Annotated in this window: 100 protein-coding genes, 2 tRNA genes and 3 pseudogenes (2 of these 105 cut by a window edge); 75 read left to right on the top strand and 30 right to left on the bottom strand. The window is 38.8% G+C overall.

Features of this window, described 5'->3' with window-relative positions:
• Window positions 1–116, bottom strand: partial view of a superoxide dismutase gene (locus NSQ41_RS08315; protein ID WP_339211427.1) — the start only. The gene continues 736 nt to the left of window position 1, outside the view; only the first 116 of its 852 coding nucleotides appear in the window; it begins with the start codon at window positions 114–116; its stop codon lies off the left edge, out of view.
• 53 nt (window positions 117–169) lie between these two features.
• Here NSQ41_RS08315 and NSQ41_RS08320 point away from each other — a divergent pair, with 53 nt between their 5' ends.
• Window positions 170–400 (top strand): hypothetical protein, encoded by a 231-nt coding sequence (locus NSQ41_RS08320; RefSeq protein WP_327855931.1) that lies wholly within the window; start codon window positions 170–172, stop codon window positions 398–400.
• 570 nt (window positions 401–970) lie between these two features.
• On the opposite strand, the gene NSQ41_RS08325 is transcribed toward NSQ41_RS08320, so the two are convergent.
• Together NSQ41_RS08325 and NSQ41_RS08330 are read right to left on the bottom strand one after the other, a co-directional pair.
• Window positions 971–1,111 (bottom strand): hypothetical protein, encoded by a 141-nt coding sequence (locus tag NSQ41_RS08325; RefSeq protein ID WP_339211429.1) that lies wholly within the window; start codon window positions 1,109–1,111, stop codon window positions 971–973.
• Between the two features lie 471 nt (window positions 1,112–1,582).
• Window positions 1,583–3,067 carry an aldehyde dehydrogenase family protein gene (locus NSQ41_RS08330; protein ID WP_063389712.1) on the bottom strand — a complete coding sequence of 495 codons (1,485 nt, stop codon included), beginning with the start codon at window positions 3,065–3,067 and terminating at the stop codon, window positions 1,583–1,585.
• Window positions 3,068–3,306: 239 nt separating this feature from the next.
• Between NSQ41_RS08330 and NSQ41_RS08335 the strand changes: the two genes are divergently transcribed.
• The 4 genes and pseudogenes from NSQ41_RS08335 to NSQ41_RS08350 all read left to right on the top strand — a co-directional run.
• A complete protein-coding gene (locus tag NSQ41_RS08335) occupies window positions 3,307–3,546 on the top strand; it encodes a spore coat associated protein CotJA (protein ID WP_063389713.1) in 240 nt (79 codons plus the stop codon).
• A gap of 5 nt (window positions 3,547–3,551) precedes the next feature.
• Window positions 3,552–3,812, top strand: a complete 261-nt coding sequence (locus NSQ41_RS08340; RefSeq protein ID WP_327847910.1) for a spore coat protein CotJB — start codon at window positions 3,552–3,554, stop codon at window positions 3,810–3,812.
• A 45-nt stretch (window positions 3,813–3,857) separates the two neighbouring features.
• Window positions 3,858–4,427 carry a spore coat protein CotJC gene (gene cotJC, locus NSQ41_RS08345; RefSeq protein WP_063389715.1) on the top strand — a complete coding sequence of 190 codons (570 nt, stop codon included), beginning with the start codon at window positions 3,858–3,860 and terminating at the stop codon, window positions 4,425–4,427.
• Between the two features lie 831 nt (window positions 4,428–5,258).
• Window positions 5,259–5,612 (top strand): annotated as a pseudogene (locus NSQ41_RS08350) (transposase); the annotation flags it as partial.
• Between the two features lie 348 nt (window positions 5,613–5,960).
• On the opposite strand, the gene NSQ41_RS08355 reads toward NSQ41_RS08350, so the two are convergent.
• The 3 genes from NSQ41_RS08355 to NSQ41_RS08365 form a co-directional block, all read right to left on the bottom strand.
• Complete coding sequence (locus tag NSQ41_RS08355) at window positions 5,961–6,632, bottom strand: ABC transporter ATP-binding protein (protein WP_339211431.1); 672 nt, start codon at window positions 6,630–6,632, stop codon at window positions 5,961–5,963.
• Between the two features lie 3 nt (window positions 6,633–6,635).
• A complete protein-coding gene (locus NSQ41_RS08360; RefSeq protein WP_339211433.1) occupies window positions 6,636–7,925 on the bottom strand; it encodes a sugar transporter in 1,290 nt (429 codons plus the stop codon).
• A gap of 138 nt (window positions 7,926–8,063) precedes the next feature.
• A complete protein-coding gene (locus NSQ41_RS08365; RefSeq protein WP_339211435.1) occupies window positions 8,064–8,621 on the bottom strand; it encodes a hypothetical protein in 558 nt (185 codons plus the stop codon).
• Between the two features lie 914 nt (window positions 8,622–9,535).
• Here NSQ41_RS08365 and NSQ41_RS08370 point away from each other — a divergent pair.
• Window positions 9,536–9,904, top strand: coding sequence for a helix-turn-helix transcriptional regulator (locus tag NSQ41_RS08370; RefSeq protein WP_063389720.1), 369 nt, complete (start codon window positions 9,536–9,538; stop codon window positions 9,902–9,904).
• Window positions 9,905–9,919: 15 nt separating this feature from the next.
• Window positions 9,920–11,617, top strand: a complete 1,698-nt coding sequence (locus tag NSQ41_RS08375) for an ABC-ATPase domain-containing protein (protein WP_339211437.1) — start codon at window positions 9,920–9,922, stop codon at window positions 11,615–11,617.
• Between the two features lie 184 nt (window positions 11,618–11,801).
• Here the strand turns inward: NSQ41_RS08375 and NSQ41_RS08380 are convergent, their stop codons facing one another.
• A complete protein-coding gene (locus tag NSQ41_RS08380) occupies window positions 11,802–13,037 on the bottom strand; it encodes an MFS transporter (protein ID WP_066246600.1) in 1,236 nt (411 codons plus the stop codon).
• A 259-nt stretch (window positions 13,038–13,296) separates the two neighbouring features.
• Window positions 13,297–13,488 (bottom strand): hypothetical protein, encoded by a 192-nt coding sequence (locus tag NSQ41_RS08385; protein WP_130158005.1) that lies wholly within the window; start codon window positions 13,486–13,488, stop codon window positions 13,297–13,299.
• A 191-nt stretch (window positions 13,489–13,679) separates the two neighbouring features.
• On the opposite strand from NSQ41_RS08385, the gene yunB reads away from it, so the two are divergent.
• The 11 genes from yunB to ilvD all read left to right on the top strand — a co-directional run bounded on the left by yunB (window position 13,680) and on the right by ilvD (window position 23,036).
• The gene (gene yunB / locus NSQ41_RS08390) at window positions 13,680–14,426 is read left to right on the top strand and encodes a sporulation protein YunB (RefSeq protein WP_063389724.1); all 747 of its coding nucleotides are present in this window, start codon (window positions 13,680–13,682) and stop codon (window positions 14,424–14,426) included.
• A gap of 100 nt (window positions 14,427–14,526) precedes the next feature.
• Window positions 14,527–14,733, top strand: coding sequence for a DUF1657 domain-containing protein (locus NSQ41_RS08395; protein ID WP_066246606.1), 207 nt, complete (start codon window positions 14,527–14,529; stop codon window positions 14,731–14,733).
• A 159-nt stretch (window positions 14,734–14,892) separates the two neighbouring features.
• Window positions 14,893–15,339, top strand: a complete 447-nt coding sequence (locus NSQ41_RS08400; RefSeq protein WP_063389726.1) for a YhcN/YlaJ family sporulation lipoprotein — start codon at window positions 14,893–14,895, stop codon at window positions 15,337–15,339.
• A gap of 13 nt (window positions 15,340–15,352) precedes the next feature.
• Window positions 15,353–15,832, top strand: coding sequence for a stage V sporulation protein AC (gene spoVAC / locus NSQ41_RS08405; RefSeq protein ID WP_063389727.1), 480 nt, complete (start codon window positions 15,353–15,355; stop codon window positions 15,830–15,832).
• A gap of 1 nt (window position 15,833) precedes the next feature.
• Window positions 15,834–16,841: a stage V sporulation protein AD gene (gene spoVAD / locus NSQ41_RS08410; RefSeq protein WP_063389728.1), complete on the top strand. Its 1,008-nt coding sequence runs from the start codon at window positions 15,834–15,836 to the stop codon at window positions 16,839–16,841.
• Window positions 16,842–16,846: 5 nt separating this feature from the next.
• Complete coding sequence (gene spoVAE / locus NSQ41_RS08415; protein ID WP_063389729.1) at window positions 16,847–17,203, top strand: stage V sporulation protein AE; 357 nt, start codon at window positions 16,847–16,849, stop codon at window positions 17,201–17,203.
• Window positions 17,204–17,208: 5 nt separating this feature from the next.
• Entirely contained in the window at window positions 17,209–17,415 is a 207-nt protein-coding gene (locus NSQ41_RS08420) for a DUF1657 domain-containing protein (RefSeq protein ID WP_063389730.1), read from the top strand.
• Between the two features lie 14 nt (window positions 17,416–17,429).
• The gene (locus NSQ41_RS08425) at window positions 17,430–18,290 is read left to right on the top strand and encodes a DUF421 domain-containing protein (protein WP_063389731.1); all 861 of its coding nucleotides are present in this window, start codon (window positions 17,430–17,432) and stop codon (window positions 18,288–18,290) included.
• Between the two features lie 76 nt (window positions 18,291–18,366).
• Window positions 18,367–19,218, top strand: coding sequence for an NAD(P)/FAD-dependent oxidoreductase (locus NSQ41_RS08430; RefSeq protein WP_242009279.1), 852 nt, complete (start codon window positions 18,367–18,369; stop codon window positions 19,216–19,218).
• A gap of 1,199 nt (window positions 19,219–20,417) precedes the next feature.
• Entirely contained in the window at window positions 20,418–21,197 is a 780-nt protein-coding gene (locus NSQ41_RS08435) for a TIGR00266 family protein (RefSeq protein ID WP_063389744.1), read from the top strand.
• A gap of 162 nt (window positions 21,198–21,359) precedes the next feature.
• Window positions 21,360–23,036, top strand: coding sequence for a dihydroxy-acid dehydratase (ilvD, locus tag NSQ41_RS08440; RefSeq protein WP_063389594.1), 1,677 nt, complete (start codon window positions 21,360–21,362; stop codon window positions 23,034–23,036).
• 480 nt (window positions 23,037–23,516) lie between these two features.
• Here the strand turns inward: ilvD and NSQ41_RS08445 are convergent, their stop codons facing one another.
• The 4 genes from NSQ41_RS08445 to NSQ41_RS08460 all read right to left on the bottom strand — a co-directional run bounded on the left by NSQ41_RS08445 (window position 23,517) and on the right by NSQ41_RS08460 (window position 26,582).
• A complete protein-coding gene (locus NSQ41_RS08445; protein WP_094245693.1) occupies window positions 23,517–25,055 on the bottom strand; it encodes a cation acetate symporter in 1,539 nt (512 codons plus the stop codon).
• A gap of 15 nt (window positions 25,056–25,070) precedes the next feature.
• Window positions 25,071–25,403 carry a DUF485 domain-containing protein gene (locus NSQ41_RS08450; RefSeq protein WP_063389591.1) on the bottom strand — a complete coding sequence of 111 codons (333 nt, stop codon included), beginning with the start codon at window positions 25,401–25,403 and terminating at the stop codon, window positions 25,071–25,073.
• A 276-nt stretch (window positions 25,404–25,679) separates the two neighbouring features.
• Window positions 25,680–26,156 (bottom strand): peptide-methionine (S)-S-oxide reductase MsrA, encoded by a 477-nt coding sequence (msrA, locus tag NSQ41_RS08455; RefSeq protein ID WP_339211606.1) that lies wholly within the window; start codon window positions 26,154–26,156, stop codon window positions 25,680–25,682.
• 105 nt (window positions 26,157–26,261) lie between these two features.
• Complete coding sequence (locus tag NSQ41_RS08460) at window positions 26,262–26,582, bottom strand: hypothetical protein (RefSeq protein ID WP_327873942.1); 321 nt, start codon at window positions 26,580–26,582, stop codon at window positions 26,262–26,264.
• Between the two features lie 552 nt (window positions 26,583–27,134).
• Here NSQ41_RS08460 and NSQ41_RS08465 point away from each other — a divergent pair.
• Window positions 27,135–27,869: a glucose 1-dehydrogenase gene (locus NSQ41_RS08465; RefSeq protein ID WP_066246619.1), complete on the top strand. Its 735-nt coding sequence runs from the start codon at window positions 27,135–27,137 to the stop codon at window positions 27,867–27,869.
• Window positions 27,870–28,016: 147 nt separating this feature from the next.
• A complete protein-coding gene (locus tag NSQ41_RS08470) occupies window positions 28,017–29,357 on the top strand; it encodes an MATE family efflux transporter (RefSeq protein WP_063389603.1) in 1,341 nt (446 codons plus the stop codon).
• Between the two features lie 21 nt (window positions 29,358–29,378).
• On the opposite strand, the gene NSQ41_RS08475 is transcribed toward NSQ41_RS08470, so the two are convergent.
• Window positions 29,379–30,011 carry a CoA pyrophosphatase gene (locus NSQ41_RS08475; protein ID WP_063389588.1) on the bottom strand — a complete coding sequence of 211 codons (633 nt, stop codon included), beginning with the start codon at window positions 30,009–30,011 and terminating at the stop codon, window positions 29,379–29,381.
• A gap of 151 nt (window positions 30,012–30,162) precedes the next feature.
• Between NSQ41_RS08475 and NSQ41_RS08480 the strand changes: the two genes are divergently transcribed.
• Window positions 30,163–30,306 (top strand): hypothetical protein, encoded by a 144-nt coding sequence (locus NSQ41_RS08480; protein WP_158640157.1) that lies wholly within the window; start codon window positions 30,163–30,165, stop codon window positions 30,304–30,306.
• Between the two features lie 317 nt (window positions 30,307–30,623).
• The gene (locus tag NSQ41_RS08485) at window positions 30,624–31,814 is read left to right on the top strand and encodes an MFS transporter (RefSeq protein WP_063389587.1); all 1,191 of its coding nucleotides are present in this window, start codon (window positions 30,624–30,626) and stop codon (window positions 31,812–31,814) included.
• 36 nt (window positions 31,815–31,850) lie between these two features.
• On the opposite strand, the gene NSQ41_RS08490 is transcribed toward NSQ41_RS08485, so the two are convergent.
• A complete protein-coding gene (locus NSQ41_RS08490) occupies window positions 31,851–32,708 on the bottom strand; it encodes a TetR/AcrR family transcriptional regulator (protein ID WP_063389586.1) in 858 nt (285 codons plus the stop codon).
• Between the two features lie 149 nt (window positions 32,709–32,857).
• Here NSQ41_RS08490 and NSQ41_RS08495 point away from each other — a divergent pair, with 149 nt between their 5' ends.
• Window positions 32,858–36,004, top strand: coding sequence for an efflux RND transporter permease subunit (locus tag NSQ41_RS08495; RefSeq protein WP_339211440.1), 3,147 nt, complete (start codon window positions 32,858–32,860; stop codon window positions 36,002–36,004).
• Window positions 36,005–36,172: 168 nt separating this feature from the next.
• Here the strand turns inward: NSQ41_RS08495 and NSQ41_RS08500 are convergent.
• Window positions 36,173–36,260 (bottom strand) — tRNA-Ser (locus tag NSQ41_RS08500).
• A 1-nt stretch (window position 36,261) separates the two neighbouring features.
• A tRNA-Pro gene (locus NSQ41_RS08505) sits at window positions 36,262–36,338 on the bottom strand.
• Window positions 36,339–36,485: 147 nt separating this feature from the next.
• Here NSQ41_RS08505 and NSQ41_RS08510 point away from each other — a divergent pair.
• From NSQ41_RS08510 to NSQ41_RS08520, 3 genes and pseudogenes are all read left to right on the top strand, one after another.
• Window positions 36,486–37,448 carry an MBL fold metallo-hydrolase gene (locus NSQ41_RS08510; RefSeq protein ID WP_339211441.1) on the top strand — a complete coding sequence of 321 codons (963 nt, stop codon included), beginning with the start codon at window positions 36,486–36,488 and terminating at the stop codon, window positions 37,446–37,448.
• A 10-nt stretch (window positions 37,449–37,458) separates the two neighbouring features.
• Window positions 37,459–38,284: pseudogene (locus NSQ41_RS08515) on the top strand (pirin family protein).
• 254 nt (window positions 38,285–38,538) lie between these two features.
• Complete coding sequence (locus NSQ41_RS08520; protein ID WP_327848633.1) at window positions 38,539–39,918, top strand: methyl-accepting chemotaxis protein; 1,380 nt, start codon at window positions 38,539–38,541, stop codon at window positions 39,916–39,918.
• Window positions 39,919–40,040: 122 nt separating this feature from the next.
• On the opposite strand, the gene NSQ41_RS08525 is transcribed toward NSQ41_RS08520, so the two are convergent.
• Window positions 40,041–40,460 carry a hypothetical protein gene (locus NSQ41_RS08525; RefSeq protein ID WP_339211442.1) on the bottom strand — a complete coding sequence of 140 codons (420 nt, stop codon included), beginning with the start codon at window positions 40,458–40,460 and terminating at the stop codon, window positions 40,041–40,043.
• Between the two features lie 58 nt (window positions 40,461–40,518).
• Window positions 40,519–40,794, bottom strand: coding sequence for a hypothetical protein (locus NSQ41_RS08530; RefSeq protein ID WP_063389581.1), 276 nt, complete (start codon window positions 40,792–40,794; stop codon window positions 40,519–40,521).
• 137 nt (window positions 40,795–40,931) lie between these two features.
• On the opposite strand from NSQ41_RS08530, the gene NSQ41_RS08535 reads away from it, so the two are divergent.
• The 24 genes from NSQ41_RS08535 (at window position 40,932) to NSQ41_RS08650 (ending at window position 70,417) form a co-directional block, all read left to right on the top strand.
• Window positions 40,932–41,249, top strand: a complete 318-nt coding sequence (locus NSQ41_RS08535; protein WP_063389580.1) for a helix-turn-helix transcriptional regulator — start codon at window positions 40,932–40,934, stop codon at window positions 41,247–41,249.
• A 651-nt stretch (window positions 41,250–41,900) separates the two neighbouring features.
• A complete protein-coding gene (locus NSQ41_RS08540; RefSeq protein WP_130157244.1) occupies window positions 41,901–43,361 on the top strand; it encodes an aldehyde dehydrogenase family protein in 1,461 nt (486 codons plus the stop codon).
• Between the two features lie 400 nt (window positions 43,362–43,761).
• The gene (locus tag NSQ41_RS08545) at window positions 43,762–44,037 is read left to right on the top strand and encodes a metal-sensing transcriptional repressor (RefSeq protein ID WP_063389602.1); all 276 of its coding nucleotides are present in this window, start codon (window positions 43,762–43,764) and stop codon (window positions 44,035–44,037) included.
• A 12-nt stretch (window positions 44,038–44,049) separates the two neighbouring features.
• Window positions 44,050–46,446 (top strand): heavy metal translocating P-type ATPase, encoded by a 2,397-nt coding sequence (locus tag NSQ41_RS08550; RefSeq protein WP_066246632.1) that lies wholly within the window; start codon window positions 44,050–44,052, stop codon window positions 46,444–46,446.
• 57 nt (window positions 46,447–46,503) lie between these two features.
• The gene (gene copZ / locus NSQ41_RS08555; RefSeq protein WP_094245704.1) at window positions 46,504–46,707 is read left to right on the top strand and encodes a copper chaperone CopZ; all 204 of its coding nucleotides are present in this window, start codon (window positions 46,504–46,506) and stop codon (window positions 46,705–46,707) included.
• A 695-nt stretch (window positions 46,708–47,402) separates the two neighbouring features.
• Complete coding sequence (locus NSQ41_RS08560) at window positions 47,403–47,852, top strand: DinB family protein (RefSeq protein ID WP_063389576.1); 450 nt, start codon at window positions 47,403–47,405, stop codon at window positions 47,850–47,852.
• A 69-nt stretch (window positions 47,853–47,921) separates the two neighbouring features.
• Window positions 47,922–48,251, top strand: coding sequence for a PH domain-containing protein (locus NSQ41_RS08565; RefSeq protein WP_339211443.1), 330 nt, complete (start codon window positions 47,922–47,924; stop codon window positions 48,249–48,251).
• 244 nt (window positions 48,252–48,495) lie between these two features.
• Window positions 48,496–49,623, top strand: coding sequence for an IS110 family transposase (locus tag NSQ41_RS08570; protein ID WP_094244858.1), 1,128 nt, complete (start codon window positions 48,496–48,498; stop codon window positions 49,621–49,623).
• Between the two features lie 650 nt (window positions 49,624–50,273).
• Window positions 50,274–52,859 (top strand): PAS domain S-box protein, encoded by a 2,586-nt coding sequence (locus NSQ41_RS08575; RefSeq protein WP_339211444.1) that lies wholly within the window; start codon window positions 50,274–50,276, stop codon window positions 52,857–52,859.
• A 748-nt stretch (window positions 52,860–53,607) separates the two neighbouring features.
• Entirely contained in the window at window positions 53,608–54,336 is a 729-nt protein-coding gene (locus NSQ41_RS08580; RefSeq protein ID WP_066246638.1) for an EAL domain-containing protein, read from the top strand.
• A 60-nt stretch (window positions 54,337–54,396) separates the two neighbouring features.
• Complete coding sequence (locus tag NSQ41_RS08585; protein ID WP_339211446.1) at window positions 54,397–56,436, top strand: FapA family protein; 2,040 nt, start codon at window positions 54,397–54,399, stop codon at window positions 56,434–56,436.
• Window positions 56,437–56,533: 97 nt separating this feature from the next.
• Window positions 56,534–56,851 carry an STAS domain-containing protein gene (locus tag NSQ41_RS08590; protein WP_063389572.1) on the top strand — a complete coding sequence of 106 codons (318 nt, stop codon included), beginning with the start codon at window positions 56,534–56,536 and terminating at the stop codon, window positions 56,849–56,851.
• Window positions 56,852–57,452: 601 nt separating this feature from the next.
• Window positions 57,453–58,184: a LytTR family DNA-binding domain-containing protein gene (locus NSQ41_RS08595; protein WP_063389570.1), complete on the top strand. Its 732-nt coding sequence runs from the start codon at window positions 57,453–57,455 to the stop codon at window positions 58,182–58,184.
• Between the two features lie 135 nt (window positions 58,185–58,319).
• The gene (locus NSQ41_RS08600; RefSeq protein ID WP_130157258.1) at window positions 58,320–60,419 is read left to right on the top strand and encodes an HD domain-containing phosphohydrolase; all 2,100 of its coding nucleotides are present in this window, start codon (window positions 58,320–58,322) and stop codon (window positions 60,417–60,419) included.
• A 53-nt stretch (window positions 60,420–60,472) separates the two neighbouring features.
• Entirely contained in the window at window positions 60,473–62,092 is a 1,620-nt protein-coding gene (locus tag NSQ41_RS08605) for a methyl-accepting chemotaxis protein (RefSeq protein WP_063389568.1), read from the top strand.
• Between the two features lie 52 nt (window positions 62,093–62,144).
• Window positions 62,145–62,462, top strand: coding sequence for an STAS domain-containing protein (locus NSQ41_RS08610; RefSeq protein ID WP_063389567.1), 318 nt, complete (start codon window positions 62,145–62,147; stop codon window positions 62,460–62,462).
• A 68-nt stretch (window positions 62,463–62,530) separates the two neighbouring features.
• Window positions 62,531–63,301 carry a PP2C family protein-serine/threonine phosphatase gene (locus NSQ41_RS08615; protein ID WP_327873842.1) on the top strand — a complete coding sequence of 257 codons (771 nt, stop codon included), beginning with the start codon at window positions 62,531–62,533 and terminating at the stop codon, window positions 63,299–63,301.
• Between the two features lie 427 nt (window positions 63,302–63,728).
• A complete protein-coding gene (locus tag NSQ41_RS08620) occupies window positions 63,729–64,373 on the top strand; it encodes an HlyD family efflux transporter periplasmic adaptor subunit (protein WP_063389565.1) in 645 nt (214 codons plus the stop codon).
• A 35-nt stretch (window positions 64,374–64,408) separates the two neighbouring features.
• The gene (locus NSQ41_RS08625; RefSeq protein WP_066246652.1) at window positions 64,409–66,091 is read left to right on the top strand and encodes a DHA2 family efflux MFS transporter permease subunit; all 1,683 of its coding nucleotides are present in this window, start codon (window positions 64,409–64,411) and stop codon (window positions 66,089–66,091) included.
• 79 nt (window positions 66,092–66,170) lie between these two features.
• Window positions 66,171–66,587 (top strand): MarR family transcriptional regulator, encoded by a 417-nt coding sequence (locus NSQ41_RS08630; protein ID WP_082829330.1) that lies wholly within the window; start codon window positions 66,171–66,173, stop codon window positions 66,585–66,587.
• A 202-nt stretch (window positions 66,588–66,789) separates the two neighbouring features.
• Window positions 66,790–67,710, top strand: coding sequence for a hypothetical protein (locus NSQ41_RS08635; RefSeq protein ID WP_094245712.1), 921 nt, complete (start codon window positions 66,790–66,792; stop codon window positions 67,708–67,710).
• A 262-nt stretch (window positions 67,711–67,972) separates the two neighbouring features.
• Window positions 67,973–68,626 (top strand): MOSC domain-containing protein, encoded by a 654-nt coding sequence (locus tag NSQ41_RS08640; RefSeq protein WP_339211448.1) that lies wholly within the window; start codon window positions 67,973–67,975, stop codon window positions 68,624–68,626.
• Window positions 68,627–68,997: 371 nt separating this feature from the next.
• Complete coding sequence (locus NSQ41_RS08645; protein WP_063389561.1) at window positions 68,998–69,573, top strand: RNA polymerase sigma factor; 576 nt, start codon at window positions 68,998–69,000, stop codon at window positions 69,571–69,573.
• Window positions 69,545–70,417, top strand: coding sequence for a hypothetical protein (locus tag NSQ41_RS08650; RefSeq protein WP_130157266.1), 873 nt, complete (start codon window positions 69,545–69,547; stop codon window positions 70,415–70,417). Before NSQ41_RS08645 ends, NSQ41_RS08650 begins: the two co-directional genes overlap by 29 nt.
• Window positions 70,418–70,501: 84 nt before the next feature.
• On the opposite strand, the gene prpB is transcribed toward NSQ41_RS08650, so the two are convergent.
• The 3 genes from prpB to mmgD form a co-directional block, all read right to left on the bottom strand.
• A complete protein-coding gene (gene prpB, locus NSQ41_RS08655; RefSeq protein WP_339211451.1) occupies window positions 70,502–71,407 on the bottom strand; it encodes a methylisocitrate lyase in 906 nt (301 codons plus the stop codon).
• A 403-nt stretch (window positions 71,408–71,810) separates the two neighbouring features.
• Entirely contained in the window at window positions 71,811–73,259 is a 1,449-nt protein-coding gene (locus NSQ41_RS08660; RefSeq protein ID WP_066246660.1) for a bifunctional 2-methylcitrate dehydratase/aconitate hydratase, read from the bottom strand.
• 24 nt (window positions 73,260–73,283) lie between these two features.
• Window positions 73,284–74,393, bottom strand: coding sequence for a citrate synthase (mmgD, locus tag NSQ41_RS08665; protein WP_339211453.1), 1,110 nt, complete (start codon window positions 74,391–74,393; stop codon window positions 73,284–73,286).
• A gap of 515 nt (window positions 74,394–74,908) precedes the next feature.
• Here mmgD and ppx point away from each other — a divergent pair.
• The 3 genes from ppx to NSQ41_RS08680 all read left to right on the top strand — a co-directional run bounded on the left by ppx (window position 74,909) and on the right by NSQ41_RS08680 (window position 79,714).
• A complete protein-coding gene (ppx, locus tag NSQ41_RS08670) occupies window positions 74,909–76,441 on the top strand; it encodes an exopolyphosphatase (protein WP_339211454.1) in 1,533 nt (510 codons plus the stop codon).
• A 33-nt stretch (window positions 76,442–76,474) separates the two neighbouring features.
• Window positions 76,475–78,586: an RNA degradosome polyphosphate kinase gene (locus NSQ41_RS08675; protein WP_339211455.1), complete on the top strand. Its 2,112-nt coding sequence runs from the start codon at window positions 76,475–76,477 to the stop codon at window positions 78,584–78,586.
• Between the two features lie 180 nt (window positions 78,587–78,766).
• Entirely contained in the window at window positions 78,767–79,714 is a 948-nt protein-coding gene (locus NSQ41_RS08680; protein ID WP_063389554.1) for an aldo/keto reductase family protein, read from the top strand.
• Between the two features lie 141 nt (window positions 79,715–79,855).
• Here NSQ41_RS08680 and NSQ41_RS08685 read toward each other — a convergent pair whose 3' ends face one another.
• Together NSQ41_RS08685 and NSQ41_RS08690 are read right to left on the bottom strand one after the other, a co-directional pair.
• A complete protein-coding gene (locus NSQ41_RS08685) occupies window positions 79,856–81,388 on the bottom strand; it encodes an FAD-dependent oxidoreductase (RefSeq protein ID WP_339195523.1) in 1,533 nt (510 codons plus the stop codon).
• Between the two features lie 881 nt (window positions 81,389–82,269).
• The gene (locus NSQ41_RS08690; protein WP_277986809.1) at window positions 82,270–82,398 is read right to left on the bottom strand and encodes a hypothetical protein; all 129 of its coding nucleotides are present in this window, start codon (window positions 82,396–82,398) and stop codon (window positions 82,270–82,272) included.
• 181 nt (window positions 82,399–82,579) lie between these two features.
• Between NSQ41_RS08690 and NSQ41_RS08695 the strand changes: the two genes are divergently transcribed.
• The 4 genes from NSQ41_RS08695 to NSQ41_RS08710 all read left to right on the top strand — a co-directional run bounded on the left by NSQ41_RS08695 (window position 82,580) and on the right by NSQ41_RS08710 (window position 87,795).
• Window positions 82,580–84,331 carry a sensor histidine kinase gene (locus NSQ41_RS08695; RefSeq protein WP_327848627.1) on the top strand — a complete coding sequence of 584 codons (1,752 nt, stop codon included), beginning with the start codon at window positions 82,580–82,582 and terminating at the stop codon, window positions 84,329–84,331.
• The gene (locus NSQ41_RS08700; protein ID WP_063389552.1) at window positions 84,328–85,059 is read left to right on the top strand and encodes a LytTR family DNA-binding domain-containing protein; all 732 of its coding nucleotides are present in this window, start codon (window positions 84,328–84,330) and stop codon (window positions 85,057–85,059) included. The genes NSQ41_RS08695 and NSQ41_RS08700 overlap by 4 nt, the downstream gene beginning before the upstream one ends.
• A 170-nt stretch (window positions 85,060–85,229) precedes the next feature.
• Complete coding sequence (cstA, locus tag NSQ41_RS08705; RefSeq protein WP_063389551.1) at window positions 85,230–87,023, top strand: carbon starvation protein CstA; 1,794 nt, start codon at window positions 85,230–85,232, stop codon at window positions 87,021–87,023.
• Between the two features lie 196 nt (window positions 87,024–87,219).
• Window positions 87,220–87,795 carry a TetR/AcrR family transcriptional regulator gene (locus NSQ41_RS08710; protein ID WP_066246672.1) on the top strand — a complete coding sequence of 192 codons (576 nt, stop codon included), beginning with the start codon at window positions 87,220–87,222 and terminating at the stop codon, window positions 87,793–87,795.
• A 130-nt stretch (window positions 87,796–87,925) separates the two neighbouring features.
• On the opposite strand, the gene NSQ41_RS08715 is transcribed toward NSQ41_RS08710, so the two are convergent.
• A complete protein-coding gene (locus tag NSQ41_RS08715; protein WP_066246674.1) occupies window positions 87,926–89,140 on the bottom strand; it encodes a Gfo/Idh/MocA family oxidoreductase in 1,215 nt (404 codons plus the stop codon).
• Window positions 89,141–89,713: 573 nt separating this feature from the next.
• Between NSQ41_RS08715 and NSQ41_RS08720 the strand changes: the two genes are divergently transcribed.
• Genes NSQ41_RS08720 through NSQ41_RS08730 form a run of 3 tightly spaced genes read left to right on the top strand, consistent with a single transcriptional unit; the run spans window position 89,714 to window position 92,112 of the window.
• Window positions 89,714–90,469 (top strand): prolipoprotein diacylglyceryl transferase family protein, encoded by a 756-nt coding sequence (locus tag NSQ41_RS08720; protein WP_063389548.1) that lies wholly within the window; start codon window positions 89,714–89,716, stop codon window positions 90,467–90,469.
• Complete coding sequence (locus NSQ41_RS08725; protein ID WP_339195537.1) at window positions 90,459–91,871, top strand: radical SAM protein; 1,413 nt, start codon at window positions 90,459–90,461, stop codon at window positions 91,869–91,871. Before NSQ41_RS08720 ends, NSQ41_RS08725 begins: the two co-directional genes overlap by 11 nt.
• Window positions 91,864–92,112, top strand: coding sequence for a hypothetical protein (locus tag NSQ41_RS08730; protein ID WP_339211457.1), 249 nt, complete (start codon window positions 91,864–91,866; stop codon window positions 92,110–92,112). The genes NSQ41_RS08725 and NSQ41_RS08730 overlap by 8 nt, the downstream gene beginning before the upstream one ends.
• Window positions 92,113–92,230: 118 nt before the next feature.
• On the opposite strand, the gene NSQ41_RS08735 is transcribed toward NSQ41_RS08730, so the two are convergent.
• A complete protein-coding gene (locus NSQ41_RS08735; RefSeq protein WP_130156567.1) occupies window positions 92,231–92,782 on the bottom strand; it encodes a hypothetical protein in 552 nt (183 codons plus the stop codon).
• A gap of 84 nt (window positions 92,783–92,866) precedes the next feature.
• Here NSQ41_RS08735 and NSQ41_RS08740 point away from each other — a divergent pair, with 84 nt between their 5' ends.
• Window positions 92,867–93,469 carry a TetR/AcrR family transcriptional regulator gene (locus NSQ41_RS08740; RefSeq protein ID WP_339211458.1) on the top strand — a complete coding sequence of 201 codons (603 nt, stop codon included), beginning with the start codon at window positions 92,867–92,869 and terminating at the stop codon, window positions 93,467–93,469.
• Window positions 93,470–93,574: 105 nt separating this feature from the next.
• Entirely contained in the window at window positions 93,575–94,897 is a 1,323-nt protein-coding gene (locus NSQ41_RS08745) for a hypothetical protein (RefSeq protein WP_339211460.1), read from the top strand.
• 563 nt (window positions 94,898–95,460) lie between these two features.
• Here NSQ41_RS08745 and NSQ41_RS08750 read toward each other — a convergent pair.
• Window positions 95,461–96,168 carry a DsbA family oxidoreductase gene (locus NSQ41_RS08750; protein WP_144597991.1) on the bottom strand — a complete coding sequence of 236 codons (708 nt, stop codon included), beginning with the start codon at window positions 96,166–96,168 and terminating at the stop codon, window positions 95,461–95,463.
• Between the two features lie 387 nt (window positions 96,169–96,555).
• On the opposite strand from NSQ41_RS08750, the gene NSQ41_RS08755 reads away from it, so the two are divergent.
• The 5 genes from NSQ41_RS08755 to NSQ41_RS08775 all read left to right on the top strand — a co-directional run bounded on the left by NSQ41_RS08755 (window position 96,556) and on the right by NSQ41_RS08775 (window position 101,619).
• Window positions 96,556–96,933, top strand: a complete 378-nt coding sequence (locus NSQ41_RS08755) for a hypothetical protein (RefSeq protein ID WP_339211463.1) — start codon at window positions 96,556–96,558, stop codon at window positions 96,931–96,933.
• A 7-nt stretch (window positions 96,934–96,940) separates the two neighbouring features.
• Window positions 96,941–97,453, top strand: a complete 513-nt coding sequence (locus tag NSQ41_RS08760) for an RNA polymerase sigma factor (protein ID WP_339211466.1) — start codon at window positions 96,941–96,943, stop codon at window positions 97,451–97,453.
• Entirely contained in the window at window positions 97,437–97,658 is a 222-nt protein-coding gene (locus tag NSQ41_RS08765) for a hypothetical protein (RefSeq protein ID WP_094245728.1), read from the top strand. Before NSQ41_RS08760 ends, NSQ41_RS08765 begins: the two co-directional genes overlap by 17 nt.
• 386 nt (window positions 97,659–98,044) lie before the next feature.
• A complete protein-coding gene (locus NSQ41_RS08770) occupies window positions 98,045–98,497 on the top strand; it encodes a MarR family transcriptional regulator (RefSeq protein WP_327863395.1) in 453 nt (150 codons plus the stop codon).
• On the top strand, window positions 98,494–101,619 hold the full coding sequence (locus NSQ41_RS08775) for an MMPL family transporter (protein ID WP_339211468.1): 3,126 nt from the start codon (window positions 98,494–98,496) through the stop codon (window positions 101,617–101,619). The genes NSQ41_RS08770 and NSQ41_RS08775 overlap by 4 nt, the downstream gene beginning before the upstream one ends.
• Window positions 101,620–102,969: 1,350 nt before the next feature.
• Here NSQ41_RS08775 and NSQ41_RS08780 read toward each other — a convergent pair.
• Window positions 102,970–104,391 carry a LysM peptidoglycan-binding domain-containing protein gene (locus NSQ41_RS08780; RefSeq protein WP_339211470.1) on the bottom strand — a complete coding sequence of 474 codons (1,422 nt, stop codon included), beginning with the start codon at window positions 104,389–104,391 and terminating at the stop codon, window positions 102,970–102,972.
• Between the two features lie 496 nt (window positions 104,392–104,887).
• Between NSQ41_RS08780 and NSQ41_RS08785 the strand changes: the two genes are divergently transcribed.
• Window positions 104,888–105,328 carry a DMT family transporter gene (locus NSQ41_RS08785; protein WP_063389536.1) on the top strand — a complete coding sequence of 147 codons (441 nt, stop codon included), beginning with the start codon at window positions 104,888–104,890 and terminating at the stop codon, window positions 105,326–105,328.
• 267 nt (window positions 105,329–105,595) lie between these two features.
• Window positions 105,596–105,796: a cold-shock protein CspD gene (gene cspD / locus NSQ41_RS08790; protein WP_063389535.1), complete on the top strand. Its 201-nt coding sequence runs from the start codon at window positions 105,596–105,598 to the stop codon at window positions 105,794–105,796.
• A 472-nt stretch (window positions 105,797–106,268) separates the two neighbouring features.
• On the opposite strand, the gene NSQ41_RS08795 is transcribed toward cspD, so the two are convergent.
• Window positions 106,269–108,362, bottom strand: coding sequence for a DNA topoisomerase III (locus tag NSQ41_RS08795; protein WP_339195558.1), 2,094 nt, complete (start codon window positions 108,360–108,362; stop codon window positions 106,269–106,271).
• Window positions 108,363–108,712: 350 nt separating this feature from the next.
• Between NSQ41_RS08795 and NSQ41_RS08800 the strand changes: the two genes are divergently transcribed.
• The 4 genes and pseudogenes from NSQ41_RS08800 (at window position 108,713) to NSQ41_RS08815 (ending at window position 111,108) form a co-directional block, all read left to right on the top strand.
• A complete protein-coding gene (locus NSQ41_RS08800; protein ID WP_339195561.1) occupies window positions 108,713–108,955 on the top strand; it encodes a hypothetical protein in 243 nt (80 codons plus the stop codon).
• Window positions 108,921–109,070: pseudogene (locus tag NSQ41_RS08805) on the top strand (alcohol dehydrogenase); the annotation flags it as partial. The gene NSQ41_RS08800 and the pseudogene NSQ41_RS08805, both read left to right, overlap by 35 nt.
• 609 nt (window positions 109,071–109,679) lie before the next feature.
• Window positions 109,680–110,588, top strand: coding sequence for a 2-dehydropantoate 2-reductase (locus tag NSQ41_RS08810; protein ID WP_063389532.1), 909 nt, complete (start codon window positions 109,680–109,682; stop codon window positions 110,586–110,588).
• A 109-nt stretch (window positions 110,589–110,697) separates the two neighbouring features.
• Complete coding sequence (locus NSQ41_RS08815; RefSeq protein ID WP_063389531.1) at window positions 110,698–111,108, top strand: thioesterase family protein; 411 nt, start codon at window positions 110,698–110,700, stop codon at window positions 111,106–111,108.
• Window positions 111,109–111,218: 110 nt separating this feature from the next.
• Here the strand turns inward: NSQ41_RS08815 and NSQ41_RS08820 are convergent, their stop codons facing one another.
• Window positions 111,219–112,106: a hypothetical protein gene (locus NSQ41_RS08820; RefSeq protein WP_066246698.1), complete on the bottom strand. Its 888-nt coding sequence runs from the start codon at window positions 112,104–112,106 to the stop codon at window positions 111,219–111,221.
• Window positions 112,107–112,273: 167 nt separating this feature from the next.
• On the opposite strand from NSQ41_RS08820, the gene NSQ41_RS08825 reads away from it, so the two are divergent.
• Window positions 112,274–112,873, top strand: coding sequence for a nitroreductase family protein (locus NSQ41_RS08825; protein ID WP_066246701.1), 600 nt, complete (start codon window positions 112,274–112,276; stop codon window positions 112,871–112,873).
• Between the two features lie 433 nt (window positions 112,874–113,306).
• On the top strand, window positions 113,307–114,752 hold the full coding sequence (locus tag NSQ41_RS08830) for a DHA2 family efflux MFS transporter permease subunit (protein WP_339211472.1): 1,446 nt from the start codon (window positions 113,307–113,309) through the stop codon (window positions 114,750–114,752).
• A 63-nt stretch (window positions 114,753–114,815) separates the two neighbouring features.
• Here NSQ41_RS08830 and NSQ41_RS08835 read toward each other — a convergent pair whose 3' ends face one another.
• A protein-coding gene (locus NSQ41_RS08835; RefSeq protein WP_339211475.1) for a spore coat protein crosses the window boundary here: on the bottom strand, window positions 114,816–115,343 show its 3' portion. Its footprint extends 39 nt past the window's final position; 528 of the gene's 567 nt are visible here — the last part of the coding sequence; the start codon falls outside the window, past its right edge; it ends in the stop codon at window positions 114,816–114,818.

Consider the following 115,343-nt stretch of genomic DNA (forward strand, 5'->3'; position numbering starts at 1 on the left):
GTTTTGAAACGGATTATTTTTTCCTCGAATTCGCTTGCAAAAGGGTGTTCTGAAATGATGTTTCCATAAAGATCATCACACCATTTTTTTAATTCATTAATATACGATTCACTCAAGACAACAAAATCCTCCTTTTCATTCAATCGTCCAGAATACTATATGAAGCAATTTGAAAAAGGGTGAACTAAAAGAAGCGCGTCTTTTAGATGGAAGAGGGAAGCTCCTTAAAGCGGTTTTTCACCAATTAAAAACGGATGATTTTTTGAAGAAATGCATTTTTTATGTGAGAGGAGAGGCTGGATGGGAAGAAATATGTTTGTCAATACTCGGTCTTGTTATGAAAAAAGAGCAGCTGCCTGAATTATGTATGAAAAATGCCATGCATATCAATGCAAAATAAAATCAGGGGATTGTCCCAAAAGGATACATCCATTGGAATTCAATAATCAAGAAATGCTGATATATCAGCATTACTGAACATGAAAAGGGGGATCCAATACCGTGAAATCAACTATTAGACAGCCCCTTAAGTCAATCTGCCCAAACATCGTTCATTGAACAGTATACTTTTCATCTTTTCAAATAAGCACGTCAGCTTCTTTAGCTTTTTTGGGAACTAATAGACAAACTCTATTTTAATGACAGAAGTAAGTACATTCAAATTTCATTTTAACAGCAAATACTACTTCTTGATTAGATCTGCCATCATAACAAAAATTTTATCATCATACGCATTTTCATCCTGCTTTAAAATGTCGTCTATATATCTTGGTATTCCTTTACAAAAGCTTTAACAAAGTCCGTGAAATGACAATCCAGTACTTTTTGTTTGCTTGAATCATAATACAACAATCAATAAACAGACGATTTTGGGATTTTTTTAATGTAATATTTTAAAGCATTCTCATGAGTTTCTACGGTCCCTTGAACTATTTTTCATTACTGAATTTGATCAAGTAATCTCCGATATCTAATAAAAGACCATCACGGAATGTTGTTTTTGTCCATTTTCAACAATATACATATATAATCTTTTGTAGAAATAAAAGGATAGCTCAAAAGGAGCATCTTTTGTATCCTCATATTCTTCAATCTCAAATACTAGCTTCATCTGTCTATACACCATTTAAATTCATTTTGTTTACTATTTTTACAGATTTCATATATGATAAATTACTTGATTTATCCCGTTACTTGGTTTTCCTTTAAAGATTTCATAATCCTCTTCATTTCTGTTTTTGAAAGATTTTTAGAAACAATGTTCATTTTATATCGCGATTTTCCCTGTAATTCCTTTTTGATGCTGTGCGTCCTTTCATTTATGTAAAAAGCAGAGAAGACAACGCTTTTTTCAATTTAAAGCCGAACAGGGAAGGGGTGTTCTGCTGTATTATGGACAATTACTGTTTCTGTTGTTTTTCACAGAGGAAATGCCCGAGCTTTTCTCAATGCAGAAAGTACTAAAGCAGGCGGAACTCAACCTTTTAGGAGAAGTTCTCGACAACTGGAAAGCCCCACAGAAATCATTTCTGTGGGGCTTAGATATTGTTTTTTAGACAGGCGCTATTCTGAATTATATATTTTAATTTAAGCTAATCCACACGCTTTTTACTTCTGTATAGTTGTTCAAAGCATATGAACCCATTTCGCGACCGATACCTGATTGTTTGTATCCGCCAAACGGAGAGGCTGCGTCAAATACATTATAACAGTTGACCCAAACAGTTCCTGCTCTCAAGCGATTGGCGACATAGTGAGCGTTGGCCACATCTCTCGTCCATAAACCGGCCGCTAAGCCGTATTCGCTGTTGTTTGCCCGATCAATAACTTCATCTAAATCTTCAAAAGGCAATGCAGCAATGACCGGACCGAATATTTCCTCTTTGGCAATTGTCATTTTATCTTCAACATCAGCAAAAATTGTAGGAGTGACAAAATACCCTTTTTCAGATGGCGTAGATCCGCCGGTCACAACTTCTGCGCCTTCTTCAATTCCTTTTTCAATATAATTCAACACTCTTGACTGCTGCTCTTCAGATACGAGCGGCCCCATTTCCGTTTCCGGATTCAGGCCAAAGCCTTGGCGGATATTTTTGGCATGGGAGGCCATATCTGCTAATACATTATCGTAATGTTTTTTCTGAATAAACACACGAGAACCTGCACAGCATACTTGACCTTGATTAAACATTACACCGTTTAATGCACCTGGAATCGCTTTTGACAGATCAGCATCCGGCAAAATAATATTCGGCGATTTGCCTCCTAATTCCAGCGTAACTCGCTTCAGTGAACGTGCGGCATTTTTCATTATCAGCTTGCCGACTTCCGTCGATCCGGTAAAAGCAATTTTATCTACCAGAGGATGATCAACAATCGCTTGCCCAGCTGTTTCCCCAAAGCCCGGTACTATGTTGATAACCCCAGGTGGGAAACCTGCTTCTTCAATAAGCTCTGCTAAATAAAGGGCTGAAAGTGGAGTTTGTTCTGCAGGCTTCAAAACGACTGTACAACCAGTTGCAAGAGCGGCACCAAGTTTCCACATTGCCATTAGAAGCGGGAAGTTCCATGGAATAATCTGGCCGACAACACCAACAGGTTCATGTCTTGTATAATTGAAAAATGGTCCGTTGACAGGAATGGTCTGCCCGACTATTTTTGTAGACCATCCGGCATAGTAACGCAAGTGTTCAATGGCTAATGGAATATCTGCATTTCTAGTTTCCCGGATCGGTTTTCCGTTATCCAGCGTTTCCAGCTGAGCTAGTTCTTCTTTGTTTTCCTCCAGCAAATCCGCCAGTTTGTACAATAATCGGCTTCGTTCAGCAGCTGATATTTTGGACCATGGCCCGCTGTCAAAAGCAGCTCTTGCCGCACGGACAGCACGGTCAATATCTTCTTTGTCCGCTTCATAAACCGTTGCAAGAGTTTCTCCAGTTGCTGGATTAGGAGTGTCGAACGTTTTGCCGGAAACGCTTTCGACAAATTCACCATTAATGTACAACTTTTTTTTCCCCTTTAGAAACTCCGCTACTTTCCCTTCAACATTAGCGATTAATTGACTCATCGATCATCCTCCTAATTTTTTTTTCGTTGTGTAAACTCTGGATGAACGAAATACAGTTTTATAATAAAGGAAAATTCAGAATATTTCAACCCATTTTTTAAAAATTACCAAAAATCTCCTGACCAACAACTGCTGGATGGCCGCAGAAAACTTAAGAAAACAACTTTATTTCAGTCATCAAGACAAACTATTTAAGAATAATCGTATAAAGAGAAATGAACTTCAAAGAGGTGATGACTATGAATGAGAAGCATCAAAAATCTTTTACGACCGTAAAATCATATCGTCCTTTTCATAGCAGATATGATCCATGTAAACCAATCGGTGTCAAATACTATTCCACACCGCCAAACCTTTTCCTCGGTTTTCAGCCGCCGAACTTGCAGCAATTTTCCGCAAAAGAAGCATTAAAAAAAGGGACTCTTTGGCGATTTTTTTATGACTATTACGAAAATCCGTATGAGAAAAAAGGGAGGTAGCCAAAATGAAGGAGCTTCCTCAAGAGTACTATCAGCTCCTTGAAGAAATTCAAGCGGCTGATTTCGTGCTTGTTGAATTATCGCTTTATCTAGACACTCATCCAAATGATATAGAAGCAATCCAGCAATTTAACCAATATGCCCAATACTCAAAACAATTGAAGCAAATGTTTGAATCAAAATTCGGTGCGCTGCAGCAATTTGGAAACAGCTTTTCAGACGCGTACTGGAGCTGGGGAACGATGCCGTGGCCATGGCAAGTATAGCTTTAATCCGTTTAACTATACTCATACGATGAAAGGAGAAAGAACATGTGGTTTTATGAAAAAAAACTACAATATCCTGTCAGGGTGAGTACGTGCAACCCAAAACTTGCAAAATATTTAATTGAACAATACGGCGGAGCAGATGGAGAACTTGCTGCCGCCCTTCGCTATTTGAATCAAAGATACACGATCCCCGACAAAGTAGTAGGACTTTTAACGGATATTGGAACAGAAGAATTTGCTCATTTGGAGATGATCGCAACAATGGTGTATAAATTGACGAAAGATGCGACACCGGAACAATTAAAGGAAGCAGGACTAGGCGAGCATTATGTCAATCATGACAGCGCCTTGTTTTATAACAACGCTGCTGGAACTCCGTGGACTGCGACTTATATTCAAGCAAAAGGGGATCCGATAGCTGATTTGTATGAGGATATAGCTGCCGAGGAAAAAGCAAGAGCTACTTATCAATGGATTATCGATATGTCAGATGATCCAGACTTAAATGACGGATTAAGATTTTTGCGCCAAAGAGAAATTGTTCATTCGCAACGTTTTCGAGAGGCGGTGGAAATTTTAAAAGAAGAACGTGATCGTAAAAAGTTTTTTTAAGAAGTTCAAGGAGCATCCAATCAGACGTACTTTCATCTATTGGATGCTCCTTTTATGTTTCAGGCAGAACATTGTTGGTAATATCCAAGATTGACAGCATTGATCGAATTTTTTTACTCTCTTTCTTTTAAAATAATACAAACAGCTGTACAATCGATCAATTGAAGCTGTTCACGTACAAAAATAGTGTATTTTGCATTACTTAATCCATTTTCTTTAGCCCATGAATAAAATTCAAAATCATATCCTCCTCCTTAATATTTATGAAGACATAGTATTTTCTACTTCTACTATGTCTATCCCAATTTTATCCTTGATATATCATCTAGGTTAGAAAAGAATGGCACACCCTAAAAATAAAAATGCAACAAAAAAGGATAAAAGTAACTCTCCTCCTTGAAAAATGGACACATTACTTAAATGGTTATTTATAACATACTGTATGGAAAATACACAGCTATCTATGCAAAAGAAAACTCAAAAATGTAAGTGATCCAGTTAGGTATTATGAGCGATGCTGCGAGTCCTTTAATAATTACCATAAATCTGAGCATATAAACGAGTGCTACTGCACTTACCAATAAAGAAAAATGTATAAGTCTGACCGAGAGCTATAATTTACATAGTCTCCTAAGAAATGATTAACTCCTAAAGAAACAAAGTAAATGATTAGGCTAGGAACAGCCATAGCAAAGAATAAACAAAAGCCTATAAGGAACATTCCTGTTAGAAGTTTTTTCGGGGACTTGAATAAAAAAGCCCTCTTGGTATGATTCGGGGGTGTCAATCGGATTAATTGCCCCCTAATTTGGATACCAAGGAGGACTATACATGAGTTCTATCTCAAACAAGAAGATTAATCAAGTCACCGATCAAACGCTCATCGTTGGCATGGATATCGCGAAAAAGAAGCATTTTGCCTGCTTTGTGGATGAGCGAGGGAGGGTGTTAAAAAAGCCGTTTCCCGTTCTGCAATCGAAAGAAGGATTGGAATGGTTGTACCAGTGCATCGTGAAAGCGATGGAGGAAGTTGAAAAAACGGAAGTGATCGTTGGCATCGAGCCAACGGGACATTATTGGCTCAATCTCGCTTACTTTCTTGACGAGAAGGGCATTCCTCTCGTGATGACAAACCCGATGCACGTGAAGCGCTCCAAAGAGCTAGACAACAATCTTCCAACCAAGGCTTTATAAGTCCATGACACTGCCCCTTGAGTTTGAAAATCTCCATTAACATTAGCGACTGTTCTAGCAGGGTCAATTTTTATAGAGATTGATTGGTTTTGAATAGCTTTTTGGACTCCTTTATGAACTGTTTCATCAGGCTTTGACTACTATTTACTCGAGCTATCCTCGTAAATGCTGTTTTTTTAGGAATTTTTTTGTTTTTCATTCTGCTATATGAAAGAATGATTCAAACAGTATTTGTATGTTAGTAAAATCGCGGAAAAAGAAGGCTGGAAATCAAGGTGAAACTGTTCCTTAGAAAGCCCAAAAAGAAAAATAAACTTCCTGTAACCGAGCATACAAAATTTATGCTTCACGGCTGCCGCACTCTAAAACTACTGTATTCAGTTGTTCATTCCTTTTTAAAATGATCTTTTGATTTGAAAAATCAGTTAAATCAGTATCCGTTGAATGAGTGGCATAAATTAAAATTGCCTTGTTTTGCATGACGTAATTTTTCAAATAATCGAGAATAACTTTTCTTGACCTAATATCGAAATTGACAAAAGGTTCATCAAGGAGAATCAAATTAGGCGAAGATAGAAGTGCTAAAATTAAAGATAGTTTTTGTTTCGTTCCTAAAGACAGTTCGCGTGTAAGGGTATTTTTATATTTGTAGAGTCCAATTTTTTCTATAATACCTTCTAGAGACGAATCTAATCTTTCCCCATTCAGGAAGGATAAGATCATATCAATTGTTTCAGCCGGTGTTAAATAATCGTATAAAAATGGTGTATTGCCAATTAAGGAGACTCCTTTTATATACTTTTGAAAATCGTCCTTTAATGAAATATTGTTTAACTTGATGTCCCCATCGAATGTTGTCATTCCACCGATGATATTCAACAACGTTGATTTGCCAATTCCATTTTCACCAAGTAATTCAACAATGCTCATGTTATCTATTTTTAAGTTAATACCGTCAAAAATGTAGGCTGATTCACCATATCTTTTTTTTATATTGATCAATTCAAGCATGTTTTACCTCTCTTTTGTCAGAAAATTATATAATAATAAAAAATGTGAATAAACAATAAAGAAAAAGAGTATAGGATATATACTGCCGAATTTCATTGAATAAAAAGCTACAGCGCTGCATGCAATAGAAGGCAATCCTAAAACGAATAAATCTTCTAAAGGATTAAAAAAATATACAAAAAAATTGTTTTTAATATCTTCTATTGATAATTTTTGAAAGCGATAGACTCTTTTTGAAATGATTTTTATTGTGTAGAAGTAAATGATTGTTGAACATAAAACAGTGACAGCTGAAAATAATGAAAATCCATAAAGGAGGAATACACCAGCATAATAACTGATTAGGATTACGATGAGCCTTCTTGACAGAAATTTAGAAAGCGAATTCTCATAATAAGTTTTTTGATCAAACTTCTTTATATAATAAAAATCGCTTAAATTACAGTCGTTTAACAGTTTTGAGCTATTTATGATTCCTTGAGATATCAAACTAATCATTGCGCTTTCAATTCCTAAATAAACCGAAATGATAATCAATTTATGAATATTAAAATAAAAATGAATTATACATATCAGAACTAAAGAAGCAACTGCAAACAAATAAGTATACAATATATATAAGTAGTAAGTTCTATTTTGACATGATCGGGATAAAGCCGCTTGATACTGATCTAAATGCAGGTCATTTTTATACCGAATGAAATGTTCTTTCTTTTTCGTAGCGTTCGGCCCGTGAATAAATAAAAAGACAATCTGAGGATTGCTCCATAAAAATTTTACAATAATAGTAAAAAAAACAGCTATTAAGAAGAAAATCTCGTATAAAAGAATGGTTATGTAACTAAAATGAAATTCTCTCATAAAAATCAACATAAAAAAACAATAAGACAAAATGTTTGTTCCAAATGTTAACAGCAATTTTTTAATAATCAGTAATTGAAATTTAATTTTGTGAGCTTTATACATCCATTGAGAAATATTCTCCAGTTCCACATGATCGTAATCATCATTATTAATATCAGTGAACAAAAGCGTTATAAAAAAATAGATAGTGGCGATATAAAAAGGATTTATATTTATTATAAAGGAATGAAAAAAATAAATGAGCAAATAGACAAAAATCGGTGCTAACATCGAAGCGAAAGTAATGACTGCATTTACGTTATAGAGAAAGACCAGCAGCAATTTTTTATCGCCGCCAGCAAACTTATTTAGAAAATTCCCAAATAAAATCTCGAAATTTGCTAATGCTTTTCTTTTTTTCATTAACCGCTTGTATTTGAAGTATTTCATCTTCTTCAATTCCCCAACATTTTCGCAACAATTTTTACTAGATTAAAAATTCCTACTAAAAAAACGATTATCGAGATTACGAACAATATTCTCATTTTAGCCTTAAATTTTTTTTCCATATTATGCACCTTCCTAAGATCATTGAAATTGCACAACAGTCATGAACGTTTGAATGATAAGCGTCAAACCATAAGTGGTCGAAAATATTATTGTACACAGTCTTATTTTTAGGCTGATGGAAGTGGAACTGTCTAAATATGATAAATATAAGTAGAAAAAAACAACCAATAGGATTTGCGAACCTGGAAACCAGCCCAGCCATTGAATATCTTGCAGTTGATTAAAGCCAGCCAGTGAAATGATCGTCATATTTAATAAAATGGAAACAAGATTCGCAAAAATGATGGCTGATAAAAAGTTACTAAATGTAAACTTTTTATTCGTCATGACATTTGTAATATAAGTAACAAATATTGTTTCGATTATGATCACGGTAATTCCCGCAATCAATTGTATTAAAATTAACAAAGCAGCAACAAACGAATGTGCAAACAATGGAAAGCTCGTTTGCAGTTTATCAAATTGCTCAATCACTTGAAACTGTTTAATGGAAAAAAATGAATTCGCCACAACTGCTAGCACTAACAGGCAAAAAGAAAGTAAATTTATTATTCTTTCATTTTTTAATTTGAGCATTTTTATCCCCTTTATAAGAAAAGGTGTCCCGCCTTATTACAAAAATTAAAACATTAGGAGGCTAAAGGCTATTACAGTTAGAGTCAATCACCATGAAACATAAGAAAATTCATTGAGACCATCAAGAATAATTCCGGCAGCAGTCAGATTAAATTCATAACTTATCCTCTCAAAATTGCTTGAATTTTACACAAATAATATTCTTTCCTCGTTTAAAATTGCAACTGAATGGGGCTGTACTTAGTTGGTCAGAAATTTTTAGTTCTAGTAGACTATAAACAACAAATCATGCAATTGTACTAAAGCGGGAAGCCAAATTGTAATCACGAACTTGCATAGATAAGCAGCCTGTGAATTCTTATGTGATGAAACCCGAAAACAAAGTCATGTAATTTCTTTTAAACTAGTATTTCCGAATGAGGTTTTTGGCAATTTATAGAAATATTATAATGAAGGTTGGATCCCTTGGTCAAGCTGCTCCTAAATTTTTCTGATGGTTTTCAAAAGGTGGCATGTTAGGAATGATGATTTTAAGTAATCCATCTCATTAATCTACGTTTTTTCAGACAGAATCATCTTGTTTGTAACACTCATTATTGCGTGAATAAGAAATGTTCATGCCCGATGCTTCCGAGAAGCAATCGAAATTTTAAAAAGGTCAAGATTCGGTGGTAGAGGAAAAGACTTTCGGATTGACCAACAGACGAATGCCATTTCACTTTATGCTAAAACAAATATTTTAACAAATAGCTTGGAGGTCTTGTCATATTGTGTGACAATTCATTTTGCAAACAATGTTCTAAATGAAAAAAAGATATATTTTTATATGAACTTATATTATGATTAAAATAAAAGGATCGGAAAACTATAAGTTTACATAATTATATTATTGTAAAAAGGAGATGGATGGAGAGATGACGGAAAAAAGAAAACCTAGCGGCTTTTTATTGAAGCAGCGAGCTTTTTTAAAATTATATTTAATCACGATGACGGAAAAGAAGCGGCTGTATGGTTTTAAAATATTGGATGAACTGCGGGAAGAGTTTCGCCCGTATGGCTACCGTCCGAATCATTCTGAGCTGTACAAAGCGCTTCATGATTTAATAAAAGACGGCATTTTAAAACAAATTAAACGAAAAAAGGAAGGAGCCGAGTTTCAAGAGGTTGTCTATTATCAGTTTGTCGATTATGAAAAAGCAAAACAATATAAAAGACAACTAAAAGCAGAGCTGGACCGCTCAAAAGCAATTATTGAAAAAGCTATACGAGACAATTTTGCATAAATATGGAGGAGTATTATGATCAATCTTGCAAAAAAGCTGGAACAAATCGATGGCAAAGGATATAAAGCGTACAAACAGATTCAAGGCTCGTACAAGTTTCCTGATTTTGAATTGTTGATCGATTATGTACAGGGCGATCCGTTTGCAAGTCCTTCGAAAATCAGAATATTGATCGCTAGAAGCAAAACGGCTTTTTTACAAAAATGGACAAACAGCCGGCAAAGAAAGATAAGATGTGAAGATATGATTGTCCGCGAAGTATTTCAAGCAATTTCTAATTTGAAAAATAACGTACGCGGCTCTGGAAAAAGCGGGCTGATCATGATTGACAAACCGGGGCAGAAGGTGTTAGAACGGACAGCTGTTCAGATAGGAGAAAACGATATTACAGTTTGTCTTTCAATCGGTCTTCCGGCTAAAGGGAGAACAATATTAGGCAAGGAAGCCAAAAAAATATTTTTTCAACTACTTCCCGAAATTTTGCGGCATTCTGTCTTTTCTGTGAAGGGGAAAGATATTGAGGGCGCGATTCAGCTTTGCGACCAGCAAATGGCGATCCGCTCCTATATGAAAGAGAGAGGAATAATAGCGTTTATTGCAAATAATTCAATTTTGCCGCGTGCAAGCGGCGTAAGTGATCAGCCGTTGAAAGGCGCTGTTCCTTTTCAAAGTCCAAAGGAAATGGAAGTCTCAATTCCTGTTCCGCATCGGCAAGAACCGTTGAAGGGCATGGCTATATACAAAGGCATCACCTTGATCGTTGGAGGAGGTTATCATGGAAAAAGCACTTTATTAAAGGCGCTCGAGCATGGTGTTTATGACCATATTGAAGGGGACGGCCGTGAATTTGTTTTGACGGACCGTTCAGCATGCAAAATACGTGCCGAAGATGGCCGCAGTATAAAGAAGGTGGATATTTCCGCTTTTATTAACAATCTGCCGTTTCAAAAAAGCACAAAATCCTTCTCTACGGAAAATGCAAGCGGCAGTACATCGCAGGCAGCCAATATAATGGAAATGCTAGAAGCAGGAGCAAAAACATTATTGATCGACGAGGATACAAGTGCAACAAACTTTATGATTCGGGACGCCAGAATGCAAGCATTAATTCATAAAGAGCATGAACCCATTACTCCATTTATCGATAAAGTTTTACAATTGAAGCAGGATTTTGATGTCTCAACAATTTTAGTTATGGGCGGATCGGGAGATTACTTTTCCGTTGCGGATCGCGTAATTAAAATGGATCATTATAAGCCTTATGACGTCACACATGAAGCAAAACAGATTGCCTGTCAAATTAAAACCGGAAGAAAGCATGAAGGAGGGGAGAAATTTGGAGAATGGAAGCTTCGTATTCCGGAATCAGGCAGCTTGAACAGCAGAAAAGGGAAAAAATCTAAAATTGCTTGCCGGCTTTCTGAAATTCAATATGGACTAGAAAAAATTGATTTATCTTATGTAGAACAGCTGGTCGACGAAAGCCAGACAAGAATGATTGGAGAAATATTATCGTATATCGAACGGACAAACCTTTTTGACAGACGCTTAACAGTATCACAATTGCTTGATTTCGTAGAAAATAAGATCAATCAGGACGGTCTCCAAAGTTTTTCGGCCCATCATGGTCATCAAGGTGAATTGGCGTATGTAAGAAGATTTGAATTAGCGGCAGCTTTGAACCGGATTAGGGCGTTAAAAATTCGGGAATGAAGAAAAGACTTTCTTCCATAAAAAATTTTCTATCATCATCAACGAACTGACGGGTGCCCCAATTTTGACAGCGCAAAGAAAGCGAGAGACTCCGAGCATTTCTTTTGCTTAGACGGCCTCGACCGCAAGCTTGCCGGCGCGAAACGGGCGCGGGAGTCGCAAGCTTTGAATCTGTCAATGCTCGTTACGAAAACGATTTGGCATGAACTTGCTGGTTTTCCCGCTTGTCCGTTTTCTTTTTCTCTTTTAAATAATCAATTAAAACTAGCAGAATAACAATGAAAAAACAAATGCTTGATAATTGAAAAATCGTTCCTAAATCAACATAGGATGATAAGAAGCCTAGAAAAACCGCACTTATTCCTATTCCTCCATCCAATGCTGAATAATACATTCCGTTTGCGACTCCTCTCCGATCGGCAGGTGTTTTAGAAAGCACCCATGATTGCAAAACAGGAAGCAGTGACCCAAAACCGGCGCCAAATAAAATACCAGCTAAAACAAGCATTCCGACTGAGTATGTGAAAGATAAAACCCAAAAGGCGATAAATGTTAAGAATGAGCAAACAATGGCAAGAAGCCAAGGACCGCTTCGATCAAACCACCTTCCTGAAATTGGTCGTACAGCAGTTGCCGCCAACGCATTACATAAGTAGTATAAGAAGATTTGATCGATCCCTCTTTCTTGGCCGAATATGACGATAAACGTGACAATTCCCCCATAACCGAAAGCTGATAATAATGTAATCAGTGCAGGAAACGCCCCATGTTTATCAATGAGTGAGCGAAAAAAAGAAAAATCCTTTACATGCATTGATTTTTCTAAAACAGACTTTGGCGTTTTGTATTGAACTAATGAAAGGGCGATAATCGATATGACACCGAAAATGGCGGAACCGATGATGAGCGGCTGGAATCCTAAATGTTGAAAAAGCAAAATGCCAAAACTAGGAGCGATGATCATCCCAATGGTGATAGATAAACCATAATAGCCCATTCCTTCTCCGAGGCGTTTCGTTGGAACCAATTCAACAGCTGCCGTTCCATTTGCTGTTGTTGACCATCCCCAGGCAAAACCGTGAAGGAGGCGGACAATTAAAAATAAAAAAACAATCGATGTAAGCGAGTATGAAAGGGTTAAAAAGAGTAAGCCTACAGCTCCAGTTATAACGAGCCATTTTCGTTTCGCTGATTCAAGAAGAAAACCAATGAGCGGTCGAATGACAACAGCAGCGATGGAAAAAAGGGTTGTAACAAGCCCGATTTCAATGTCCGATGCTCCAATTGCTTTCGCTTGCGGCGGCAAAGTAGGCAAAAGCATTTGAAAGCTCATAAAAACAAATAAATTTCCGATAATTAACAAAATGAATGATTTTGTCCAAAGCGGCGGCTTGGCGGTATGAACGGCAGAATCCTTCATGGATTTGATGGCACCTCCTGTGTCGTAAAAACAAAAATATTTAGATACTCGAACAATTACCAACTACTCTATTATACAAATTTTTCAAAGGAACTCAATGGATTGGTTGCCTTTTCTTTTTAATAGAAGCTGGAGAAGAAAATTCACAAATCGATGGAAAATCTAGAACAGCGATGGGTTGAAAAAGTTGCAACTGACACATATTACAAAAAAAGCCGATTTTCTTTCAAACATGAGAAAGAAAATCGGCCGTTTTCTTTTATCGGTTTGGCATGATTTGTTGAATTTGACTGTTTGCAAATTTTTGTTGCAGCGGTTTGATGATGTTAGCGAATAAGTTTTGTCGTCTGCCAAATCCGTATAATGCTGCAGCCCCCAAACCGACTAAAGAAATCCACATCATGCTGTTTCTTTGCCGGTTCTTAGGAAACATGGAGCGTTTTTTTCCCATTTTGAAGAGGGACCCCATTTTTCTCATTATAAAAGCACCTCTTCCTAAGTTGTGTTTGGAAGAACATCTTCCAACAGTTATAGTATTGTTTTTTCACGATTCTTTATTAGTTACAGTTGATTCCAATTTTATTTTAGCTTCTAATCAGCTTTCTTTTCTACATATATTGGTACAAAGGGAGGGAAATTCTTTTGTACCGAAAATTCAGAAGACGACGAAGACGCGGCCCTCTGCCGGCTAAATATGTTTTTTTAATTACATTTGTCATTTTCAATGTTTTGACAGCATACAGCTTATGGCTGATCAATGCCATTATTGAACCGACATTGGTCAGAATAGCGGAAACAAAGACGAGGCAAATTGCCGAACATGCAATTCATGATGCTGTTTCGAAAAAAATAGCAGAAAAACTTGATATGAAGGAATTGATCATTATTCATGAAAAGAAATCAGACGAAACGGCGACTTACAGCTTTAATTCCCAAATTTATAACCGTCTTATTTCAGATGCGACCGTTTATATTCAGCAATATTTGGATGGGAATGTGGAGGTTGAATCGGAAGACGGCATCCCCGTCAATCAAAACCCAGATGGAAAAGGCCTGGTTTATCATATTCCACTCGGATTAATAACAAACAATGCGCTCATCTCCCATTTAGGTCCTGAAGTTCCCGTACGCTTTGAACTTATTGGTTCAGTTAATTCAGAAATTAGCACAAAATATAAGGAAATTGGCATTAATAACGCTTATTTAGAAATTTATATGGACATTTTAGTTAAAATTAACGTCATTATTCCTTCGATTTCAAAAGATATGGAAATAGAAAATTCAGTGAAAATTGGTGATTTATTTATTGAAGGAAAAGTTCCGCAGTTTTACAACAGCGGCGGGACTGGTTCGGCACCTGCTGTCATTATGCCTGAAAAATCAAAATAATAATACGGAATAAAATGGATATAAGGGAAGAACATCCCTTTTTTACTTTTGGGCATTTAGGAAATATTAAACTTGTAACAACAAAAAGGAGGAATTGACATTGACAGTTTCAACTCAAGTTCAACAAACATTAGCAGGATTAAAAAGTGCTCAAGCAAGCTTTGAAACGTTTGCACTGCAAACGGAAAACAAGCAAGCAAAACAGATTTATCAACAGGCTGCGCAGCAAACACAGTCAATTGTTGATTTAATTAATACCCGCTTGCAGCAAATCCAGAATGAAGAGCCTCAATATAAACAACAGTAAGGGGCTGTCCAGAAAGTCAAATCCCCATTGAAAACAAAAAATCATAAACACCGATATATCAACGTTTCTAAAACATTAATGGGGACGTCAATAAGCCGTAAAAACGACTTATTAGACACCCCCTTTCAACACATCACAAATAAGAGTGAGCTGGTCAGGATGAAACATTTTATATTCTTTTTCACTTTCCTTTTTGTTTTCTCAGCATGCCAACAGAACGATATGGTCGATCCGACTTTAGAACAACCGACAAAAATCAATTATTCGACGAAGAACGCTCCTTTTAATCAAAAGGTCGCGAAAAAGGCGGAGGAAATAGCGGAAAGCTATGATGGAGTTCCCAAAGCCATAAGCGTCAATACAGACCGCAAGCTATTGCTTGCTTTTCAATTAGATCATATGAAACGGTTTCAATTAAAACAAAAGGAAAAAACAATTGAAAAAAAATTAAAAAAATCTTTCCGAGATTATGATGTCACCGTTTCAAGCGACATGAAAATTTATTGGGAAACAGAAAAATTAATTAACAAACTGGAAAATCTGGACAAGCGTGAAATGAACAAGAAAGTGGAAAACATTATTCAATTAAGCAGAGAAGAAACATAAGAAGGTGTTTTCGATGGCGAATGAGCAAAGAAAACTTCAAACGAAAATCATGCAGGAATACTATCAATTGGAGAAAAAAAATGAAACGAAAAGACCTGTTGTCCAAAACTGTTTACGAGCCTTTTTAGTCGGTGGAATTATTTGCTCCATCGGACAAGCGATACAGTTTTTTTACATGTACTTTTTTCATTTTACTCAACAAACCGCTGGAAATCCGACTGTTGCCACGATGATTTTTTTATCTATGCTTTTGACCGGATTTGGTGTTTACGACCGGATTGCTCAATTTGGCGGTGCCGGAAGCGCTGTACCAGTCACAGGGTTCGGAAATGCTGTTATTTCTGCAGCGATTGAGCACCGAACAGAAGGATTTGTCCTCGGTGTAGGCGGGAACATGTTTAAATTGGCCGGATCTGTTATTTTATTTGGAACATTTTCTGCATTTGTAGTTGCTTTAATCAAAACGATTTTAATTAAATGGGGTGGTTTTTGAAATGCTGAAAGGACATCGCACTTGGGTATTTCATAATCAACCCGTGATCATTTCAACCGCTACCGTTGGCGGGCCGTTTGAAGCAAATGGCAGACTAGCCGACGATTTTGATCTTCTTCACGAAGATTTGTGGTTGGGTGAGGACTCTTATGAAAAAGCTCATAAAGTGCTTTTTGAAGAAGCGTTTTACAAAGCAATAGAAAAAGGAAACATTGAAAAAGAACAGGTGGAATTTATTATTTCCGGAGATTTAGTGAATCAAATCACCCCGTCCAGCTTTGCAGCAAGAACGTTCGGCGTTCCTTATCTCGGCATTTTCGGCGCTTGTTCTACGTCGATGGAAGGGCTGGCATTAAGCGCATTTATCGTCAATTACGGCGGAGCAAAATATTTACTGACTGGTGCGGCCAGCCATAATACGGCAATCGAAAAACAATTTCGCTATCCGACCGAGTACGGTGGGCAAAAGCCACCGACTGCACAGTGGACAGTCACGGGTGCAGGAGCTGCTTTGTTAAGCAATGAAGGGAAAGGACCTGCCGTGACCTCGGCAACGATTGGCAGAGTGGTCGATTTAGGCATGTCTGATCCGTTTAATATGGGCGGTGCGATGGCGCCGGCAGCAGTTGATACGATAGAAGCGCATTTCCGCGATTTAAATATTGATGCGGACTACTATGATTTAATTGTAACAGGCGACTTAGGAAAAATCGGACGCAACGTCGCTCTTGAATTATTTGAAAAAAATGGAGTTCAAATGGATGAGGAAAAATTTCAGGATTGCGGTTTAATGATTTATCGGGAAGGACAACCAGTTTTATCCGGTGCAAGCGGGGCGGGCTGCTCGGCAATTGTCGTATACGGCCATTTATTAAATCGGATGAAAAAAGGCGAGCTGAAGCGAATTCTCGCTGTCGCAACTGGGGCGCTGCTTTCTCCGCTAACGTTCCAGCAAAATGAAACCATTCCGTGCATTGCACACGCTGTGTCCATTGAATTCAGGGGGTGAAACATTTGGTTGCGTCATTTTTTTGGGCGTTTGTCATAGGCGGATTAATTTGTGTAATTGGACAGATCATGTTTGATGTGTTTCATTTAACACCTGCTCATACATTAAGTACGTTTGTCGTGATTGGAGCCATCTTGGACGGTTTCGGGCTTTATGAACCATTTATCGATTTTGCGGGTGCAGGTGCAACCATTCCGATTACAAGCTTCGGAAATTCTCTCGTTCATGGAGCGTTGCAAGAAGCAGAAAAACATGGATTGATCGGCGTTTTAACAGGTATGTTTGAAGTGACTAGCTCCGGTATTTCAGCAGCTATTATTTTTGGTTTTATCGGAGCGCTTTTATTTAAACCAAAGGGGTGATTGGATTGACAGTAGCATCACAGGTCAAGCAAACGCTGGCCAGTTTAAAAAGCATTCATGCGGGATTGCAAAACTTGGCCATTACGTCAACTGATGAAGAAACGAAACGAGTTTTTCACGAAAACATGTTAATATCTGAAGAAATTATCAATGATGTAAAGTCTCGAATTGGAGAGCTGGAGTTTGAGGAACCTGAGTATAAAGGCTTTTGAAAAGAGGGATGAACATGCCAGAGTGGGTTGAAGTCATTATTCGTTCACTTGCCATAATAGCTGGATTATTTTTCATTTCCAAACTATTGGGAAAAAAACAGCTTTCCAAGCTTTCCTTTTTTGAATACGTCGTCGGCATTACCATTGGTGACATCGCCGGGACACTGTCAATGGATACGAATTTAAATTTAACAAACGGTATTATCAGCATTGCCATATGGGTGATGATTCCGGTTATTATTTCATTCATTTCCATGAAAAGTCCGTCGTTTCAGCAATTTATTGAAGGAAAACCGACCGTTTTTATTAAAAACGGAAAAATCATGGAGGAAAATTTAAAGAAAGAAAAATATCCTTTGGCCGCTTTGTTGGAACAATTGAGGAAAAATAATGTCCATCATGCCAGTGATGTGGAATTTGCTATTTTGGAAACTACTGGTGAACTGAGTATTTTGCTAAAAAAAGAAAAACAGCCTATAACGGTAGGAGATATCAAAACGAACGTTGCCCCTGTTAAAGAACCGCAAACCGTCATAATGGACGGAAAAATTATGGACGAAGCTCTTTCAACGACCGGTTTGAATCGAAGATGGCTGAAAGAAAAACTCGATCAATTAGGAGTCGCCGTCGAGAATGTTTTTTTAGCCCAAGTCGATTCATATGGACAACTCACTGTTGATTTATATGATGATAAAGTAAAAGTGCCTGAACCTGTTGAAAAACAGCTTCTACTTTCATCCCTTAAAAAAGTGGAGGCAGATTTTGAATTATACGCTCTGCAAACTGAAAATACGGAAGCAAAAAACATGTATGTAAGAAATAGAAAAAAAATAGCTGAAATGATCAAAACATTAACGCCTTTTTTGCAAGGTTGACTGAAAGGGTGGAAAAGTGAAAACATACGATTGCATCATTGTTGGCGGCGGGATCGCCGGTTTATCTGCGGCCATTATGCTTGGAAGGTATAAACATAATGTTTTAGTCATCGACAAGATGAACGGAAGATCGACGCTATGCAGAAGCTATCATAATTTGTTAGGGTGGCCTGACGGGGTAAGCGGACAGACACTGCGTACTCTTGGAAGAGAACATGCAGAAAAATACGGAGTAAAATTTTTGAAAAAGCTGGCAGCAAAAGTCGAAAAGCAAGGAAAAGATTTCCTTATCGAAACGGACGATCGCAGCATATACAAAACAAAAAAATTGCTGATTGCAACAGGGGTTACCGACCGCATACCAGAAGTGCTGTCAGAAATAAAGCATTGTTTAGGCATTTCGGTATATGTTTGCCCTGATTGCGATGGATATGAAGTAGATGGGAAATCGGTCATTGTAATGGGGGCAGGAAAAGCAGGAGCGAAGCTGGCTCTCTCACTAACGTACTGGACGAAAGACATTCAGTACGTGAATCATGATGGAGAAGAAATTAATGCTGCATTAAAAAATGAACTTTCTAATAAAAATATCGAATACATAAAAGAACGGTTAACGAAAGTGATGAGAGACGGTGAATGGTTTAAGGGAGTTGAATTGGAAAGCGGAAGACGCCTTTTCGCGGATAGAGGCTTCCTCGGATTTGGCGGCAATCGCGTTCATTCAGATCTTGCCGCTCAGCTCGGCGCCGAGCGATTAGAAAATAAGCATCTAGTCATCCATGCACGGACGAAAGAAACGAGCGTCCAAAATGTTTGGGCAGCCGGAGACGTTGCGGCTCACTCGGAACAAGCTGCAATCGCAATGGGGGATGGAATCCAAGCAGCGATTTGGATTCATAAACGGCTTTTAGAGGAACAACGGACTTGATGTTGATTGATAGATCTGAAAATTCCGAGCTGTTCAGGGCTCCATTATTTTGCCGATTTTACGACCGTAAAAGTTATCGACAAAGAATGACGAGCAATTTAGGAGCGAATGCTCGGATTTGTCTTGAATTAGTATTGGAAAAAGTTGACTGAACATAAAGCTAGGAGGGGGAGGACATCAATTGTTTTGAGCGCTGGAAGTTTCGATGCCCTCCTTTGTGTTGACATGAAGATATTTATGATTACAGCCTTTCACGGCTACAGAGAAAGTAAATGTGATCAAATAAGTGAGAATCCGAAAATGGAAGTTCTGCACATGATAGGGATTGAGCATTTGTTTTTGGCGAAAAAGCTCTCTTCAATCTTTAATTTTTTTAAGATGAAGGCTCAGATGTTTTCAACTAAAGCCCCGAATTGTTGAAGTGTATGTTTCACATACTATTCTCCAGCTTTACATAGGAATTTTTATCAAAGACAAGAAATCATTCTATATTATTTGCACGATAAGATTCATTTGCAGCTGCTTTCCTTTGTTGAAGTAAAAATAAAAATACACCTAATAAAAGGTATTATCTATAATTTCTCAAATTGCTTCTGCGAAATTATTTCAGCAGCGATCCAGAACGAATATTCCATATCCAGTGATGTTAGTTTATTCGAAAATCTATTACTCAGATAATTTCATCAATTAACTTTTTATATTATCTTTATAAACTGGTCAGCCCTGTATTAACTGTTCGAGCTGTACCAATACCTCATTAGTTTTTTCGGATTTAGAGGCTGATTTTCTCGCTCCTAAATCGATTAAATTCGATCAAATTCTGTTTTGCTTTTTTAAAGGATAAATTCTAAATAAACAGGATTTTTGATCAAACTTTCAATTTTATATAAGACGATTATTTATCAAACTTTATTTTACATCTGCATTTTGCAAATGAAGTAGATATATCGTTTAACTGAGCAGCCGTTAATCCTTTGGCTTTTTTGCTGCAAGCAATTCTTTTTCCTTGCCTAGGACAAAACATTCATATTGCACCGAAGCCCGATTGAAAAAAGAAATCGAACGGATTGCTCAAAGTGGTATTATGCACTGGTTCTATGGTCATAGAGATTCTTAAAAAAATTATGGCAATATGGATGAAAAAGAGCTATGATGAGTATATTACATATTCAAAAAATTACAATTATTGGGGTGAAACTATGGTCGCTCATGAAATTGAATACAAACTTCATGGAGACGATATGCAATTTGTCGAAATTGAACTTGATCCTGGCGAAAGCGCCATAGCAGAAGCCGGCGCCATGATGATGATGGACGATGGTATTGAAATGGAAACAGTTTTTGGTGACGGAAGTAATCAATCAAAAGGTTTATTAGGTAAACTTGTTGGCGCAGGGAAGCGTTTGATTACTGGAGAAAGCTTATTTATGACAGTGTTTACAAATCATCAGATGGAAAAAAAACATGTTTCCTTTGCCGCTCCGTATCCCGGAAAAATTATTCCGCTTGATTTAAAGGAATTCGGCGGGAAGGTCATTTGTCAAAAGGATTCATTTCTTTGCGCTGCAAAAGGGGTTTCCGTCGGAGTTGAATTTCAACGGAAATTAGGGACAGGATTTTTCGGCGGTGAAGGGTTTATTATGCAGAAGCTTGAGGGAGATGGATTAGCTTTTCTTCATGCAGGCGGAACGATTATCCAGAAGGATTTGCTCCCAGGAGAAAAACTTAAAATTGATACAGGCTGTTTAGTAGCAATGACAAAAGATGTTGATTACAATATCGAATTTGTCGGCAAAGTGAAAACGGCATTCTTTGGCGGCGAAGGTCTGTTTTTCGCAACCGTACGTGGACCGGGTTCTGTTTGGGTGCAATCATTGCCCTTCAGCCGTTTAGCTGACAGAGTTTTGGCCGCGCAAAGTGGAGGCAAAGATGAAGGCAGCATTTTAGGCGGAATTGGGGATTTATTTGATGGAGATTGATTATTTGCAATGACAAGAGGAAGCGGCTCATACGATTCCTCTTTTTTTAATGAAAAAGGCCATAATAAAAACCTTTGTGAAAAAAATAAAATAGTAGTATAATATTTAAATATTAAAATTAATTGAAAATTAAAAAAGGAATTAAAAGCGGGGGGATTTATTTTGGCGCAATTACGCAGCAACATGATCAAGAAAGGGTTTGACCGTGCACCGCATCGAAGCTTGTTGCGCGCAGCTGGTGTAAAAGAAGAAGATTTTGATAAACCGTTTATTGCGGTTGTTAATTCATATGTGGACATTATTCCAGGCCATGTTCACTTACAAGAATTTGGAAAGCTTGTAAAAGAAGCGATTCGCGAAGCTGGAGGCGTGCCATTTGAATTTAATACGATCGGTGTCGATGACGGAATTGCAATGGGGCATATCGGCATGCGCTATTCACTGCCAAGCCGAGAAATTATTGCTGATTCTGTTGAAACAGTCGTCAATGCACACTGGTTTGACGGCATGGTCTGCATTCCGAACTGCGACAAAATTACGCCTGGTATGTTGATGGCAGCTATGAGGATTAACATTCCGACGATTTTTGTCAGCGGAGGACCGATGGCTGCCGGAAGAACAAGCGACGGCCGGAAAATTTCCCTATCTTCAGTTTTTGAAGGAGTAGGAGCTTATCAATCAGGAAAAATAGATGAAAACGGATTAAAAGAACTTGAAATGTACGGCTGTCCGACTTGCGGATCTTGTTCAGGCATGTTTACAGCAAACTCAATGAACTGTTTGTCTGAAGCATTAGGTTTGGCCCTACCAGGGAACGGAACGATTTTAGCTGTTTCGCCTGAACGGAAAGAACTTGTCAAACAAACGGCAAAACAATTAATGAAATTGATCGAAATGGATTTAAAACCTCGTGATATTGTGACGGAAAAAGCAATTGATAACGCATTTGCTTTAGATATGGCGTTAGGTGGTTCGACCAACACGGTCTTGCATACTTTAGCCCTTGCCAATGAAGCAGGCGTTGATTATCCGCTTGAACGGATCAATGAAGTGGCGGAAAGAGTGCCTCATTTAGCAAAGCTTGCACCGGCATCTGATGTTCATATTGAAGATTTACATGCAGCTGGGGGAGTTTCCGCCGTATTAAATGAGTTGACGAAAAAAGAAGGAACTCTTCATTTAGACTGCATGACGGTAACAGGAAAAACGCTCGGTGAAAATATTGCCGGATGCGAAGTAAAAGATTACAACGTTATTCGCCCAATTGATAATCCGTTTTCTGAAAAAGGCGGACTTGCCGTATTATTTGGAAGCCTAGCTCCAGATGGCGCTATCATTAAAACAGGCGGCGTTCAAGGAGGAATCACTCATTTTGACGGCCCTGCCGTAATTTTTGATTCTCAAGAGGAAGCGCTTGAAGGAATTGCGAAAGGAAAAGTAAAAGAAGGGGATGTTGTCATCATTCGTTACGAAGGTCCTAAAGGAGGCCCGGGAATGCCTGAAATGCTTGCGCCGACATCACAAATTGTTGGGATGGGTCTTGGACCGAAAGTTGCTCTCATCACGGATGGACGTTTCTCCGGTGCATCCCGCGGTTTATCGATTGGTCACGTATCACCTGAAGCTGCGGAAGGCGGACCGATTGCCTTTGTAAAAGAAGGAGACCGTATTGTGATCGATATTGAAAAACGGACGATTGATGTGCATGTTAAAGAAGAGGAATGGAACAAACGAAAAGCGGAATGGAAAGGCTTTGAACCAAAAGTGAAAACCGGTTACTTAGCTCGCTATTCCAAACTGGTTACATCTGCTAGCACAGGCGGCATTATGAAAATTTGACGTCACTAACTGCCCCCTTTTTCAAAAAATTAAAAATTGGACAGATTTTCCTATATTATTCATAGCAGCACATATTTCTAGAAAGACGCGACTGCCGCGTCTTTCTAGCATTTTTCAGATGATCTCACTTGATTTGGCGAATTTTTCTGATCCAATACTGCTGGAAAGATGAGGGGAAGCAACATACAGAAAGTGTGAAACAAAGATCTGCTCATCTCGTTTTGACGCATATAAAACAGAGAAAGGATTCAGAAGAAGCACGAGAACGGATTGTTTTTTTCATTATGAAATTATGAAAGCCCATTTTTTAATGATTTCAAATGGGCTTTTTCATGTTTTAAAGTTGAAGGGGGCTGTCCAGAAAGTCAAATCGCCATTGAAAACAACACCGATATATCAACGTTTCTAAAACATTAATGGGGGCGTCAATAAGCCGTAAAAACGACTTATCAGACACCCCCTTCATCTATTTTCAAGCGCTTACATTTCGGCTTCTTTATATCCAGTATTGGCTTTAAACGTCACTTCAGCATATTTTTTCTCATCCCGCTTGGCGGAAACAAGCGTACCAATCAAACCACCGATAAAACCTGCTGGTACTGATATGAGCGCTGGGTTTGTCAGCGGGAAAATAGGATCGCCGACAAAAAAGGCTTTTCCAGCTTCAGGATGAATGACATTTGGGCTGATTGACACTAATACAATCGCTGTAATTAAACCAGCCAGCATGGCAGTGACCGCTCCGGCAGTGTTAAATTTTTTCCAATAAATCGTATAAACAATGACGGGCAAATTAGCGCTTGCCGCTACACAAAACGCAAGAGACACAAGAAATGCAACATTTAATGATTGAGCGCCAAGGGCTAGCAGGATTGAAAATGCGGCAACGCCTACAGAAGCCCATCTTGCAGCTAACACTTGCTGTCTTTCCGTAGCTTTTCCTTTTTTAATGATCTGTCCATAAATGTCGTGCGCGAATGCGGACGCACCAGACAAAACTAAACCTGCAACAACAGCTAATATTGTTGCAAAAGCTACTGCAGAAACAAAGGACATTAAGAAATCTCCTCCAAGTGCTTTCGCAAGCAGCGGCGCCGCCATATTTCCAGCAGGATTTTCGGCTATAATCGTTTCTGAACCGACAAATTTGGCTGCACCGAATCCTAAGAAGATTGTCATGACATAAAAGATTCCGACAACCCAAGTTGCATTAACTACTGACGCACGTGCAGTTTGTGCATCTTTAACGGTAAAAAAGCGCATTAATATGTGAGGAAGCCCTGCCGTTCCCAACACTAAGGCAAGCATCATTGAAAGTAAATCGAGCGGATTTTTAAATACAATTCCTGAATGTAAATAGTTTTCGCCGTGTGGAGTCGCTTGTGACATCTCGTTAAACATGCCAACGATATTAAAGTTAAATTTCAATAAAACAAGGAATGAAATAATGACCGTTCCTGCCATAAGCAATACAGCCTTTATGATTTGCACCCAGCTAGTTGCTGTCATTCCACCAAATAATACGTAAATGGTCATCATGACTCCAACGATCAATACGGCGATCCAATACTCAATCCCCAATAACAATTTAATGAGTGCACCTGCACCAACAAGCTGTGCGATCATATAAAATATAACAATTGTGATGGAACTAAGAGCAGCTGTTGCACGGACTTTTCTTTCACTGAATCTTGAGTTGATCATATCTGCGAGTGTATATTTTCCTAAATTTCTGAGAGGCTCTGCAACGATGAATAAAACGAAGAGATATGCGGTTAAATAGCCGATGCTGTAGTAGAAACCATCAAATCCATTCAATGCGATGGCGCCTGCGATACCAAGAAATGATGCGGCTGATAAATAGTCTCCAGCTATCGCAAGTCCATTTTGCCACCCAGTCAAGCCTCCGCCGGCTGTGTAAAATTCGTTTGCGGTTTTTGTTCTTTTTGCAGCCCAATACGTGATATATAACGTGACTAAAAGGATGATTAAAAACAGAATAAATGCTGGTACACTCATGAAAGTGCAGCCCCCTTATTTTATATTTTCTTCAATAATTTCTTCCGCCAATTGGTCAAATGTTTCCGCTTTTTTTACATACATCGTAGCGAATACCCAAACCATGACAAAAAGACCAAGCGAATAGAGCCATGTCCATGTAATCCATCCGATTGCTTTATGCTCCAAGATGGATGTATAACCCGTGAGAATCGGCAATAAAAAGTAAGTGATGAGAAAAACGATTATAATGGGTACAATAAAATTCCGCTTTTTTTGAATCAACTGTTGAAATTTGCTCGTTGCAACAATTTTCTCATAATCGAGAATGCGCTCCCCCTGTTCTTTTTCCTTTCCGAATGTTTCCATTGTACCATCCCCTTTCTTTGGTAATATTCGTAATTTTTTGTCAATTACAATAATAAGTTATGCTAAAAAAATAGTCAATCATTTTTGTAAAACGTTTTCAAAATTTTGTTTGTAACATTTTGGAAGTGAGAGGCTGCATTGACACACAAAATGGAATCGTTTACACAAATGCGTTTGGATGTCCGGAAATCAGGAAGCTGAATGAATGCATAATCAGTGATGGCCATTCAAAAAAACAGTAAAATCTATTGTAAGATTTTACTGTTTCGATCATTTTTATTTCCAATGCTTTTGCAAAAATTCATCCCGTCCGGAAATTTCCCGATCTTTTTTGTATGCTTCTGGATTTTTTTGATAAAAATTTTGGTGATATTCTTCTGCTGGGTAAAATGGCGCAGCCGGTAAAATTTTGGTTACGATCGGTTTATTGAATTTTCCGCTTTTGGCTAAGGCGAGTTTAGATTGTTCTGCCAGCGTTTTTTGCTCATTTGAATGATAGAAAATGGCCGTCCTGTACTGACTGCCTCTGTCGTGGAATTGTCCGCCGTCATCGGTCGGATCGATTTGCTGCCAATAAATTTCAAGGAGCTTCTCATATGGGAACACCGATGGGTCAAATTCGATTTGTACCGCTTCATAATGCCCAGTTGTCCCTGTTTTGACCTGTTCATAAGTAGGATTTTCAACATGTCCGCCCGTATAACCAGAAATGACTTTCTCAATGCCGTCCCACTGGTCAAAAGGTTTTACCATGCACCAAAAACAGCCTCCGGCGAATGTTGCTTTCTCTAGCTTCTTCTCCAATTTCTTCACTCCTGGTCCAGTTAGAATGAGTTAAAGTTTAATAATATCATAAAGTTAATGGCAAATCCCGAGATTAAACTGTAAAATTTTAAATTGCCCAGCGATAATAGCTATCCATAAAATGGAGGCTATAGAATAGATCGCGGTTCGTTTTCTAAAATTTTTATATTTCAAGATAAAAAATGCTGCTACTGATACGATGGAAAAGAAAACAGTTAAACCTAACATTCCGACAAATGGAGTAGACCAATAATAATTGTTAAAAATCGGGATGATGATTGTTGGTGTGTAAAACTTTGACAGCGAATAGATGCCAAACATCCATGAGATAATCATGAAAACAAAGATGGAAACAGTTGTCAATTTAATTGCCAAAGGTATCTCCTTTCTGACTTTTATTCCGATCTGTTTAATTGTATTTTATGTATGCTGCACGTTGTTGTCAATTGATTAAGTTTATAAATGATATAATAAATGAGTGAGCTATCTAAAAGCGACTAAATAGAAGAAATGTAAAAATCTGCAGCCGAAAAAAGGCAATACAAAAAACTTAATTCGCTTCCGTTTAGGCGAGTAGAGTTGATCTTTTTATATCAGGCTGCGTGTCTTCTGAGCTAACAGTCAATCTGTTTCAAGGGGGACTCTTTTTTCGATTTAGAGGAGGGGAAGGTTGCAAGCTTCCAGCTTTGCAGCCAGATTGAACTAGTAGCTCGAACACAAGATGGTGAAACCAACCTTTTAAGCAGCCGAAGCTAAAAGGAGGGAAAAAGCTTGCATAAAAGATCTTTAGACGGTTTCTGCGTTCAACGAAAAAAGTCCATCTTTAAATGAAAATTTTCAATATTGTGGGGCTGCCCCTGTTATTTCCAACGGAAGTAATCGAAAACAAGAGCAGGATTTTAAAAAACGATAAGAGGAGGAATCGACATGGTCTTTGCAGGAAAAACAGTCATTATAACCGGCGGTGCACAAGGGATCGGGAAAGCGATCGTTTCCGCCTATGCAAAAGAAGGAGCAACAGTTGTGATAGCGGATGTGAATGAACAAAAAGGAAAGGAAACAGCTGAGGAATATGGAGCGACGTTTATCAAAACGGATGTCAAAAATCATAAGGACGTCATCAAATTAATAGAAACGGTCAAACATACAACGGGAAGAATCGATATTGTGATTAACAATGCAGGTGTTTCAAGATTTAAATCTCTTTATGAGCTAACGGTTGAGGAATGGGATGACATATTACAAACAAATCTTCGCAGCGTATTTTTATTTGCAAAGGAATCGGCAAAATATATGCGAGAAAATGAAAGGGGAGGTTCGATCATTAATATTGCTTCAACAAGAGCGTTCATGTCTGAAAAAGATTCGGAAGCGTACGCTGCATCTAAAGGCGGCATCGTTGCTTTAACACACGCTTTAGCTATTTCATTGGGGGAAGACAAAATCAGAGTCAATTGTATAAGCCCCGGCTGGATTGAAACGAACAACTATGAACTGCTTACTGAGCGCGATCATCTACAGCATCCTGCAAAGCGAGTCGGAAAACCGGATGATATTGCCAGAGCGTGTTTGTTTTTAACTCATCCCGACAACGATTTTATTACGGGAGAAAATATTATTATTGACGGCGGCATGACGAAAAAAATGATATATGAAGAATAAATCTTGATAAAAGGTAAGGAAGCAAGAGAGCCCCATTCGTTCAAAAAAAGCTCTCAGCAGGACGTGGTCGTAAATCCTTCACCGAGCGGCACTTTGCTTATTCGAAGGCTGCGTCAATGTAAGATGAAAGAAAAAGGTGATTCTTGGATGAAACAGACGGATTACTCAGAAGGAAATATTTTAAAGCAGCTCATCACTTTTTCCTCGCCTATTTTATTAACGAACTTGCTTCAAGTTTCGTATCAAATAATTGACAGTTTATGGGTTGGAAACTTGCTGGGGGCTCGTGCATTAGGGGTGGTGTCTCTCTCTGGAACTGTCATTTTCACAATTCTTTCTTTCATTATCGGGATCAACCAAGCAACATTAACGATTTTGTCCCAATTAAAAGGAAAACGCGATGAACAAGGGTTGAAACGGTATGTGAATGCCTTTGTTGTCACGCTGTTTATATTATCGATTTTGCTTGGAGTTTTTGGATTTATTTTTGCCGAACGGATTTTATTTTTGCTTGGAACACCTGACAGTTTAGTTGCAGATGCATCCTTATACTTGCGAATTAATTTTCTTGGAATTATTTTCTTATTCGGCTACAATTTTGTGGCGACATTGATGCGTGCACTTGGAGAAAGCAAAGCCCCGGTTTATTTTGTTGTTTTGGCTGTTCTTTTAAATGCCGCTTTAGATCCATTATTTATTTCTGGATTTCAATTCGGCATAGCCGGAGCGGCTTATGCAACAGTGATTTCCCAAGGGATCGCCTTTTTATTCGGAATATATTTGGCGATTCATTACAAATTAGTTCCTTTTACATGGCCGCGTATGCCGAAAAAAGAAGAAGTTTCTCTTATTTTAAAAATCGGGGTTCCGTCCGGCATGCAAATGATGGTCATTTCCGCTGGAGTGACGGCGATCATGAGCGTTGTAGCTAGTTTTGGCGAAGACGCGCTGGCCGGATTCGGCGCTGCTCAGAGGCTCGATAATATTATCTTGCTTCCCGCAATGGCCCTCGGAACTGCTGTCAACAGCTTGGCAGGCATAAACATTGGTGCCAATCGATGGGATCGAGTTTATAAAATTGCTCAATATGGATTGATGTATAATTTAGCTATTATGGTTTTGATATCATTGCTAATTCTCTTTTTCGCCCGTTTTGGTGTGGAATTATTTATCCAGGAGGAAGAAGCGGTGCAATTTGGTGTGAATTATTTAAAAATCGTCGCTTTCTTCTATCCGTTTCTTGGCATCAATTTTGTGTTAAACGGTGTTGTTCGTGGATCTGGTGCGATGATGCAAGTCTTAATTTTAAACATCATCTCGTTTTGGGTGCTGCGTTACCCGCTCACATACCTTTTTTCCAATTGGATCGGCGAAGACGGCATCGGTGTCGGAATGGGCGTCAGCTTTGTTATTTCCAGCTTATTCGCCTTTTTATATTTTAGGCTCGGCGGGTGGAGGAAAAAAGAATTGTTTCACGGTACAGCTTAAATAAACAGCCATCCCATAAAACTATTTTAGGGATGGCTCGCTCTTTAGCATATCGATAAAATAGTAGATCATCCGGGCTGTCAGCCCCCAAATCACTTTATCTTTATAATAATAAAAATGTTCTTCTATTTTCGGTGAATTCCATTTATATTTTTTTCCCCCGATGATGCTTTCATAAGGAAAATTTTCTTCAGGTTCTGCCCGAAAATGAACTTCATAAATTTCTGGCTTCGTTTCTAAAAAGAATTGAAATGGAACTGTAAATACTTCGCCGACTTCGTCTTTGTTTGGCTCTAACGAAGCGTCAGGATCGATCATGCCGACAAAAGGATAAACAACCGTTCCGTAGGCAGTCATCACATAATCAAGCGGATATACATGCTGAATCATATCGGCTGAAATACCTAGCTCTTCTGATGTTTCGCGAATAGCTGTATGTTTTGCATCGTGATCGGTCGGCTCAACTTTCCCACCTGGAAAACAAATCTCGCCGGGCTGCCTTTTTAATTTTTTGGCGCGTACTTCAAACAACAAATGAACTTCATCATTTATTCGCATAAACGGAAGCAATACCGCAAATTTTACTAAACGATCCATCCCAATTATCGTCGGATTATGATTTTTAACCTTCTTTATAATATCTTCGATCTCCATACTGTCACCTTCAATCTAACATAATCGATTAATTTCATTATAAATGAAAAACAGAACTGGTTGGCGAATGGCATGCATATTTTCGAATAAACGTAAAAAATTTCGCAACAATAAATAAGAAGATGATGATATATATGAGAGGTGAGCAAGAATGAAGTGGTTTAAAAACAAAAAACGTACACATGAACAAACGGAACTCGAAAGAAGAACGGATGTACATGACTTATATGAACCGTCCCGTGAAGCATATGGTCAAGCCTATAACGTAGAAGATGGGACAAAAAACAAAAAATAAAAATTTTATAGACAAAATGCTGTCTCCTATTCCTTTGTAAATGGCGAAGATCTACAGAATATATAAATGATTTCTGTGGATCTTTTTTAGTTGTTAAGGATTTCTCTGAAAGTAGAAATTTCAAGGAATTGTACCTTTTGCAATAAATGAAACGCTGCAAAGATGGTCTGAAATTGCGATTATAGGATTCATATGCCGGTGGCACAATATTATGTTTCGTTTATAAAACAAAAAACATGACAATTATGTAAAATATGATATAGTTTACATATAACAAAACATATGTAAAGACATCAGAAAGAGGTGAAGTTGACAAGATGAAAGAGATGTCAACAAAAAAGCTATTAGGCATTGCGGGACTCGCATGGCTTTTTGATGCAATGGATGTCGGCATTTTATCTTTTATCATTGCCGCGTTAAAAGAAGATTGGAATTTGACGGCAGAACAAATGAGCTGGATCGGGAGCATCAACTCGATCGGCATGGCTGTAGGGGCATTTTTCTTCGGTCTTTTGTCAGACAAAATTGGCAGAAAAACTGTCTTTATTATCACATTATTGTTATTTTCGATCGGCAGCGGTCTGTCGGCTTTTACAACCACATTAGCGGTATTTTTGCTGTTAAGATTTTTTATCGGCATGGGGCTGGGAGGTGAATTGCCAGTAGCATCAACGCTAGTATCAGAAAGCTCGCCGACAAAGGATCGGGGAAGAATGGTCGTGCTGCTTGAAAGTTTTTGGGCTGCAGGATGGTTGATCGCGGCAATTATATCTTATTTTGTTATTCCTCAATTTGGCTGGCGTCTCGCCCTTATTTTAACAGCTCTTCCGGCTTTTTATGCGATTTATTTGCGCATGAAGCTTCCGGATTCAAAAAAATTCAAATCGATACAAACAAAATCAAATGTATGGAAAAATATCGCAGCTGTCTGGTCAAAAAAATATGTGAAACAAACAGCTGTACTTTGGGTGTTGTGGTTTTCTGTTGTTTTTTCTTATTACGGGATGTTTTTATGGCTTCCAAGCGTTGTGATGATGAAAGGCTACAGTTTAGTGCAAAGCTTTGAGTATGTTCTTATTATGACGATTGCACAGCTTCCGGGATACTTTAGTGCGGCGTGGCTCATTGAACGAATTGGTAGAAAATTTGTTCTTTCTCTTTATTTATTTGGCACTGCACTGAGCGCATTCTTTTTCGGATTTTCCGATACAACGGCTGAGCTTTTAATATCTGGAATCTTTTTATCATTTTTTAACTTAGGGGCTTGGGGAGCGCTTTATGCTTATACACCTGAGCTTTATCCAACAGAAATTCGCGGGACAGGTGCGGGAATGGCCGCATCGTTCGGAAGAATTGGTGGCATTTTCGGGCCTTTATTAGTTGGTTATTTAGCCGCTCTCAAAGTTTCCATGGTAGCCATTTTTTCAATTTTTTGCGCTGCCATTATTATTGGCGCACTAGCTGTTCTGTTGTTTGGACAAGAAACAAAAGCGTTGGAGCTGGAGTAAAAATACAGCCTCTAAAGGAATTAACCCTTTAGAGGCTCATTTAATTTGAAAATAATCAGCTAGTTGATTGGCCAAGTAGCGTAGTTCAGGATATTCATGGAGATTTGACAACATTCCTTTAATGACCGGAGTTCTTGGCTTTTCAGCCGTTATTTCAGCTTCTAACACTTCAATCGTAATGTTTAACTGTCCATCATCGATTATAGAACGGCTCATTTCTTTTATCTCATTTAAAATGTTCAACGGATGGCTGGGGGATTGAGGATGATTGAACATTTTGGTCATGATCTCAGCTGGAATGATGGGGTCATTTTGTTTTGCCAGCATTCCTTTGACTAAATCATCTGCTGTTTGCAAAATGTATTTTGCCAATTTTTCCTCATCAACTCTCACCCTATTTTCAAATATGAGGAACTGAATGAATGAAAAAAAGATTCCTTGAACGATAATGTTTACATCTGCTATATACTTATCAATTGACTTGCCGTAAATGTTTTTCAGATTGTTTGTTAAAAAATGAAAAAAATCGTTTCTTAGGTTTTGTAACAACGAATCAATTTTTTCATTATTTTCTTTTAAATTTTCATGCATCTGCGTAATAAATATTTCTTTATGCGCCAAAAATTCTTTTAATTGAACAGACAATTGTTTAATAAACCGCTCTTTTGGATCTTCGTAATTTGCCCCGATTTGCTCCGTTTTTTTCTTTAACTGACTAAAAAACTGCTCCAATAATTTAATTAACAGCTCGTCTTTTGATTTGAAATAAAAATAAAACGAACCTTTCGGAATGCCACATGCATTGGTAATTTCTTGGATGGAGGTGGAAGAAACGCCTTTTCGAGCAAACAGCTTCATCGCAGCTTCAATGATTAAACGTTCTTTTTCTTTCACATGAACATCCCCTTATTGTCGGAAAAAATTTTATTAGTTTAGTTGACTACTAGTTAACCGGTCAATTATAATGACTATATAGTCAACTCATTATAAGTATGTATAAAAAAAGGAGAATTGTCAAATCTTCATGAAAGGAATGGGACTTGGTGGAGAACATTATTAAATTTTCGCTCCGTAATAAACTGGCTATTTGGATTTTAACTGTCATTGCAATTTTTGCGGGACTATTTTCTGGATTTAATATGAAGCTGGAGACGATCCCGGACATAAACACTCCCATCATAAGTGTTACGACTACATATCCAGGTGCAACCCCTGAAGAAGTACAAGAGAAAGTGACGGTTCCAATTGAAGAAGCAGTTCGCAATTTGAACGGGGTTGAAATCGTCAGCTCTAATTCGTTTGAAAATGCATCTTCTATTCAAATTGAATACAAATTTGAAAAAGATATGGAACGAGCAGAAGAGGAAGCTGAAAAGGCAATCGAACAAGTCGAACTTCCGGATGGAGCAGGAGAGCCTAAAATTGCAAGATTTAGCATGAACGCTTTCCCTGTTTATACAGTGAGCTTTTTTGATGAAGGAAAAACACTTCCTGAATTAACTGAACTGGTTGAAGACATCATTGTTCCTGAATTGAAAGGAATTGATGGAGTAGAAAGCATTGTAACTTCTGGACAGCAGGTAGAAGAGGGGCGGCTTGTTTTTCATCAAGACAAATTAAAAGAGCTCGGGCTAAATGAGGAAACAATAAAAAATTATATTCAAGGTGCGGATCTCCGTGCGCCATTAGGTCTTTATACATTTAAAGACACGGAAAAGTCTGTTGTCGTTGACGGAAATATTACGACAATTGACGATTTGAAAAAGCTTAAAATCCCAGTCACAGGATCAGCACAAGGGCAGCAAGCCGGAGAGGCGCAAATGAGCCAAGTGCCAAACGGTTTGTCTGGAGCAAATGGTGCAGCGCCAAATCAGGCGATCCAGCAGCAAAGCATTGAATTGCCAACAGTCGAATTAGGAGAAATTGCCGATATCGAAATCGTCGGAAAAGCTGAATCCGTATCAAGAACGAACGGAAAAGAAGCAATCGGACTGCAAATTGTAAAAGCTACTGATGCGAATACAGTTGAAGTTGTAAATGAAGTAAAAGAAAAATTGGATGAATTAAAAGACGAATATAAAGGCCTCGGAGTCGTTTCAACGCTGGACCAAGCAGAACCGATTGAAAAATCTGTTGAAACAATGCTGAATAAAGCGCTGTTCGGTTCGATTTTTGCAGTTATTGTCATTTTGCTGTTTTTGCGCAACATTCGTTCAACGTTGATTTCCGTGGTGTCAATTCCGCTTTCCATATTAATTGCATTAATCATTTTGCGTGAAATGGACATCACGTTGAACATGATGACGCTTGGAGCTATCACAATGGCGATCGGCCGCGTCATTGACGATTCGATTGTCGTCATTGAAAATATTTACAGACGGATGACATTAAAAGGGGAGCCGTTAAAAGGGAAAGAGCTGATTATTGCAGCGACAAAAGAAATGTTTATTCCTATTATGTCCTCAACCATTGTGACGATTGCGGTTTTCTTGCCGCTCGCATTTGTCGAAGGGATGGTCGGACAGCTATTTATGCCGTTTGCCCTTACGATTGTGTTCTCGCTTTTAGCGTCCCTTTTAGTGGCGATTACTATTGTGCCGGCACTTGCTCACGTTTTATTTAAAAAAGGAGTAAAACGGAAAGGCGAAAAAGAAAAGGAAGCTGGCTTTTTGGTTACTAACTATAAAAAAATATTAAATTGGTCTTTGAACCATAAATGGATAACATCATTGATTGCGATCCTGCTTCTTGTCTCCAGTCTGTTTTTAATTCCTGTCATCGGTGTAAGCTTTTTGCCGAATGAACAAGAAAAGCAAGTTATTTTAACGTATGATCCGGATCCAGGGCAAACGCTGGAAGAAGTAGAAGATATCGCATTGAAGGCAGAAGATTTCCTTGTCGACCGTGATCATGTAAAAACGATTCAATTGTCTGTCGGAAGCGAAAATCCGATGAATCCTGGAAATCGAAATCAGGCCATTTTCTTTATTATGTATGAAGATGACACACCGAATTTTGAAAAAGAAAAGGAGAAAATTGTTAAAGACTTAAATGAATTAACGAACGAAAAAGGCGATTGGGGCACCATTGACATGATGATGGCAAGCAATGAGTACACATTGTATGTGTTTGGCGATTCGATGGAAGATATTGAGCCTGTCGCCCAAAAAGTGCAAAAAATCTTGGAAGATGAAAAAAACTTGAAAAATGTCGAATCTGGTTTATCGAAAACTTATGATGAGTTCACGTTTGTTGTTGATCAAGAAAAGATGAGCAAGCTAGGCTTGACCGCTGGGCAAATTGCGATGGCATTAAGCCAACAGCATGAACGGCCGGTTTTAACAACAATCCAAAAAGAAGGTCAAGACATTGAAGTTTATATTGAAGGGGAAGAGCAAACATTTGATTCGATTGATGAGATGAAAAAGAAAACCATTCAGTCCCCTCTTGGCATGAATGTGAAAATTGGAGATGTAGCGAAAGTAAAAGAAGGCGAAACATCCAATACGATTACTAGACGCGACGGAAAATTTGCAGTATCAGTCAGCGGAGAGATTACTACTAATGACGTTAGCCAAGTAAATGCAAACATTCAAAAGAAAATAGATGGTTTAGAATTGCCGCCTGGTGTGAACATTGAAACAGGTGGAGTGTCCGAACAGATCAATGAGTCGTTTTCACAATTAGGATTGGCTATGCTCGCTGCCATCGCTGTTGTCTACTTTGTGCTGGTGGTTACGTTCAGTCAAGGACTTGCGCCTTTTGCCATTCTATTTTCACTTCCATTTACCGTCATCGGCGGATTTGTGGCGCTATGGCTTGGGGGAGAAACATTGAGCGTTTCAGCTCTGATCGGCGCGCTCATGTTAATCGGTATTGTTGTGACGAATGCGATTGTGTTAATTGACCGTGTCATTCATAAAGAGCGTGAAGGACTTTCTACAAGAGATGCGCTCATTGAAGCAGGAGCAACGCGCCTGCGGCCGATTTTAATGACTGCGCTGGCAACAGTTGGAGCATTGCTTCCTCTCGCATTAGGTTATGAAGGAGATGGAGGCATGATCTCGAGAGGACTTGGTTTAACCGTCATTGGTGGATTGACCAGCTCGACTTTACTGACTCTCATCATTGTTCCGATCGTCTATGAAGTATTAAGCAAATTTAGAAGAAAAGCTCCAATCGAGGAATGATAAGAAAAAACCTGAAAAGCACTGAATAGGCTTTTCAGGTTTTTTTGCATAACTTGCTGAAACAGTTTTATGAAAATAAGAATATCAATTGTTTTGAAAAATTTTCAAAAGGGTCAATTATTCAAATTCCGGCAATTAAAAAACGCGCTTTTTAGCGCGTTTTTTAAACGGAGAAGGTGAGATTCGAACTCACGCGGCGGTTGCCCGCCCTAACGCATTTCGAGTGCGTCCCCTTCAACCACTTGGGTACTTCTCCATGGTCGGGAAGACAGGATTTGAACCTGCGACCCCCACGTCCCGAACGTGGTGCTCTGCCAAGCTGAGCTACTTCCCGAAAAACGTCAGCATTGATATTATATATTAAAATAAAAAATTTGTCATCAAAAAATTTTAACCAATCAACAAAAAGTTTGGAAAAGGAAATTAATCTTTTTTTGTTGAATTATGTAGTAGGCAAATAAAAGAAAGGAGTCACATAACATTGAAGGTACAAAACATTGGCGATGACATCACATTAATTGATCTTTTTGACTTAGGATTAGAAAACAGAACAGGGGCTTACGTTCTTCATGAAAAAGAGCTGACCATCATCGAAACAAGCGCGAGCCCGTCTGTCCCATATTTATTAAAAGGTCTTGAAAGTTTAGGAATTGATCCGAAGGATGTTAAAAACATCATTGTTACGCACATTCATTTAGATCATTCGGGAGGTGTCGGGCTTTTCCTTGAACATTGCCCAAAAGCAAAAGTGTTCGTCCATCCCCGCGGGAAACGTCATTTGCAAGATCCATCCAGATTAATTGCCAGCGCCAAAATGGTGTATGGAGAGGAGCAATTTCAAAAATTGTTTGACCCGATTTTACCCGTGCCAGAAGACCAGCTAGTTGTAAAAGAAGATTTGGAAACGCTTCAAGTAGGCGATGATCGCGTGCTGACGTTTTATCACACACCAGGTCATGCGAATCACCATTTTTGTATACATGATTCCAAAAGCAACGGCATCTTTACCGGCGACACGATCGGGGTTTTTTATTCAATGCTCTTAGATTCAGACTTAGAGTTTTATTTGCCGTCTACTTCTCCTAACCAGTTTGATCCGGATAAAATGCTTGAATCATGCGAAAGAATCGAAGCATTAAACGTTTCAAAAATATTTTTCGGTCATTTTGGCATGAGCGAGCATCCAGAGGAAGTTTGTAAACAGCTAAAATATTGGCTGGCCATTTTTGTAGATCAAGGCAAAGCGGTTGTAAAAGAGCATGGAAGCTTGCCGTTTGAAGAAAAATCAAAGCTTCTATCTGATAGATTGTACAGCACGCTGCAAGATTACTTAAAGAAAAAACATATTTCCGAAGATCATCAAGTGCACGAGTATTTAAAAATCGATATGGGCATTTGTGCGCAAGGGATTATTGATTACTTGCAAAAAGAAGAAAATAGATAAGGAGGCTTGTATGGAAAGAGATATACGCAAAATTAAAAATGTTGCGTTACAAACGAATAATCCGACCCATACTAATGGATTTGTGTTAGAACCTGGTAATTGGGAGGAATATGATCCGTTTTTAATGCTTGCGGAGGATATTTTTCAGCAAGGGACGTTTGACCTTCATCCCCATCGGGGAATCGAAACTGTCACATATGTAATTGACGGGATTTTGGAGCATTTTGATAACAAAAATGGATATGGCAAGCTAAAGCCGGGTGATGTTCAATGGATGACTGCTGGAAGAGGAGTAATTCATCAAGAAGATCCTGCACCTGGATCTACCGTTCACAGTCTAGAGCTGTGGGTTAATTTGCCGAGTTCAAAAAAACTGACAGCTCCCCGCTATCAAAATTTGAAAAGTGCTGACATGCCAGTTAGAAAAGAAAAAGGAGCGTTAATTCGGATTTTTTCTGGTTCGTCAAAAGGTATTCAAGCGCCGACTAAAAAATTACGTTCCTGTCACGATGGTGGAAATGATTCTGGAACCTGGTGCGTCCGTACATCAAGATCTTCCGGGAAGCTATAATGGTTTTCTTTATATTTTGGAAGGAAAAGGCTTGTTTGGTGCGTCCAAAACAAAAGGGGTAAAAGGGCAAGTGCTGTTTTTAACAAAGGGTGCTGAGGGAGAGGAAAGCTACATAACTGTCACAGCGACAGACAAACTCCGGCTGCTTCTATATGCGGGAGAACCTCTCCATGAACCTGTCACAGCTTACGGTCCGTTTGTTATGAACACGAAAGAAGAAATACGGCAAGCAATCGTCGACTATCAAACAGGAAAGTTTGAATGAAAGAGAATAACAGTTTGATAAACTCTCCTCCTTTTTTGCACGGAAGGAGAGTATTTATTTTGTAAATAAAAATTATTTCTCGGGAAAGCGCAAAATTCAACAATGATAAAGAAAAAACGAGAAAAAAGGTAGCATCTGTCGAATGGTTGTATATTGAAATGTTTTGTGTCAGATTATGTGACATAAATCATGTTTCGTTCTCGTTCGGCTTGTTACAATAAAGAGTAAATTAGTGGAGACAGTAGGTGATAAATATGCTGTTTTTAAAAAAATGGAATCGAGCAGCGGATCATGAAGAAGATAGACAAAAAAAACAGATGGAGGATTCGTTTGCGGCACAGGTGGAAGTTGCTGCGGATCAATTAAAAGGCGTCATTGAGCAAATGAAATTAACCGCTGTTTCCCTTGATGAACGATCTTCCTCGAGTAAAAAAAGCACGTTTCAGCTATTAGAGCATATTGAGCAGACCGCGCAAGACACAAATAACGTTTCAGAAAAGATGCGTAAAATTGAAGAGGCAGCTGTGAAAATCACAGCATCTTCTCAAGAGATACATTCCTCAAGCATATTATTTTATGAACAGCTCGTAAAATCGAAAACGCAGCTGCAAAAAATACAAGAAGAAACGGAACAGCTGCGGCAAAATCATTTGAAAATTCTTGATCAAATGGATCGGCTCGTTTCTTTTTCCAAACAAATGGATCACATTCTTTCTTCGATTGGAGCGATTTCCCAAAAAACAAAAATACTTGCATTAAATGCAAATATCGAATCGGCAAGAGCCGGAATACATGGGAAAAGCTTCTCGGTCGTTGCAAATGAAATTGGAAATTTAGCAAACCAAACGCATGATGCGGTTGAAGAAACACATCAAATTCTTTCTTCGATTCAATCAGAAATTGAGTTTTCGACCAAAATGGTAAAATCGGAAAACGATCAGATGAAAAAGAATGTGGCTGAATTACTATCTTTAATTGATGTTATCCATTCTTTTCAAACATCGTTGGGCAAAATCACATCAATGGTATCGGATTCGAAAGACGCTGTCGAATTACAGTGTGATCATGTACAGGAAATTACTACGGTGCTCAAGCAAATTTCAGATATGGCTCATGAAAATAAAACATATGCACTGAGAGTTTCAGAAGATATGGATAAGCAGCACCAGCATATTGAAGAGATGATTGCCATCAGCGAGACATTGGATCAAACCTCTAAAGAGCTGCAAACGTTAGTCAAAAGGGATCAGCTTCAACAAATTACAGAAATAGATTTGGCAAAAATCAACGAAATGAAAGAAAAAGTGATGAATCTTTTAACACAATTTCCACTGTATGAACTAGATGCGGATGTTCATAAAAAAGCATTGGATCAATTTTTTGAGGAGAACGAGCATATCGAAGCTATTTGGTCGAATCGACTGGACGGTACATTCGTTTATTCCAACCCTCCTGCAGGCTTAATAAATGCAAAAGCCCGTCCTTGGTTTATCGAAGCTAGTAAAAATAAAATCTTTATATCAAGCATCTATACATCTGCTGTTACAAAAAAACCGTGCATCACCATTTCCTTCCCCATTCATAAGAACGGAGACATCGTCGGGGTTATCGGTGTCGATTTAATAGTAAAATAAGCAGATGGTTTCAATCCTTTTTGAAACGATATAATTTTCGCCCTTTTATTTAAAAATGCGGTTTCACAACCGCGTTTTTCTTTTCTCTCAAACAAGAAAATTAAAAAAAAGAGAATGAATACTCAAAAAATTTTCAGAAAGATTAGCCTGTTTTTCTGCTCGATCCATCCGCTTCTCTTTAACTCCGCAACACAATGCTTAAAGCATTTTTTTAATGATGGATAAGAACATGTCTTTTTCCTCGCTTCCATTACGAGCCGCAAAATTTCCCCTTCGTTAAAGCCGTTTCTCTTGTTTATATGGAGCAAATAAAAACAAGTCAATAAAATCCAGACACACACTTCAGACAAATTTCCTTTGGCAAATTCTTTAAAAACGAATTCCGGGACTTGAAAATACCTATTTTTTACATTTTTATGTAGATGCTGTTCAATAATTGATTCATGATGGTCTTTTTTATACTCATTATTAAATATGTAGAGAGGCAGTGAAAAATATTTACGATGTTCATAGAAAGAAGGATTTAATTCATTTGTCAACATCTTGACCCCCAAAAACCCTTTTGATCAGCATGAACGGGAAATATTTTCGTAGAATTGTTTATTTTTGGCCGGTGCCCGCTTTTGTTTCTTCCAGTTTGATAAGAAAGGAAATGACATCTGCAAGTGCTTGCCTATAAACTAGCAAATTTTGAGTATCCATCAAACAATAGATGGTTCCTTTTAAATCATCGCAATCGTTTTTGGCTATGCCCAGCTTTTTAAGCTTTTCTTCAAGCTCGTTGTATAGAGCTTTGAGCTCACGGTTTTGTCGATTTAACAAAGCTTGCTCAATTCGATTATAAGCGAATTCATTGAAAGCTTGCTCAAAGTTCATCTATGCTCACCCAACCCTTTGAAGATAAAAATGAATAAAAAATATTCATTTTTATAGTAATACAAAACGAATTGAAAGTAAAATAGGAAAACGTTAAACTATATTATAGATGAAGTAGCAAAGAAGGAATGTAACAGATGGAAATCAATAAAAAAATCGGAGAACAAATAAGAGAAGTGCGAAAAAAGTATAATATATCGATGGTTCAACTGGCCGAGGATTTGGAAATTTCTCAGCCAAGGCTTTCCAGAATCGAAAATGGTGAACAAGAAATTCCTATTAGCCTCATTCAAAAGTTTTGCCAAAGATTTAATATACCGATGGGAAGCTTTTTTAAAATGATCGATAACGAGGACATATCCCTTGTTGATGATCAAGTAGAACATATTCTTTCTACTTTAAATGATGAGCAAAAGAAAGCATTATATGTTTTTTTATCTTCTTTTCAAAAATAACCCTCCATCCCTTGATCCCTTCATGAATTCGTGACGAAAGGCAGACCGAAAATAAACGAACAAATGTTCCTTTTTATTTTACCATGTTTTGATAGTTTTTGGAAGCGGTGAGAATCCTCTTTATTTTATTTTTATGGAGAGTTGAATCACCGCTTTTTAGATCCAGGCAAGTAACTGCCGTATCATATGCACAGTAAAAATGGAAAATGCTGATGCATCGGCTTAAAATATTTTGCTAGAATTTAAGAAGCCAAAAAGTATGTTTGAACAAAACTATATACAGTTGATCTACTTTTCAAATGTACAATCAAATGGAACTTCTGAACCATTTCAATAAAAATGACTCGAAAATCATTTAAACATTGTCGTAATAAAGCGAGAAATATTTGGGATTTGAGTGGAATGGAAGTCGGCAGCGAAACATATTTATCTATAAAACGGAGCATAACTGCTATGTTGATGCAGCTTCCTAGAAAATCTTACAGTTCTCAATGAAAGGTTTTTTAGAAGCTCGCCAATTTCATGGCGGGCCAAGCAAATTGATACAATGACAGCAGGACGAAAAATATGAAATGATGCTTAATGATTGACAGCCGCGCCATAAACTAATAAAATTGGATTGAAAATTCGGAATTTTTAGGAGGGGACCAAATGGAGAAATTTGAGAACTACAATAAAAGCTATATTAACGGACAATGGGTTGAAGGAAAAAGCGAAAGCATATTTGAAGATGTTAATCCTTACGATAATTCCCTCATCACAAAAGTGCGTTTAGCAACGAGAGAACAAGTGCAAGAAGCATTTGAAATCGCTCAACAGGCACAAAAAGAATGGGCGAAATCGTCTGTTGAAGAAAGAAAGGAAGTTATTCGAAAAGCAGCAGAATATTTAAAGTCTCATCAGGATGAAATTGTAAGCGTTATCACTCGCGAGACAGGCGGAACTGTTTTAAAGGCGAATGTAGAATTGCACTTGACGCTGGAGGTTCTCGAAGAAGCCTTGAACTATGCAGGAGCCATACATGAAGTCAGGGAAGTCCCAAGTGCAATTGAAGGGAAAGTGAACAAAATTTACCGTCTTCCGCTCGGAGTGATTTCATCGATATCACCGTTCAATTTCCCGATGAATTTATCGATGAGAACGATCGCTCCTGCGATTGCATTAGGAAACAGCGTTGTCCATAAACCGGATATACAGGTAGGTCTTGTTGGAGGCTCGATCATTGCGAAAGCATTTGAATATGCCGGACTTCCAAAAGGAGTCTTCAACATGATTTTAACCGATATTCCTGAAATCGGTGATGAAATGCTGACAAATCCGATTCCGCGCTTAATTAGTTTTACCGGCTCCACCGCCGTTGGCAGATATATCGGTGAAATTGCTGGCCGCAATTTGAAACGGGTTGCGCTGGAGCTTGGAGGCAACAGTCCGTTTGTCGTGCTGTCGGATGCCGACGTAGACCAGGCAGTGAACGCCGCTGTTTTCGGCAAGTTTATCCACCAAGGACAAATTTGTATGATCGTCAATCGCTTTATCGTTCATAAAGATCATTACGATGAATTTGTGGAAAAATTTGTTTCCAGAGCAAAATCTCTTCCTTATGGGAACCCTTCCGATCCCAATACGGTCATTGGACCATTAATCAATGAAACGCAGCTGAAAAAAGCTTTAAGCTACATTGAAGAAGCTAAGAAGGAAGGCGCAACACTTGTCTTAGAAGGGAAAAGAGAAGGAAACGTCCTCACTCCATTTGTCTTTACGAATGTCAAAAATTCAAGCAAGCTCGCGCAAACAGAAGTATTTGCGCCCATCGCGACAATCATTAAGGCTGAATCTGATGAAGAAGCGATTGAAATGGCCAATGACACCGAATATGGTTTAAGTTCTTCTATTTTCACCAGCGACTTGAATAGAGGGGAACAGCTTGCGTTGTCCATTGATTCAGGCATGACCCATATCAATGACCAAACAGTCAATGATGCTCCAAATATTCCATTCGGCGGAAACAAAGGAAGCGGTTTAGGACGTTTCGGAAATCCATGGGTTGTCGACGAATTTACCGTGACAAAATGGGTTTCAGTTCAAGAAAAAGAGCGTCAATTTCCGTTTTAATGATGACAACTCCCTATACATTGTGTAGGGAGTGATTTATTGTAAGAGGAATTTTGGACGAGGAAATTCCTTTTGGGGGAATAAGCGATAGTTCTAGAGAAAAATATAAAAATACATCCTCTTTATAAACGAAAACAATTTCATGAAGGCACCTCTCATGCTATCTGATTTTTTATTAAAACGAATCTTACCAATTTTTGAATTTTATTGTCCACTCTTAAGTATGCGGTCAGATTTTACAGAAAATTGTGTTTCACGACTTGATAGAGTTGAATCTTTGTAAAAAAACTAGGAAGCTGAATCATTTGCTTTTTATACCTATAACGGGTATAATGTATACAAACGAAAGAGGGGAGGGGTGTCAGTGACAGAAAATGAAAAACATAATCACGAGAAAATAATGGTTCCTAGAACTTCTGATGAAATAGACAAGCTTTTAAAGAGGCTGAAACGGATTGAAGGGCAGGTTCGCGGGGTACAAAAAATGATTGAGGACAATCGTTATTGCATTGATATTTTAGTCCAAATTTCAGCCATTCAAGCTGCGCTGCAAAAAGTAGGTTTCAACCTGTTGGAGCGGCATGCCAGCCATTGTGTTGCGAAAGCGATCAAAGAAGGAAGCGGTGATGAGTCGATTCGTGAGCTGATGGATGTGATCAAACAGTTTTCTAAATAAGAGGTGGAACAAATGAGCGAACAGAAGCTTGTCACATTAAACATTACCGGCATGACATGTGCTGCATGTTCCGCGCGCATTGAGAAAGTGCTGAATAAAATGGACGGAGTAGAGGCAACTGTCAATTTAGCGATGGAAAAAGCAACTATTCATTATAACCCTTCGAAACAAAATCTTTTAGACATCCAGCGGAAAATTGAACAGTTAGGTTACGGCGTCGAATCGGAAAAAGTAACATTGGATATTGAAGGCATGACGTGTGCCGCATGCAGCGCACGTATTGAAAAAGGGCTGAAAAGAACGGAAGGCGTTGTAAATGCGACTGTCAATTTAGCGACAAACAGCGCTGTTGTGGAATATAGGGAAGGCGTTGTTTCGGTTGAAGATCTTTTAGAGAAAATAAAAAAGCTTGGTTATAAAGGACAAGTTCGGGACGAGACTACCCATCAATCGGATCGAAAAAAAGAACAATTGCATCATAAAAGAAGAAAGCTTATTGTTTCTATTTTATTATCACTTCCTTTATTGTATACAATGATCGCCCATTTACCGTTTGAAACGGGGCTTGCGGTGCCGGATCTGTTTATGAATCCGTGGTTTCAGCTGTTGCTGGCAACACCTGTTCAATTTTATATCGGCGGCTCATTTTACACAGGAGCTTACCGGGCTTTAAGAAACAAAAGCGCAAACATGGACGTGCTCGTGGCGCTCGGCACATCAGCAGCCTACTTTTACAGTTTGTACGAAGCGATCAAAACAATCGGCCGTCCCGATCATATGCCGCATCTATATTTTGAAACGAGTGCAATCTTGATCACCCTTGTGCTCGTTGGAAAATATTTTGAAGCGATTGCAAAAGGTAGAACGACAGAAGCTATTTCCAAGCTGTTAAGCCTGCAAGCGAAGGACGCGCTTGTCATCCGTGACGGGAAGGAAGAATGGATCCCGCTGGAGCAAGTAAAAGTAGGGGATGAGATAATCGTAAAGCCCGGAGAAAAAATTCCAGTCGATGGAACGGTCATTTCTGGAATGTCTTCTGTCGATGAATCGATGATCACAGGTGAATCTATCCCGGTTGAGAAAAAAGTAGGGGATGCAGTAATTGGCTCCACAATCAATACAAACGGCCTTTTAACAATACGGGCAGAAAAGGTTGGGAAGGATACCGCTCTTGCCAACATCATTAAAATTGTTGAAGAAGCGCAAGGATCGAAAGCGCCAATACAGCGAATGGCCGATGTCATATCCGGTATATTCGTTCCTATTGTTGTAGGCGTTGCGATCGTGATGTTTGCTGTTTGGTATTTGTTCATAACGCCATATGATATGGCAAGAGCGTTAGAAGTAGCGATTTCTATTCTTGTCATCGCCTGTCCTTGTGCACTCGGATTGGCGACGCCGACATCGATCATGGTCGGATCAGGAAAAGGGGCAGAAAACGGGATTTTATTTAAAGGGGGAGAGCATCTAGAAGAAACACATAAAATCAATGCGGTTCTCCTTGACAAAACGGGAACGGTAACAAAAGGAAAACCGGAAGTGACCGATTGTATTGAATTAAAAACAGGCATGCTTTATTATGCCGCTTCTGCTGAGAGCGCTTCTGAACATCCGCTTGCCCAAGCAATTGTAGAATTCGGTAAAGCACGTTCCATCAACATACAAAACCCGGGGCATTTTAAAGCCGTGACTGGACATGGCATCGAAGCCAAAGTAGATGGAAAACATATACTTGTTGGCACAAGAAAGCTGATGAAAGAACGGTCGATTGCAACTTCAGCCCATGAAGAGAAAATGGTGAAGCTTGAATCAGAAGGAAAAACAGCTATGCTAGTTGCAATTGATGGGGAGCTTTCTGGCATCATTGCTGTCGCTGATACTATTAAAGAAAGCTCAAAAAAAGCCATTCAAACATTGAAGGAAATGGGAATCAACATATTTATGGCAACGGGAGACAATAAAAGAACAGCGGAAACAGTAGCGAAGGAAGCGGGGATCGGGCGAGTATATGCTGAAGTGCTTCCGGAGGAAAAAGCGAAAATCGTGGAGGATCTACAAAAGCAAGGATATCGTGTAGCGATGGTTGGAGACGGAATGAATGACGCACCCGCTCTAGCAGTTGCCGACATCGGCATGGCGATCGGAACCGGGACAGATGTTGCCATCGAAACGGCTGACGTTACCTTGGTCGGAGGTGATTTAACACACATTCCAAAAGCGATTTCCTTGAGCCAAAAAACGATGAAAAACATTCGGCAAAACTTATTTTGGGCTCTTTTCTACAATTCAATCGGCATACCAGTTGCCGCCCTTGGCCTCTTGGAGCCTTGGATCGCCGGAGCAGCAATGGCACTCAGTTCAGTTTCCGTTGTCACAAACGCGCTGCGTTTAAAACGAATAAAACTGTAAAGTATTTGCAACGATTTAATCTGAGTATCTTAAAATCATACTAAGGAGGAAATGAAAATGAATCTTACATTTCAAGTAGAAGGGATGTCTTGCAATCACTGCAAAATGGCTGTTACAAACGCTCTAAAAGAGCTGGACGGAGTCGAAAAGGTCGAAGTATCACTTGAAAAAGGGACTGTTGAGGTAGAATATGACGACAAAAAAGTAACAATTGAAAAAATGAAAAACGCCATTGAAGATCAAGGCTACGATGTCAAGTAACCATCCTCTCCTAAAAGGGGATGGTTTTCCTTTTGCTAGTTCTATATGAAGAGCTTCAATGCCTCAAAAGGTTGAAAAGAAGAGTCAGGCTATTACAACCTCTTTCCTTCTATAGATATAAATATTAACTATTTGTCGTTTGATGTCACCCCTTTCCTTCTTCTATTATTAAATACTAACTGATAGCAAGTAAACTATTGATTGCTTGATCTGTCCAGCAAGCATATGATCTATCCGACTTTTAAAGTTTGCGAAATGATTGAACGAATCAATGAGAAAATCGGCTGTCAAGCAGGTAAATTGAATATGTAATTTTGCATAATATTTTACAGAAGTTGGATTAATAATAGAGAGCTTAATTATGCTCGCAGACTGAAAAAATGTTTAAATTTTTAAGCGAACTCATGTTATAATTGTTTCAACACTTGTCATTTTGCGAGGCAGAATGCAAAACTCTGAACAATCTTTGGAGTTTCTTTCCCAAAAAGTTTTAAAAGGTTGGATATCTCCCAATTTGATAAAACAGTCAAAAACAGGAATTCATAATCAGCTTGCTAACAATAAATTATTAGAATATTCAGAAAATATACCGTGTATTTGACGAACTTTTATACGATAAAACCTAATCATTGTCAGTTAACTCAAAGGAACAGCATTTGCTGCATACATAGTAAAGTAAAGAAGGAGGATTTTTATTGGAAACGATTCAAAAGATGTTTGAGCACTTGCATTGGGCGAACGAGCGTATATTAGACACTTTGCAAAAGATTGAAGGGGAAAATAATGGGGCGCTGCGCTTGTTTTCGCATATTCTTTTAACTGAAAAACTATGGTTTACAAGATTACAAGGATTGGACAGCTCACACATTGCGATTTGGGAGGATGTACATATAGATGCCTGTGCAGAACTTGCAAAACAAAATGAACAGAGCATTACATCGTTTTTGAAAAATTTGACGAATCGTGATTTAGACAACATTGTCACTTACAAAAACAGTAAAGGAATCGAGTTTCAAAATACATTAAGGGAAATTTTAACTCATGTCGCTTTGCACGGACATTACCATCGAGGACAGATCAACTTGAGACTGCGATCTGAACGGCATGAACCAGTGAACGTTGATTTTATCACATTTGTAAGATAAGCTCCAAGACAGTTTGCCAAAATTATGTTTATTGTTCATAAATGAAGCAAATTGGGGAGGAAAATAGGTATGGCAAATGTAGGTTCTATTATGACTTGGACGTTTTATGAAGAGACAGATGTTCCAAAAGAAGTGGAGGAAATTTTAATTGAAGGGGAAACTGCGGAAGCTGCGTATAAAACGGTTCGAGATGTTGCGGTCGTGACGAACAAAAGAATAATCATTGCCGATCGTCAAGGAATTACAGGTAAAAAAGTGGAAATCTACACCATTCCATTTAAATCGATTGTCATGTATTCTTCTGAAAATGGAGGAAAGATTGATCTTAATGCAGAACTCGAACTATGGACTAGGGCAGGGAAATTCAAATTATTATTAAATAAAAACATCCATGAGTAATTTTACTCCCCACCCATGCATGAAAATCCATCATTCCTTCCCATAATGGATATGAACGCAAACAGTTTTGAAAGACGTTCTCTTTAATGGTGGTTCGACCCTGTAATAAAAACTGTTTGAGTCCATTTGGTGTTCCACCCATTGTCAGCCCTTTTCGTGTGAAAAGGTGACTACGAACAGAAAAATGCCTAACGTGCAAATGGACTCCCTGTTTGCGAATTTATCGATGGAAGGAGTAAGAATCATGGATGTTCTTTATCATCGTTGTGCAGGATTAGATATCCATGCCGAAACAATTGTCGTTTGTGCTCTTCTTGGAGAGGAAGAACACGTTCAAAAGGAAGTTGAAACATTTCCTACTTTCACGAAAGACTTGTTTCGTCTTCTGAAATGGTTAGAAGATCGTGGTGTCACTCATATTGCGATGGAGAGTACGGGCGTTTACTGGAAACCTGTGTTCAATATTTTGGAAGATTACTTTGACATTACACTTGCCAACGCTCAGCGAATCAAAAATGTACCGGGGAGAAAAACCGATGTTTCCGATGCAGAATGGATCGCCAAATTGTTGCGTTACGGATTGATCGAGAAGAGTTTCGTACCTCCTGAGAACATTCGAGAATTACGGGATTTAACTCGCTTGCGCAAAAAATGGATCGGGCAGTTAACCGCGGAGAAAAACCGCATTCAAAAAGTGTTGGAATGTTCCAATATCAAGTTAAGTTCCGTGATTTCGGATGTATTTGGTGTATCTGGGCGAAAGCTACTGGAACGTTTAATGAAACAGGGATACATCGAAGAAACCGAAGTCGATGCTTGCATTCACAGGAGTATGAAGAGGAAAAAACAACAAATTCAGGATTCTCTCTTTGGTACATTGACCAACCATCAACTGTTCATGATTCGCCAATCGTGGAAGCACATCGAATCGTTGGAAAGTTTACTTCGAGACATCGAAGAACGAATCGACCAACTCTTACAAGTATACAAACAAGAGATGGAGCTTCTTGTGACCATACCGGGGGTCAAGAAGGAAACCGCTGCCGTGATTATCGCTGAAATCGGAGTCGATATGGGACAATTTCCAACGTCTCAACACCTCGCTTCATGGGCGGGAGTCGCGCCGGGAAATCATGAAAGTGCTGGAAAACGAAAAAGTACCCGAACGACGAAGGGGAATCCGCATATCAAATCGGCGTTATGTGAGGCGGCTTGGGCTTTGTCTCGATGTAGGAATCAACGTTTGGCAGCGAAATATTGGTCATTGGCGGCACGCAGGGGAAAGAAAAAAGCACTCGTTGCGATCGCGCACCGAATGCTTACCATCATTTACTGCATCATTTCTCGAAAAGAACCGTTTCGAGAGCAGTAAATAAATTAGTATAACCAAAAAGGTTCAGAAATATACGAGATACCTAAAAATAAGGTAGCTCTGCTTTCCTATTTCCTTTTTTTGGTCGTTAATAGGGTATCCAATTTGATTGTGGGGTATACCGCTTCAGCCATGGTTAATTGATTTTCACAGAAAAAGTGAATATTCGGAAGCTTGATCGAATCATTGCAAGTCATATTCTGTAGTTGTACTCTTTAAATCAAAAGAATTTTTATATTTTACAAAAATAAATAAATATAACATTTACAATGCTGCACTAAGAGATTTTTGAATCAATAGGTGCAATAAAATGCAAAGATTGTTAAGAACATTTAAAATTGCTTCTATGAAATTTTTCATATAGAATGATTGTTTGAGAGCAATAGCACCTATAAAATTTCTTAAATCTCGGTGCTTTTTTTGTTTTTTCAATACTAGGATGACGCTTTAAATTCCGCTTTTTAATAAAAGTATCCCGCTTATCTGCAAAGTTCTTTGGCATATTACTCCACCGTCTTCAAAAAACAGTTTTAATATTTTACTAAAAAAACTGTTCCGTTCTGTTCAAAATGGTTCCACAGAGTAAAAATAATTGTCTAACCTTCTTTATTTGTTTATGATGTAAGCAAATAAGATAAGGTGTGTGAAACATGGAAGCTTTGTTTAATTGGGAGTTAGTGATTTCATCTGTCGTCATGGCAATCATTGCTTCTTTTTTTTCTGTTCACATGATTCAGAACATACAGGTGTCTACTGAAAAGGATAAGTGGTTATACATAATGTTAGGAACGATATGGGTAGGGTTAGGAATTTGGTCGATGCAATTTATTGACATGCTCGGTGATGATTTATATTTGATTGCAACGTATTACACCGTCTATACGTTATTATCTTTTTTGCTAGGGATCATTGCATCATTCGCTGCTTTTTCCATGAAAGATAAACAAAAAAATGTTTCTAATGCAGCGGCGATTTCGATTGTAGTGGGTTTAAGTATTTTTGTAATATATTATATTGGTATAAAATCATTGAAAGGGAATGAATATGACGGATTTTATTCCGTTCTTTCTAACTTAATCGCTTTTGTTTTAGCGGGAGCAGTGATTGCCTTTTTCCATCACAATAAGCGATCTCAAAAGCTTCAAATGAAAGCGATCATAATACCTTCAATTGTTTTGGGATTGGGTATTTTCATTTTTCAATACACGGTAATGAATGAAATAAAAAAAGCTGGATTATTCATATATGAGCAGATTTATTCGGTTTCTACATTGCTGGCAAATCAACTTCTCCTTTCAATCATCATGATTTTTATGATTTTTGCATTTGTTCAAAAAGAAAAAAACAAGCTAGAAAGAAAGTTTGAAACAACAAATCTATATTACGAGTCATTGATTTCGTATAATCCGTATATCGTTTTCATCATTAATATCGACGGAATGATTACGAATATAAATCCTAAAGGATTAGAAATCTTAAAAGCAAAAAAAGAACAAATGATTCATCAATCGATTTTTTCGTTTTTGCCTCAAGACGATGCCGAAAGGGTAAAACAGAAAATGAATCGTTTGTTGGAGCATAACGAAAATGAAATGGAAGTTTCGTTTAAAAATAGTAAAGGTGAATGGATTCCTTTACTTTTAACGTTCGTCCCTATGATCGTTGAAGGAAAAAATGAAGGTTTTTTCGTCATCGCCAAAGATATGAAAGAATTAAAACAATATCAAAAACGACTTCGAAAAATGCAGAAAGATTTAATGAATACATTAGAACGCCAGCAAGGAATGACATTTAAGTTCGTCAAAATAAACGATCAGTTTATCCATACGTTATGTGCAGGGGAATTGCTCTATAAACTTGGCTATTCTCCCCATGAGATTATTGGAAAGGATTTGCGGGATTTTTTGCCGAAAGAAGTCGCTGAACGGCAGCTTCGAGCTTATCAGAAAGCCTGGAATGGCGAGATTGTCCATTTTGAGGGAAAGCTGAACGGATATGATTACTTGGCTGTGTTAAGTCCGGTTATAGAAAATGGAAAAGTTGTTGAAGTCATCGGTTCTTGTGTAGACATAACCGTCAGAAAAGAGCAGGAAATGAAATTAAATGAGTCGAATGCACTAAGACGGACGATTATTGACAATCTGCCAATCGGAATTGTTGTGATTGATCATGAAATGAAGATTATCGCCTTAAATAAGACGATATTGAAAATTTTTCAAATCAATGAGCCAATAAAACAGCTGATTGGGAAAAACATCACAAATTATTTTCCAGCCGTTGGCCGAAAGGTTGAAGAGAACACAGGGGAAGTATCAAAGATTTTCACGCCCTATAAGCATTTCTCTGATGAAGTGAACACCAAAAATGGTAAAATCTTGAAAAGAAGTTATTTTCCCTTTTATATGGACGGGAAACTGAAAGGCCATTTATGGACGTTTGAAGATATAACAGAACAAAAGAAGATGGAAAACAGCATTATTCAGGCGAAAGAAGAAGCCGTCAAAGCCAATATGGCGAAATCGGAATTTTTATCGAAAATGAGTCATGAATTAAGAACGCCGTTAAATGGAATCCTTGGTTTTTCTCATTTGTTGGAACTAGATAAAACGTTAACGGAGCAGCAGCAAGCATTTGTGGAAGAAATTTTAAAAGGAGGCCGCCATTTATTAAATTTGATTAATGAAATTTTAGATCTTTCCAGAATTGAAACAGGAAAAATAAAAATTTCAAATGACGAAGTACAAATTGATTCGGTCATATGTGAATGTATAGCATTGATGAAGCCAGCGGCAAACAAAAAAAGGATCAAAATCATCAAAAGCATTGATCAGTGTGTGGATCAAATGATCCACATTGATTCGTTAAGATTAAAACAAGTCATTTTAAATTTGTTAGATAACGCGATTAAATATAATGTTGAAGGTGGACAGATCCATATAACCTGTAAATGTCAAAACGGATTTCTAGTTATTCACATAATTGATACCGGCATCGGGATATGCGAAGAAGAATTGAAAAAAATATATGAACCTTTTTATCGTATTCAACATGTGCAAGTTGAAGGAACCGGTCTCGGACTTTCACTTGTAAAACAACTGATAGAGCTGATGAACGGGGAATTTGGGGTTGTTAGCAAAATAGGAGAAGGAAGTGACTTTTGGATTAAACTGCCTATGTTGAATCGAGAAACGAATCATGCTGTTAAGAAAGATCTAGAACACAGGCAGCACCATTAATATATATAAACTGTTTTCTATGTTTACGGAAAATGCCGCATGAGTTATGGGAAAAATGTTATTTTGTTCAAATAGGTTAAAAGAGTTCCGTTTAATGTGCTGGAAATGTTGGAATTTAATGACTGACCGTTCAGTTGCCTTGTTACAAAGTGTTTTGCAATATTCAATATGCAAAAGTAAAAGGTTTGATGAAAATCAAAGCTTTTTTCATTCCAGTGATAATGAAAACCTTTTCTTAAGCAAAAGATACCATCTTGTGGAAATACAGGAAATGAGAATTATAAAAAACTTTATTAGACGAACACGTCAAACTTGCCGGCAATGTCGATAAAAGCAGAAGAATTTCATACTTGAACAGGAGGCTTGCTAATCATAGCAGCTTCTTTTTTTTTCATAAATACAATTTCCTAGTTACAAAATCATGAATACAAGACAATGACGATTCTAAAGCTTTTCCTTCTGGATTCAAACTTCTGCTAAAAAAAATGAAATAATTTTAGTATGATTATTTAGTCATAGGTCTTTTTTGCTATTGTTTTTAGTTCAAAAGAACTATTTGGGCAATATTTGTAAGTTTGAATAAAAAAGTCGTAAAATGTCGGATTTTTGACATATTCTGTCCTCTATCATTTTTCTTAAGTCAAAATACGTTCCTCTCATGCTGGAGGCTGGTTAGACAATAAGTTGGAATACAGTTACATTGAACATAGAACAAAAATATCATAAAACATGGCAAGGGAGGGAAAAGATGAGAAACAGTGCAGCCAATAAAATGGAATCAGTTTATCAACCGATTTGGGATTTAAATAATTGGAATGTATTTGGATATGAGGCATTTTTAACCTTTCCAGATGGCCAAATGGACATAGAAAAAATATATGAACTGGCACGGGGAAAAGGATGTCTTTATGAACTGAACATAAAGGCGATATTAAATGCGATTACGTGTTTTCCGATTGAACGTTTGGATGATTCATTAATATTCGTCAATCTTTTCCCTTCCACACTCATTCATCATCAATTCGAAAAATTTGTCGAGCGGTTATTGAAACAATATCCTCAAATACAAGAAAAAGTTGTATTTCAAATAAATCATACACCAAGTGAAAAGCATATATGGGACTTGCCAGATTTAAAAGATAAAATAAACATGTTAAAGAAAAACGGTTTTGATGTAGCATTATATGGCGTTGGAAATGGAACGGCTGTTTTACAACAAATTGTTGATTTTTCAGCAAGCTATATTAAACTTGATCGGCATTTTACTAAAGAATTATATCGTTCTAAAGAAAAACAGCACATTGTCTCGCTTTTAGTGCAATATGCAAAACAACAAATCACTATTATCTTGGAAGGAATCGAAAAGGAGATGGACTTAGCTAAGGCAAAATTGTTAAAAGTTCCTGTTGGCCAAGGAAATTTATTAGGAAAACCAGAAAAATCAGCCGTCCACACCATTGAAGATATTTTTCGATAAGCACTCCGACAGATGAATGAACATGTTTCTCCTGAATTTTATATGGAGAGGTAGATGCAAATGAATCAGTCAGTTTTAGCGAAAGGAAAAAACATACAGGAAGCGATCGAACTAGGTTTGAGTATTTTAGGGACTGATAAGGAGAAAGTTTCGATTGAAATCATCGAAAAAGGCGGCAAAGGATTTTGGAAAATTGGTTCTAAACAGGCGATCGTCAGATTAACAAAGCTGGATGATCAGGAAACATCTTCTAAGCAAAGCTCTATAAAACAGGATCCCTTAGAACAGATCATTGATTCGTTAGAAATCGAATCATTTGCAAGCTCTGAACCAATAAAAGAAAATTCATTAGAAGGTAAAGTGTGGATAAAAGATGGAAAATTATATTGCCAGCCAGCTTCAAATAAATACCCGACCGTTACTGTTGGAAAAGGAATAAAGTTGTATAAAAATGGTCAACTCATTACCGGAACAACCATCGTAACAGAAATGGATGAGTATAAAATTCAAACGGATGAAGTTGTAACGGAAGGTAAATGGGATATTACGATCGACTCTGACAAGCTGCATGTTTTTTTACAAATAGAACCAGGGTATCGAAAAACGTATAAAGTGAAAGATATCGAACCTAGTGAGCATATTGTATTAGAAGGAGAAGAAATTGTTGAAACGATTCCAGCAGTTGATTACAATCAAATTTTAAAAAAACTAGAAGAGCTGCGAGTTATTCATGGATTTAACCATAATGAGATTATTAAAGCAATTCATACGGACCGGCCAGGAAAATTTACAATTGCATCTGGCATGAAACCAAAAGAAGGGGAAAATGGAAAAATCGAGCTTCTCGTTGATTTAAATAAAGGAGCAAAAGTGAAAGAAAAAGAAGACGGAACCGTCGATTTTCGTGAAAAACAGGAGTTCCCTTCAGTTGAAAAAGGACAGGTCATTGCTATTGTACATCCTCCTGTCCCTGGAATACCTGGAATTACGGTTACGAACGAACCTTTACCACCTAAACCGACATATCCGCTTACGATTCAGCCGGGAAAGGGAATCGCTCTTATCGAGCAAGGTAAAAAAATTTTAGCTACAGAAACGGGGCGTCCTCTCATTGAACAAAGGGGATTAATCGTCAGAGTATCTATATTGCCAAAACTTGTACATTCTCATGATGTGAATTTATTATCAGGAAACATTCGTTTTAAGGGTGATCTGGACGTTCTTGGCAATGTGGAAGAGGGAATGGTTGTAGAGGCGGATGGAAACATTTTGATTCAAAAAAATGTATATGGAGCTACAATTTCATCGAAAAATGCCATTGTCGTTCATGGAAGCTTTATTAAAAGCACAATCTCAGCAGGAAAACAAAATATTTATTCATCCGAGCTCATTCGATTATTAACAAGCATTCAAGAACAAATGGATCAATTGATCAAATCCATTTATCAAGTCATTAAGCTCCCTGCATATAAAATGTCAGACTATTCATCAAAAGGATTACAGCCGTTAATAAAAATTTTGCTTGAAAAAAAGTTCAATAATTTGCTTACGCTTGTAAAGCAATATATTGCGACCTGCAATAATGGGAGTCATATTTTAGAGCTGGAATGGCTAACAATTAGCGAACAGTTAAGACTATGTTTCCTTTCACCTGCTGTAAATGAATACCATACGATCGAAAAAATCAATCAGCTCATGCAAAAAATAGCTGAACTGTTAGAGCGGCAAAAAAATGAACAGGATGATCACTGTTTTGTCAAACTAAAGTATGCTCAAAATAGCACCATTTATTCCCGAGGGGACATTTTTATAACTGGACAAGGCTGTTTTAACAGCAAAGTGTATGCTGGTGGAACGATCGCCATAAAAAATGTCCTCAGAGGCGGGGAAATATTTTCCGAAAAAGAGGTCATGGTGAGAGAGAGTGGTTCAGAAAGCGGGGTTATGACAAAAATCAGCGTGCCAAGCAATGGAAAAATTATCATTGATCATGCCAATGAAGGGACAATCATCGAAATAGGAAAAATGAAGCATGTGTTTCATGGAGGGAAAAGAAACATAATAGCGAAATTAGATAAAAATGGAAATCTTGTATTTTAGCGACATAAAAACAGTTGACGTTTGAAAAGGACGTGCCGTTTATTAAAAGATTTTTCAGCAAAACGAACAGGCATGTTTAGAAAGGAAGAATTTTTGTATGTTTTCTTATAGCCTCGATCAATTGAACGAAAAAGCATACGTCCGGTTTGTCGGAGATTTAGATATTGAAGTCGCGGAATTAATGGAAACAGAAATTATTCCGGCTCTGCAAACCTATACAAATATTGAGTTTGATTTTCAAGAAGTTCCTTTCGTTGATTCCACCGGGATTGGACTGTTATTAAATTTAATCGAGACAGTCAAAAAGAATGGGTTGGATGTTCAAGTGAAAATAAAAAACGTTCAACCTTTAGTGAAAGATGTATTTGATATGCTCCAATTAGATAAAATTTTAGGAGAAAATGTATTTGTATAGGTATTACGATAATGAAGTGGGATGAGCGCTATTTTAGAAGCAGAAAACATCATGTAGACGATGCAGTATTGGTAGAAATCAGCAAAACAGCCGATTTCTACCTTTTGATATGTAAAAAAATACTAATATTAGCATTTTGTGTATTTTACAGATTGTTGAGACTGAGTTGGGAGCCCGGGGAAAAATCAAATTTTTTCTATAATGTTTTTGTTAAAATAATTTTTATTTCAAATTGGCATCCCGGTGGTTTTATATCGGGAAAAGATTTGAATTGCAGAACGATCCTTGCAGAAATCGACGCATTTCAACTTTTTCGCAGCTTGCAAGCATCTTTTCGGCGACAAAATTTGATTATAATGAAAAACTTATTTTATGAAAATATTTATGTGAAATTCATAAAGCAAAACGGTTTTTCAGCATTTTAAGTACTTGGATAAACATCGAAGACGCTGTCTGCATCATGGAGACATCCAACAAGGAAAGATGCCGGTTTCATCCGTAATTCATGCTTTCCTTTTGAAAAGGAACATCATCATCCATGCAGAATACACAATAAACTCAAAAAGACGGCACGCAAACTAGAGCAACGAGGTGGAGATTTATGGAGAAATACAAACTGATTATTGCAGATGATGATCACCCTTCAAGACTGATTTTATCCCATTTTATTCAATTGTTCCCCCAATATGAAATCGTCTGTGAGGCAGCTGACGGAGAAGAATTAATTCAACGATTTATGAAGAAAATTCCTGATATTGTTTTAGTTGATGTCGATATGCCGAAAATTAACGGAATGGAAGCTATGAAAATATGTAAAGAAATCCATCCGTCCTTGCAAGTCATCTTTACAACTGGGTATGATGAATTTGCTGTTGAGGCATTTAATCTGTCTGCTACAGATTATATCGTAAAGCCAATTGAACGGACTCGATTATTTACGGCGCTTGAAAAGGCGAAAAAAGCGATTGAAATAGAGAAAAAATTATTAAACAAGCATCCATTTAAAGAGATTAAAAAGCTTTCGATTAAATCGAATCAAACCTTTCATTACATCTCATCGGACGACATCCTTTTTATTGAGAAGAACGGAAGAAAAACGGTGTTTCATACTGCAGAACATCAACACGAAACAAACGAATCCCTGCAAGAAATAGAAGGGAAATTGCCTTGTAATTTCTATAAAACTCATCGTTCCTATATTGTTAATTTGAAAAAGATCATAAAAATTGAACCACAAGGCGAAACGTATGCCGCCCATTTTTCTGGAAGCGATAAAGTTGCCTACATTTCGAAATTGAAAATACAAGAGGTGCACGGATTGTTAAGGGCATGATATTTGCGAGGGAGAAGTTCTAAAATGGATTTTTTCTTTTTTATATTGAAAAAGCTTTAAAAATTATTCGGGGATTTTTCATTCAATTCGTAAAATATGTCTGACCCGAGTTTTTAAAAGAAAGGTGTATCATACATGCCGATCTTGTTGAAAGAAAAAGGGTTCATGCTTATTGTCATCGGCTTTGGCCTGCCCATTATTCTAATACAATTATGGAGTTTAGAGAAAACTCATATACCATTTGCCATTTTAATAGCGATTCTTGCAGGGATATTAGAAATATTTCCTATCGAACTCCGCAATGGTAAGAAGCTTTCTTGTTCAAGCATTTTTAACATTGTGGTTCTTGTTCAAATGGGAATTCCGGAAGCTGTGATTGTTGTTCTCATCGCTTCTTTATTCTTATTTTACAATAGCAAATTAAGCTTTATTTCTTGGTTATTTCAGGTTAGTCAATGTGCGGTTGCTGTTTTTTTATCAGGATTTGTATTTGAGTATTTTTTTGGCAAACTCGGCGTTTTTACATATATAACCTCCGTTTTCGCATTTGCATGCACAACGTTTATATATTTTTTCATCTTTTTTGCCATTACAGTGATCTATAAGAGTCTCGTTTTCTCTCAAAATTTTTCGGATGTTTTGAAAACAGAGATGAATGATACATTGCTAGCATTTGCTGTGACATTTATTTTAGGATTTCGGCTTGCTGCTATTGATTACGATCAACAGCCTTTTCCATTTTGGTTTGAAACGATCTTTGCCGTCGCTGTTTTTCTATTCGCTCGATCCATTGCTCAAGTACTAGTTCGTCATAGAAAAAACCATTTGACCACCTTAGAAAATATTACACAGTATATGGAACAAAAAGTTCATTTGCCGAAGGGGCATTCTAAAAGGGTAGGAGATTTAGCACGCCGCATCGCAGAAGAGTTAAAGTTAAGCCCCAAACATGTTGATGCTGTTCATTACGCTGCCTTGTTGCATGATATTGGAAAAATACAAATGGAGCATGAAATTTTTCAGAAGCGAGGGGCTCTGACGCTTGAAGAAGAAAAGCTTTATAAACAACATTCCGAGTTAGGGGCAAAGATGGTTTCAGCAATATCGGGAATCGAAAAAGCTGCCCAGTATGTCCGTTTTCATCACGAACAATGGGATGGAAAAGGCTATCCGGATGGAAAAAAAGGAGAAGAAATTCCATTGGGAGCCCGCATTATTGCTGCGGCAAATGAGTATGACAAATTGATGCATTCTTCTGGAATTATCAATCAAAAGAAAGCTTTTCTAAATTTAAAGAATACAAAACTTGATCCAAAATTAGTAGAAATTGTTTTAAAAATAGCTGATTTCAAAAAGGCAGGCAAAGATCATCATCCGGGATTGATTCAGGCTCAAAATCAGCAGCACTTTCACGATATAAAATATAAAGGCTCGAAGCTTCTGAAAGATTTTGCTGTTGTACAAGCTGTATTTTATCAAAATGGCAGCTTCTATCATATAAATGGTGAAAAAGTTCAGATTCCTTGTGAACAACAAATCAAAAGCCTGATTACGAATCATCCTATTCAAAATGGATATGCACATGAATTTATTGAAGATGTTCCAAGTCGGAAAATGTATAACGTTCATTGGATCTGTTTGGAAAAGAAAATATTATGTCTATTGTTTGATGTAAGTCATTTACGAGAATATGAGAGAAAACAAGAATTGAGGATACGTACAATTTACCGTGATTGTTTATACGCCGTCACACAAGGAAAATTGACTCTGATTGAACGGGAAGAATTAAAAAGCTTTAATCAAGGTGAGAAAATTGCAGAATTTCCTGTTTCTGAAAAAAATGATGTTGCGGCATGTAGAACATTTATTGACCAGTTGTTAAAAGATCGGCATATTTCAGAAAAGAAAAGATATAATGTGCTCTTATCTATTTCTGAAGCTGTAACAAATGTATTAAAGCATGCGGTTGAAGGAAAAATGAAAGTTTATTTGAACCATGATTGGTTAAAAGTGATTGTAGAAGATAAAGGAAATGGCATCAAATTAAGCGAACTGCCAAAATCAATTTTGTTAGAAGGTTATTCCAGCAAACGGTCATTTGGGCACGGTTTCAGCATTATGTTAAAAATGATGGATAAAATTTCAATATATACAAGTACAGAAGGAACGACGATTATTTTAGAAGTAGATTTAAAGGATCGACTCATAGAGAGAAGAAAAAACATTCCATTATGATAAAGATCATTTTGCAATCAAGTACTTGATCCTTTCGTTCGGAGTGAATGCGGATGAATTTCTTAAAGAATAAAACGATCATTGGTCAAATTATTACAATGATTGCGCTTATTCCGATTATTATTTGTTCTATTTTCATCTTTATTTTTGTCAGGCAGATGGAGAAAGAATTTGATCATTTTCATAGAAATGATGTGTTACGAACAGCAAACATTTTAAAAAGCGCGATTGAAATCAGCGAAAATTCCAAAAAAACGGTTGAACGTTTAATTGACGAAAAGCTGCATTTAATTTCAAAAGAGATTGCAAAAGAATTGCGCGGGAAAACGATCGAGGAAGTGACTCAGCAAGATTTAATTGCATTGCGCAATAAATATGATGTGTACAATATTTCTTTATTGGTAAGAAGAAATGATGATATAATCATTGCCCAATCTTCAGACCCAAATGAAATTGGTTTAAGCACAAAAGAGTGGGGGTATTGGTATGATGCTTTTCAACAACTGATGTCAGGTAAGCCTGTAACAGTAGGGAAAGGTTATTATCAAGAACATTATTGGGTTGGTCCGATCTCCAAATCAGACTGGGAAAACAAATATTTTAAATATGCCTATTATTATGACGGAACAACTGAATTTATGATTAATCCGTATATTCTTGATTCTGAAATTTATCATGCAACGAAGCATTCGGATCCTGAAGCGCTTATTCATTCCATTTTAAAATTTAAAGAAAGTGAAATCGAAGAAATTGCGGTTATAAATGCCAATGTACTGCTTCGGAGCGAAAATCGAGATATTATTGAACCGGAAAGAGATGCGCCGATATTATATGGAAAAAATTCATATAAGCATGAAAAAGATCATTTTTATATTCAAAAAGTTCTGAAAGAGAATCAAATGGAGTCGGTGAAACTGGGGGAAAACTATCGGAAATATTATCTGCCAATTCCAAATGACAGGGTTATTACGATTGTCACCGACTTAAGCGCTGGCACAAAGTTTTTTCATAATATCATTTTTTTGTTTGTCCTGTCATTTGTTGCTGCCTTTGTCATTATATTTTTCGTTTTGCAGGTCATTACGAAAAAGTATTTAACACCGATCCCTACTATTCACCGTTATATTAATAAAATTGCAGCAGGCGATTTGACCGAAGAAATTCATGTCGATCAGAAAAATGAATTCGGTGATATTGCTGCCCATTTAAATGAAATGACTGACCGCATCAGCCAATTAATTGTCGATATTAAAAACGATATTGAAACATTAAGGCTCGTTTCAAACGTTTTATCAGAGACAGTGCACTCTTACTTTCATGTCATGGACGAAGTTTCAACAACCATGACGAAGGAATCGCGGGAAATTTTTCACGAAATAGAATTAGAAGTGAAAGAAATACGACAAAACTATGAAAATATCAATCAACAACTGGAAAAACTAAAAGAAGCGAATCATTTTGAATTCCATCATGTCTCTAATTTTATTATTCAATCAAGTCATCAACTCATAAGACTGAATGATTTGATGAAACAAAATGTCAAAAAAGTTACGGAAATGAATTTATCTTCTTTTGATGCGATACAGCAATTGAATGAAATTATTATTCAATTAGACAACCTTTCAAAGGATTTAGAAAATAAAATAAATAAATTTAAAGTTCAAGAATCATGAAACACATAAAGGTGAAAATGATTGCTCAGTTTTTCTGCTAAGGAGGGTATGTATGGGTCTTACGGTTCAAAAGGAAATTCAAGATCAAAGCCTCACATTATACATTAAAGGAGTTTTAGATATTTCAACGGCTCATGTGTTTCATGCTCATTTTAATGAAATCGGCAATTTTCAAGTATTGACGATTGATTTTAGCTATTTGGAATTCATTGATTCATCCGGAATTGGTGAAATCATCGATTTAATTTATTTATCTCAAGAAAAAAACATAAAATTAGTTTTTAAAGGTATGAATGATTTCACAAACCATTTATTTGAAACAGTTGGATTATACGAAATTTTAAAATCGATTCAAGGGGAGGTTGTTTGATGCAAAGAGACTTTTTAACGTATCAGCAATCTTCCTATACGATAGAAGATGTTAAGAGAAAGGAACAAATGCTGCAAAGGGAAATAAACTTGGCACGGACGATACAAACAACGTTGTTGAACGGGCATGCTCCATCGATCGAAGGGGGAGAGGTATTTGGCTATTCTATACCTGCCCGATTAATTGGCGGGGATTATTACGACTTTTATCCGCTTGTCAACGGAAAAGTGCGCATCGTTATTGGGGATGTGATGGGAAAAGGGATTCCTGCTGCGATGCTCATGATCTTAACGCGCGGCGCCTTTCGGACAGCCGCTGAAAGCACGCAAAGCCCCGGAAAGACGCTGACTGCAATGAACAAAGCGTTATACAATGATTTGAGAAAGTTAAAATCTTTTGTTACCGTTTTCTGTGCCGATTGGGATCCGCTGTCGGGAACGTTTACATATGCAAATGCCGGCCATCATCTTCCGCTGTTTATAAGAGGCGATGCGGTACAGGAGCTTCCAAAAGTGAAAGGGATTATGATTGGCGGTCTTCCTAATCAAATTTACCATGAAGAATCGATCCAATTATTTGAACATGATTCAATTTTCTTTTATACAGACGGAATCATTGAGGCGCAGAATCAACGCGGCGAGCAATTTACATTGGCACGGCTGATCGAAACGTTAAAACAAAATCAGGATAAAAATGCTGGGGAGATTGAAAAAAAAGTGCTGGAATCGATTCATAAATTTACAGAAGGCGTTCCGCAAAAAGATGATATGACTATGGTATTCTTAAAAGTAGGGAAACAAAAAGTCGATATTTCAAGTTTAAATTCGCCTGTCATGTAACGTTTATTTGAAAACGTGATTGTTTGGAGGAGTTGAAATAAAAAATTTTACACTAGTTGGAAAAATAAATCTTGGGCTGGGAATCGCTTTTATCATAGCTGCTCTTTTCCTTTTCATGCAGCATTTTACAATGTGATTTATTTAAACCGTTTTCTTTTTGAGATTTCGTTCGTTTGTCTTGGACTTTCATGAATGTTTTCAGCAGCTTTTTATCAAAAATCGAATGGAGCATGATTATGCTTTTTGGACAAAATGACCCAAACAGTCCATTGTACTGTCTGGGTCATTTTTATATATATATATTTCGGTACACGAAAAACATTGACTCGGATAAACGATTGTCATATGATAAATAATGCAGTTTATAAATATTTCACAAAATGAAATATTTATTTAATGAATATTTTTTTTGTAAGGGGGATAAAAAATGAATGTGAAAAAGTTGGTCATATTAAATATTGTTGTTCTCGTTGTTTTGGTTTTAGGAGGTTTTGCCGGATTCTATTATTACAATGAGTCGGTCAACTATATTAAAACAGATTACGCAAAAGTGGACGGACAGCAATTAGTGATCGCCGCCCCTGCTTCCGGCGTCTTGACAAAATTTGATGGAAAGGTTGGAGCACAATTTCAGAAAGATAAAGTCATTGGAAAATTAGCCGTACCTGGGGAGGATGAACCTGTCAGCATTCAAATGCCCCAGTCCGGAACGATTGTCCAAACAAATGCGGTAGAAAATTCATTTGTGGCAGCTGGTACCCCTTTGGCATATGCATATGATTTCGATCATTTATGGATCACTGCCAATATTAAAGAAACCATTATTGGGGATGTAAAAGTTGGTCAAGATGTTGATATTTACATCGACGGGTACAGCGAGTCTAAACTTTCGGGAAAAGTAGAGCAAATCGGAAAAGCAACAGCTAGCGTCTTCTCATTGCTTCCAAGTGAAAATGCGGACGCAAACTATACGAAAGTAACACAGGTGATTCCTGTGAAAATATCTATTGCGGATGCAAAAGGGCTAGGAATTATGCCGGGAATGAATGCAAAAGTACGCATCCATAAATAAATGATTTAACCATATAAACTGAAGGAGGTGGAAGCATGCCGTTTATCATCAGTTATACGTTTTTCACTCTGATTGTGCTGATCGTCATGAATGTTTTCCTTGTCAGAAAGAAAAACTGGCATACAAAAAAAGAGGAAGCACTTGATAAGGAAGTGCCGGTTGGAAAAGTGCTGTTCGTTTTAATGTTTGGAATGTTCATTGCGATTTTGAACCAAACAATTTTAAATGTAGCGCTTCCGGTCATGATGACGGATTTAAATGTCAATGCGACAACAGCACAATGGCTGATGACAGGCTTTATGCTTGCAAACGGAATTTTAATACCGATCAGCGCATTTTTAGTTGAAAATTTCGGTTTTCGCAAGCTGTTTATTACAGCGATGATCTCGTTTACAATTGGATCGCTCGTTTGTGCCGTATCAGCAACATTTCCATTGGTGATGATTGGCAGAATTATTCAGGCGATTGGTGCAGGAATTTTAATGCCGCTTGGCATGAACATTTTTTTGACTGTTTTTCCTCCTGAAAAAAGAGGAACAGCCATGGGGACGATGGGGATTGCCATGATTCTGGCTCCTGCAATTGGTCCGACACTCTCAGGATGGGTTGTGCAAAATTATGATTGGCATTTTTTGTTCTACGCGATGGCTTTGATCGGTTTAATTGATATCTTTTTCGCCTTTATTTGGTTCCGTTTAGAAAAAGAATTAACTCGCCCGACGTTTGATATCCAAGGGATTGTTTATTCAAGTATTGGATTCGGCGGCATTTTATACGGGTTTAGCGAGGCTGGAAGCAAAGGATGGTCAAGCGCGGAAGTTATCATCAGCTTAATGGTCGGAGTTGTTTTTTTAATTTTCTTTGCCGTAAGACAATTGAATGTGGAAAAACCTCTGCTTGAACTAAGAGTATTTAAGTACAACCTCTTTACGTTCACATTAATTATCAACTCGATTGTTACTATGGCATTATTTGGAGGAATGCTGCTTCTCCCGATTTATTTACAAAATATTCGCGGTTTTACACCGATTGAATCGGGTTTATTATTGCTTCCAGGAGCAATGATCATGGGATTAATGGGGCCGATAGCAGGAAAAATTTTCGATCGATATGGTGTAAGAGGATTAGCAATTGTCGGTTTGGCCATTACAACATATGGAACATATGAATTCACGCAGCTGACGGCCGATACGCCCTACACAACCTTATTAGGAATATATATGCTGCGGTCTTTCGGAATGTCATTGATCATGATGCCGATCATGACTGCCGGTATGAATCAGCTGCCATTAAAGATGATTTCCCACGGTACAGCCATGTCGAATACGATACGCCAAGTGGCTGGATCTATTGGAACCGCATTATTAGTAACGGTTATGACACAGCAATCAACAAATCATTTATCAGATTATACGAATCTTGTGTCAAAAACTGATCCAATGTTGATGAATCAGCTGCAAGCACTTGGCAGCAGTATGGCTCAATCAGCCGGACTTTCTGCACATGCTGGTCAAACTATTGGTGCTCAGGCACTTTTAGGGCAGGCATTGCAGCAATCAACCATCGAAGGGATCAACGATGCATTTTACATTGCGACCGTTTTGGCATTCATCGCGCTAGTTCTTTCCTTTTTCTTAAAAACACCAAAGAAAACGCTCCAGGAAAGCTCGTTCGAAGCAGCAAAAGTTAAAACCGAAGCATCTTCCCAAGAGTTATAAACAAAGATATAATGAATGAAACGGGGATGTCCGGCAGAGGACACCCTTTATATATGTGAAAGGAAGGGAAAGTAATATTATGAATCCGACATCCTCCTCCATGACGGAATTAGAGAACGAATTTATAAGGATTTTTCGTGATTTGCGAAATTTTTATACAATGGGGAAAAAATATGGCTTGTCAAGAAATGAATTTTTTATTATGAAGTTTTTGCTGAAAAACGGCCCTCAAAAACTATCTACCATTTCCCAAGAATCTGATATATCTCCCAGTTTCCTCACAGGTATTACTGATCAGCTAATCGAAAAAGGCTACATCGAACGGAATAGATCAAAGAAGGACCGCCGAATTGTCCAAATCTCTTTAACAAAAAAAGGAGAAGAAACCATCATAGCGGTTCAACAGGACTTGATTCAATATATGCGTTCCAAATTCAACGCATTTACAGAAGAAGAAATTCAAGATTTAATTCGACTTTTGCGGAAAATACCATAATATCGTCCGTGGTCTTCAAAATCAGTAGTGCCTGACTTTGTGATTTTAGTCAAAAAGAGACGAGCTTGTTTTAAAACGGTGCACTTTTTCAGAGATGATCCATTGACAAGACGGGGAAATTTGTGTATTCAATGTCAAAACGGGTCATGCTGCCTGTTTGACGTGGAGTAGAATCTTAACGGCTGCAAAGGGGGAAAAGAAAATGTGCAAAATTACGATCATTGGCGGAGCAGGAACTCTTGGAGCCGCCATCGCTTTCAAATTAGCAGGGAAAAAAGCGATCGATGAAATTTGTCTCATCGATCAAAATGAAAAGCTGCTGCTCAATCATTTAATGGATATGGAAAATGCTTATCCGTCCAAAACGATTTATAAAGGGACTTTTCACGATTTAAAGCACTCTAATATCGTCATCATTACGGCAGGCATCCCAAACCGAACCGATATTTCTTCTAGAGATGAGTTTTTAGAAGGAAACTTGCAATTGTTTCGTCAAATCGGAGAAGCCGTCGCAAAACATGCCCCAAACGCTTTGATTATCACCGCTTCCAATCCAGTCGATGTTCTGAATTACTATTTAGTTCATACGTTTCAATTTGATAAGAAAAAATTAATCGGATACACCATGAATGACTCCTACAGGTTTGAATGGGCGCTTCGCCGAGTTCTAAAGCTACACGAGAATGATAAAGTATCAAGCCCTGTTATAGGTGAGCACGGAGAAACACAAGTTCCGCTTTTCAGCCAAGTCAAAGTAAACTATAAGCCGCTGCTTTTATCAGAAGATCAGAAAATTCAAGTTAAAGAAAAGCTGACAAATTGGTTTCGAAACTTCAATGACCTAGGCATAAACCGAACAACCGGGTGGACGTCTGCCGTCGGTATGGAAAGGCTGATTGATCAGCTGCTTCAACCAAAAACGTCGACAGCAATCGGTTCTGCGGTATTAAACGGAGAATATGACGTTTCTGGCATTAGTTTAGGTGTACCTCTAACAGTGAATCATACAGGCATCCAAAGCATCCTTGAATGGGAAATCGAACAAAAGGAAAAAGAGTTATTTCAACAATCTGCTGAAAAAGTGAAGCGTCTCATTAACGAGTTTATTATGAATAAAAAATAGACAAAATGGAAGTTTCTTCAAAAAGAGCGCATCTATCTAGTAGACAATAAAAAAGCTCACTATAAACTATGCTAGTTTTTGTTTTGTTGTTCCCAATTCAGCTTTTTAACCATTTTAGGAGGTTACAGCACTGGAATAGATTTTTTTATCCTGTATGATTTTTTGAAAATCATACAAACTGCAGACTTGCCGCTTAACGATAATCTATTGCTGCTCCCAAACGAAGTTGGAAGATCTTAAAGAATTAATGGAGTTGATCAAAATGGAAGCAAAAACTTATGAAATTATTTCTATAAATGTAGGAAAACCGAAAAATTTCATATATAACGGCAAAGAATTCGTCACTGGAATTCAAAAGCAGCCTGTTGATGGACCGGTTTTTTTGTCATTTCTTAATTTTTCAGGCGATGGTCAGGCAGATCTTGTTCATCATGGCGGTAGAGATAAAGCGGTATGCGTTTATCCGTATGATCATTATGCCTATTGGGAGCATGAGCTTGAAAGAAAGCTGAATGTGGCGGAATTTGGTGAAAATTTGACAGTAAAAGGCTTGTTGGAAACAGAAGTTTGCATCGGGGATACGTTCCAATTAGGGGAAGCGGTTGTGCAAGTTAGCCAGCCTCGGCAGCCATGCCATAAGATTGCCAAAAAGCACAGGGTGAATGACTTGCCGCTTCGTGTTCAACATACTGGTTATACCGGTTTTTATTTTCGGGTGCTGAAAGAAGGCTGGGTGGAGACACCATCACGCTTGCAGCTCATTGAAAAACATCCGCTAAACATAACGGTTTCTTTTGCGAATCAAATCATGTTTCATGATAAAACAAATAAAGAAGGAATTGAACAAATTCTTCGTGTGGACGAACTATCGGAAAGCTTTCGGGATTCATTGATGAAACGCTTACAATCCATTTAGGAACATCTACCAAAAGAAGGGGTTGGAAAATCGGCTTGTATATAAATTAGAAATGCAAGAGAGATCATTAAAATTTCAATGATCGTTGTTTTTAGATTACTATTTTCAAAGGTTGAGCTTCTGTGGAGAAAGCGTCTTACATTTCAGCTACTTCCCATATAATAAGCCAACGATCCACTGATGCAGGGCAGATCGTTGGCTTATTTTACAAAACTTTTCCATCTAAAAAGCTCCAAAATTTGAGTTCTTGCTTTTTGTGAGAAAATGGGAATTCCTCCAATCTATTTCTGCAACTAGAATCTGATGATTCGATACTTTTTCTCCAGCATTTCGTCTAATTGATTGTACGAGAAAGAGAGGTGCACCTCGGCATGCGAGATGAAGATTTGGTTCAAAAGGCTTTAGAGGGGGACGATTCAGCCTTCCGTGAGCTTCATGACCGCTACATTGGCCAAGTGCTCCGCTATGCATATATGCAGACGGGGGATTATCATCGGTCAGAAGAAATTGCTCAAGATGTCATGTATAAAATGGCGGTTCATTTAGCGAACTTTCAAGGAAGATCAAGCTTTAAAACTTGGCTGTTTACAATTGGAAGGCGGGTTGTTATCGATTACCATCGGAAGTATAAAAAAGAAAATAACACAGTCTATTTAAGCCCCGAGGACTTAGGGCATAAACAGGATAAACATTTAGTAGAACAAAATATTCTGGAATATTCGCTCAGAGAACAGATCATGGCCAGTATGGAAAAATTGTCCCCGGATGAAAAGACGGTCCTTTATTTAAGATTTTTTGAAGGAATGTCTATAAAAGAAACAGCCAAGGTAATGTCGAAAACGGTTATGGCGGTTAAATCGCTGCAAACAAGGGCTAAAAAGAAATTGTCAGCCCATTTAAAAAGCGAGGTGAATGATCATGAAAAAACAACTCGTACCGCCGAATAGCGAAAAGCGTGAAGAGTCAATAAAACAGCTTTTTCATCACTTTTATATAGAACCGACAGATGAATTTAAAGAAAAAAGTTTTCAAAAAGCTTTAGCCGGAATTGAATTAGCTAGAAATAAAGAAAGAAGGAAAAAAGCCGCTAGCAAGCTTCAGCTTGTATTCTCATTTGCGGCCGCAGCAGCTGTATGCATCCTTCTAATGATTTTTCCTCCTTTTCAAACAAATGAGACGAAAGAAGACGGCCAGCATTCAGATCAACAAAGCATACTAATGTCTCCCCAACAATCTCAAAATGCAGAAAAGGAAGAAGAAAAAGGAGATATCAACCGACCTGAATCGATCGAAATGACAATTTCATTGGAAGGAATGGAAGAAAAGGAGCTGTATCACCTCGTAAACATAAAGCAACTACCTTTTACCACATATATTCCGGATCGTTGGCAGGCAGAATATATTGAAGAAAAAAATTTGATCGGAGCAAAGCTGATAGCGGTAAATGAAAAATATGGGGAAGTTGATGTCATGTTTTTTCCAAAAGGGACATCTTTAGGAGAGGCGGAAAATTACATTACAGATGAATTGCTGGGAAATGTTTCTTATAAAGTTTTATCAGCGGAAGAAGAAGAGAAAAGAAATATACCTGATTGGTCTCTCCGTTCCTTTCATTATGAAAATGTAGAGCAGACGAGAACGGGCGAGATTTATTTAAGCGAGCATAACAGACAGTACTTTTATATACAGAGAGAGTTTGCTAATGAAGCATTGGAAGGATGGGGTTCAAGAACAACAACGATTTTGGAGCAATGGGAATGGAAGGACACGAAAAAAGGATTGTGGGATTAAAAAGTTTTATGAATCAGAAATGTGAGCAGCTACTATTTTTTCCGGTAAATACTTTTTCATCCACGGGGCAAACCCCGTGGATGGTTAATCTTCAGGCAATATTGTTTTTGCAATCGTTTGGTCGAGCGCTTCGAAATCATCGTAATGAATCACTTCATAAAGTTCCTTGCGAGTTTGCATATTCTCGAGCTCGCTTTTTTGAGTTCCAGACGATTTAATGGTTTGGAATAGGCGTTCATACGCTTTAGCGGCGGCGCGAAGAGATGAAACAGGATAAATCACCATTGAATAGCCGAGTTCCGAAAATTCTTCTGCTGTATAGTAAGGAGTTTTTCCAAACTCTGTCATGTTTGCGAGAAGAGGAGCTGAAATTGCCCGGCTCACCTTTAAAAAGTCTTCTTTTGTTGAAAGAGCCTCAGGAAAAATAGCGTCTGCTCCCGCTTCAACATATCTTTTGGCGCGTTCAATGGCGCTTTCAATTCCTTCAACTGCATAGGCATCCGTTCTGGCAACAACGACAAGAGTCGGCGCTGCCTGTTTAATAGCTTTAATTTTTTGCATCATCTCCTCTACAGACACAAGCTTTTTGCCGTTTAAATGTCCGCATTTTTTCGGAAGATCTTGATCTTCGATTTGGACAGCAGCTACTCGTGCTTCTGCCATTTCTTTAGCTGTTCGGGCGGCATTCAAAACACCGCCGAAACCGGTATCAATGTCAACGAGAAGCGGCAGATCAGCCGCCCGCACGATTTCCCGCGCCCGGCGGGCAACCTCTTCTGACGAGACGATGCCCAAGTCAGGAAGCCCTTGGCTCGCGGTATAGGCGGCGCCTGACAAATAAAGCGCTTGAAATCCTGCTTTTCTCGCTATAAGTGCAGCCATTCCATCATGGGCTCCAGGAATTTGAAGGATTTCCGGTGCGTTCATTAACGTTCGAAACCGATCGGCCAACTCCTCTTGTGTCGATTCTTTTTCAACGATCCAAACCATGGAATCACCTTCTTTTCTGTCATTTCATCTTAGCTTTACAGAACCATTAATTACGTTTCTAGAGGCAAGCCGCGTTTTTCATTAAACGAGCGCTGCCCTCGTCAAGTCTACTCGAGGGTGCCGCCCTGTATCCACGCTTCGCTTACGGTCTGTTTTGTACCCTGATCTTTTGTCTGTTAACTTCCGTCATTTGGTACAAAATCGATTCTTTCGTTCTTTTTGACTGCCCAAAAAATTTTCGCTTTACAGAACATTTTTCGGTGTGGCCGATTGCCACACCAGCTCGATATAGTTATCTCAAATGTTCTTACAAGGTTTATAACATGTTTTTTCTTGCCAAACAATGAAATTGCGCCAAAGTAACATGCATCTGATGCAAAACAACGTGTGATCTGCCCCGGATTTATATAACAAATAAGTTTACAAACTCATGTACAAACGTCTCTTCCAGCACGTTCTGGTCAAGCGAAACGTCTAAGATTTGCTTGAGCTGCTTGTTTGGGAACCGTGTTGCCAAATTGTTTTCATATTTTTGGATCAGCTTAGGCAGACCTTCTTGACGGCGGAATCTGTGGCCGATTGGATATTCCCGCACAACTTGGCGCGTTTCCGTTCCGTCTTTAAACCGTATTTGAACTGCGTTGGCAATTGACCGTTTGTCCGGATCGAGATAATCTTTGCTGAACTGTTTATTTTCCACAACTGTCATTTTTTCACGAAGCGCATCGATTCTCGGGTCTTGTGCGATTTCATCTTCGTAATGATCCGCTGTTAAATCGCCATAAATAAGACCGATGGCAGTAATATATTGAAGGCAATGATCACGATCAGCCGGGTTGAGAAGAGGTCCCGTTTTGTCGATGATGCGAATGGCTGATTCATGCGTCGTGATCGTGATTTCTTCGATCTCATCAAGGCGATCTTTTACTTCAGGATGAAGCTCAATGGCGCATTCAGCAGCTGTTTGCCCATGAAACTCTGCTGGATATGATATTTTAAATAAAATATTCTCGATTACATATGATTCCAAAGGACGGGCGAGCTTCAGTTTCTGTCCTCGGAACAGCACGTCTTCAAATCCCCAGTTCGGAGCCGATAGGGCAGAAGGATATCCCATTTCACCTTTTATGGCCATAAATGCAAGACGTACAGCGCGGCTTGTTGCATCGCCAGCCGCCCACGACTTGCGAGAACCAGTATTTGGAGCATGTCGATATGTCCGAAGACTTGAATTGTCAATCCAGGCATTGGAAAGGGCGTTGATGATTTCATCTTTTCCGCCGCCAAGAAGCTTCGTAACGACAGCAGTTGAAGCAACCTTTACGAACAGCACGTGGTCAAGCCCGACTCTGTTCAGGCTGTTTTCAAGTGCCAGCACCCCTTGAATTTCGTGGGCTTTTATGATCGCTTCAAGAACTGTCCTCATATTGAGCGGCTTTTTCCCTTCTGCCACATTCGTTCGGCTTATGTAGTCGGCCGCAGCTAAAATTCCCCCCAAGTTATCAGAAGGGTGACCCCATTCCGCTGCAAGCCAAGTGTCATTATAATCGAGCCAGCGAATCATGCAGCCGATGTTAAATGCACCGTGCACGGGGTCTAATACATATGAAGTGCCAGGGACGCGGCACCCGTTTGGAACAACCGTCCCCGGAACGATCGGACCTAAAAGCTTTGTGCATTCAGGGTAGCGAAGAGCAAGTATGCCGCAGCCCAGCGTGTCTAACAACACATAGCGGGCGGTTTCAAACGCTTCTTTACTTTGAATTTCTTTATTTAGAACATAATCGGCAATTTCTTCAAGCAGTTTGTCTGTTTGTCGATTTTCATTATTTTTTACTAGTACTTCTGCCATTTTTACAACCTCCTAAGCTATCCATTACTGTTGTACTTTCAAAGAGCGTTTTCCTGTATATTTCACGCGAGGACGGAACAAACGGTTGTTATTATGCTGTTCGATCACATGGGCGCACAGGCCTGCTGTTCGAGCGCTGAAGAAAATAGGAGTATATAAATCAATCGGAATGCCAAGCATGTAATAGACAGGAGCCGCATAATAATCGAGGTTCGGATACAATCCTTTTTCCTCTCTCATAATGGTTTCCCCGGCTTCGCATATTTCAAGCAATCGAAAATCGCCCCGTTGTTCGGACAGCTGCTGCAATGCTTTTTTCATAAGCAATGCTCTTGGATCCATTTTTTTCATATAGACGCGATGGCCAAATCCCATGATCCGCTCTTTATTTGCTAATTTTTGTTTAATCAATCGTTCAAAATTTTCCTTTGTACCTGCTTCTTCAATTAAATACATCACCGCTTCATTGGCTCCGCCATGCAGGTGTCCTTTCAAAGAGGAAACCGCACCGGCGAGAGCACCATACAAATCTGCATGTGTAGACGATATGACGCGAGCGGCAAATGTAGAGTTTGGCATTTCATGTTCGATATAAGCGATGAGCGAGCGGTCGAATATTTTCGTTTCAAGTTCAGTTGGTTTTTTTCCTGTAATCATATATAAAAAATTTGCACTGTAGGAGAGATTTTCATCTGGTGGAATGACTTCTTGTTGATTGAGTAGATGATAACTGCTGGCAAGAATGGATGGCATCTGTCCTAGAAGATTGATAGATTTCGTTTTATTGGCCTGTTCAGATCTGTCATCAATGAGCGGGTCAAATCCTGCTAAAATGGAAATGCCTGTTCTCAGGGCGTCCATTGGATGAGTTGTCTTCGGCAGTTTGGAAAATACGTCGTAAAGCACGTCTGGAAGCTCTCTTTTCGCTAGAAGCTCGTTTTCAAATCTAGCTCTTTCTTGTTCAGACTGAAGCTTGCCTTCAAGCAGCAAAAACGCAACCTCGACATATGATTTTGTTTCGGCAAGTTCAATTAAATCGTATCCTCGAATGACAATTTCTTCATTTTCTACATCGAGAAACGAAATCGTTGTCTCAGCTGCCACTACGTTTTCTAATCCTGGTCTAAACTCCATCAAATATACCTCCTTCAAAAGTTTTTGAAAACGCTTTACTATTGATGCAAACAGGGAAAAATGAATATCGGGATGATCGATCGCTTTCACAAATTTTGTTATTGGGCAATTGCTGAGACAATAACATTGTTCATTTCTTAAAGCCTATTCATTTCTCCCAAATCTCAAAGCGATCTTGCTATAATTGACCGCCTCTCCTTGTCGAAGCTTAAATGGATAGGAAACCATTTTTTTACTTCTGGAACAAATATAGCACATTTTAAAAAAAAAGAAAATGAATCTTCGGAATTTTCGTTTTTGTAAAACGACAGCTTTCACAAAATTCATTTGAAGAACTGACTTTAAAAATGGAAGCCAGCTTCCAGCAATCGGCGGCTTTGCGGTTTTAATGTCTTTTGGATGTTGACTGCTTATTTATATTCTATTCAAATCTTTTAAATAGACTGGAAAAATAGTACGATATAAGTAAAAAATAACATACTTTCTTCATTGGATTTCATAAAAGGATGGGAAAAATGACAGAGAAAAAAATCGGCATAATAGATTTAGGATCGAACTCCATTCGCCTCGTTATTTTTCATATTGATCAAAATGGACAATATAAAGAGCTTTACAATTTTAAGATCAATGCCCGTTTAGCTACGTATATTGACGCCAAAGGAAATTTGTCCAACGAGGGGATCGAGGTTGTCATCGATTCTTTAAAAAAATTTGTTCCAATCGTTCAATTTCATCAAGTGGCAGAAACGAAAGGGGTTGCAACGGCAGCTATTAGATCTGCCAAAAACCGGAAAATGGTCTTAGAGGCTATAAAAAGAGAGACGAATTTCGATTTTCGCGTCCTTTCCGGCCAAGAAGAAGCCTATTACGGCTACTTAGCTGTTATACATTCCGTATATTTAACTGAAGGCATAACCATTGATATAGGCGGAGCAAGCACGGAAGTTGCGTATTTTAAAAATCGGGAGCTCGTCCATTCATACAGTTTTCCGTTTGGGGCCCTCACATTAAAGAAAAGGTTTATTGCCAACAGCGAACCGAAAGAATCGGAAATGAAAGAGCTGACAGCGTTTTTGCGAAATGAATTTTCTTCGCAAAAATGGCTTAAAAACAAAAATGTTCCGGTAATCGGGATAGGCGGCAGCGCCAGAAATCTAATACGGCTTCATCAAAATAAAACCAATTACCCGTTATTTGGTATTCATCAATATGAAATGGAACCGAATGAAATTAAAAAAATAAATCAATGGCTGATCGGAATGGCTGTCTCGGAGCGTCAAAAATTAGATGGACTGTCGAAGGAACGCGCGGATATCATCATTCCTGCAATTGAAGCAATTTATACGCTGACGGAAATCGTATCAGCTCCATTTTTTACAATGAGCAGCAAAGGCTTAAGGGAAGGGGTCTTTTTTGAGGAGGTGTTTTCCAACTTAAACGTCCGGTCTTTTTCTCAAGTAGCGGACGAAACATTTTCCAAGCTGGCAAGTGATTATAAAATCAACTTGAAGAATACGTCATTTCTCCTTCGTCTTGCTTACGTATTTGTCAGTGAATGTGAGGCAAAGAAAATTATATCTTTTACTCAAGAGGAAAAAGAAATTTTGTTTAAAAGCACAAAGCTGGTTCAATTCGGGGAATTTATCGATCATCATTCAAGCAGTCAGCATACGTTTTATATTTTGACAAATCGATCGCTTGACGGAATCAGTCATAAAATGCGGTTGAAACTCGCATGCGTCGCTTCCTTTAAGTCCAAAAAAACTTTGATGAAATATATCTCTCCTTACAAATCATTATTAACGGAAGAAGAAATTTTATCGCTGGAGCGATTAGGCGCGATTTTGAAATTCCTTTATTCCCTCAACACGACACACCGTTCAATCATTTCCGAACTGGAGGTGAACAAAAAGGAGGGGGAAAAGATGGAAATATCTTTAGCCTGCAACAGTGATTATACTTTTGAAGAGCAGGAAGCAAATAAGCAAAAAAAGCATATGGAACGCGCTTTTAACTGCCAAGTCGAATTATCATTTACACTCGTCTAATGGACATACGAAAGGTAAAAGGTGGGCGAAATTATGCAAGATAAGAAAGAACAATTGATTCCAGATATAAGCCGTCCAGAATTTTATAATAACCGGGAATTAAGCTGGCTTGCATTTAATGAGCGTGTCATGCAAGAGGCCGTTGACTTTGAAAATCCTTTGCTTGAGCGGATGAAGTTTTTAGCTATATTCAGCTCGAACTTAGATGAGTTCTTCATGGTGAGGGTTGCTGGTTTAAAAGATCAAGAAAAAGCTGGTTTTAATTTACCGGAAAATAAAGCCGGCATGACGCCAAAGCAGCAGCTTAACGCCATTTCGGCGAAATGCCACACATTGGTCAAACGCCAATATGCAATATTTAATGAATATGTACAGGGGGAATTAAAAGAGGAAGGGATTGAATTTCTCAAGCTTAATGAATTAACTGGCGAACAATTCCGCTTTTTGGAACAAAAGTTTGATGAGCAAATTTTCCCGGTTTTGACGCCTCTTGCGATTGATGCGTACAGACCGTTTCCAATGCTTTTAAATAAATCGTTGAACTTGGCCGTATTGCTTCAATATAAGAAAAAAGAGCGGAAAAACCCTTTTTTTGCGATCGTTCAAGTTCCTGCTGTTTTGCCTCGCTTCATTGAAGTGCCGAATCAAGATGGAAAGAGGCAGTTTGTATTTCTTGAGGATTTGATCAGCAGTTTTATTTACAAACTGTTTCTCGGTTACAACATCATTTCGGTCTCACCGTTTCGCATTACGAGAAATGCAGATCTGACCATTGATGAAGAAGGGGCGCGGGATTTGCTGGAAGTGATTGAGAAGGAGCTGAAAAAGCGGAAGTGGGGTGCGGCGGTCAGGCTTGAAATTCAAAAAGGAACGATAGATGAACGTGTTTTAAATTATTTAATGGATGTGCTGGAAATTCAAAAAATGGATGTTTATGAAGTGGACGGCCCGATCGATTTAACGTTTTTATTTCCATTTTATACTCATTTGCTGACCGATTTTGAGCACCTTGTTCATGATTCGTTCATTCCACCACCTCCGCTCGACTTGCCGAACGGAAATTTGTTCGAAGCTATATTAAAACGGGACTTATTATTACACCATCCGTACGAATCCTTTCAGCCTGTTGTTGAATTTATTGAAAGTGCAGCGGATGACCCTCAAGTGTTGGCAATCAAGCAGACGTTGTATCGTGTAAGCGGAAATTCGCCGATCGTTCAAGCATTGGCAAAAGCTGCGGAAAACGGGAAGCAGGTGACGGTTTTAGTCGAATTAAAGGCAAGATTTGATGAAGAGAACAACATCCATTGGGCAAAAATGCTTGAACAGCACGGAGTTCACGTTATTTACGGCTTTCACCATTTAAAAACGCACAGCAAAATTACCCTTGTCGTCCGGCAGGAAGAAGGAACGGGTAAAATTCAACGCTTCGTTCATTTGAGCACGGGAAATTACAATGACGTCACGGCGAAACTGTATACGGATATTGGCTTTTTTACAAGCGAAGAAACATTCGGGATCGATGCAACCAACTTTTTTAATTATTTAAGCGGTTATGCGGAAAAACCAGATTGGAATCATTTTTCTGTATCGCCATATGATATGCGGGAGACCTTTATCAAACTCATCAATCAAGAAATCGAATGGCACCAGAAAAGCGGCAAAGGCCGGATTATTGCCAAAATGAATTCTTTAACAGATAAAACGATCATCATGAAGCTTTATGAAGCTTCGCAGGCTGGAGTCAAAATTGACTTGATCGTAAGGGGAATCTGCTGTTTGCGACCGCAAATAAAAGGCGTGAGTGAAAACATTCAAGTGCGAAGCATCGTCGGCCGCTTTTTGGAGCATAGCCGTATTTTTTACTTTCACCATTTTGGGGAGGAGAAAATTTTCTTATCCTCTGCTGACTGGATGACAAGAAACATGATTAAACGTGTTGAAATTCTTTTTCCGATTTATGATGTCCGTTTAAAAGAGCGTTTGAAAAACATCTTGGACATACAACTAAAGGACAACGTCAAAGCGCGTTTTCAGGATGCAAACGGCGATTATCATTATGTTGAACGGCCGGAAAACGAACCAGTCATTAACTCGCAAAAAATTTTTTATGAAGAAGTGGTTCGCTACCATGACGCTGACTGATCGGCAGCGCAAGTTTTATGAAAACTAGAGAATTTCTTCCGATGCGGAAATGATCATATCCGATTAAAATGATAGATTTTTGTTCCCTTCAAACAAATTGCTTTCAGATTCGAAATGTTTAGTATTATAATGAGTCTTGAATGAATTTTTTGCTATTTTTTGAAAAAAGGGGATGAATAAATGAAATATCGCAAATTGGGAAGAACGGGGCTAAAGGTTAGCGAAATCAGCTTGGGAAGCTGGCTTACATACGGAAACTCCATCGAAAAAGAAACGGCCATTCGGACGATTGACAAAGCGTATGAGCTAGGCATCAATTCATTTGATACAGCGAACGTTTATGCAACTGGGGAAGCGGAAAAGGTTGTCGGTGAAGCATTGCGGAAATATCCGCGTGAATCATATGTTTTGGCAACGAAAGTATTTTGGCCGATGGGAGATGGCCCCAATGACAAAGGCTTATCGCGGAAGCATGTGTTTGAACAGCTCCATGCCAGTTTAAAACGCCTTCAATTAGATTACGTTGACATTTATTACTGCCACCGCTATGATCCGGAAACACCGATCGATGAAACGCTGCGCACAATTGATGATCTTGTCCGGCAAGGAAAAGTGTTATATGTCGGCGTCAGTGAATGGACTGCTCAGCAAATACAAGAAGCTCTTGGCACAGCAGATCGATATTTGCTGGACCGCATCGTGGTCAACCAGCCGCAATATAATATGCTGAACCGTTATATTGAGAAGGAGATTATTCCAGTCTGCGAACATAACGGTATTAGCCAAATTGTTTTTTCGCCGCTTGCACAAGGTGTTCTGACGGGGAAATATAAGCGCAATGGAGACATCCCGGAAGGAAGCCGTGCGAGTGATCCAAAAGCAAATAAATATATCAATGATTTGCTGACAGATGAAAATTTATTGAAGGTAGAAAAATTAGGAAAAGTGGCGGATAAATTAGGAATTAAACTTTCCCAATTGGCGATTGCTTGGGTATTGCGGCAGCCGAATGTTGCCAGCGCTCTGATCGGATCCACCAAGCCGGAGCAAGTCGAAGAAAACGTCAAAGCAATTGATGTGGAATTAACGGAAGATGTGCTCGAGGAAATTGAGCAAATCCTGTCGTAGTTTTCCTTAAGGCAGAATGCAGACTTGTTCATTTTGATTGAAGAACAGACGTTTCAATAAAAAAGGGGAGAAAGGATTGTTTTTGCTCAACAAGTCTTTCTCCTTTTTATTTTTCATTTTTTGGACTTGGAAGCGATGCAGTCACCCCTTTAATTTCTTAATTGATTTGAGTGCCGGACCTTCTACAACATCGCCGTCTATTGAAAATCTCGAACCATGGCATGGACAATCCCATGTTTTCTCGCCGCTGTTCCATTCTAATTCACAGCCTAAATGGGTGCAGGTAGTATCTACGATGTGGAGGCTGCCATTTTCATCTTTGTAGGCACCGGCTCTTTTTCCGTTATAGGAAACGACTGCTCCTTCAGCAGGGGCTAAATCTTCCGGCTTTCTTAGAGCAAACTCAAGCTTTCCTTCAATCAAATGCTTTGCAACATCTGTATTTGTTGAAATAAACTGCTTCACGCTTGGATCTGCTTGAAATCTTGCTGGGGTAAAAAGCTCGCGATATCGGTTTTCCTTCCCTTTAATTATATCGACAAGCAGTCGTGCGGCGGCTGTGCCGTTTGTCATTCCCCATTTTCGAAACCCTGTCGCAAACAGGATATTTGCTTTCTGTTCGTTTATATGTCCAATATAAGGAATTTTATCCAACGTTGTTAAGTCTTGAGTAGACCATCGGTAAGGAATTTTTTGTATGCCGAATGCTTGATCGCCAAAAGCTTGAAGGGACTCGTAATGCTGAATCATCGGGATTCCTTGTCCAGTTTTATGATTTTCACCTGCGATCATCACAAGCTTTTCTCCGTTGATCGTGACGGACCGAAGCGACCGAACCGGATTTTCGGCGCTGATGTACATGCCGCCGGGATACTCAATTTTTGTTTTGACAGCAATAATATACGATCTTTCCGCATACATTCTTGAAAAATAAAAGGCGGCATCATAGAAAGGAAAATGCGAACAAATGAATACATAGTTGCACAAAATGTGATAACCGTCTTTTGTCAAAATTTTCGGGTGTGGGCCGTGTTTTATATCGACAGCTGCTGTATTCTCATAGATGTCTATCCCTTTTTCCGACGCGTTTTCCACAAGCTTTTGCAAATATTTTAACGGATGAAATTGGGCTTGATTTTTCATCACAACTGCTGTTTTTGCCTGTACGGGAACAGGGATGTTTTCCACAAGCTCTCCTTGAATTCCAAGCTTTTCATATGCTTTATATTCGTTTTCGATTTTTTTTATGTATTGCTCTGAATTCGTATAAACATATGCATCCTCTTCTTTCCAATCGCATTCGATGTTGTGCTCCTGTATCGTTTGTTTGATAAACTCCATCGCATCGCTGGCTGCTTCATAATATAGCTTTGCATTGCTTTCCCCAAAGTGCTGTATAAATTCATCATAAATCAGCCCGTGTTGTGCGGTGACTTTTGCGGTTGTATGCCCGGTCGTACCATTTAAAATACGATCCGATTCGATCAGCGCGGTTTTGATTCCTTCTTTCGCAAGCAGATAGGCGCTTGTGATGCCTGTGATCCCGCCGCCTACAATCGCTACATCAACAAAAATATCTTTGTCAAGCTTGTTGAAGGAGGGCAGCTGAACAGAATCTGGCCAGAACGGTTTCGAAAGCTTAGGAAGTTCATTTTTACTAACGGCTTCTTTCATAAAAAAGTTCCTCCTATTAGATCTGATGATGCTTTTATCTTTGCCTAATATTTGGGTTGTTATGTGCATCTGATAATTTTGAGCGACCTTTTTATTTCAATTAAGATATGCTACGTTTCAAAGAAATAAGTTTTTTGCTGATTCCAATCATTCCTTGCTTCTACTAAGGGTTGCTGTAGGAAAATGCAGATTGAGAACACTAAGTAAATTCCGAAATAAAAAGCCTAATTCTCTCATTTTAAATGATGAGAAATTAGGCTTTTTCCTTAATTAGACAATATAAATTATAATGGACAAACATTAAAGCATAAGTTTCTTTACGAAGAGCACTCGAATAGTTATTATATGACTACAACCGAAATAACTAAAATGACACATTTTTATTATCATTGTATTCTTTAAGTAATTTTTCACATAAATCCTTGCAAATTCCTTGAGAATGGTATCTACTCAATAATTCACTTAGGTTTATGAATATTTTATTTTCATTTAATATATTTTTAAAATCTTGATAAGTGCCCTTTCTATTAATTTTCACCTTTGTTTCAGGGAAAAGGCTATTTATTTTATTATTGACTTTGTTATTGATTCTTCACTCTCAGCCACTGGGTTTTATAATGTTGAAGCAAAAGTCAAAATTGTTTCGATAAAATGTATATCATCTTCATATAAACCATTTTTTCATCCATTCACTTACAGCTAAAATCCCCACAAGTATCACTCCTAAAAAAATAAGACATCTGCCATACGAATAGCTCAGCTTACAGCTATTGCAATGTTCTCAGCGGTAGTTTTACTCATTCTAGTATTCTTTTTTAAGTAAACTGGAAGTCTTGTTCTAACCATAGCAGCTGCATCTGAACCAGCATTTTCAAATTGCGTTAACCAATTTCCGATTTTTTACTATTATTTTTAAACGTTCTGGCAGTAGCTGCGTCTATTATGTTAAAATGTCTTGCCGCATCAAATACCGCATCTCCACCCGCTCTAAGCAACTGTGCGACTTTCACTATAACACCCATATTATAATGAGTACTGCCTAAAAATCCATTTTGAGAAGCTTAAAATGTAATAGTAATGATAACCATTGTGAACATTAAACTTTATTCAGCACCCTTTAATAGGTACAATGAATATTGACACCGCGAGCGAACAAAAGCTGGAATATCGGTGTAAAGGAGTGTGTCTGTCTTGTTTGATTTAATGCCTTTAATGCTGGAGCGAGTGGGAATTTTAGTCATTTTAGCTTTTTTGTTATCAAGGATGAAGGCATTTCGGCGAATGATTCATCATGAGCATGGATTAAGCGAAAAGCTAATGCTGATTGCCGTATTTGGATCTTTTGGCATTATTAGTAATTATACTGGTGTCGAAATTGCTCAAGGCAATATCAGCTCACAAACATGGCAAATAGAAGTGGATGGAGATGCCGCAATTGCCAATACAAGAATTATGGGAGTAGTGATTGGGGGATTGCTTGGCGGTCCATTCGTCGGCATCGGCACTGGTCTAGTAGCAGGACTGCATCGGATGACATTAGGAGGATTTACCGCGTTTGCTTGCGGAGCATCTACTATTTTGGCTGGATTCGTGACCGGTTTCCTTTGGAAGCGTTTTAGAATAAAAGACAATTTTTCACCTTGGAAAGCTGTTTTGACCGGAATTTTTATGGAATGTACTCAAATGGGACTTATTCTCTTACTTGCCCGCCCGTTTGAATCCGCAGTTAAGCTTGTAGAATTAATCGCTCTTCCGATGATTACGATTAACGGATTTGGGACTCTTATTTTTATTTTAATTATTCATTCGATTCTAGTGGAGGAAGAGCGGACGAAGGCTCTTCAAACACATAAATCTTTTTACATCGCACAGCAGACCTTGCCATTTTTCCGAAAAGGCTTAAATGAGCATTCGTGTAAAAAAGTGGCGGAAATTATTTTAAAATGGACGAAAGCAGATGCCATTTCCATTACTAATCGGGAAATTGTCCTCGCTCATATCGGTGCCGGTTCTGATCATCATAAGCAAGGGCAAACTTTAGTAACAAAGCTGACAAAAAAGGTTTTAGAGCGGGGGAAAATCATTAAAGCAAAATCGAAGGAGGAAATCCAATGCCCAAATTCTGATTGTCCGCTTCAGTCAGCGATTGTTATGCCGCTTCAAGTACACAACCAAACGGTTGGCACGTTAAAGCTTTATTTTTTAGACCCGAGTCTTATGGATAAAGTGGAGCAAGAGCTGGCGGAAGGACTTAGCAAGCTGTTTTCTACCCAATTGGAGCTTGCTGATGCAGAACTGCAGAGAAAACTGCTGAAAGATGCAGAAATTAAAGCTTTGCAGGCGCAAATTAATCCGCATTTCCTGTTCAATTCGTTAAACACGATTTCCAGCTTGATCAGAACTGATGCGGATAAAGCTAGGAAGCTTCTTTTAAAATTAAGCGTGTTCTTCCGAAGTAATTTACAGGGAGCTAGACAATTTGTCATTCCGCTTGAAAAAGAGCTTGAGCATGTTGAAGCATACTTATCTATTGAGCAGACAAGATTTCCTGATAAATATCATGTAAGTTTTGATATTGACCAAAGCTTAAAGAAAGTAATGGTTCCGCCGTTTACGCTTCAGCCTCTCGTCGAAAACGCCATCAAGCACGCTTTTGCCAATAAGGAGCATGGGAAAGTGTCCATTCGGGCGTATGCAGAAAATGATCAAATGATCTTAATCACCGAAGATAATGGCAGCGGCATTCCTGATCATTTATTGCGCCAATTGGGAAATCAGACCGTTCAATCGAATGATGGAACAGGAACAGCTCTTTGGAATATAAAAAAACGAATAGAAGAAATTTATGGTTCCGCCGGAGCCTTCCATATTAAAAGCGATGAAAATGGAACGAAAGTGACGATTAAGTTTCCATTAGAAATGAAAGGAGAAGTAGCCGTATGATCAAGGCTTTTATCGTGGAGGATGAACCGTTGGCAAGAGACGAACTTATTTACTTGCTTAAAAGGAGCAAGCAGGTAGAGATTGTTGGGGAAGCGGAACAAATGGATGAAGCGATTGAAAAAATCCGCCAGACCGACATGGATGTGATCTTTCTTGATATACAGCTGTCATCTCATGAACAAGGGATTAGACTTGCTGAAAAGCTAATGGAGATTGATCATAGACCTGAGATTGTTTTTGCAACCGCTTATGATGAGTACGCTTTGAAAGCATTTGAGCTGAATGCGGTTGATTACATTTTGAAGCCGTTTGATGAAGAAAGGATATTTCATACAATTGAAAAAATTTCAAAGCGGCTGGAAGCCCGCCAAGAAAAAAGACCGCAATATTTTCAAATGCAGGATGAAAAGATTCCTGTGTCATTAGACGACCGCATTCTGCTTATTAACGTGAAAGATATTCTTTATATTGAGTTTAATGACGGAAAAACCATTATCACTTGCCGCGATCAAAAATATGAAGTTAAAGAATCGCTTGTCACTTTTGAAAGAAAGCTGCAGCAAACGCACATCATGCGTGTTCATAGAGCTTATTTAGTCAACTTGAATGAAATAGTTGAAATTCAGCCGTGGTTCAACTCCACGTATCATGTAATCATGAAAAATGGCGAATCGATCCCGGTCAGCAGAACTTATACGAAGGAGCTGAAAAAGCGATTGGGCATTTAAAAAAAGCTGAAAGCTTTAAGCAATATTTGTGACAAAATTGTTGCAATTCAATTTAAGAAATTGACGATTTATCCCCGGATTCTTGCATTTTGTTTTGAAAACCGATCATGAAGATGTTTATTTAATACAATGAATGTAAAAAGCAAGAACAAAGGGGAGGTTGCAAAAAAATGAATGCGATTACAATCGTGATTGCCTCAATGTGTATTTTAATGATCGCCTACCGTCTTTACGGAACATTTATGGCTGTAAAAGTGTTGAAGCTGGATGATTCAAAACCGACACCAGCTCACGAATTAAATGATGGAAAGGATTATGTTCCGACGAATAAATGGGTAAGCTTCGGGCATCACTTTGCCGCTATTGCTGCAGCAGGACCGCTCGTCGGACCGATCCTAGCCGCACAATTTGGATATTTGCCCAGTCTGCTGTGGCTTTTGATTGGTGCCGTAATTGGAGGGGCCGTCCATGATGCAGTCGTTTTATTTGCTTCCATGCGGCAAAAAGGGAAATCATTATCGGAAGTAGCAAAAGAAGAATTAGGTCCGGTAGCCGGCTTTTGTACAGGACTTGCCATGCTGTTCATTATTACCATAACAATGGCTGGTCTTTCCATGGTTGTTCTTCATGCATTGGAAAAAAACCCTTGGGGCACGTTTGCAGTCGGAATCACCATTCCTATTGCAATGGGAGTCGGAATTTTCTATAAGAAAACAGGCAATTTAAAATTAGCTTCAACAGTTGGCTTTATTTTATTAATGATAGGTGTTTTCGCAGGACCTTCCATACAAGAAACAGCTCTTGGGGATTGGTTGACATTCGATACTAAAACTTTGGCGCTTATTTTACCAATCTATGCATTTTTTGCTGCGGCTTTGCCGGTTTGGCTGCTGCTTGCTCCTCGTGATTATTTGAGCAGCTTTATGAAAATCGGTGTGTTCATTGCGCTGATCATTGGTGTTTTTATCATTAATCCTTCTATTGAAATGCCGGCCTTTACAGAATTTATCCACGGCGGAGGGCCGATTTTAGCTGGACCTGTTTGGCCGTTTATATCGATTACAATTGCATGCGGTGCGATTTCAGGATTTCACGCTTTTGTCGGATCGGGTACAACGCCGAAAATGCTTAATAAGTGGAGCGATATAAAAGTTGTCGGCTTTGGAGCCATGTTGGTGGAATGTTTGGTCGGCATCATGGCGCTGATCGCTGCAACAGCTCTTCATCCGGCAGATTATTTTGCGATCAATTCCGCGCCGGAAGTATTCCGGACACTTGGAATGGATGTTATTAATTTACCAGCTTTAAGCCAGGAAATAGGTTTAAATTTGGAAGGAAGAACAGGTGGAGCGGTTACACTTGCAGTTGGAATGACTTATATTTTTACTGCGATTCCATGGTTTGAGAATTTGGCTTCGTATTTTTTCCAATTTGTTATAATGTTTGAGGCTGTTTTCATTTTAACTGCGATTGATGCAGGAACACGTGTAGCACGTTATTTAATTCAAGATTTCTTCGGTGAAGTGTATAAACCATTAAAAAAGGTAGACTCCGTTCCGGCTTCCGTATTTGCAAGCGCTTTAGCCTGTTTTATGTGGGGGTACCTGCTTTACTCAGGAGATATTGGATCGGTTTGGGCATTGTTTGGCGTATCGAACCAGCTGATGGCATCCATCGGACTGATTGTCGGTGCGACAGTCATTTTAAAAATTGCCGATAAACGAAGATATATGCTTACTTGCCTCATTCCGTTAGCTTATTTATTTGCTACAGTAAACTATGCTGGCTACTGGATGACCGTAAATGTTTATTTGAATCCGGAAGCTGCAGGCTACAACGTATTAAACGGAATTTTATCCATCATTATGCTCGTTCTTGGTATTGTCATCTTGGCAACGGCATTGAAAAAATGGATTGAAATATGGAATGATCCGGGCTTTCAAATGGAGGCTAAATCAGCCTGACACAAGGGTAATTGGGCGGCTCATTTGTTGATGCCGCTCTTTATTTGTTTAAGCATCACAACAGCGGTGGCGACAGAGGAGGAGAAATGATCAAACGATGGCAAAAAAACTTAATGGAAGTAATGAATCGTAAAAGCAATATCATGTACAATAACAACTAACTAATTAGTTAGTTGTATAAAAAAGGGTGATTTTTATGGCGAGAAATAAAGGAGAAGAGAGCAAAAAGAAAATATTTCAAGCTGCTGCGGAGCTGTTCGCTCATAAAGGTTTTCATGCTACAAAGATCAGCGATATTGTGGCAAAAGCAGGGCTCACGCAGGCAGCTTTTTATCTTTATTTCAACAGCAAGGAAGAAATTTTCGAACAAATGCTTGAAGATTTTGAAAAGCAGTTAATTCATTTTAGTGATGCAGGAAAAAAAGTGGCTGATATACAACCGGAGCAAGTGAAAGACCATGTCCGTGAGACAATCGCTGACATTCTGAAGTTTCTCGGAAAAAATCCTCACTTAACGAAAGTTGCACTCAGGGAGAACAAAGATGATCGTTTACGAAGCATCATTGTTGAAAAAATAGCAGCAAATATGAGCAACAATCAAAGACTTGGAATTGTTAAAACGGAAATTGACACTCAATTTGCCGGTGAAGCATTTCTCTCAGTGATCGAGCACATTATTGAACGATATGTAATGACAGGAGAAAAAACAGAAAATGAACTTGCGGACCAAGTGTCCCTTTTGTTCTTAGAGGGGATTTTGAATAAAAATTAAAAGGAGGAACATGAAAGGTGCTGGAATGACGTTAACATCATTTCGCATTAGTGTATATGCGAAATAAAAAAACGAGATTAGATCAGTCGTTTTCCATTGGATAAAATGCTATTTAAAACCGCTAACCAATTTATTCGGTTAGCGGCTGCTCCGTTTTATTAAACGTTACACGATTTGCCAGTTCTAAGTCTTTCACGGCGTCTTCAGCTGTAACAAATCCTTCCCATCCTTCTTCTTCAATGATTCGGCAAAAATCAAGGAAACGGTCTTGGACCATTGCCTCATACCACAATTGCCGCTGCTCCAATTTGATTGTCCGTTCGTATGAAATGCTGGATAGTGCTTCAAGCGGGAACGATTTATTTTTGAAACAATGAAAGGCTGAAGAGCGTACTTTTTCAACAGCGTTTTCTACCGGTTTTTTCGGTATGCTGTCTAGTATTTGATCGATCAGCTCGCCCTGTTCTTTTGAGATTTTGCCCTCTAAAAATAATTTTTGGGGAATCCATCCTTCAAGTACAATCCGTCCATGAGTGCAATGAATTTCCCATTTTGTCGATTCCGGTGCGTCAGGATCCATCGTAAAGCCGTGGTAATATTGAACAGGAACTAAAGAATATATGTTGTTTTCCGAACTTTTTTCGTCTTGTTGATAAACTGGTTTATGAAGAACGCTTGCCCAAACACGCTGTTTTTCACCGTTTTCCTCCGTCAGAGCAAAACCGTTCGCATCGACCGCTTCTCCGAGTATGTGGCGACCGACCTCAAAAAAATGAACTCCATGTTCAATAAAAATGCCTCCGCTTAGTTGATCATTCCAAAACCAATGGCCATTGGCGACGTGATGAGCCGAGTTGGTGAGACTTGCATGATGCACGAATCCAAGCAGCCGATGGCGGACGATCCATTCAACAGCTTCTACTAGCGGATTGTAACGCAATACAAGGTTCACGGCGAATGCACGCTTTTGTTTTTTTGCATAGTTCGCATTTTCCAAAAGTTCCTTGGCATAAAGGGCACCAGGTTTTTCTAACAAGACATGCTTTCCGTGTGTTAAAGCCAGTCGGCTAAGTGAGGAGTGAAGATGAGGCGGTGTTGCTAAAATGACAATATCGATTTCAGGATCGGCTATAAGGTCGGCTGCCTCATAATATTCTTTTGGCGTTATCGCATTATGTCTCTGTTTTTGAAAAGCAGCCATCACGCTCTCCCGTTTTGTATCCGTCCTTCCTGCGACAGCTGTCAATTGAAATTCAGGCAGCCGTGCAAGCGCACCGGACAAAAAAGTGGCAAAAGCGCCCGCACCTGCGATCCCCACTCGGTAAGTCTTCATCTTGCCAGACATGGTGTTTTCCCCCTTTACGTTATGGAATTTGACAACTTCATTATAAACGAAAATATAGTCTCGTAAATTTTGAATTGCACAATTAGTAGGATGTATATTTTTCAAAACCGATTCTGTCAAGTGTAAAAAAAGTTTGAAAGATTTGCGTGAATGAGAGCAAGGAAATGACAGGATGATCGTTGAATCAAATCTAGGAAACCTGCTCAAACAACGATTCCTAACAAATAACTTTTAATTATTTATTTGTATGCAAAAGCGATTGCCATCATGATTCAAAGGAAATTCGGGAGTTGCTTCCGGAAAAATCCAATCTGCCTTGATTATAAACATTAGAAAATATAGCTTTCTGCAAATGGACTGATGCAAACAGTTTGGAATCACTTATTGATGCTAAGCTTATTGAACAAAAATCAGCTTTCGAAAATATTTGCCGGCGCTTCCATTAGTTTAGTTGAGACGGGGAAAAAATATAACTGCTGCAACGAAATTTTTTTGTAATGTTTAAAATATTAAAACAATCAATTCATATTTTTTGATATGATGAAAGTAAGGTTTTGCAAAAAGAGGTGTAAAATGGATTTTCCTGTTTATATACATTTGGGTCCTGTTTCGATTCATCCGCATTTATTTTTTGAGACTTTGGCTTATTTTGTCGGTTTCAGAGTTTACTTGCATACGAGAAATAAAGAAAGAATTCCGCTTGATAAGGCGATGTGGGTCGTGATCGGTGCGATAGCCGGGGCTGCGTTAGGATCAAAGCTCCTGTATTGGCTTGAAAATCCTGTTGAAACGCTGAAAAATGTGACGAATCTCAACTATTTAATGGCCGGGAAAACGATCGTCGGTGGATTGCTGGGAGGATTGATCGGAGTTGAAACCGCAAAAAAGCTAATCGGCTGGAAGCGCTCGACAGGCGATGATTTTGTCTTACCGCTTATTATTGGCATGAGCATTGGCAGGATAGGCTGTTTTTTCACCGGCCTCTCAGACCATACGCACGGCACCCCAACGACTTGGGTGACGGGTGTTGATTTTGGAGACGGCGTACCGAGACATCCAACTCAAATATATGAAATTGTCTATTTATGGCTGATCGGTTTTTTCGTTCTATACATAAGAAAAAAGAAAACATCTCCGTGGGAAGGGTTTCTGTTCCAGTTTTTTATGGTTTCCTATTTGCTGTTTCGCTTTTTTATTGATTTTATCAAGCCGACACCTCACCCGTATTTTGGGTTAAACAACATTCAGTTAGCAGCTTTCGTCGGATTGATGTACTATTTGTTCCTTATAAGGAAAAAGAGAAGGGAGAAATTTCAGTATGCCAAATAGACCATACATTTTCTATGAATTAACGAACAGCATTTGTTCGAAATGTTTGCGGAAAACGGAAGCAAAAGTCATATTTGAGAATGATCAAGTTTTTTTAGTAAAACATTGCCGTCATCATGGAAGAGAAAAAGTATTGATCTCAACCGATATCGAATATTACAAAAAATGCCGTGAATTTTTGAAGCGTGCAGAAATGCCGTATCGCTGGAATACCTCCATTCAATACGGGTGCCCGTATGATTGCGGCTTATGTCCGGATCACGAGCAGCACAGCTGCTTGGCATTGGTGGAAGTTACGGATCAGTGCAATTTGCAATGCCCGATCTGTTATGCGGAGTCTTCCCCGAAAAAACAGAAATGGCGCCCACTAGAGGAAATTGAGAAGATGTTTGATGCGATTGTGAAAAATGAGCGGGAACCAGATATCGTTCAAATCAGCGGCGGTGAACCAACGATCCATCCACAGTTTTTCGAGATATTAGAAATGGCGAAATCGAAGCCAATTAAGCATATAATGGTGAATACAAACGGAATTAAAATTGCCCAGGACAAAAAATTTGCTGAAAAGCTGGCTCGCTACATGCCCGGATTTGAAATTTATTTGCAGTTTGACAGTTTTGAAAAAGAGGCGTTAATCGATCTGCGCGGAGTGGATTTGCGAGCAGTCCGAGAGAAGGCAATAGAACATTTAAATGAATACAACATTTCCACAACATTAGTTGTCACGTTAAAAAAGGGTGTAAACGATCAGGAGGTCGGAAAAATCATTAAATACGGTCTTTCGCAGCAGGCAGTCAGGGGAGTCACCTTTCAGCCGGTGCAAATTGCCGGAAGAACAAAAAATTTTAACCCTGCAACTGACCGATTAACGTTGAGCGAAGTTCGCAGCATGATTATCGAGCAATCGGAGGTTTTTCAAGCAGACGATATTATTCCTGTCCCTTGCCATCCTGACTGTTTGGCTATGGGGTATGCGCTGAAGTTAAACGGGGAAGTGAAGCCTCTGACGGGTATGATCGATCCACATATTCTCCTTGAAGGAGATCAAAATACGATCGTATTTGAACAAGATGAACAATTGAAACATAAAGTTTTTGAGCTATTCAGTTTAAATCATTCTCCCGGCTCTTCCGCGATGTCACTAAAAGATTTATTATGCTGTCTGCCGAAAGTAGCGATACCGGAAAATATTAGCTATAACAATGTGTTTCGTGTAATTATTATGCAATTTTTAGATGCTTACAACTTTGATGTTCGTTCAGTTAAAAAATCCTGTGTTCATATTGTACATCACGACGGCCGCATCATTCCGTTTGACACGTATAACTTGTTTTACAGGGACAGCCTTGAAAACCGGCTGAAAGAAATTCAAACAGAAATGGCGATGACTGTGCATGAATGAGCATACAAAAGACATTTGGAAAGGCATCGGTATTGTGCTTCTTTTACATGGGCTATTGTTGATTTTTCCGATTACGATCTTTTTTATCGGTTTTGTTCAGGTGATTTATATCATTCCAGCAGTCGTGATCGCCTTAATGAAAAGAAAAACAGCGATTGCTCAAGGAATACTGATCGCAGCTGGGATTACGTTTTTAGTGAATACAGTATGTTTCGGAGTGTTTATGATGGGATGGTACTAACGTAAAGAGTTTACAAACATGGTATAAAAAGCTGTAAATAAAACTTGTAGAGAAAAATATTGTCCTTCTCTACAAGCTCTGTAGCGCTAATCTAGGGGAAAATGGTCAAATTCTAGGATTAACTTTCATAATGCCCTTTCGCCTCTTTTTTCGGCCATATTGTATAGCTGAAGCTCCATAAAAAATCGATAAACAGGATGAACGTCCATTTTGCCGAAAATGATAAAAGTGCTTCTGTTTTCTGGAAATCGTTGACGAAAAGAACCATGAACAGGAGAAGTGCATTCCCAATAATCCATGCTAGAAGGTGGCGGTACCAGCCTTTCCGTTCATAAGCAGCATGCTGTTTTCCGAATTGAGGCCGTTTATTTGGCCGCTTTCCTCCAGCAAATCGGTAAGCAAACTGTTCATCCGCCCACTGAATCATCCGTTTGCCAAATGCAACCGAAACCCCAATATATACAGCAGACAATCCGTGTACAAAATGAGCTGTTGCGCCGTCTTTCAAATCGAAAACCGTTGCGATGATTAAAACAAGATCGATAAGAGGCGTACACAATAGAAGGAGCGACCCGATTTTTTTCCAGCCTAGAATATATCTGGCGAATAATCCGGCGCCGACAAATATCCAAAACAAAATTTCGCATATGACAATGAGCCAACCGATCATGATTCCACTCCTTTTTAAAACACACGTATTAAATAAAAATTTAACACAAGTGTATTAAAAAAACAACCATGATATAATAAAAATATGCCGAAAAAAGTGGATCACGTAAAACAAAGAGAAAAAATTGCTGTAGCGACATGGAATGTCATTGCGAAAGGCGGGATGGAAAAAGCAACCGTTCGCAATATTGCGAGAGAAGCAGGAGTTTCCGTTGGTTCATTAAGACATTATTTTTCAACTCAAGCAGAATTGCTGTCATTTGCAATGAAATTGGTGTCGGAAAGGGTGAGTCAACGAATTAACGAAATTGATTTTTCTATGCCGCCGCTTGATGCAATGAAAAGGATGATCCGGGAGGTTTTGCCGCTTGAAGATGATACAAAGAAAGAAATGGAGGTATGGTTTGCTTTTACCCAGAAAGCTCTTTCGGAGCCGGAACTTCAGTCTTTAAGCAAAGAAGTATATCTTAAAATGCGTTATGGATTTGAACAGGTCATCAAGACTTTAGTCAAACTTGATCTTGCGCGGCCGAATATCAATGTAGAGCTGGAGGTGGACCGTCTGTATGCACTGATCGATGGCTTGGCCATTCATGGATTAATGCATCCGGAATATTTATCTAATGAGATGATCGAATCCATTTTGGACAGTCACTTAAAATCTTTGTGCAAACAAGAGGTTTTATAATGGTTTCCGTCGAAACTAAGAATATAAATCAAACAAATTCACATCCGCAAAAAAATGAAAGTTTAGGAATCCTTTCTAGCTTCTGATATAAAAGGAGGTGGGAAAATGGTTCAGCTTTATTACACAGATCAATTCAGTTTTTCACCTATTGTTGCTCTGCAGCAATCATTGAAAGAACATGAGAAAAAACAGTCTATTGTTGAAAAAATATATGAATCCAATCTTGGGGCCCAATCAGAAAAGGACAACATAAAAGATTTGAAGAAGGAAGCGCTGGCACACGGATCTGTTCTGAAAACAATCACGTTAAAAAGGGGGAAGTCAAACGCTCTAATCGTTCCTTGGAAATCAACTAAGTTCTACGCGAAAGCAAGGGGGCGGGCAGGATTTGGGCGTTTTGACCGCCTCGGTGAAAAAATTGATGATCTAGCTTCAGAATATGTTTATTTAAAAAACTGGATTGAAGAAAATTTTTTTGGTGAACAACGAAAAGAGCGGCTCGACAAACTCGATCATTTTTTTCAACAAAGCATCCAACAGTTAGCTGATTCTTTTTCAAAATCAGTTGGCGGCTTTTTTGTGAAGCATGGTCTCCCAGACGTGAAAGAGGAGATGTATAACGATATTTTAAAAGCTTATGAACAGCGCATCGAACAATATACATCTTTTTTACGCAAGCATGAGGATTATGCCCAAATCGACAGAACGGATGGTGAACAGCTGTTAAGGGGAAACCATACTTTTAAGTTGGAGGCGCTCCGCCAACAATTTTTACAGAAGGAAAGCGCTTTAGAAACCGGCGATCATTATACAATATATGATTTTGAAGCGGCTGGGTCCTTTTATCAAGAAGCGGTCCGAACAGAACATGGCTATACGGCTGCAAAAAGCGAAGAACAAATCGGGATTGAACTCGGATTATTAGGGATGAAGCTGGAAGCATTGCTTCATACACCATTGTCTGAAAAAATGCGTGGCAACCTTGAGCATGTATACCATTCATATATCCAAAAAACGATTGAATCATACAACCGCTTCCAGGAGGAAAAGAGGGAAGAAGCATATGGACGGAGCAAAAGGGCTTATTCCATACTTGATTCGAAAATCATCGATGACATTATTTCAAGTATGAGAAGGCACGCAAAAGAAAAAAATATAGATCATGTCTTTTTGCATATTATACCGTCTGCTTACGTTTCATATGAACAAAAAACAAATGATGCGAATTGGAATGATCTTGTCCGTTATCATTCCTCAAAAAACGACTGGGACATGTTTTTTCAAAATGATTGGTCGGCGCATCATGCGTATTATCCATTTACTTACAATAATCTTATCAACAATTGGAACTCTTTTATAAATAAAACAGAGGGTCTATTGGATATGAAATTTGATCAAGAGGCGGTCATTTTTGAAGCGAGAATTTAATTTATGAAGAAATGGATAATCAAACATTAAATGGAAAAAAGTCCGTTCTTTGAAATCATTTACAATGTTGCGATGGATGAAAAATTCATAAATTTGAAGGGAAAATGGAGATCCACGTCAAAATCCCAGTATTTTACCTCTGGGACTTTGACGTGGATTTTTTTATTTCGGGTGCAAGTGTAATAAAATGGAAAGGTCTTTGCATCATTCAAGAAAAAAGGAATAGCAGATCAACAAGAAAAATAGTTAAACGATTCATCACCGTTATGAAGACATAATGAGCGGCCGCACCGCCTAAATTTCATAGTTTGAGGAGTAAAGTAAGAATTGTTCCTCTAAAGAAAACTTGGGAAGGTTAGTCAATGTAACAAAGGATGTAAACATTGATAACCTGACGATTCGGTTCTTTTATATGTGTTAACAAACGAAATTAAGTAAATAAATTAAACAAACTTTGCGATGTGAGCCATTGACAGATCGTCATGAACTGAAAGAAATGCAAAAGGAGGACACGTCGTTATTGATGACCGTTGTTCCTCCTGTCCATCTGCGGTCAAAACGAATTACATTTCACAGCTCTGATCGTTGCATAGTCCTCCGCCATCAGCTGCCAGTGGTTTGAGCGGCGAAGAAGAGTTTTCTTCATCCCATATTTTTTGAAAGCTTTTCAAAAATACTTCTGTTGGCTGCGCCCCAGAAATGGCATATTTGCGGTTGATGACGAAAAACGGCACACCTCTGACACCGAGACGTGAGGCTTCCTGTTCATCCTTTCTAACTTCCTCTTCCAATTGACTGCTTGAAAGCACTTGCTTGACTTCGTCGCCATCCAAGCCGATTTCTTCTGCGAGTTCAACTAAAACTTGATGGTCACTGATTAATTTCGATTCAGTGAAATAAGCATAAAAGAGCCGTTCGTGCATTTCTCTTCCTTTCCCTTTTTTATCTGCATATTTCGCTAATCGATGGGCATCGAACGTATTTGTTGGCTTCATTTCCTCGAAGCGAAATGTCAATCCGACGGACTCTGCCTGTTTGGCAACATCGTTATTTGCCCGCTTCGCTTCCTCAACGGAAATACCGTATTTTTGAGCAATGATTTCATGGATGGAAAGATCGTATTCCTTTTTGGCGGTTGGATCAAGCTCAAAGCTGCGGAACACGATTTCCGCTTGCTCCTTGTGCTGAAACAGCTCGAGCGCTTTTTCCATACGCCGTTTTCCGATATAGCAAAATGGGCAAACATAATCAGACCATATTTCAATTTTCACGTTTTCACCTTCTTTTATGAATCAATCGCACATCCATTGTATCGAATGAAAAGAAACAACTTCAACTTTTTCGACTTGACAGAAAGAAACAGGAAAACTTCATTTTTCATAAAACATTAAAATGATTGAATCTGTTTCGGACCTATGACGTTTGCGAAAAAAACGTGAGATTTATCTACAAGAAGATGTAAAATGTTGATCAACGGAATGGAATCGGAGCGTTTCATGTAAAACGGCCAGCGAAACATTAGAACTAACAGCAATTTTGTTAATATTACAGATGAAATCAACCTGAAGCCTTTTTATTAAAAAATTACGGAAAAAAATGAACTTTTTCCTTTCACGATTTGTATAAACAAATGAATGATGGGAAAGGAGATGACAATTATGCCTGTAACCGGCTGGGTAATCAGTTTAATTGTAGGCGGAATCATCGGAACGATTTTCGGTGTTTCGATCGCTTCTTTAAATAAAAAGGTCGTTCGGGATCGATGGGGAAACATTGATTTTAAAAAAACCGATCTTTATTTCTATTGGACCCGTTGGGATACGATTACGGTTATATCCGCAATTTATTCATTTTGCTGCCTCACAGGACTCTTTATCTTTCTAATAAAGGGAGATAACATTAACAGTCCTGTCATTCAATTTTTCCTTCATCAATCGTTTATGTTTACTTTAATGACGTTTCTTTGGTTTATCGGAAGAATCCTGTATGTGTTCAAAGGAATTAAAGAGCGGTGGTCAGATGAATTTAACAGATGAAAAGCTCATGGAAAAATTTCAAAACGGTGATACGGAAGCTTTGAACGAGCTTTATGAACGATATCGAGCACCGCTTTTCCGCTTTATTTACCGTTGTACACGGGACGACCAGCTTAGCATGGATGTCGTTCAAGATGCATTTTTGAAGCTGCAGCAAAAAAAGCATTACTTTTCCCCTGAAAAAGGGAGGCTGAAGACATATCTTTTTCAAATTGCTTATCATACGATGATCAGCAAAATAAAAATGAGAGCAAGGTGGCACCGTCTTCTTCCGTTTTTATATAAAGAGCCTGTCAACATATCCCGTTCCGATGAAAAAATGGAGGTCGAGAGGATGCTTCAATCGCTTTCAAACGAACAGCGGGCCGTTATCGTATTGTTTTATTATCATGATCTGTCGAAAAAGGATATTGCGCGCATCTTAAACATACCTTTGGGCACGGTGAAATCAAGGCTGCATCAAGCGGTTCAAAAAATGAGGAAAGAATGGGGGATCGAATCTGATGGAAAAGGATCGTGAAATTGATAAATTATTAAAAAAATATACAGTGGAAGTACCGGATTTTCCAATGAAAAAGTCAAAAATGGAGAAGCTTGCTAATTGGCTGTGTGAAAAGGCTTCATTTCCGATTCCTGAAGAACGAATCACATTTAAAGGGATGGTATGTATTCAGGTTATTCCAATTGTTGTTTCGCTAGCTGTTTCGGTTTGGATGATTTTGTGAACCGATGGATGGGATCATCTTTGCAGGTTGATCCCTTTTTCCATGAATTGCTCGCCGTTTAACTGACACTTGAAACAGGAGCTTCTCTGTTCTATAACGAAAGCATTGAGAGTGCAACGGACAGTCCTGACTGCTGCTCGTCGAATCTGCTCTTTTACAGTATAAAAGCTTAGCTCACACAACATTTTTCTATGCTAAGAACATATTTTAGAGAATGGAAACTAGCGTTCAGCACGTTAGAGAAGCCTTCATTTATTGGAATGCACCTTTCACGCGTTTGAAGAAGAGGAAGTTTGCCAATTTTCATACAAATTGATTGACAGGTTGATAGTTAAATAGTTTAATAGTTAAATAGTTGAACTTTTTAAAATAGGGGGGGGGAGACAATGGATCGAAAAAAAATAGATGAATTGATCGAACGGTATATTAAGGTTTCGTTCATTGTAACGAAAAGAGCGGAAGAACTTGTGAAATGTGAAATTGATCCAGATATCACAAACGAACAACACTATCTCTTACGCTATATCCATCAAAAGGAAAGGTGCACTTCAACAGAACTAGCCAATGTTTTTCGAGTGAACAAAAGCGCGATCACAGCGATGATTAATCGGCTTGTTGAGAAAGGATTTGTTCGGCGAATTCGCGATGAAAAAGACAGGAGGGTCATTTATTTGGCTTTGACTGAAAAAGGGAGCAATTTGTTTGCAAGCACAGAAGAGAGAGTTCATAAAGTTGTAGGATCGTTCATAACAAAATTTTCGGAGGACGAGATCGAATCATTTATTCAAACCTATGAAAAATTGGCAAACGTATTGCTTGAACTGGAGGTTGAGTCATGAGGGCAATCCTGAAAGGAAAATGGTTTGTACTCATTTTATGGCTTGTCGCTGTTATTGGTTTGCTCTTTACATCGCCAAACATGGAGGAGCTTGTGCGCGAAAAAGGGCAAATTACGGTTCCAGAAGGTTATTCCTCTTCGATCGCGAATGACATTTTAAAAGAAATTCAGAGCAAAGAGCATTCAGGAGATCTAATATCAGTCGCCCTTGTGCTGCATAATGAGGACGGGCTGACAAAGGAAGATTGGAAAGAAGCGGAACAAGCTGTAAAACAGCTTGAACAACACAGCGAGAATTTACGGATTACAGAAATTGTTTCGCCTTTTCATCAAGAGGAGTTAAAGGATCAGCTTGTTTCAAAAGATAAAACCACCATCTTGACGTCAATACAAATGGAAAGAGACGGAAGAACGGCAAAAGAAATGACATCCGCTCTTTATAAAGTGATCGATCATATTTCATTGGAGCATTATTATACCGGCAGCTGGATCATCGATGAAGACGTTATTGTCAGCTCGCAGGAAGGAGTGAAAAAAACAGAAGGCATAACAGTCGTGTTTATTTTGATCGTCTTGCTGATCGTTTTCCGCTCGCTTATAGCACCATTTGTGCCGCTCTTGACAGTCGGCATTACATATTTGGCATCACAGTCAATTGTCGCCTTTTTAGTTGAAATGGTGAAATTTCCATTGTCCACTTTTACGCAAACATTTTTGGTCGCCATTTTGTTCGGGATCGGTACAGATTATTGCATTTTACTGCTAAGCCGCTTTAAAGAGGAGCTTGGCAAACAAGAAAGCCGAACTGAAGCGATTATAACAACCTATCGCACGGCAGGAAAAACTGTGTTTTTCAGCGGTTTAGCCGTTATGATCGGCTTTGCGGCAATCGGATTGTCATCATTTAAGCTTTATCAATCGGCTGCGGCAGTCGCTGTCGGAGTCGCCATCCTGCTGGTAGCACTTATGACGCTTGTTCCGTTTTTCATGGCTGTGCTTGGCCCGGTGTTGTTTTGGCCAGTTAAAGAAAATCTGGAACATAAACAGAGCAAGCTATGGGACTTTGCAGGACGTTTTTCGTTCACCAGACCGCTTGTTTCTTTAATCATCGTAGGAATCATTACCCTCCCAGTGCTGCTTTCCTATGACGGCAAGCTGTCGTTTAATTCCCTTCAAGAAATCGGGGATGATTACGACTCTGTCAAGGCTTTTAATATTATTTCGAAAAGCTTCAACCCAGGCGAAGCGATGCCGACAAAAATTGTGATCAAAAATGATGACAACATGAATAGGACGGAATACTTTGCTTTAATTGAAAAAATAAGCAGAAGCATCGAAAAAGTTGAAGGTGTCGAGACGGTCCGTTCAGTAACGAGACCGACAGGCGAACAGATCGACCAATTATTTGTGACAGAACAGGCGAAAACGCTGAAAGACGGAATTGGTCAGGGAAATGAAGGGCTTGAACAAATCAGCTCCGGTTTGAATGAAGCGAGCAAAGAGCTTTCTGCATCATCTCCGAAATTAAAACAAGCAACAGACGGTATTGAAGCGCTCGTTTCCGGAACAAATGAATTAAAAGCAGGCGTCGGTGATCTTGAAAAAGGGCTTTCGCAAGTTAAACAGGGGATCGAGAGCGGATCGATGGGGGCCGGCGACATAAAGAAAGGGATTGAGACCGTTCGAAACAATACGAAAAAGCTGCAATCCGGCGCAGAACAGCTTTTGAAAGGATATGAAACAGCCGGAAGCAGTCTACATTCATTGCTGAAACAATATCAACAGATGGAATCACATCTCGGTCAATTGTCAACACATTTATCCGGCATGAGTGAATCTTTAAACCGCATCGAACAACGACATCAGCAGCTTCAGCAGGATGCTGAGTATCAACAGGTGAAAATGGCAGCTTCCCAGCTTAGTGAACAAGCAAAACAAATGAGAAGCGGATTTCAGCAAATTAACGGAGCGCTTCAGCGAGTGACAAATGGAATAGAGCAGGCGAACCGTTCATATTCTGAATTACTTTCAGGTCAAAAAGCGCTCGTTAATGGAATGGGAGAGCTCATCAACGGGCTTGATCAGCTGCAAAAAGGGTTGAATAAAGCAGCGGTTGGACAGCAAACCATCATTTCAAAATTGCCGGAGCTGTCTAACGGCTTAAGCCAAGTCAACAATGGACAGGAGGAATTGCTGCAAGGTTTTTCTCAGCTGGATGGACAAATGAATCAGCTGATTTCAGGCCTTGACAAAAGCGTGGATGGTCTAAAACAAGTAGCCGACGGTCTCGGTTCTGCCGAGAATTACTTATCGGGTCTTTCTTCTTCAAATCAGGAAATGGCAGGCTGGTACATGCCGAAGGAAGTGCTTGAAAGCAAAGAATTTGCGGATGCGAAAGAAGCTTACATATCGAATGACGGCAAAGTGACAACCATTGATGTTGTTTTCGAGAAAAATCCATATTCAACTTCAGCGATGGATCAGCTTACTGAGGTCAAACAAGCGGTGGAGTTTGCCGTAAAAGACACGAAGCTTGAAAATGCGAAAATTGCCTATGACGGGGTTACTAGCATTTACTCCGACTTGAACGAGATTTCAGCAAACGACTACTCCCGCACAGTTGTATTGATGCTGATAGGGATTGCTCTTATATTAATTGCATTGCTGCGCTCGTTTGTCATGCCGATTTATTTAATTTTATCGCTTATTCTAACGTATTACACATCAATGGCAGTGTCAGAAGCCATTTTCGTTCGCCTTCTTGGATACGACGGTTTGAACTGGGCAGTTCCATTTTTCTCATTTGTCATTTTAATTGCGCTTGGCATAGATTACAGCATCTTCCTTATGAACCGCTTCAACGAATACAGAGATTTGCCTGTCACAGAAGCGATGCTTTCAGCTATGAGTCATATGGGAACGGTCATTATTTCCGCCGCGGTCATTTTAGGCGGAACATTTGCGGCGATGCTTCCGTCCGGTGTGCTGTCGCTGCTCGAAATTGCCACAATTGTTTTAACAGGATTATTTTTATATGCTCTTGTTGTACTGCCGCTATTTGTACCGGTGATGGTCAAAATGTTTGGTAAAGCGAACTGGTGGCCGTTTATGAAAGAGGAATAAGCGAGAAGGGAACATACGCTTTGTGCGTAGGTTCCCTTATTGTGCGCCCGGCATGGGTGTAATCTATAGGGTGAAAGTCCCGAGCTGCGAAGGCAGAAGTAGCAGTTAGCTTAACGCAAGGGTGTCCGTGGTGACGCGGAATCTGAAGGAAGCGAGCGGCAAACTTCCGGTCTGAGGAACACGAACTTCATATGAGGCTAGGTATCACTGGGTGAGTTTGCAAGACAAAACAAAGCCCTTTCTGCCGAAGGTGATACAGAGTAAATGAAGCAGATGGATGGAAGGAAAGATTACACTCTTACCCGGGGAGGTCTGGCTGGCACGCCAAGTAACCTTGGTAACCTATCTAGTGATAGATAGCTGAACAGTCAGAAGTCAGCAGAGGTCATAGTATTAGTTGGTCTAGAACAACTAAGAAGGACCGAACAATTAAGAGAGAATAGCCCTTGGCATTCAGTGAGTCATGATGAACACAGAAAACGTAGTACCTCACTTGAGGGAGGAAGCGGTGAATCCCGTGGGAGATCTCTTGGAGGGTGGAGTGACCACTGGCATAAAGAGAACAGCTATTCACGGAAGTTATAAAGACTTGCGTCAATTATCTTAATTGAACCGCCGTATACGGAACCGTACGTACGGTGGTGTGAGAGGACGGGAGTTAATCGCTCCCTCCTACTCGATTGTGCGCCCGGCATGTATATGAACTATAGGGTGTAAGTCCCGAACCCCGAAGACAGAAGTAGAGGTTAGCTCAACGAAAGGGTGTCCGTGGTGACGCGGAATCTGAAGGAAGCTGGTGGCAAAACACCGGTCCGAGGAACACGAACCTCATATAAGGCTAGGTATGATTGAGTGAGTTTGCAAAACAAAACAAAGCTCTTTCTGTCGAAGGTCATATCGAGTAAATGAGGCGGATAGATGGTGTGAAAGTGCATGTACTTACCCGGGGAGGTCTGGTGGATATGTGAAGTACGCTTCATAACCTACTTAGTGATAAGTAGCTGAACCGTCAGAAGTCAGCAGAGGTCATAGTATTAGTTGGTCTAGAACAACTAAGAAGGACCGAACAATTAAGAGAGAATAGCCCTTGGCATTCAGTGAGTCATGATGAACACAGAAAACGTAGTACCTCACTTGAGGGAGGAAGCGGTGAATCCCGTGGGAGACCTCTTGGAGGGTGGAGTGACCACTGGCATAAAGAGAACAGCTATTCACGGAAGTTATGAAAACTTGCGTCAATTATCTTAATTGAACCGCCGTATACGGAACCGTACGTACGGTGGTGTGAGAGGACGGGAGTTAATCGCTCCCTCCTACTCGATTCATTTGTGCTATGAGAGACTTCTGCTATCAATGAATTGAACGGGATTTCCGCACTTGAAAATTGTCTTCAAGTAATACCCAATTTTGTGGGAACGGATAGCCAAGTACCCAATAACTAATTCCCCGTAAACCGTAATCCTTTACCACATCAAATTTTGCCCGGGTGCTGCGCGCGTCTTCAAACCAGACCTCATGCGTACGGCCTTGTTCATCCACATACCGATAAAACGGAGATTGAGATGTTCGATCATACTGTATCACAGCACCGTGTTGAACTGCTCGACGAATCGCTTCTTGCATATCAAATGTTTCTGCTTCCTGACCTTGAACATGGGGAAGGAGCCAGTCACGAGCATATACTTGGAAGCCCATAAAGATTTTATTTCTTGGAATGACGGTTACAGCATAATCTAGCACTTGTTTGATTTGATTAAGCGGAGAGATCGCCTGAGGAGGTCCAAGCCTATAACCCCATTCGTATGTCATTAAAATAACGAAATCTGCAATCCTGCCGTGTGCGGCATAGTCGTGCGCCTCATATAATATTCCTTTTTGTTCTGCGCTCGTTTTAGGGGCGAGCGCGGTCGAAACAAAATATCCTTCTTTGTGCAATCGGTCAACGGCGCGCTGTAAAAATTGATTATATAACTCACGATCGTCAGGATATACATTTTCAAAATCAATATTTAATCCACGATAACCTTTTTCTTTCATAGTGTTTATAATGGTGGTCAATAATCGATCTTGCAGTTCCGTATTTGAAAGGATGACATGAGCCAGCCGTGACCCGGGGTCCCTGAACGTAAAATTTGTTATGCTCATCATTGGTATCACTTGTTCTGCTAAAGCAGCTTGAAGAATCGCTGTGTCGTTTATTGCATCGAGTCCGCCGTCTTCCCGGATGATATAGGCAAATGGAGAAACGTATGTTAAAAAGCTGCCAGCTTCTCGAACTTCTTTGCCTCCTTCTTCACCTGCATGGATCGTATATGCATTTACGTCAATGACTGGTTTTACAAAAGGAATCGTTAATCTTGTCCCCGGATAAAGAAGGTCGGGATTTTGAATTCGATTGGCTTTGGCAATTTCCTGTACGGATATACGGTAAATTTGAGAAATTTGCGATAAATTCTCTCCAGGCTTCACAGTATGGATGCGAGGCGGAATGTTTAAAATTATTCCCGGATTAATTTTTGAAGGATCACTAATATGGTTAGCCTGAACAATAGACCCGACGGCAACTCCATATTTTTGGGCAATTTGCCATAATGTTTCCCCTGCTCGGACGATATGTTGACGAAAAGCAATGGGAATCACAAGTGATTGGCCAATCAGTAATCGATTAGGATCGGGCAGACTGTTTGCAGCAATAATTTCAGAAAGACTGATACCGTAGCGTTCAGCTATGTTCCATAAAGTCTCTCCTCTTTGTATAATATGAATGATCATAAGTGCCTCCTTTTTTTGTTTATATATATGTTGAAAATGGTTGATCTAGAAAATGACATGAGAGAAAATAGTTTACTGAATATAATTTTTTAAGGTCTTTACATATAACAAGTGTAGTAAATTGTCGTTAATGGATAATTGAACTAATCATCAGGCCGAATATACTTGTAAACGTTGTGCTCTTCATCAAACAAATAGATCGGTCTTCATCTCCTCCTTTACAGCGTCATTTTCTGTGTGGGTGCTAGAAAATTATTTAACGGGTTTGATTCTCATCTGAACGGCAGGTTTGCACTTTCAGACAACAGAAATTTATTGAAAAATTCTGTTGTCTTTCATCATTTTAAGAGCTTTTACGAAAGCGCCGTTTTTTTAAGTCTCTTCTTTTTTTACAAAATGAAAATTTTAGAAAATCAACTTTTTTACTTAAGAACGTTTTTACGTAAAGGAGTTCAAGCGGGTAGAAGAGAAATTATATTTCTGGGGAGGGTTCAGGATGAAATGGATTTACATTTTTTTAGCGATACTGGGTGGGATGATGATAGGAATACAGTCGCCGATTAACGGAAGTCTAGGTAAAAAAATCGGTGCTGTTGAAGGAGCATTTGTCTCTTTTTTTGTTGGAACAATGGTTTTAGCGTTCCTTGTTTTATTTTTTGGAAAGGGCCACATTACCGATTTGTTTCAAGTTCCAAAATGGAATTTGCTTGGGGGATTTTTAGGCGCGATGTTCGTCACGTTTACCATTATTTCTGTTCCGAAGGTTGGGGTGGCCGTAACGCTCCTTGCAGGAATCATCGGTCAAATGGCCATCAGCGTCATCATTGATCATTTTGGATTATTTGGAATGCCGAAAAATCGAATAGACATAAACCGCCTGATTGGGATCGGGCTAATGCTGACAGCTCTGTTCTTTCTTTACCGCGGCAGTGAATGAGATTTGTTTTTAGGGGAAAGCAGCGTATAACATAAAGTATCACCCTTAAAGAGTCAAGAACATTCTTACATTTTCTTGACTCTTTATGTTTGATTGGTTATAATGAATTAGCCATTTAGTTCGTTTTATCATGGATCCATTATAAGTCGTACCTCATATTGAAATGCAGGCGATCTTATATGGTCTGCATTTCTCATGAGTGTGCGGCTTTTTTTCTTATGAAAAACAAACAATGAATGGTAAAATCTTTTTTTTGGAGGAAAAAGCATGAACACAGGTAAGGTAAAATGGTTTAACAGTGAAAAAGGGTTTGGATTTATTGAAGTCGATGGTGGAGACGATGTGTTTGTTCATTTTTCGGCGATTCAAGGCGATGGTTTTAAAACGTTAGAAGAAGGGCAAACTGTTAAATTTGAAATTGTCGAAGGCCAACGCGGACCTCAAGCGGCAAACGTACAAAAAAACTAATCCTTTCAAAGTGGCGCCTTATTTAGGTGCCGCTTTTTTTAGAAATTTATAAACATCTCGACTTGAGGATTACTGTTCGATAAAGCAGCATGTGTATAAACATTCTTGATTTTTAAATATATTGGGGAGGTCGAAAGAGGGGAGACCATTTTCGAATATATGTGGTTGACTGTTTTGAGTTTTTTAGAAATGCAGGGGGAACAAATAGTACATAACGTTTTAATTCGCGTGTAGTTAATGAATGATAAGGAGCTGTCCAGAAAGTGGAGCCCATTATAATCATAAACATCGATATGAACGTTTCTAAATATTAAAGGGGTTTGTCTATAAGCCGAAAAAATGACTTATTTGACAAATCCCTTTTAAATATTTGAAACAAACTGCATACCATTCCAGCTTCGTCGTGACACCGTTTTTAAATAGAAACAAGCTAACTTTTTGTCGTAAACGCAGCATCCGGAAGCTTTTTTATTTATTGCTGTTCTTCCAACACCTGTTTTAACAAATCACCTAAACTTGTGCCAAAAGAATCGCTTTTCGGGCTGTATTTTTGAATTAAAGCCCGATCTTTGCGGTTATTGACTGCCGTTTTCTTTTCTTCCGCTTTTTCAACCACATTGCAGCGGCGGCATTGGAAGTAAACGCCGGCTTTGCCGTTATGGATTTCCATTCGTTTTTTGCATTGTGGACAGCGCCGGTTGGACAGCTTCGGATCTTTTCGTTTGCTATAGCGGCATTCCATGTTCGAACATGCTAATAAACGTCCTTCTTTTGTAGAACGTATTTTTAAAAAGGAGCCGCATTCCGGGCACATGGAGCCGGTTAAATTGTGTGCTTTGTAGCTTCTATCGCTATTTTTTATTTCATTAACGAGCCGTTTCGTTTGCTTGCGAATGTTGTTTAGGAAAAATTCAGGATTTCCTTTTCCCCGTGCGATCGCTTCAAGCTCTTTTTCCCAGCGCGCTGTCAGTTCAGGTGATTTTAGTTCATCATTGACAAGTTCAATCAGTTGTTTACCTTTTTTCGTTGGGTAGAACCTGCCGTTTTTTCGCTCAACCGCTTCTGTTTCGATAAGTCTTTCAATAATATCCGCCCTAGTTGCAGGAGTGCCGAGTCCGAACTTTTCCATCTGCGTAAGAATGTCCGCCTCTGAATAGCGAAGAGGAGGTTCTTCCAATTTTTCTTCTATTTCTACTTGATGAACAGCAAAAGATTGTCCTTTAACTAAAGCAGGGATGTTTCTGTTTTCCGGCTCATCCTGCTGCTTCCCTAAAACGGCTTTAAATCCATTATTCAATACAATTGTCTCTTTTGCAGTGAGTGTTTCTCCGTTCACATCAAAAACCGCATGGACGGTTTCATATTCGTAAGCAGGATAAAACAGCGCCAAAAACCGGCGGGCAATCAAATCATACAGCTTCCTTTCATCAGTGGAAAGCTGGCTCATATTTAGCGGTTCCTCCGTCGGGATAATGGCATGATGATCGGTCACTTTTTCATTATTGAACACCCGTTTTAATAAAATTTTTCCTTTGTTGGAAAGGAGAGGACGGATTTCGTCTTTATAGCCGGAAGCCATTGCCTGAAGCCTGTCAAACATTGTCGATTCCATATCCGCAGTTAAATAACGGGAGTCTGTCCGCGGGTATGTGACAAGCTTATAATGCTCATAAAGCTTTTGCAGTATCGTTAACGTTTTCTTTGCGGAAAATCCGAAACGCTTGTTGGCATCCCGCTGCAGCTCGGTTAGGTCGTATGGCAGCGGCTGATGTTCTTTCTTTTGCTTGCGCTCCACTTTGATGACTGTACCTTTTTTACCATTCAGGTTTGCCAATAGATGTTCAGCCGTTTCTTTGGAAAAAATTCTTTTTTCGCCGTTTCGCTCCCAGATGGTATGAATGGAACCGATTTTTGCATGAATCGTCCAATACGGCTTCGGTACAAATTTTTGAATTTCTGTTTCCCTTTTCATGATCATGGCAAGGGTTGGGGTCTGCACGCGCCCTGCCGAAAGCGGGTCATTATATTTCGTCGTCAAAGCTCTTGTCACATTTAAGCCGATGAGCCAATCTGCCTCAGCACGGCAAACAGCAGACTGATATAATGCTTCAAATTGTTTCCCAGGTTTTAAATGCTTGAAACCGTCACGAATGGCTTTATCGGTCTGAGATGAAATCCATAGGCGCAAAATCGGCTTTTTCCAGTTCAGCTTTTTTAAAATCCATCTTGCAACGAGTTCGCCTTCACGTCCGGCGTCTGTTGCGATAATGCAATCTTTAATGTCCGTTCGTTTCGCCAACAGTTCTATGCCTTTATAATGCCGGCTCGTTTGTCTAATTACTTTTAACCCCATTTTTTCTGGGATAATTGGCAAATCTTCCAGCCGCCATGTTTTATATTTTGGATCGTAATGTTCCGGCATCTTCAATCCAATTAAATGACCGAGCGCCCACGTTACGATATACTTGCTTCCTTCAAAGTGAAATTTATGCTCTTTTTTGCAGCCAAGCACACGGGCTATCTCACGTGCAACGCTCGGCTTTTCAGCTAAAACGAGAGATTTCATATAATGCTCCTTTCTTTCAATCAACAACGTTTTAAGTATAACGGAAAGGAGGGAGGCTTGCATTAGTTGAATGAAAAAGCATAATATGTTTCAGTTTTATATCTCTTAAGGCAATGAATTCTTGTAAAGGTTGTACTATGGGATGATTGACTGTTCTCATATAGAGGATGCATGTTCAAATTTAGTTCTTTCGTATTACCTCAAGAAATCAATCACACTCAATTTAGGAACATGTTCGTTTCTTAAAATCAGCAGAGACAAGGAGAAAGCTGGCAATTTTGAAAATTAACAAAAATAAAAAACGAAATATTTTAAAATCTGTTACAATATAGGTAAAAAGGGGTGGATTTGTGGAAGCTTGGCAATTTGATAAAAAAAGGTATATATGGTTGTCCTTATTAGTGCTGGTGCTTTGTTCCAATTTTCTAATATATAGGTCGCCTTTGTCGATTATGGTATTGCCTGAGGAAATGGGATGGGTCATCCTAGGCACTTTAATGGATTTGGCAATCGTTGTTCCGCTTTTAATGGCAGTAATATATAAAAAGAATTTTTCAGTTGCTGCTAAAGACGGTGCAGTCAGGAAAAATTAAACCGGAACAGTTAGTCACTCATCGTTTTTCGCTGGACCAGATTTTGCAGGCATACGAAGTATTTCGCAATGCGGCTAAAGAAAAAGCGATGAAAGTCATTTTATCCAATGATTAACCTTTAAAAATCTTGATGTAAGTGAAGCATTGTTCTTAAAAAGTAAACCATTTTATTGTAACCCCGTCCTAAACTTAGAACGGGGTTATGTGTGTTGGATGGATGCTTAAACCTATCTGTTCATTTTTCATATAAACTGTAAAATTTAAGAAAGCAAAAACGTGCCAGCTGCTGTATGTTTACAAGACTTGAAAATAAATTAGGCGTATTTTATTCGAAAGCTAAGTCAACGATTCGGTGGGGGAGAGAAGCTATTTCACGGAGTTCGTTCATTTTGGAAAGGCTTTTTTCAACTTCTGCTTCTTTTTTTATAGCATTGCCGTCATTTTAAGTTATGAGTGTTTGTGATCTGCGCGCTTTGCGAATCCTCATGGAACATAGAATAAATCATAATAGTCTAGAGTCTGATATTGATTTCAAGATTATTATCTGTTTTGGAGGCTCGTTTTTACTATTGGTTTTAAACACTCAAGACTTTTCAGTCCCGAATGCTTTCACTTGATTAATGAAAAGATTAGGTTAATAATTGAGGTGCAAAACTTGCATTTCATTATTTTCTGTTTATTCTGTCATTCATAAGCTTTTTGATTCAATTGAAGGGGGAATGTTATGAAAATCGCTGTTGCTGGAGCTGGCGCGGTCGGCGGCTATTTTGGAGCTTTGTTAAAGAAAGCCGGACATGATGTTGTTTTTCTTGCAAGGGGCAAGCATTTAGAGGCAATGAAAAAATCAGGTTTAGTGGTTAAAACGAATGATCAACTCCTCACAATAGACGGTGTTTTTACAGATAAAATAGAGGATTTTGCTGATTGTGAGCTGATACTGTTTTGTGTGAAATCAACAGACACGGAAAGTACAGCAGAACAGATTGCCTCTTTGCAGAATGATCGCGCAGTTGTTTTGACGCTGCAAAATGGAGTCGACAATGAAGAAAAGCTCGCTCAAATTTTAGGTGGAAAAAGGCTCTTGTCAGCTGCAACCTATCTGTCGTCACATGTGGAAGAGCCTGGGGTCATAAAGCATAGCGGAAGAGCAAAACTAGTAATCGGTGCTCTGGATGAATCTCTCATTTCGTTCCGCGATAAAGTGGCAGATCTTTTTCGTCAAGCTGAAATTTTTGTAAAAACAACAGATGATATCATGCTGGATAAGTGGAAAAAGCTGTTGTGGAATGCAACCTTCAATCCGCTTGCTGCTTTATCCAAAGCGACTGTCGGTGAAATTATGGAGCATAAAGAATTGAGGAAAACAGCTGAAAATGCTTGCCGAGAAGTGATGCGAGTAGCCAATAAAATCGGGATTCCATTAGATGAAGAAATGTTTCATCGCACTTTTGCCAATTCAGGAGCAGCTCTGAAGCATAAGCCGTCCATGCTGCAAGATCGATTGAAAGGAAAAAGGATGGAAATCGAATCATTGTGCGGGTTTATCGTGAAAAAGGGGCGGCAGATTGGTGTTGAAACGCCTGTTCTTCAAACGTTGTACAGCAATTTGCTTTTTCTTGAAACACATCGATGATCCGATGGACAATTCCTATACACATGTAGGATTCAATTCCATTCATACATAAATATCGATCGATTGATAAAAACAGAAAAATAAGACATAAAAGAAAGGACGATTTAGCATGAAGACCATTCCAGATACAGAAATTTATGTAAGATATTGCGAAACGGATGCGTCAGGCCATGTTAACAATACAAGCTATTATTTGTATATGGAGGAAGCTCGGACTAAATTTTTAAAACACATGTCAAAACAAGTAGGGAACCAAGACTGGAAATTTATTTTAGCATCCACAAAATGTGATTACCTTGCCCAAGCGTATGCCCATGATACATTAACGGTAACTTCAAAAATTACGCGGATTGGAACGAAAAGCTTTTCGATGGAGCATGAAATAAAAAATGCAGAAACGGGGAAATTGATCGCAAAAGGGGAAGGAGTTATCGTTCATTACAATTTTAAGTTGCAGCGTTCTGAGCCTTTAACTCCTGAAATGCGTTCGATCCTTGAACAATACTTAGTAGCTGTTTAATGAGCAAGGCAATTTTGTAAGCCTTATCAGTTGAATTAATATCATTCTGATGAAATAACTAAAGAAAAAGGATTTTCCGAATGTATCCACCGGAAAATCCTTAAAATTTGTTATTCAAACGCATCACGCACAACTTTTTTGACCGGGTCGACTGCATACCAGCCCCATGTAGAAGTATGTCCCTCTTTTGTCTCCGGATCACTGATCACGATTTCATAAACGTGAATAATATATTCGCCTTTTTCATTATCATGATCATATTCAACGTAAACGTTAGAAGTATTTTCAATTTTTAAATACTCCCGAACTAGCTGTTCAGCTTCTGTATGGCTTATAGGACGGCTTTTCTTTGATTCCTCAGCCTTTTTTTGCTCTTCCTTTCTCTTTTTTGCTTCTTCTTCAGCTTTTTGCCGCTCTTCTTGAAGTTTTTTCTCCTGCTCCTGCAAGTATTGATTTTTCGCCGCAGCCGCTTGATTCATTAATTGTTCTGCATTTTTGGTAACGCTGACGATCTTCTCGTTATTTGATGTTGTTTCCGCAATTTTCTTAAATATGGCGAATGCTTCGTCAAACTTGTTTTCTTCCAACAATGCTTTCCCTGACTCAAGTTCAGATTCCATTTCTTTTAAAGCGGCGCTCGTTTTTTCCGCCTCTTCGATTATTTTTTCAGCTTTCGGTTTGAGAATATCAAGAACCTTGGAGGTTTCATTTGAATTTTTGATTTTTTCTGCCAATGATATGGCGGTTTCAAATTCTCCTTTTTCAAGGGCAGCAACGCTGTCTTTAATTTGTTTTGACAAATCCAGCGCCAATTGAACTTCTTCAGTGTTTTTTTCATGAAGAGCTTTGTTAAAAAACGAGATGGCGTCGCTGTATTGTTCTTTTTTTAGCGCTTCAATACCAGATTCCATGTTGGATTTATATTCTTTTGATGTACATCCGAACAGAAACATCATGGCAAAAATCAAAATGTAGAAAAATAAGTTCCGCTGTTTCAAGTTTTTACCGCCTTTTCTAATATTATTGATTTCATGTAAATTATATCCCTCAAAATACGGCTCTTACAAGAAAAAATTTTATTCAAAACGTTACTAAGAAGTGTAATAGGCAAAGCGTTTAAAAGGAATGATATAAAAAGATTGAAATTCAGAAAGGAGAGATGAACGTGTCAAATGACTTTTATTCAGCAGTCAAACATCGACGCACTTATTACGGAATCAGTAAAGAATCAACTGTTTCTGATGAGCGTATTCAAGAAGTGATCAGCCACGCAGTTCTATATACACCATCCGCTTTTAATTCCCAAAGCGCCCGAGTCGTTCTTTTGCTTGGCGAGCATCATAACAAATTGTGGGATATAACGAAAGAAACGTTGCGAAAAATTGTTCCAGCGGATCAATTTGCTTCAACAGATGAAAAAATAAATTCATTCCGAAATGGATACGGTACTGTATTGTTCTTTGAGGATGACCGCGTTGTTCAAGGGTTGCAGGAACAATTCCCATTATATGCGGACAATTTCCCGATTTGGTCACAACAGTCTTCTGGAATGCTGCAATTTGTGATTTGGACTTCGTTGGAAATTGAAGGATTGGGCGCCTCGCTGCAGCACTATAATCCGCTCATCGATGATGAAGTGAAGCAAGAATGGAATATACCAAATGAATGGAAACTAATTGCTCAAATGCCTTTCGGAAAACCGACAGCTGAGCCCGGTGATAAAGAAAAAAAACCAATAGAAGAGCGATTGAAAATATTTAAATAAGATGCTTTTGTTTTCAAATTGTTGTCACCCCTTTTCAAAAAGTAAAGCTGAAAAGGGGTTTTGCATTTGAAACAATTCAAACCGAAAGAGAAAAAACGGCTGTTCTTTTTTTATATTGGAAGGAGTGATATTTTTTCTTTAACACTTATGATGTAAAAATTTTTTCAAACGTTTCCTACTTATTATCAAAAAAGAAAATAAAGGTGAGCGAAACAATTGCTTTTTTCTTCATCTTCCTTCACTATGGTAATGTACGCTAATATAAATATAAAGACAACAATTGCTTCATTTATGGAAAACGCTCTTCAAGTTTCATCCTCATCAAGTGTATATTCTTCCTATTTACAAAGAAAAAATATTACAATAACATGTATTAAGCAGTCTATTTGTATCGCTAAATAATATAGAAAAATTGTTAGAAAGAAGGATTTATATGGGAGAAGAACGAGACCTGGCACAGGAAACCTTCAATAAAGTGCCGCTCATGATTGTGTTAATGTCCGGTGCTTTTGTTGCCATTTTAAACCAAACGTTGCTTGGAACTGCTTTGCCGCATTTAATGATGGATTTCAAAGTTGATGCCAATACAGTTCAATGGCTGCAATCGATTTTTATGCTTGTTAATGGGATTATGATACCGATCACCGCGTTTTTGATTGGTCGTTTTACGACAAGAGGACTGTTTCTTACAGCCATCGGAATTTTTGCTGTTGGAACTGCAATTTGTGCAATTGCTCCCAATTTTTCTGTTTTAATGGCAGGGAGAGTGGCGCAGGCTGCTGGTGCCGGAATTATCATGCCGCTGATGCAGACAATCTTGTTTTTAATTTTTCCCGTTGAAAAAAGAGGAACGGCAATGGGGATGTTTGGACTCGTTATTGCATTTGCGCCGGCAATTGGTCCGACTTTATCCGGTTACCTTGTAGAGCATTTTGCATGGAGAAGCTTGTTTTATGTGCTCTTACCTATTGTAGTCATTGATCTTTTCTTAGCTTTTTTCATCCTAAAAAACGTTACGCGGCAAACTTACCCAAAAATCGATATTTTATCCATCATCCTTTCAACGTTAGGCTTTGGCGGTTTATTGTATGGATTCAGCGCAGCTGGAAGCAGCGGCTGGGGGAGCGGTCAAGTTATTTTATCGCTCTTCATCGGTTTGACCACTCTTACTTGGTTTATAATTAGACAGCTGCAATTGGATGAGCCGATCCTGGAATTCAAAGTATTTAAAAGCAAGACATTTTCGATCACAACTGTTTTAGGCATGATTGTGTTTATGTCTATGATTGGCGGAGCAGTTATTTTGCCGATGTTTATGCAAAATATGCTGGGATTTTCAGCATTTGAGTCCGGACTGGTGCTCTTGCCAGGCGCACTTGTCCAAGGGGTGGCCAACCCGATAACAGGCAGATTATTTGATAAATTCGGTGCCAAATGGCTGGCGATTATTGGATTTTTTACCTTAACGATCACGACGTTTATGCTGTCACACCTCACCTTACATACAACGTTTACATATTTAGCGGCAGTAAATGCTTTCAGGATGGTCGGTGTTGCGATGGTCATGATGCCGGTGACAACCGCTGGTTTAAATCAACTGCCTACATATTTAATTTCACACGGAACTGCGATGAACAACACAATGCGGCAAGTAGCTGGTGCAGTTGGAACAGCTTTGCTTGTGACAGTCATGACAAATACAGCGTTGCCTGAAAAAGGTATTGAAGGAATGATACATGGAGTAAATATATCTTTTGTAGTGGCAGGTATATTCTCTGCGATCGCTCTCATCTTATCGTTTTTTATGAAAAATTCGCATGCGGCAAAAGACGAAAGTCTAAAGGAAAAAGAAAACAAGCAAATTGTGAGCGAAAGCTAATTTTTTCTTGGCAATAGCTAAAAAATAAAGCAGAAGCAGGGTAAGCCCTGCTGCTTTATCGTTTTATGTCTGCTGATTGTTCATTTGATTGCCAGCCGGTTGATAATGATTGATGATCGCTTGAGCAGTATTTTGCTGAAAGACCGGCACTTGATAATAACCTTTTTGGTTCAAATATTGCCAAACTTCATAAGCTTGCTCTGCGCAATTTTTCGCCCCTTGGAGCACGACATTTCTTAATTCCGGATCTGAGCATTCCAATGCAGCATGCATCCTTAATGCTGCTGACGCTTTTAAACATCCTAACATTCCTGACGCAACATCATGGTCGTTCATCTCGTTTATTGAGCTGTTGGGAGCTTCCGGTGTTCCGCCTGAGGTGCCAAAGGAAGGGCTTGCATTTTTCAATGGGCGGTAAGTGCTGAAATTTTGCTGACTGCTCTTGTTTCTTACTATTTGAACGATTGAATTGTATTCATTTGTCATAAAAATGATTTGATTTTGCAAAATGTTTTGCAGCTCTGGATCTTTGCAATGGGGCTGATAAAGTTGAAATTGGTTAATTCCATCAATTGTGTTTGTTAAAACTTC

The sequence above is a fragment of the Aeribacillus sp. FSL K6-8210 genome (genome assembly GCF_037963925.1).
GTDB classification, from domain to species: domain Bacteria; phylum Bacillota; class Bacilli; order Bacillales; family Aeribacillaceae; genus Aeribacillus; species Aeribacillus composti.

Excerpts from the sequence above, each read along its gene's own strand:
- NSQ41_RS08325 (WP_339211429.1), bottom strand. The coding sequence starts at position 1,111 with ATGAAGCTAGTATTTGAGATTGAAGAATATGAGGATACAAAAGATGCT.
- NSQ41_RS08330 (WP_063389712.1), bottom strand. The coding sequence starts at position 3,067 with ATGAGTCAATTAATCGCTAATGTTGAAGGGAAAGTAGCGGAGTTTCTA.
- NSQ41_RS08335 (WP_063389713.1), top strand. The coding sequence starts at position 3,307 with ATGAATGAGAAGCATCAAAAATCTTTTACGACCGTAAAATCATATCGT.
- NSQ41_RS08340 (WP_327847910.1), top strand. The coding sequence starts at position 3,552 with ATGAAGGAGCTTCCTCAAGAGTACTATCAGCTCCTTGAAGAAATTCAA.
- cotJC (WP_063389715.1), top strand. The coding sequence starts at position 3,858 with ATGTGGTTTTATGAAAAAAAACTACAATATCCTGTCAGGGTGAGTACG.
- NSQ41_RS08355 (WP_339211431.1), bottom strand. The coding sequence starts at position 6,632 with ATGCTTGAATTGATCAATATAAAAAAAAGATATGGTGAATCAGCCTAC.
- NSQ41_RS08360 (WP_339211433.1), bottom strand. The coding sequence starts at position 7,925 with ATGAAATACTTCAAATACAAGCGGTTAATGAAAAAAAGAAAAGCATTA.
- NSQ41_RS08365 (WP_339211435.1), bottom strand. The coding sequence starts at position 8,621 with ATGCTCAAATTAAAAAATGAAAGAATAATAAATTTACTTTCTTTTTGC.
- NSQ41_RS08370 (WP_063389720.1), top strand. The coding sequence starts at position 9,536 with ATGACGGAAAAAAGAAAACCTAGCGGCTTTTTATTGAAGCAGCGAGCT.
- NSQ41_RS08375 (WP_339211437.1), top strand. The coding sequence starts at position 9,920 with ATGATCAATCTTGCAAAAAAGCTGGAACAAATCGATGGCAAAGGATAT.
- NSQ41_RS08380 (WP_066246600.1), bottom strand. The coding sequence starts at position 13,037 with ATGAAGGATTCTGCCGTTCATACCGCCAAGCCGCCGCTTTGGACAAAA.
- NSQ41_RS08385 (WP_130158005.1), bottom strand. The coding sequence starts at position 13,488 with ATGGGAAAAAAACGCTCCATGTTTCCTAAGAACCGGCAAAGAAACAGC.
- NSQ41_RS08400 (WP_063389726.1), top strand. The coding sequence starts at position 14,893 with ATGAAACATTTTATATTCTTTTTCACTTTCCTTTTTGTTTTCTCAGCA.
- spoVAC (WP_063389727.1), top strand. The coding sequence starts at position 15,353 with ATGGCGAATGAGCAAAGAAAACTTCAAACGAAAATCATGCAGGAATAC.
- spoVAD (WP_063389728.1), top strand. The coding sequence starts at position 15,834 with ATGCTGAAAGGACATCGCACTTGGGTATTTCATAATCAACCCGTGATC.
- NSQ41_RS08425 (WP_063389731.1), top strand. The coding sequence starts at position 17,430 with ATGCCAGAGTGGGTTGAAGTCATTATTCGTTCACTTGCCATAATAGCT.
- NSQ41_RS08430 (WP_242009279.1), top strand. The coding sequence starts at position 18,367 with ATGCTTGGAAGGTATAAACATAATGTTTTAGTCATCGACAAGATGAAC.
- NSQ41_RS08435 (WP_063389744.1), top strand. The coding sequence starts at position 20,418 with ATGGTCGCTCATGAAATTGAATACAAACTTCATGGAGACGATATGCAA.
- NSQ41_RS08445 (WP_094245693.1), bottom strand. The coding sequence starts at position 25,055 with ATGAGTGTACCAGCATTTATTCTGTTTTTAATCATCCTTTTAGTCACG.
- NSQ41_RS08450 (WP_063389591.1), bottom strand. The coding sequence starts at position 25,403 with ATGGAAACATTCGGAAAGGAAAAAGAACAGGGGGAGCGCATTCTCGAT.
- msrA (WP_339211606.1), bottom strand. The coding sequence starts at position 26,156 with ATGGTAAAACCTTTTGACCAGTGGGACGGCATTGAGAAAGTCATTTCT.
- NSQ41_RS08465 (WP_066246619.1), top strand. The coding sequence starts at position 27,135 with ATGGTCTTTGCAGGAAAAACAGTCATTATAACCGGCGGTGCACAAGGG.
- NSQ41_RS08470 (WP_063389603.1), top strand. The coding sequence starts at position 28,017 with ATGAAACAGACGGATTACTCAGAAGGAAATATTTTAAAGCAGCTCATC.
- NSQ41_RS08475 (WP_063389588.1), bottom strand. The coding sequence starts at position 30,011 with ATGGAGATCGAAGATATTATAAAGAAGGTTAAAAATCATAATCCGACG.
- NSQ41_RS08480 (WP_158640157.1), top strand. The coding sequence starts at position 30,163 with ATGAAGTGGTTTAAAAACAAAAAACGTACACATGAACAAACGGAACTC.
- NSQ41_RS08485 (WP_063389587.1), top strand. The coding sequence starts at position 30,624 with ATGAAAGAGATGTCAACAAAAAAGCTATTAGGCATTGCGGGACTCGCA.
- NSQ41_RS08520 (WP_327848633.1), top strand. The coding sequence starts at position 38,539 with ATGCTGTTTTTAAAAAAATGGAATCGAGCAGCGGATCATGAAGAAGAT.
- NSQ41_RS08525 (WP_339211442.1), bottom strand. The coding sequence starts at position 40,460 with ATGTTGACAAATGAATTAAATCCTTCTTTCTATGAACATCGTAAATAT.
- NSQ41_RS08530 (WP_063389581.1), bottom strand. The coding sequence starts at position 40,794 with ATGAACTTTGAGCAAGCTTTCAATGAATTCGCTTATAATCGAATTGAG.
- NSQ41_RS08535 (WP_063389580.1), top strand. The coding sequence starts at position 40,932 with ATGGAAATCAATAAAAAAATCGGAGAACAAATAAGAGAAGTGCGAAAA.
- NSQ41_RS08540 (WP_130157244.1), top strand. The coding sequence starts at position 41,901 with ATGGAGAAATTTGAGAACTACAATAAAAGCTATATTAACGGACAATGG.
- NSQ41_RS08545 (WP_063389602.1), top strand. The coding sequence starts at position 43,762 with ATGGTTCCTAGAACTTCTGATGAAATAGACAAGCTTTTAAAGAGGCTG.
- NSQ41_RS08550 (WP_066246632.1), top strand. The coding sequence starts at position 44,050 with ATGAGCGAACAGAAGCTTGTCACATTAAACATTACCGGCATGACATGT.
- copZ (WP_094245704.1), top strand. The coding sequence starts at position 46,504 with ATGAATCTTACATTTCAAGTAGAAGGGATGTCTTGCAATCACTGCAAA.
- NSQ41_RS08565 (WP_339211443.1), top strand. The coding sequence starts at position 47,922 with ATGGCAAATGTAGGTTCTATTATGACTTGGACGTTTTATGAAGAGACA.
- NSQ41_RS08570 (WP_094244858.1), top strand. The coding sequence starts at position 48,496 with ATGGATGTTCTTTATCATCGTTGTGCAGGATTAGATATCCATGCCGAA.
- NSQ41_RS08575 (WP_339211444.1), top strand. The coding sequence starts at position 50,274 with ATGGAAGCTTTGTTTAATTGGGAGTTAGTGATTTCATCTGTCGTCATG.
- NSQ41_RS08580 (WP_066246638.1), top strand. The coding sequence starts at position 53,608 with ATGAGAAACAGTGCAGCCAATAAAATGGAATCAGTTTATCAACCGATT.
- NSQ41_RS08585 (WP_339211446.1), top strand. The coding sequence starts at position 54,397 with ATGAATCAGTCAGTTTTAGCGAAAGGAAAAAACATACAGGAAGCGATC.
- NSQ41_RS08590 (WP_063389572.1), top strand. The coding sequence starts at position 56,534 with ATGTTTTCTTATAGCCTCGATCAATTGAACGAAAAAGCATACGTCCGG.
- NSQ41_RS08595 (WP_063389570.1), top strand. The coding sequence starts at position 57,453 with ATGGAGAAATACAAACTGATTATTGCAGATGATGATCACCCTTCAAGA.
- NSQ41_RS08600 (WP_130157258.1), top strand. The coding sequence starts at position 58,320 with ATGCCGATCTTGTTGAAAGAAAAAGGGTTCATGCTTATTGTCATCGGC.
- NSQ41_RS08605 (WP_063389568.1), top strand. The coding sequence starts at position 60,473 with ATGAATTTCTTAAAGAATAAAACGATCATTGGTCAAATTATTACAATG.
- NSQ41_RS08610 (WP_063389567.1), top strand. The coding sequence starts at position 62,145 with ATGGGTCTTACGGTTCAAAAGGAAATTCAAGATCAAAGCCTCACATTA.
- NSQ41_RS08615 (WP_327873842.1), top strand. The coding sequence starts at position 62,531 with ATGCTGCAAAGGGAAATAAACTTGGCACGGACGATACAAACAACGTTG.
- NSQ41_RS08620 (WP_063389565.1), top strand. The coding sequence starts at position 63,729 with ATGAATGTGAAAAAGTTGGTCATATTAAATATTGTTGTTCTCGTTGTT.
- NSQ41_RS08625 (WP_066246652.1), top strand. The coding sequence starts at position 64,409 with ATGCCGTTTATCATCAGTTATACGTTTTTCACTCTGATTGTGCTGATC.
- NSQ41_RS08630 (WP_082829330.1), top strand. The coding sequence starts at position 66,171 with ATGAATCCGACATCCTCCTCCATGACGGAATTAGAGAACGAATTTATA.
- NSQ41_RS08635 (WP_094245712.1), top strand. The coding sequence starts at position 66,790 with ATGTGCAAAATTACGATCATTGGCGGAGCAGGAACTCTTGGAGCCGCC.
- NSQ41_RS08640 (WP_339211448.1), top strand. The coding sequence starts at position 67,973 with ATGGAAGCAAAAACTTATGAAATTATTTCTATAAATGTAGGAAAACCG.
- NSQ41_RS08645 (WP_063389561.1), top strand. The coding sequence starts at position 68,998 with ATGCGAGATGAAGATTTGGTTCAAAAGGCTTTAGAGGGGGACGATTCA.
- NSQ41_RS08650 (WP_130157266.1), top strand. The coding sequence starts at position 69,545 with ATGAAAAAACAACTCGTACCGCCGAATAGCGAAAAGCGTGAAGAGTCA.
- prpB (WP_339211451.1), bottom strand. The coding sequence starts at position 71,407 with ATGGTTTGGATCGTTGAAAAAGAATCGACACAAGAGGAGTTGGCCGAT.
- NSQ41_RS08660 (WP_066246660.1), bottom strand. The coding sequence starts at position 73,259 with ATGGCAGAAGTACTAGTAAAAAATAATGAAAATCGACAAACAGACAAA.
- mmgD (WP_339211453.1), bottom strand. The coding sequence starts at position 74,393 with ATGGAGTTTAGACCAGGATTAGAAAACGTAGTGGCAGCTGAGACAACG.
- ppx (WP_339211454.1), top strand. The coding sequence starts at position 74,909 with ATGACAGAGAAAAAAATCGGCATAATAGATTTAGGATCGAACTCCATT.
- NSQ41_RS08675 (WP_339211455.1), top strand. The coding sequence starts at position 76,475 with ATGCAAGATAAGAAAGAACAATTGATTCCAGATATAAGCCGTCCAGAA.
- NSQ41_RS08680 (WP_063389554.1), top strand. The coding sequence starts at position 78,767 with ATGAAATATCGCAAATTGGGAAGAACGGGGCTAAAGGTTAGCGAAATC.
- NSQ41_RS08685 (WP_339195523.1), bottom strand. The coding sequence starts at position 81,388 with ATGAAAGAAGCCGTTAGTAAAAATGAACTTCCTAAGCTTTCGAAACCG.
- NSQ41_RS08700 (WP_063389552.1), top strand. The coding sequence starts at position 84,328 with ATGATCAAGGCTTTTATCGTGGAGGATGAACCGTTGGCAAGAGACGAA.
- cstA (WP_063389551.1), top strand. The coding sequence starts at position 85,230 with ATGAATGCGATTACAATCGTGATTGCCTCAATGTGTATTTTAATGATC.
- NSQ41_RS08710 (WP_066246672.1), top strand. The coding sequence starts at position 87,220 with ATGGCGAGAAATAAAGGAGAAGAGAGCAAAAAGAAAATATTTCAAGCT.
- NSQ41_RS08715 (WP_066246674.1), bottom strand. The coding sequence starts at position 89,140 with ATGTCTGGCAAGATGAAGACTTACCGAGTGGGGATCGCAGGTGCGGGC.
- NSQ41_RS08720 (WP_063389548.1), top strand. The coding sequence starts at position 89,714 with ATGGATTTTCCTGTTTATATACATTTGGGTCCTGTTTCGATTCATCCG.
- NSQ41_RS08725 (WP_339195537.1), top strand. The coding sequence starts at position 90,459 with ATGCCAAATAGACCATACATTTTCTATGAATTAACGAACAGCATTTGT.
- NSQ41_RS08730 (WP_339211457.1), top strand. The coding sequence starts at position 91,864 with ATGAATGAGCATACAAAAGACATTTGGAAAGGCATCGGTATTGTGCTT.
- NSQ41_RS08735 (WP_130156567.1), bottom strand. The coding sequence starts at position 92,782 with ATGATCGGTTGGCTCATTGTCATATGCGAAATTTTGTTTTGGATATTT.
- NSQ41_RS08740 (WP_339211458.1), top strand. The coding sequence starts at position 92,867 with ATGCCGAAAAAAGTGGATCACGTAAAACAAAGAGAAAAAATTGCTGTA.
- NSQ41_RS08745 (WP_339211460.1), top strand. The coding sequence starts at position 93,575 with ATGGTTCAGCTTTATTACACAGATCAATTCAGTTTTTCACCTATTGTT.
- NSQ41_RS08755 (WP_339211463.1), top strand. The coding sequence starts at position 96,556 with ATGCCTGTAACCGGCTGGGTAATCAGTTTAATTGTAGGCGGAATCATC.
- NSQ41_RS08760 (WP_339211466.1), top strand. The coding sequence starts at position 96,941 with ATGGAAAAATTTCAAAACGGTGATACGGAAGCTTTGAACGAGCTTTAT.
- NSQ41_RS08765 (WP_094245728.1), top strand. The coding sequence starts at position 97,437 with ATGGAAAAGGATCGTGAAATTGATAAATTATTAAAAAAATATACAGTG.
- NSQ41_RS08770 (WP_327863395.1), top strand. The coding sequence starts at position 98,045 with ATGGATCGAAAAAAAATAGATGAATTGATCGAACGGTATATTAAGGTT.
- NSQ41_RS08775 (WP_339211468.1), top strand. The coding sequence starts at position 98,494 with ATGAGGGCAATCCTGAAAGGAAAATGGTTTGTACTCATTTTATGGCTT.
- NSQ41_RS08780 (WP_339211470.1), bottom strand. The coding sequence starts at position 104,391 with ATGATCATTCATATTATACAAAGAGGAGAGACTTTATGGAACATAGCT.
- NSQ41_RS08785 (WP_063389536.1), top strand. The coding sequence starts at position 104,888 with ATGAAATGGATTTACATTTTTTTAGCGATACTGGGTGGGATGATGATA.
- cspD (WP_063389535.1), top strand. The coding sequence starts at position 105,596 with ATGAACACAGGTAAGGTAAAATGGTTTAACAGTGAAAAAGGGTTTGGA.
- NSQ41_RS08795 (WP_339195558.1), bottom strand. The coding sequence starts at position 108,362 with ATGAAATCTCTCGTTTTAGCTGAAAAGCCGAGCGTTGCACGTGAGATA.
- NSQ41_RS08810 (WP_063389532.1), top strand. The coding sequence starts at position 109,680 with ATGAAAATCGCTGTTGCTGGAGCTGGCGCGGTCGGCGGCTATTTTGGA.
- NSQ41_RS08815 (WP_063389531.1), top strand. The coding sequence starts at position 110,698 with ATGAAGACCATTCCAGATACAGAAATTTATGTAAGATATTGCGAAACG.
- NSQ41_RS08830 (WP_339211472.1), top strand. The coding sequence starts at position 113,307 with ATGGGAGAAGAACGAGACCTGGCACAGGAAACCTTCAATAAAGTGCCG.